102 protein-coding genes and 3 tRNA genes (2 of these 105 running past the window's edge) are annotated in these 113,066 nt (G+C 70.0%); 56 read left to right on the top strand and 49 right to left on the bottom strand.

Going from position 1 to position 113,066, the window contains the following annotated elements:
- The 7 genes from ACFWCK_RS15135 to rpmH all read right to left on the bottom strand — a co-directional run.
- Positions 1-435, bottom strand: the beginning of a protein-coding gene (locus ACFWCK_RS15135; protein ID WP_378806653.1) for a ParA family protein. It extends 492 nt beyond the left edge of the window; only the first 435 of its 927 coding nucleotides appear in the window; its start codon is at positions 433-435; its stop codon lies beyond the left edge, outside the window.
- 1,105 nt (positions 436-1,540) lie between these two features.
- The gene (gene rsmG, locus ACFWCK_RS15140) at positions 1,541-2,182 is read right to left on the bottom strand and encodes a 16S rRNA (guanine(527)-N(7))-methyltransferase RsmG (RefSeq protein WP_378806655.1); all 642 of its coding nucleotides are present in this window, start codon (positions 2,180-2,182) and stop codon (positions 1,541-1,543) included.
- Positions 2,183-2,197: 15 nt separating this feature from the next.
- On the bottom strand, positions 2,198-2,683 hold the full coding sequence (locus ACFWCK_RS15145) for a R3H domain-containing nucleic acid-binding protein (RefSeq protein WP_233310832.1): 486 nt from the start codon (positions 2,681-2,683) through the stop codon (positions 2,198-2,200).
- Positions 2,680-3,795 (bottom strand): membrane protein insertase YidC, encoded by a 1,116-nt coding sequence (gene yidC, locus ACFWCK_RS15150; RefSeq protein WP_378806656.1) that lies wholly within the window; start codon positions 3,793-3,795, stop codon positions 2,680-2,682. Before yidC ends, ACFWCK_RS15145 begins: the two co-directional genes overlap by 4 nt.
- Before the next feature lie 3 nt (positions 3,796-3,798).
- Positions 3,799-4,149 carry a membrane protein insertion efficiency factor YidD gene (gene yidD, locus ACFWCK_RS15155; RefSeq protein ID WP_233310830.1) on the bottom strand — a complete coding sequence of 117 codons (351 nt, stop codon included), beginning with the start codon at positions 4,147-4,149 and terminating at the stop codon, positions 3,799-3,801.
- Positions 4,146-4,478, bottom strand: a complete 333-nt coding sequence (gene rnpA, locus ACFWCK_RS15160; RefSeq protein WP_378806658.1) for a ribonuclease P protein component — start codon at positions 4,476-4,478, stop codon at positions 4,146-4,148. Before rnpA ends, yidD begins: the two co-directional genes overlap by 4 nt.
- Positions 4,479-4,481: 3 nt before the next feature.
- Positions 4,482-4,619: a 50S ribosomal protein L34 gene (gene rpmH / locus ACFWCK_RS15165; RefSeq protein WP_105689046.1), complete on the bottom strand. Its 138-nt coding sequence runs from the start codon at positions 4,617-4,619 to the stop codon at positions 4,482-4,484.
- A gap of 301 nt (positions 4,620-4,920) precedes the next feature.
- On the opposite strand from rpmH, the gene dnaA reads away from it, so the two are divergent.
- The 8 genes from dnaA (at position 4,921) to ACFWCK_RS15205 (ending at position 15,490) form a co-directional block, all read left to right on the top strand.
- The gene (gene dnaA, locus ACFWCK_RS15170) at positions 4,921-6,321 is read left to right on the top strand and encodes a chromosomal replication initiator protein DnaA (protein WP_233310828.1); all 1,401 of its coding nucleotides are present in this window, start codon (positions 4,921-4,923) and stop codon (positions 6,319-6,321) included.
- Positions 6,322-6,833: 512 nt separating this feature from the next.
- Positions 6,834-7,973, top strand: a complete 1,140-nt coding sequence (dnaN, locus tag ACFWCK_RS15175) for a DNA polymerase III subunit beta (protein WP_233310827.1) — start codon at positions 6,834-6,836, stop codon at positions 7,971-7,973.
- A 4-nt stretch (positions 7,974-7,977) separates the two neighbouring features.
- Complete coding sequence (locus tag ACFWCK_RS15180) at positions 7,978-8,430, top strand: GNAT family N-acetyltransferase (RefSeq protein WP_378806659.1); 453 nt, start codon at positions 7,978-7,980, stop codon at positions 8,428-8,430.
- A 53-nt stretch (positions 8,431-8,483) separates the two neighbouring features.
- Positions 8,484-9,653, top strand: coding sequence for a DNA replication/repair protein RecF (gene recF, locus ACFWCK_RS15185; RefSeq protein ID WP_378806660.1), 1,170 nt, complete (start codon positions 8,484-8,486; stop codon positions 9,651-9,653).
- On the top strand, positions 9,640-10,131 hold the full coding sequence (locus ACFWCK_RS15190) for a DUF721 domain-containing protein (RefSeq protein WP_378806661.1): 492 nt from the start codon (positions 9,640-9,642) through the stop codon (positions 10,129-10,131). Before recF ends, ACFWCK_RS15190 begins: the two co-directional genes overlap by 14 nt.
- A gap of 157 nt (positions 10,132-10,288) precedes the next feature.
- The gene (gyrB, locus tag ACFWCK_RS15195) at positions 10,289-12,355 is read left to right on the top strand and encodes a DNA topoisomerase (ATP-hydrolyzing) subunit B (protein ID WP_378806662.1); all 2,067 of its coding nucleotides are present in this window, start codon (positions 10,289-10,291) and stop codon (positions 12,353-12,355) included.
- A 184-nt stretch (positions 12,356-12,539) separates the two neighbouring features.
- Positions 12,540-15,092 carry a DNA gyrase subunit A gene (gyrA, locus tag ACFWCK_RS15200; RefSeq protein WP_378806663.1) on the top strand — a complete coding sequence of 851 codons (2,553 nt, stop codon included), beginning with the start codon at positions 12,540-12,542 and terminating at the stop codon, positions 15,090-15,092.
- On the top strand, positions 15,089-15,490 hold the full coding sequence (locus tag ACFWCK_RS15205; RefSeq protein WP_233310821.1) for a DUF3566 domain-containing protein: 402 nt from the start codon (positions 15,089-15,091) through the stop codon (positions 15,488-15,490). Before gyrA ends, ACFWCK_RS15205 begins: the two co-directional genes overlap by 4 nt.
- Before the next feature lie 151 nt (positions 15,491-15,641).
- On the opposite strand, the gene ACFWCK_RS15210 is transcribed toward ACFWCK_RS15205, so the two are convergent.
- The gene (locus tag ACFWCK_RS15210; protein WP_233310820.1) at positions 15,642-16,355 is read right to left on the bottom strand and encodes a VIT family protein; all 714 of its coding nucleotides are present in this window, start codon (positions 16,353-16,355) and stop codon (positions 15,642-15,644) included.
- A gap of 170 nt (positions 16,356-16,525) precedes the next feature.
- On the opposite strand from ACFWCK_RS15210, the gene ACFWCK_RS15215 reads away from it, so the two are divergent.
- The 5 genes from ACFWCK_RS15215 to ACFWCK_RS15235 all read left to right on the top strand — a co-directional run bounded on the left by ACFWCK_RS15215 (position 16,526) and on the right by ACFWCK_RS15235 (position 19,766).
- Positions 16,526-17,809, top strand: coding sequence for a histidine kinase (locus ACFWCK_RS15215; protein ID WP_378806664.1), 1,284 nt, complete (start codon positions 16,526-16,528; stop codon positions 17,807-17,809).
- Positions 17,810-17,861: 52 nt separating this feature from the next.
- Positions 17,862-18,578, top strand: a complete 717-nt coding sequence (locus ACFWCK_RS15220) for a LuxR C-terminal-related transcriptional regulator (RefSeq protein ID WP_378806665.1) — start codon at positions 17,862-17,864, stop codon at positions 18,576-18,578.
- Positions 18,575-19,486, top strand: coding sequence for a DUF4097 family beta strand repeat-containing protein (locus tag ACFWCK_RS15225; protein ID WP_378806666.1), 912 nt, complete (start codon positions 18,575-18,577; stop codon positions 19,484-19,486). The genes ACFWCK_RS15220 and ACFWCK_RS15225 overlap by 4 nt, the downstream gene beginning before the upstream one ends.
- Positions 19,487-19,552: 66 nt before the next feature.
- Positions 19,553-19,626: transfer RNA gene (locus ACFWCK_RS15230), tRNA-Ile, on the top strand.
- Between the two features lie 67 nt (positions 19,627-19,693).
- A tRNA-Ala gene (locus tag ACFWCK_RS15235) sits at positions 19,694-19,766 on the top strand.
- A 114-nt stretch (positions 19,767-19,880) separates the two neighbouring features.
- On the opposite strand, the gene ACFWCK_RS15240 is transcribed toward ACFWCK_RS15235, so the two are convergent.
- Positions 19,881-21,305 (bottom strand): PLP-dependent aminotransferase family protein, encoded by a 1,425-nt coding sequence (locus ACFWCK_RS15240; protein WP_378806667.1) that lies wholly within the window; start codon positions 21,303-21,305, stop codon positions 19,881-19,883.
- A gap of 61 nt (positions 21,306-21,366) precedes the next feature.
- Here ACFWCK_RS15240 and ACFWCK_RS15245 point away from each other — a divergent pair, with 61 nt between their 5' ends.
- From ACFWCK_RS15245 to ACFWCK_RS15255, 3 genes are all read left to right on the top strand, one after another.
- Positions 21,367-22,098, top strand: a complete 732-nt coding sequence (locus ACFWCK_RS15245) for a YitT family protein (RefSeq protein WP_378806668.1) — start codon at positions 21,367-21,369, stop codon at positions 22,096-22,098.
- A 34-nt stretch (positions 22,099-22,132) separates the two neighbouring features.
- Positions 22,133-22,954, top strand: coding sequence for a phosphatase PAP2 family protein (locus ACFWCK_RS15250; RefSeq protein WP_378806669.1), 822 nt, complete (start codon positions 22,133-22,135; stop codon positions 22,952-22,954).
- A gap of 357 nt (positions 22,955-23,311) precedes the next feature.
- Positions 23,312-23,653 carry a hypothetical protein gene (locus ACFWCK_RS15255; RefSeq protein WP_233310814.1) on the top strand — a complete coding sequence of 114 codons (342 nt, stop codon included), beginning with the start codon at positions 23,312-23,314 and terminating at the stop codon, positions 23,651-23,653.
- A gap of 81 nt (positions 23,654-23,734) precedes the next feature.
- Here the strand turns inward: ACFWCK_RS15255 and ACFWCK_RS15260 are convergent, their stop codons facing one another.
- Positions 23,735-24,268, bottom strand: a complete 534-nt coding sequence (locus tag ACFWCK_RS15260; protein WP_233310813.1) for an Lrp/AsnC family transcriptional regulator — start codon at positions 24,266-24,268, stop codon at positions 23,735-23,737.
- 169 nt (positions 24,269-24,437) lie between these two features.
- Here ACFWCK_RS15260 and ACFWCK_RS15265 point away from each other — a divergent pair, with 169 nt between their 5' ends.
- The 5 genes from ACFWCK_RS15265 (at position 24,438) to ACFWCK_RS15285 (ending at position 29,806) form a co-directional block, all read left to right on the top strand.
- Positions 24,438-26,027 (top strand): ABC transporter substrate-binding protein, encoded by a 1,590-nt coding sequence (locus ACFWCK_RS15265; protein ID WP_233310812.1) that lies wholly within the window; start codon positions 24,438-24,440, stop codon positions 26,025-26,027.
- A gap of 80 nt (positions 26,028-26,107) precedes the next feature.
- Complete coding sequence (locus ACFWCK_RS15270) at positions 26,108-27,175, top strand: ABC transporter permease (protein WP_233310811.1); 1,068 nt, start codon at positions 26,108-26,110, stop codon at positions 27,173-27,175.
- Positions 27,172-28,092, top strand: a complete 921-nt coding sequence (locus tag ACFWCK_RS15275) for an ABC transporter permease (protein ID WP_233310810.1) — start codon at positions 27,172-27,174, stop codon at positions 28,090-28,092. Before ACFWCK_RS15270 ends, ACFWCK_RS15275 begins: the two co-directional genes overlap by 4 nt.
- Positions 28,089-28,955: an ABC transporter ATP-binding protein gene (locus tag ACFWCK_RS15280; RefSeq protein ID WP_378806670.1), complete on the top strand. Its 867-nt coding sequence runs from the start codon at positions 28,089-28,091 to the stop codon at positions 28,953-28,955. The genes ACFWCK_RS15275 and ACFWCK_RS15280 overlap by 4 nt, the downstream gene beginning before the upstream one ends.
- Positions 28,952-29,806, top strand: coding sequence for an ABC transporter ATP-binding protein (locus tag ACFWCK_RS15285; protein ID WP_378806671.1), 855 nt, complete (start codon positions 28,952-28,954; stop codon positions 29,804-29,806). Before ACFWCK_RS15280 ends, ACFWCK_RS15285 begins: the two co-directional genes overlap by 4 nt.
- Positions 29,807-30,028: 222 nt before the next feature.
- On the opposite strand, the gene ACFWCK_RS15290 is transcribed toward ACFWCK_RS15285, so the two are convergent.
- From ACFWCK_RS15290 to ACFWCK_RS15305, 4 genes are all read right to left on the bottom strand, one after another.
- Entirely contained in the window at positions 30,029-31,150 is a 1,122-nt protein-coding gene (locus ACFWCK_RS15290; RefSeq protein WP_378806672.1) for a M24 family metallopeptidase, read from the bottom strand.
- Positions 31,151-31,300: 150 nt separating this feature from the next.
- A complete protein-coding gene (locus ACFWCK_RS15295; protein ID WP_233310806.1) occupies positions 31,301-31,978 on the bottom strand; it encodes a DUF3349 domain-containing protein in 678 nt (225 codons plus the stop codon).
- A complete protein-coding gene (locus ACFWCK_RS15300; protein WP_233310805.1) occupies positions 31,975-32,265 on the bottom strand; it encodes a hypothetical protein in 291 nt (96 codons plus the stop codon). The genes ACFWCK_RS15295 and ACFWCK_RS15300 overlap by 4 nt, the downstream gene beginning before the upstream one ends.
- 17 nt (positions 32,266-32,282) lie before the next feature.
- The gene (locus ACFWCK_RS15305; protein ID WP_378806673.1) at positions 32,283-33,479 is read right to left on the bottom strand and encodes an anion permease; all 1,197 of its coding nucleotides are present in this window, start codon (positions 33,477-33,479) and stop codon (positions 32,283-32,285) included.
- Positions 33,480-33,760: 281 nt separating this feature from the next.
- Here ACFWCK_RS15305 and ACFWCK_RS15310 point away from each other — a divergent pair, with 281 nt between their 5' ends.
- On the top strand, positions 33,761-34,582 hold the full coding sequence (locus tag ACFWCK_RS15310) for a cytochrome c oxidase assembly protein (protein ID WP_233310803.1): 822 nt from the start codon (positions 33,761-33,763) through the stop codon (positions 34,580-34,582).
- Positions 34,583-34,596: 14 nt separating this feature from the next.
- On the opposite strand, the gene ACFWCK_RS15315 is transcribed toward ACFWCK_RS15310, so the two are convergent.
- A complete protein-coding gene (locus ACFWCK_RS15315) occupies positions 34,597-35,055 on the bottom strand; it encodes a hypothetical protein (protein WP_378806674.1) in 459 nt (152 codons plus the stop codon).
- A 150-nt stretch (positions 35,056-35,205) separates the two neighbouring features.
- Between ACFWCK_RS15315 and ACFWCK_RS15320 the strand changes: the two genes are divergently transcribed.
- Positions 35,206-36,819: an amidohydrolase gene (locus ACFWCK_RS15320; RefSeq protein WP_378806675.1), complete on the top strand. Its 1,614-nt coding sequence runs from the start codon at positions 35,206-35,208 to the stop codon at positions 36,817-36,819.
- Between the two features lie 38 nt (positions 36,820-36,857).
- Positions 36,858-37,286 (top strand): NUDIX hydrolase, encoded by a 429-nt coding sequence (locus tag ACFWCK_RS15325; RefSeq protein ID WP_378806676.1) that lies wholly within the window; start codon positions 36,858-36,860, stop codon positions 37,284-37,286.
- 3 nt (positions 37,287-37,289) lie between these two features.
- Here ACFWCK_RS15325 and ACFWCK_RS15330 read toward each other — a convergent pair whose 3' ends face one another.
- The 3 genes from ACFWCK_RS15330 to ACFWCK_RS15340 all read right to left on the bottom strand — a co-directional run bounded on the left by ACFWCK_RS15330 (position 37,290) and on the right by ACFWCK_RS15340 (position 38,911).
- Positions 37,290-37,775, bottom strand: a complete 486-nt coding sequence (locus ACFWCK_RS15330; RefSeq protein ID WP_378806677.1) for a hypothetical protein — start codon at positions 37,773-37,775, stop codon at positions 37,290-37,292.
- 48 nt (positions 37,776-37,823) lie between these two features.
- Positions 37,824-38,273 carry an aminoacyl-tRNA deacylase gene (locus ACFWCK_RS15335; protein WP_378806763.1) on the bottom strand — a complete coding sequence of 150 codons (450 nt, stop codon included), beginning with the start codon at positions 38,271-38,273 and terminating at the stop codon, positions 37,824-37,826.
- A 128-nt stretch (positions 38,274-38,401) separates the two neighbouring features.
- Positions 38,402-38,911, bottom strand: coding sequence for a DNA helicase (locus tag ACFWCK_RS15340; RefSeq protein ID WP_233310798.1), 510 nt, complete (start codon positions 38,909-38,911; stop codon positions 38,402-38,404).
- A gap of 130 nt (positions 38,912-39,041) precedes the next feature.
- Between ACFWCK_RS15340 and ACFWCK_RS15345 the strand changes: the two genes are divergently transcribed.
- Together ACFWCK_RS15345 and ACFWCK_RS15350 are read left to right on the top strand one after the other, a co-directional pair.
- Positions 39,042-39,599, top strand: coding sequence for a peptidylprolyl isomerase (locus ACFWCK_RS15345; protein ID WP_233310797.1), 558 nt, complete (start codon positions 39,042-39,044; stop codon positions 39,597-39,599).
- Between the two features lie 31 nt (positions 39,600-39,630).
- On the top strand, positions 39,631-40,518 hold the full coding sequence (locus ACFWCK_RS15350; protein WP_378806678.1) for a rhomboid family intramembrane serine protease: 888 nt from the start codon (positions 39,631-39,633) through the stop codon (positions 40,516-40,518).
- 252 nt (positions 40,519-40,770) lie between these two features.
- Here the strand turns inward: ACFWCK_RS15350 and ACFWCK_RS15355 are convergent, their stop codons facing one another.
- Positions 40,771-41,010 carry a cell division protein CrgA gene (locus ACFWCK_RS15355; protein ID WP_233310795.1) on the bottom strand — a complete coding sequence of 80 codons (240 nt, stop codon included), beginning with the start codon at positions 41,008-41,010 and terminating at the stop codon, positions 40,771-40,773.
- Positions 41,011-41,088: 78 nt separating this feature from the next.
- Here ACFWCK_RS15355 and ACFWCK_RS15360 point away from each other — a divergent pair, with 78 nt between their 5' ends.
- The gene (locus ACFWCK_RS15360; RefSeq protein WP_378806679.1) at positions 41,089-41,889 is read left to right on the top strand and encodes a class E sortase; all 801 of its coding nucleotides are present in this window, start codon (positions 41,089-41,091) and stop codon (positions 41,887-41,889) included.
- Positions 41,889-42,062, top strand: a complete 174-nt coding sequence (locus ACFWCK_RS15365; protein WP_233310793.1) for a hypothetical protein — start codon at positions 41,889-41,891, stop codon at positions 42,060-42,062. The genes ACFWCK_RS15360 and ACFWCK_RS15365 overlap by 1 nt, the downstream gene beginning before the upstream one ends.
- Before the next feature lie 71 nt (positions 42,063-42,133).
- Here ACFWCK_RS15365 and pknB read toward each other — a convergent pair whose 3' ends face one another.
- The 7 genes from pknB to ACFWCK_RS15400 form a co-directional block, all read right to left on the bottom strand.
- Positions 42,134-43,834: a Stk1 family PASTA domain-containing Ser/Thr kinase gene (gene pknB / locus ACFWCK_RS15370; RefSeq protein ID WP_378806764.1), complete on the bottom strand. Its 1,701-nt coding sequence runs from the start codon at positions 43,832-43,834 to the stop codon at positions 42,134-42,136.
- A gap of 64 nt (positions 43,835-43,898) precedes the next feature.
- Positions 43,899-45,635, bottom strand: coding sequence for a protein kinase (locus ACFWCK_RS15375; protein WP_233310792.1), 1,737 nt, complete (start codon positions 45,633-45,635; stop codon positions 43,899-43,901).
- Positions 45,632-47,095, bottom strand: a complete 1,464-nt coding sequence (locus ACFWCK_RS15380) for a penicillin-binding protein 2 (RefSeq protein ID WP_233310791.1) — start codon at positions 47,093-47,095, stop codon at positions 45,632-45,634. The genes ACFWCK_RS15375 and ACFWCK_RS15380 overlap by 4 nt, the downstream gene beginning before the upstream one ends.
- Positions 47,092-48,480 carry an FtsW/RodA/SpoVE family cell cycle protein gene (locus ACFWCK_RS15385; RefSeq protein WP_233310790.1) on the bottom strand — a complete coding sequence of 463 codons (1,389 nt, stop codon included), beginning with the start codon at positions 48,478-48,480 and terminating at the stop codon, positions 47,092-47,094. Before ACFWCK_RS15385 ends, ACFWCK_RS15380 begins: the two co-directional genes overlap by 4 nt.
- Positions 48,477-49,727 (bottom strand): PP2C family protein-serine/threonine phosphatase, encoded by a 1,251-nt coding sequence (locus ACFWCK_RS15390; RefSeq protein ID WP_378806680.1) that lies wholly within the window; start codon positions 49,725-49,727, stop codon positions 48,477-48,479. The genes ACFWCK_RS15385 and ACFWCK_RS15390 overlap by 4 nt, the downstream gene beginning before the upstream one ends.
- 9 nt (positions 49,728-49,736) lie before the next feature.
- On the bottom strand, positions 49,737-50,252 hold the full coding sequence (locus ACFWCK_RS15395) for an FHA domain-containing protein (RefSeq protein ID WP_233310788.1): 516 nt from the start codon (positions 50,250-50,252) through the stop codon (positions 49,737-49,739).
- A 43-nt stretch (positions 50,253-50,295) separates the two neighbouring features.
- Positions 50,296-51,024: a DUF3662 and FHA domain-containing protein gene (locus ACFWCK_RS15400; protein WP_233311043.1), complete on the bottom strand. Its 729-nt coding sequence runs from the start codon at positions 51,022-51,024 to the stop codon at positions 50,296-50,298.
- Between the two features lie 306 nt (positions 51,025-51,330).
- On the opposite strand from ACFWCK_RS15400, the gene ACFWCK_RS15405 reads away from it, so the two are divergent.
- Both ACFWCK_RS15405 and ACFWCK_RS15410 read left to right on the top strand, forming a co-directional pair.
- Positions 51,331-51,414 (top strand) — tRNA-Leu (locus ACFWCK_RS15405).
- A 155-nt stretch (positions 51,415-51,569) separates the two neighbouring features.
- Positions 51,570-53,432: a lipase family protein gene (locus ACFWCK_RS15410; protein ID WP_378806681.1), complete on the top strand. Its 1,863-nt coding sequence runs from the start codon at positions 51,570-51,572 to the stop codon at positions 53,430-53,432.
- A 33-nt stretch (positions 53,433-53,465) separates the two neighbouring features.
- Here ACFWCK_RS15410 and ACFWCK_RS15415 read toward each other — a convergent pair whose 3' ends face one another.
- The gene (locus ACFWCK_RS15415; RefSeq protein ID WP_378806682.1) at positions 53,466-54,251 is read right to left on the bottom strand and encodes a DNA/RNA non-specific endonuclease; all 786 of its coding nucleotides are present in this window, start codon (positions 54,249-54,251) and stop codon (positions 53,466-53,468) included.
- A gap of 199 nt (positions 54,252-54,450) precedes the next feature.
- On the opposite strand from ACFWCK_RS15415, the gene ACFWCK_RS15420 reads away from it, so the two are divergent.
- The 6 genes from ACFWCK_RS15420 (at position 54,451) to ACFWCK_RS15445 (ending at position 61,500) form a co-directional block, all read left to right on the top strand.
- Complete coding sequence (locus ACFWCK_RS15420; RefSeq protein ID WP_378806683.1) at positions 54,451-56,556, top strand: MDR family MFS transporter; 2,106 nt, start codon at positions 54,451-54,453, stop codon at positions 56,554-56,556.
- A 54-nt stretch (positions 56,557-56,610) separates the two neighbouring features.
- Positions 56,611-57,228: a TetR/AcrR family transcriptional regulator gene (locus ACFWCK_RS15425; RefSeq protein WP_378806684.1), complete on the top strand. Its 618-nt coding sequence runs from the start codon at positions 56,611-56,613 to the stop codon at positions 57,226-57,228.
- 167 nt (positions 57,229-57,395) lie between these two features.
- Positions 57,396-59,471 carry an MDR family MFS transporter gene (locus ACFWCK_RS15430; RefSeq protein ID WP_233310783.1) on the top strand — a complete coding sequence of 692 codons (2,076 nt, stop codon included), beginning with the start codon at positions 57,396-57,398 and terminating at the stop codon, positions 59,469-59,471.
- A gap of 61 nt (positions 59,472-59,532) precedes the next feature.
- Positions 59,533-60,165, top strand: coding sequence for a TetR/AcrR family transcriptional regulator (locus ACFWCK_RS15435; protein WP_233310782.1), 633 nt, complete (start codon positions 59,533-59,535; stop codon positions 60,163-60,165).
- On the top strand, positions 60,162-60,746 hold the full coding sequence (locus ACFWCK_RS15440; RefSeq protein WP_233310781.1) for a GNAT family N-acetyltransferase: 585 nt from the start codon (positions 60,162-60,164) through the stop codon (positions 60,744-60,746). Before ACFWCK_RS15435 ends, ACFWCK_RS15440 begins: the two co-directional genes overlap by 4 nt.
- A gap of 550 nt (positions 60,747-61,296) precedes the next feature.
- Positions 61,297-61,500, top strand: coding sequence for a cold-shock protein (locus ACFWCK_RS15445; RefSeq protein ID WP_045250254.1), 204 nt, complete (start codon positions 61,297-61,299; stop codon positions 61,498-61,500).
- A 207-nt stretch (positions 61,501-61,707) separates the two neighbouring features.
- Here the strand turns inward: ACFWCK_RS15445 and ACFWCK_RS15450 are convergent, their stop codons facing one another.
- The 3 genes from ACFWCK_RS15450 to ACFWCK_RS15460 form a co-directional block, all read right to left on the bottom strand.
- Positions 61,708-62,382, bottom strand: a complete 675-nt coding sequence (locus ACFWCK_RS15450) for an HAD hydrolase-like protein (RefSeq protein ID WP_378806685.1) — start codon at positions 62,380-62,382, stop codon at positions 61,708-61,710.
- 26 nt (positions 62,383-62,408) lie between these two features.
- On the bottom strand, positions 62,409-63,104 hold the full coding sequence (gene nucS, locus ACFWCK_RS15455) for an endonuclease NucS (RefSeq protein ID WP_378806686.1): 696 nt from the start codon (positions 63,102-63,104) through the stop codon (positions 62,409-62,411).
- Between the two features lie 248 nt (positions 63,105-63,352).
- The gene (locus tag ACFWCK_RS15460) at positions 63,353-64,576 is read right to left on the bottom strand and encodes an MFS transporter (RefSeq protein ID WP_378806687.1); all 1,224 of its coding nucleotides are present in this window, start codon (positions 64,574-64,576) and stop codon (positions 63,353-63,355) included.
- Between the two features lie 59 nt (positions 64,577-64,635).
- On the opposite strand from ACFWCK_RS15460, the gene ACFWCK_RS15465 reads away from it, so the two are divergent.
- The 9 genes from ACFWCK_RS15465 to ACFWCK_RS15505 all read left to right on the top strand — a co-directional run bounded on the left by ACFWCK_RS15465 (position 64,636) and on the right by ACFWCK_RS15505 (position 78,034).
- Positions 64,636-65,730, top strand: a complete 1,095-nt coding sequence (locus ACFWCK_RS15465) for a LacI family DNA-binding transcriptional regulator (RefSeq protein WP_233310777.1) — start codon at positions 64,636-64,638, stop codon at positions 65,728-65,730.
- Between the two features lie 119 nt (positions 65,731-65,849).
- Positions 65,850-68,795 (top strand): Na+/H+ antiporter subunit A, encoded by a 2,946-nt coding sequence (locus ACFWCK_RS15470; protein ID WP_378806688.1) that lies wholly within the window; start codon positions 65,850-65,852, stop codon positions 68,793-68,795.
- Positions 68,795-69,448 (top strand): Na(+)/H(+) antiporter subunit C, encoded by a 654-nt coding sequence (locus ACFWCK_RS15475; protein WP_233310775.1) that lies wholly within the window; start codon positions 68,795-68,797, stop codon positions 69,446-69,448. Before ACFWCK_RS15470 ends, ACFWCK_RS15475 begins: the two co-directional genes overlap by 1 nt.
- Positions 69,445-71,007 carry a Na+/H+ antiporter subunit D gene (locus ACFWCK_RS15480; RefSeq protein ID WP_233310774.1) on the top strand — a complete coding sequence of 521 codons (1,563 nt, stop codon included), beginning with the start codon at positions 69,445-69,447 and terminating at the stop codon, positions 71,005-71,007. The genes ACFWCK_RS15475 and ACFWCK_RS15480 overlap by 4 nt, the downstream gene beginning before the upstream one ends.
- The gene (locus tag ACFWCK_RS15485; RefSeq protein WP_378806689.1) at positions 71,004-71,681 is read left to right on the top strand and encodes a Na+/H+ antiporter subunit E; all 678 of its coding nucleotides are present in this window, start codon (positions 71,004-71,006) and stop codon (positions 71,679-71,681) included. Before ACFWCK_RS15480 ends, ACFWCK_RS15485 begins: the two co-directional genes overlap by 4 nt.
- A complete protein-coding gene (locus ACFWCK_RS15490) occupies positions 71,678-71,947 on the top strand; it encodes a monovalent cation/H+ antiporter complex subunit F (RefSeq protein WP_045271280.1) in 270 nt (89 codons plus the stop codon). The genes ACFWCK_RS15485 and ACFWCK_RS15490 overlap by 4 nt, the downstream gene beginning before the upstream one ends.
- Positions 71,948-72,005: 58 nt before the next feature.
- A complete protein-coding gene (gene mnhG / locus ACFWCK_RS15495; protein ID WP_233310772.1) occupies positions 72,006-72,395 on the top strand; it encodes a monovalent cation/H(+) antiporter subunit G in 390 nt (129 codons plus the stop codon).
- Positions 72,396-72,510: 115 nt separating this feature from the next.
- A complete protein-coding gene (locus ACFWCK_RS15500; protein ID WP_378806690.1) occupies positions 72,511-76,596 on the top strand; it encodes a Pls/PosA family non-ribosomal peptide synthetase in 4,086 nt (1,361 codons plus the stop codon).
- A gap of 64 nt (positions 76,597-76,660) precedes the next feature.
- Positions 76,661-78,034, top strand: a complete 1,374-nt coding sequence (locus ACFWCK_RS15505; protein ID WP_233310770.1) for a M1 family metallopeptidase — start codon at positions 76,661-76,663, stop codon at positions 78,032-78,034.
- Between the two features lie 22 nt (positions 78,035-78,056).
- Here the strand turns inward: ACFWCK_RS15505 and ACFWCK_RS15510 are convergent, their stop codons facing one another.
- Positions 78,057-79,478, bottom strand: coding sequence for an MFS transporter (locus tag ACFWCK_RS15510; protein WP_378806691.1), 1,422 nt, complete (start codon positions 79,476-79,478; stop codon positions 78,057-78,059).
- A complete protein-coding gene (locus tag ACFWCK_RS15515; RefSeq protein ID WP_233310768.1) occupies positions 79,478-79,930 on the bottom strand; it encodes a MarR family winged helix-turn-helix transcriptional regulator in 453 nt (150 codons plus the stop codon). Before ACFWCK_RS15515 ends, ACFWCK_RS15510 begins: the two co-directional genes overlap by 1 nt.
- Positions 79,931-79,986: 56 nt before the next feature.
- On the opposite strand from ACFWCK_RS15515, the gene ACFWCK_RS15520 reads away from it, so the two are divergent.
- A complete protein-coding gene (locus tag ACFWCK_RS15520) occupies positions 79,987-80,571 on the top strand; it encodes a cysteine hydrolase family protein (protein WP_378806692.1) in 585 nt (194 codons plus the stop codon).
- On the opposite strand, the gene ACFWCK_RS15525 is transcribed toward ACFWCK_RS15520, so the two are convergent.
- Positions 80,516-81,070: a 4'-phosphopantetheinyl transferase family protein gene (locus ACFWCK_RS15525; RefSeq protein ID WP_378806693.1), complete on the bottom strand. Its 555-nt coding sequence runs from the start codon at positions 81,068-81,070 to the stop codon at positions 80,516-80,518. The two genes, ACFWCK_RS15520 and ACFWCK_RS15525, sit on opposite strands and share 56 nt — an antisense overlap.
- A 156-nt stretch (positions 81,071-81,226) precedes the next feature.
- Between ACFWCK_RS15525 and ACFWCK_RS15530 the strand changes: the two genes are divergently transcribed.
- Both ACFWCK_RS15530 and ACFWCK_RS15535 read left to right on the top strand, forming a co-directional pair.
- The gene (locus ACFWCK_RS15530) at positions 81,227-82,561 is read left to right on the top strand and encodes an MFS transporter (RefSeq protein WP_378806694.1); all 1,335 of its coding nucleotides are present in this window, start codon (positions 81,227-81,229) and stop codon (positions 82,559-82,561) included.
- A 60-nt stretch (positions 82,562-82,621) separates the two neighbouring features.
- Positions 82,622-84,118 (top strand): glutamate-cysteine ligase family protein, encoded by a 1,497-nt coding sequence (locus ACFWCK_RS15535; protein ID WP_378806695.1) that lies wholly within the window; start codon positions 82,622-82,624, stop codon positions 84,116-84,118.
- Positions 84,119-84,332: 214 nt separating this feature from the next.
- Here ACFWCK_RS15535 and ACFWCK_RS15540 read toward each other — a convergent pair whose 3' ends face one another.
- The 13 genes from ACFWCK_RS15540 to ACFWCK_RS15600 form a co-directional block, all read right to left on the bottom strand.
- Positions 84,333-87,047, bottom strand: coding sequence for a penicillin acylase family protein (locus ACFWCK_RS15540; RefSeq protein ID WP_378806696.1), 2,715 nt, complete (start codon positions 87,045-87,047; stop codon positions 84,333-84,335).
- 287 nt (positions 87,048-87,334) lie between these two features.
- Positions 87,335-89,230, bottom strand: a complete 1,896-nt coding sequence (locus ACFWCK_RS15545; protein ID WP_378806697.1) for a YhgE/Pip family protein — start codon at positions 89,228-89,230, stop codon at positions 87,335-87,337.
- Complete coding sequence (locus ACFWCK_RS15550; protein WP_378806698.1) at positions 89,227-90,189, bottom strand: hypothetical protein; 963 nt, start codon at positions 90,187-90,189, stop codon at positions 89,227-89,229. The genes ACFWCK_RS15545 and ACFWCK_RS15550 overlap by 4 nt, the downstream gene beginning before the upstream one ends.
- Positions 90,186-90,854, bottom strand: a complete 669-nt coding sequence (locus tag ACFWCK_RS15555; protein ID WP_378806699.1) for a TetR/AcrR family transcriptional regulator — start codon at positions 90,852-90,854, stop codon at positions 90,186-90,188. Before ACFWCK_RS15555 ends, ACFWCK_RS15550 begins: the two co-directional genes overlap by 4 nt.
- A 269-nt stretch (positions 90,855-91,123) precedes the next feature.
- Positions 91,124-92,572, bottom strand: coding sequence for an argininosuccinate synthase (gene argG, locus ACFWCK_RS15560; RefSeq protein WP_233310759.1), 1,449 nt, complete (start codon positions 92,570-92,572; stop codon positions 91,124-91,126).
- A gap of 121 nt (positions 92,573-92,693) precedes the next feature.
- On the bottom strand, positions 92,694-93,488 hold the full coding sequence (locus ACFWCK_RS15565; RefSeq protein ID WP_378806700.1) for a Pr6Pr family membrane protein: 795 nt from the start codon (positions 93,486-93,488) through the stop codon (positions 92,694-92,696).
- A gap of 67 nt (positions 93,489-93,555) precedes the next feature.
- Positions 93,556-94,764: a hypothetical protein gene (locus ACFWCK_RS15570; protein ID WP_378806701.1), complete on the bottom strand. Its 1,209-nt coding sequence runs from the start codon at positions 94,762-94,764 to the stop codon at positions 93,556-93,558.
- A complete protein-coding gene (locus tag ACFWCK_RS15575; protein WP_378806702.1) occupies positions 94,758-95,585 on the bottom strand; it encodes a hypothetical protein in 828 nt (275 codons plus the stop codon). The genes ACFWCK_RS15570 and ACFWCK_RS15575 overlap by 7 nt, the downstream gene beginning before the upstream one ends.
- Positions 95,582-96,655 (bottom strand): VWA domain-containing protein, encoded by a 1,074-nt coding sequence (locus ACFWCK_RS15580; RefSeq protein ID WP_378806703.1) that lies wholly within the window; start codon positions 96,653-96,655, stop codon positions 95,582-95,584. Before ACFWCK_RS15580 ends, ACFWCK_RS15575 begins: the two co-directional genes overlap by 4 nt.
- Positions 96,652-97,638 (bottom strand): VWA domain-containing protein, encoded by a 987-nt coding sequence (locus tag ACFWCK_RS15585; protein ID WP_378806704.1) that lies wholly within the window; start codon positions 97,636-97,638, stop codon positions 96,652-96,654. Before ACFWCK_RS15585 ends, ACFWCK_RS15580 begins: the two co-directional genes overlap by 4 nt.
- Complete coding sequence (locus ACFWCK_RS15590; RefSeq protein ID WP_378806705.1) at positions 97,629-98,120, bottom strand: hypothetical protein; 492 nt, start codon at positions 98,118-98,120, stop codon at positions 97,629-97,631. The genes ACFWCK_RS15585 and ACFWCK_RS15590 overlap by 10 nt, the downstream gene beginning before the upstream one ends.
- Entirely contained in the window at positions 98,104-99,039 is a 936-nt protein-coding gene (locus tag ACFWCK_RS15595; RefSeq protein WP_378806706.1) for a DUF58 domain-containing protein, read from the bottom strand. Before ACFWCK_RS15595 ends, ACFWCK_RS15590 begins: the two co-directional genes overlap by 17 nt.
- 31 nt (positions 99,040-99,070) lie before the next feature.
- The gene (locus ACFWCK_RS15600; RefSeq protein ID WP_378806765.1) at positions 99,071-100,036 is read right to left on the bottom strand and encodes an AAA family ATPase; all 966 of its coding nucleotides are present in this window, start codon (positions 100,034-100,036) and stop codon (positions 99,071-99,073) included.
- Between the two features lie 497 nt (positions 100,037-100,533).
- On the opposite strand from ACFWCK_RS15600, the gene ACFWCK_RS15605 reads away from it, so the two are divergent.
- Entirely contained in the window at positions 100,534-101,784 is a 1,251-nt protein-coding gene (locus ACFWCK_RS15605; protein WP_378806707.1) for a sensor histidine kinase, read from the top strand.
- Positions 101,781-102,452, top strand: coding sequence for a response regulator transcription factor (locus ACFWCK_RS15610; protein WP_233311742.1), 672 nt, complete (start codon positions 101,781-101,783; stop codon positions 102,450-102,452). The genes ACFWCK_RS15605 and ACFWCK_RS15610 overlap by 4 nt, the downstream gene beginning before the upstream one ends.
- A gap of 30 nt (positions 102,453-102,482) precedes the next feature.
- Here ACFWCK_RS15610 and ACFWCK_RS15615 read toward each other — a convergent pair whose 3' ends face one another.
- Complete coding sequence (locus ACFWCK_RS15615) at positions 102,483-102,857, bottom strand: DUF4190 domain-containing protein (RefSeq protein WP_378806708.1); 375 nt, start codon at positions 102,855-102,857, stop codon at positions 102,483-102,485.
- Positions 102,858-103,038: 181 nt separating this feature from the next.
- On the opposite strand from ACFWCK_RS15615, the gene ACFWCK_RS15620 reads away from it, so the two are divergent.
- The 4 genes from ACFWCK_RS15620 to ACFWCK_RS15635 all read left to right on the top strand — a co-directional run bounded on the left by ACFWCK_RS15620 (position 103,039) and on the right by ACFWCK_RS15635 (position 109,094).
- Entirely contained in the window at positions 103,039-104,328 is a 1,290-nt protein-coding gene (locus ACFWCK_RS15620; protein WP_378806709.1) for an acyltransferase, read from the top strand.
- 92 nt (positions 104,329-104,420) lie between these two features.
- Positions 104,421-105,383 (top strand): helix-turn-helix domain-containing protein, encoded by a 963-nt coding sequence (locus ACFWCK_RS15625; RefSeq protein ID WP_378806710.1) that lies wholly within the window; start codon positions 104,421-104,423, stop codon positions 105,381-105,383.
- 131 nt (positions 105,384-105,514) lie between these two features.
- Positions 105,515-107,668 carry an adenylate/guanylate cyclase domain-containing protein gene (locus ACFWCK_RS15630; protein ID WP_378806711.1) on the top strand — a complete coding sequence of 718 codons (2,154 nt, stop codon included), beginning with the start codon at positions 105,515-105,517 and terminating at the stop codon, positions 107,666-107,668.
- 1 nt (position 107,669) lies between these two features.
- Positions 107,670-109,094, top strand: a complete 1,425-nt coding sequence (locus tag ACFWCK_RS15635; protein ID WP_233311734.1) for a mechanosensitive ion channel domain-containing protein — start codon at positions 107,670-107,672, stop codon at positions 109,092-109,094.
- Between the two features lie 57 nt (positions 109,095-109,151).
- Here the strand turns inward: ACFWCK_RS15635 and ACFWCK_RS15640 are convergent, their stop codons facing one another.
- A complete protein-coding gene (locus tag ACFWCK_RS15640) occupies positions 109,152-110,141 on the bottom strand; it encodes a DMT family transporter (RefSeq protein ID WP_378806712.1) in 990 nt (329 codons plus the stop codon).
- A gap of 128 nt (positions 110,142-110,269) precedes the next feature.
- Entirely contained in the window at positions 110,270-111,196 is a 927-nt protein-coding gene (locus tag ACFWCK_RS15645; RefSeq protein WP_378806713.1) for a hypothetical protein, read from the bottom strand.
- A gap of 261 nt (positions 111,197-111,457) precedes the next feature.
- Between ACFWCK_RS15645 and ACFWCK_RS15650 the strand changes: the two genes are divergently transcribed.
- Positions 111,458-112,744: an adenylosuccinate synthase gene (locus tag ACFWCK_RS15650; RefSeq protein ID WP_378806714.1), complete on the top strand. Its 1,287-nt coding sequence runs from the start codon at positions 111,458-111,460 to the stop codon at positions 112,742-112,744.
- A 120-nt stretch (positions 112,745-112,864) separates the two neighbouring features.
- Positions 112,865-113,066: the 5' end (the start) of a lactonase family protein gene (locus ACFWCK_RS15655; protein WP_378806715.1), read on the top strand. It continues 1,019 nt past the right edge of the window; 202 of the gene's 1,221 nt are visible here — the first part of the coding sequence; the start codon lies at positions 112,865-112,867; its stop codon lies off the right edge, out of view.

Below are 113,066 nucleotides of genomic sequence, written 5' to 3' on the forward strand. Positions count from 1 at the left end.
CGAGACGAGCTCGATCTCAGCGCCGGCGAGATGGATCGTGCTCGGAGCACAGAGAAGATCCGGGGATTCGGGGCTGACCCGCACGACATCGGCGAGCGGAACGTCACTGATCAGCACGTCATAGATGCTCTGCAGGTCCGCCGTGTGCGGGACACCCAGCGCCGTGGACGCGTTCCCCTGCGGATCCAGGTCGATCACGAGCACTTTGGCTCCGAGATCAGCCATGGCCGCGGCGATGTTGACGGCGGTCGTGGTCTTGCCGACCCCGCCCTTCTGGTTCGAGATCGTGAAGACACGGGTCGGCCCGTCGAAACGGACGGAGACGTCTTCCAGCGCCTTGCGGCGAGCGGTCAGATCCGCGAGTTCCCGGGCCAGGGGGGTGTCCACGCCGTATCCAGCAGTCGAGGTGCTTGAGGACTGTTTCACGTGAAACATCCACTCCTTTCGACGATCTCCGACGGGGAAGCGACGGAATCTCCACTCTAACTTGCGTGACCGACAATCCCCGCTCCCATCGGTGAATCCGAGCGATGTTTCACGTGAAACATCGGCTCCCGGGTCTGCTGGCAACGGTTCATTCGTTGCACACTCGGGATCCGTCGTCCGTCAACGTTGGCCTGGCCGCGCGCTTACTGCGCGGGGCGCACTCGGGCTACGGGATGTGCGGATGACGAATCGGTGGGTTCCTTCCCGCTTCGCGGGACCCTCCCAAGATTCTTCATCCGCACAAGCCTGCGCCCTGCCCTGCGAGGGAACATCACCCGGGCTGCGCACTCATCATGCGTCGCACGCACCGGCTTCGGAGTGCGCCAGTCACGAATCGATAGGTTGCTTCCGGCTGCGCGGGTCCGTCCCCCAATTGGTGACTCCCGCACTCCTGCGCACTCCTCATTGAGGGCTGCTACTGGGCGGGGAAACCGAAACGCGGTGTTTCACGTGAAACGGCGCGACACAAGCCCGAAGTCCTGCGCGGGCATGAAGATCCTGGCGTGGGCCGGAGATCCGGCGCGAGGTGTGGACTGCGTCTGCTGTGCGGCGCCTTGCATGCGCATCGGGGGAATCCCGCCCAGCGCACCCTCCCCATCACCGCACCGCGCAGTCCGCCACGATGCCGATCCCCTGTTGCTCGGAAGGCCACGGAGTGCGACCCTCTGGGTGCATCCCTGGACCTGATCGATTGCAGCACCCACTGGTGGCCCGATCCGCACTCTGACCATGGGATCATGCTCCGCCGCGCGAGTGCAACCTGGACCCGTCTCTCCCAGACCAAACCCGGGCGCCTCGCATTCATTCCGTCCGGCCAGCGACGTTTCACGTGAAACGTATCCACGGCCTTTCACGGATCACTCCGTCATTCACGCGCAACTGAAGTGGATCTGACGCGGAGGGGAGGCCGGAGGGAGGTGGGTCCACGAATATCGGGCGGGCCCGCGAAGCGGGAAGGAACCCGCCGATTCGTGGACCTCACCTCCCGCAGCCCGGGCTCCGGATGCAGAGCCGCGTTTCACAAGAAGGCCGCGAGGAACGGCCTGAGCGAGGGTCAGCCGCGAACGGTCGCGCGCAGCACGCGCGTCGTCTCGGCCAGGACGCCCTCACCAAGGATCTCCACGCGCACGTCGCTGAGCAGGAACTTCCGGATCTGCTTCTGCGCCGCGGTGATCTCGTTCTCGGCGTTGACGCCCTTGAGCAGCGCGAGCTCTCCCTCGCTGCGCGCGAGGGGCGCGGTCCATGGAAGCAGCGTCCGCAGAGCGCTCACAGCGCGCGCGGTCACCATGTCGAAGGTCCCACTGAGCCCGACTTCTTCCGCCCGGCCGCGCACGATGGTCGCATTCGACAGCCCCAGCGATGAGACCTGCTCATCGAGCCACGCGACGCGGCGCTCCATCGGTTCGATGAGTGTGAACTGCACGTCCGGGCGCGCGATCGCGAGCACGATGCCGGGCAAGCCCGCGCCGGATCCGACATCAGCGACGCGGCCATGGAACAGTGGCGCGGCGATCGCGCTGTTGAGGATGTGCCGGGTCCACAGCCGCGGCACCTCGAGCGGGCCGATCAGGCCACGCTCCTCCCCCTGCTCGGCGAGCGCCGCAGTGAAGGCGCGAGCCAGCTCGATCCGGCCGCCGAAGAGAGCCTCTGCAGCCGCGGGTTCGGTCTCGAGCTCGGTCGACACGGGTTCAGACATGTTTCACGTGAAACGTCAGTGCCGGCGGATCACGGTGTGGCGGGTCGGACCGTCGCCGTAGGACTCCGAGATCAGGCCTCGCTCCGCCACGATGTCGTGCACCAGCTTGCGCTCGTAGCTGGACATCGAGGGCAGCGACGCCTGGGAGGCTCCCTCATCGAGCTTCGCCACAGCCGAATCGACCAGGCGCTCGAGCTGCGTGCGACGTGCATCGCGGGAACCGGCGACGTCGAGGATCACGCGCGAGAAGGACCCGGTGCTGCTCTGCACCGCGAGCCTGGTGAGCTCCTGCAGCGCCTGCACGGTGTCGGGCGCCGACAGCAGACGCAGACCGTCGCCCTCCGCCTCGACCGAGACGTACGCCCGCCCCTGCTTCACGTCCAGAGTCAGGTCGCCGTCGATGTCGGCGATGTCGAGAAGACCCTCGATGAAGTCCGCCGCGACGTCGCCCTCGTGCTCGAGATCGGAGACGGTCGGCTCGGCGACGTCGTGCTCGGTCATGCCTTTTCTCCGTTCACGTTCTTCTCAGAGTCCTTCTTGGCGCTGTCCTGATCCTTCTTGGCACGCTTGGCGCTCTTGGGCTGCTGCCGCTTGGGCTGCTGCGCACGAAGGCGCTCCGCATCCTCCAGCATCTTCTGCTGCTCCGCGTCGTAGGCGGCCTTCGGCACGACCTTGCCCTCGGAGTTGATCGCCTTCCCCTTGCGGGCGAGACGCTCCTCCCGAGCCTTGGCGGCATCGGATCCGGGAGTCGGCATCTCGCGGAGCACGAGGAACTGCTGGCCCATCGTCCACAGGTTGCTGATGAACCAGTAGATGACGACGCCGAGCGGGAAGAACAGACCCGAGAAGATGAAGCCCAGGGGCAGGATGTACAGCATGATCTTCTGCATCTGGTACGCCTGGCCGGTCTTGGCCTCGGGCGACAGGTTCTTGGAGATGATCTGCAGCTGCGTGAAGAACTGGGATCCGATCATGAGGATCACCAGGACGACGAGGATCGCGACCGTGGTCTCCCAGCCGGCCGGCTTCTGCTGAACCGCGTCGGTGAGGCTGGTGTGCAGCGGAGCGACCCCGAACAGCGTCGCATCGTAGAACTGCTTAGTCAGCTGCTTCGTCAGCAGCCATACGCCGCCCTCGCCCGCGATGGCGTGCTTCTTCACATCGCTGAGCGTGTAGAACATGCCGAGCAGGAAGGGCATCTGCACCAGGAGCGGAAGACAGCTCGACATCGGCGTCGTGCCGTGCTTCTTGTACAGCGCCATGGTCTCGCGACTCATCGCCTCGCGACTCAGCTGGTCGCGCTTGCCCTTGTACTTCTCCTGAACTTTCTTCAGTTCAGGAGCGATTTCCATCATCTTGCGCTGGCTCTTGATCTGGCGCACGAAGAGCGGGAACACCGCGGCGCGGATGACCAGCACAAGCCCGACGATCGACAGGACCCAAGTGAGGCCGGCAGCGCCCGGGAGACCGATCGCGGTGAACAGCCAATGCCAGGCGACGAGGATCGCCTCGACCAGCGCCTTGAACGGCCACATGACGATGCCGAGCAGATCGAAGCCTCCGCTCGAGGCAGCGGGCGTCGTAGACGCGGCAAACAGGAGGTCGGAACCCACTGATCAGTCCTTTCGGGAGGGTACGACGAATCCTCGAGGCGTGAGGGCGTGTCGGAAGTTCTTGTGCGGCGGCACGTCGTCCACACCGCCGTGGCTCCAGGGATTGCAGCGCAGGATCCGCCACGCCGAGAGGCCTGCGCCCTTCACCGCGCCGTGCTGCTGCACCGCTCCTACAGCGTAGGCGGAACAGCTGGGATAGTACGCACAGACATCGCCGTACAGCGGCGAGACCAGAGCGCGGTAGGCGGTGAGGAATCCCAGCGCCAGATTCCGCGGCACCAGCGGCACAGCTCGGAGCACATCCGCAGCGTGCAGGTGGGCGGTCCCCCGCGAGTACGCCGGCAGGGCGCTCATCGCACGCCCCTGTCGACTGCCCGGTCCAGGTCCGACAGCAGTTCGACGAAAGGCGCCTCCGCCGCGGAGGGCAAGGCGCGGATGACGATGTCGACGCCGTCCCGCAGCGGGAGCTGACGGGCGCATGCGTCCTTCAACCGTCGTCGGACGGTGTTCCGGATCACGGCGTTCCCCACCTGCTTGCTCACGATGAAGCCGAAGCGCACGGGTCGCTGCTCACCGGTGTCGAGCACCGAGACGACCAGTCGCGGCCCGCCGTATCGTCGCCCGCGCCGAACCACCGTGCGGTAGTCGGACCCGCGGACGAGGCGATGCGGGCGGGCGAGCACGGATTACGCCGAGAGCTCGACACGGCCCTTCGTGCGGCGTGCCGAAAGGATGGCGCGGCCGGCGCGGGTGCGCATGCGGGCACGGAAGCCGTGCTTCTTGGCGCGACGACGGTTGTTGGGCTGGAAAGTGCGCTTGCTCATGATTTCTCCGGGGAAGGGAAGCTGTCACCGGGATCGATGCGGCCGGAGACGGTGGACAAAGACTGCCGAAATGGCATAAGTCAACCGATTAAGGCTACGACGTCGACCCCGACATCGCAAACCGAGCAGGCGAAAGGACCATTATCCACATCTGTGGAGGGATCCTTCAACAGGGACACGCCGTCGCCCGTTCCCAGTCGCAGGTTGCCCTCGCGGCCCAGGCTGACTACCGTGGCACGAGCAGTTATCCACAGGCAGCGTGTCCATGTTCGCCCGCTGTGCCGAGTCGCCCGGGGGAACCATGTCCGCAGCCGCAGAGTCCGAAGTCCCCATCTGGGACGAACTTCTCGCGGAACTGGCCCGAGACGAGCGCGTCTCCGCTCCTCTGCAGGGCTTCCTCAACCTCGCCGTCCCGGCGGGTGTCATGACAGCGACTCTCTACCTGGAGGTCCCGAACGACCTCACCGCGGGGCAGATCAACAAGCGCCTCCGGCTGCCGATCATGGAAGCGCTCGCCCGCATCGGCGACGAGGTCACGTCTTTCCGTGTCACGGTCAACCACGACATGGTGGAGCAGCAGACCGTCCCGATCCCGGTCTCCGACTTCGCACCGGGTCGGCAGGAGAACGCCCGGATCGAATCCCCCATCGAGCAGCAGCCGACCCCGATCCGGCATGAGTCGCGGCTGAATCCCAAGTACGTCTTCGACAACTTCGTCATCGGCCAGTCCAACCGCTTCGCGCACGCCGCCGCCGTGGCCGTGGCCGAGGCGCCGGCCAAGGCCTACAACCCGCTGTTCATCTACGGCGGACCGGGCCTGGGCAAGACGCACCTGCTGCACGCGATCGGCGACTACGCCCAGTCGCTGTACGCCGGGGTCAAGGTGCGTTACGTGTCGAGCGAGGAGTTCACGAACGACTTCATCAACTCGATCGCGAACAACCGCGGATCCGCCTTCCAGGCGCGCTATCGCGAAGTCGACATCCTGATGATCGACGACATCCAGTTCCTGCAGGGCCGGGCGGAGACGCAGGAGGCGTTCTTCCACACCTTCAACCAGCTGCACGATCACAACAAGCAGGTCGTGATCACCAGCGATCTGCCGCCGAAGCACCTCACCGGCTTCGAGGAGCGCATGCGCAGCCGGTTCGAGTGGGGCCTCATCACCGATGTGCAGGCGCCCGACCTCGAGACGCGCATCGCGATCCTGCGCAAGAAGGCGCAGAGCGAGCAGCTGCACGTGCCGGACGACGTGCTCGAGTACATCGCCACGAAGGTGTCGTCCAACATCCGCGAACTCGAGGGCGCGCTCATCCGCGCCACCGCGTTCGCCAACCTGAACCGCTCCGCGCTCGACATCGCCACCGCGCAGACCGCGCTGCGCGACATCGTCGATCAGGACGAGGACAGCATCATCTCGCCGACCGACATCATCACCACGACGGCGAACTACTTCAAGCTCAGCGAAGACGACCTCTACGGATCCAGCCGGTCGCAGCAGATCGCGACCGCACGGCAGATCGCGATGTACCTGTGCCGGGAGCGCACCAACCTCTCCCTCCCGAAGATCGGCCAGCTCTTCGGCAACCGCGACCACACCACCGTGATGTACGCGTACAAGAAGATCAGCGAGCTCATGAAGGAGCGCCGCGCCATCTTCAACCAGGTCACCGAGATCACCGCCCAGCTCAGCCGGCGCTGACCCTCCGCACGGATCCCTCCCCGCACGGGACCCCCTCTCCGCGATCGCAGGAGCGCCGTCAGCGACCCTTCCGCGTCAGCGGCGCGAATTCTGGCATCCGCCCCGCCCGGAAGTCCACATGTGGATAACTTGGGGATATCTCGGGATCGCGACGGCGTGGAATCCCCATCAGGACCCCGATCTGTGGATAACTCGGTGAACCGGATCGGCAGAGGACAGCCCGAGACCCCACTGTTTCCGCAGGGTCTCCACAACTCACACGTCTGTAGTTCCCTAGAGCCGCAAAGCATCCCCAGACTTATCCACAGTATCCACAGGCGTTAACACCGTTAAGAACTCCTTTCGAATCTCGGTCCATCGATCACCACCCACTGCTCGGCTGGGGATGGATCCCAATCCGGAGCACTTCGACCTGGACCTGACACCGCGTGGCATTAGCATGGGATCCCCTGGTGTGTGCCAAGGGGCGGAGAAGCATGTCATTCTCCGCATCGAGTCGACGGAGGAGCGCCGTGAGGTTCCAGGTCAATCGCGATGTCTTCAGCGAAGCTGTGTCCTTCGTCGTCAAGCTGCTGCCGCAGCGCAACCCGCAGCCGATCCTGGCCGGTGTGCTGATCGAGGCCGGTGACGAAGGGCTCACGCTCTCGGCGTTCGACTACGAGGCGTCCGCCCGCACGACCATCGAGGCCACGGTGGACGAGCCCGGCACGATTCTCGTGCACGGTCGTCTGCTGTCCGACATCGCCAGCCGCCTGCCCAATGCGCCGATCGAGATCTCGGTCGAGGAGGACGGCGGCATCGCCGTGCGCTGCGGATCCGCCCGCTTCACCCTCGCCGCCATGCCCGTCGAGGAGTATCCCTCGATCCCGGAGGTGTCCGGCACCAGCGGCGTCGTGCCCGCCGAGGACTTCGGCACCGCGATCGCCCAGGTCGCCTTCGCCGCATCCCGCGACGACGTCACGCCCGTGCTCACCGGCGTGCAGCTCGAGGTCGGCGAGAACACGCTGAGCCTCGTCGCCACGGACCGTTACCGGGTGTCGCTGCGCGACGTGCCGTGGGACGGAGAGGCCGTGGAGCAGACGGCGCTCGTGCCTGCCCGCACGCTGCAGGAGGTCGGCAAGACCTTCGGTCACGCCGGCACCATCCAGATCTCGTTCTCGGGCGCCGGTGACCGCGAGATCATCGCGTTCACGGCGGGCAACAAGACCGTCACGTCGCTGCTCATCAAGGGCAACTTCCCCCCGGTCCGCCGTCTTTTCCCGGAGCAGACCGACCACCACGCCGTGGTGAACACCGCCGACCTCACCGAGGCCGTGCGCCGTGTCGCGCTCGTGCTGGACCGCTCCGCACCGCTGCGCTTCACGTTCGACACGTCGGATGTGACCATGGACGCCTCCGGCGGCGAGCAGGCCCGTGCGTCCGAATCCGTCGACGCGCACCTCAACGGCGAAGAGGTGACGCTGGGCTTGAACCCGCAGTACCTGCTCGAGGCGCTCGGCGCGCTCAAGAGCGAGTTCGTGCGCGTCACGTTCACGTCCTCGGACAATGCGAACAAGCTCAGCCCGGTGCTGATCACGAGCCAGACCTCGGTCGACGCGGCCGGCCTCGACTCGTTCAAGTACCTGCTGCAGCCGAACCTCCTGCTGCGCTAGCGGGATGAGACTGGATCCGATCGATCCCGCGCTCGCGGCGCGGATCGTCGCCCGCGAGGAGCGGTCGGGCGACGACTGGCACCCCGAGTACCCGTTCGAGGACGAGCTGGTGCCGTTGCGGTCGCTCGCCGCTCGCGAGGAGGCTGATGCGGTCTTCACGCTCTACGCCATCCGTGATGACGAGGGCATGGCAGTCGGCGGATTCGGCTTCTTCGGTCCGCCGGACGAGTCCGGAACGGTGGAGTTCGGGTACGGGTTGATCCCCGCCGCCCGCGGACGCGGCCTCGCGACGGCTGCTGTCACGGAGGGCCTGCGCATCGCGGCCGATCACGGGGCGGTACGCGCGATCGCCGATACCGAGGAGACGAATCTCGACTCTCTCGCGGTGCTGGCGCGGTCGGGCATGAGCGAGATCCGCCGCGAGGGCGGAATGGTCTACGTCGCCCGGGCGCTCTGAACCGGAGCCTCACGCCGAGCCGGGTGTCGGGGCCCGCGGGTAAGGTTGCTCGGGTGATTGTGGAGCATCTCAGCCTCGTGGATTTCCGCAATTACGCGACCGCCGAACTCGCGCTGCACCGCGGCCCGAACGTCCTCGTCGGCCGCAACGGACAGGGCAAGACGAACCTCGCCGAAGCGATCGTGTTCCTCGCCACCCTCGGCTCGCACCGGGTGTCCTCCGATGCCCCGATGGTGCGCGACGGCCAAGATGCGGGCATCGTCCGCGCACGACTCGCGCACGGCCAGAGGAAAGTCCTGATCGAGGTGCAGATCAACCGGCAGGGTTCGAACAAGGCGCGGATCAACGGGGCTCCGGGACGCACCGCGGATCTGCCCCGGTACGCCCATGTCGTGCTGTTCGCTCCGGAGGATCTGCAGATCGTGCGCGGGGATCCGTCCTCCCGGCGCCGTTTCGCCGACCAGCTGCTGATCCAGCGCACTCCGCGCATGACCGCGGTGCTCGGCGACTACGACCGGGTGCTGCGCCAGCGCACGGCGCTGCTGAAGTCCGCCCGCGCCCGCGGTATGAAGGCCGAGTCCCTGACGACGCTGGACGTCTGGGACGACAAGCTCGTCGGGCTCGGATCAGAGATCATCGATGCACGCTCCCGCCTCGCCGCGGATCTGCAGCCGGGGCTCGCCGACGCCTACTCCGCGATCGCAGGCGAGGACCACGACCCGCGCCTGCACTGGGCTCAGTCGATCCGCGGCGGCGACCCCGAAGAGGGGGACGACGCCGAGGAGGCATCCGCGCCGGGATCCACGGCCGACCTGTTCCGCACCGCGCTCGCGGCCAAGCGCTCCGCCGAGCTCGAGCGCGGGCTCACCCTGGTCGGACCTCACCGCGACGATCTCGTGCTGCGGGTGCGCGACCTGCCCGTGAAGGGCTATGCCTCCCACGGGGAGTCGTGGTCGATCGCGCTCGCGCTGCGCCTCGCTTCAGCGGAGCTGCTCCGGGCCGAATCCCCGGCCGGGGATCCGGTGCTCATCCTCGACGACGTGTTCGCCGAGCTCGATGCGGAGCGGCGCCGGCGTCTCGCCGGCATCACCGCCGGCTACGAGCAGGTGCTGGTGACCGCGGCCGTGGAGGAGGACATCCCCGAGGTGCTGCATCGCCACGTGGTGCGGATCTCGGCGGGCACCATCACCGATGAGCGCGAGGTCGACGATGACCGGGCCTGACGAGCAGGATGTCCCCGAGACGATCTCGACCTACCTGCGCCTCCGCGGGCTGAAGCCGAGCTCCAAGAACTGGAAACGCAAGAAGCGCCTCGTCGATGACGAGAACGCGCCGTTCACCGCGGGACGTGACCCTGGCTCGCTCGGCGACGTGCTCGCCAAGCTCACCAAGGATGCGGGCTGGGAGGCGGCACTCAGCCGCGAGGATCTCGTGCTGCAGTGGGCGGAGCTCGCCGGTCCAGACACCGCGAAGCACTCCGAGCCGGTGTCGCTGGAGGGCGGCATGCTCACCGTGAAGTGCGACTCCACGGCGTGGGCGAAGAACCTGCAGTACATGCGCGCGGTGATCATCACGGAGATCGGACGGCGGTACCCGGAGGCCGGCGTGGAGAACATCCGCTTCGTCGGGCCGGACGTTCCTTCATGGAAATGGGGCCCCAGAGTCGCTCCAGGGCGCGGTCCGCGCGATACCTACGGTTAGGACAAGATCCATCCCGTCCCAGGGGACTTCAGGCGCGCAGAAGCGCGTACAACGAGACAGGAAGGGGTCTTTCCGATAGACTGAGCGTCTAGATCTTCGATGTGGAGCCTCCCCTCAGATGACGCCTGAAACCCCCTCTGACGCGCACGAATCGACCATGAACGACTCGACCCAGACGGGGGCAGAAGCACCCGGATCCGCGACGAAGCCGACCGTGCCCGCCGAGGCGGCGAAGCCTGCCCCAGAAGTGGAGTACGGGGCCGACTCGATCCAGATCCTCGAGGGCCTCGAGGCGGTACGCAAGCGCCCCGGCATGTACATCGGCTCGACCGGACCGCGTGGTCTGCACCACCTGGTGTACGAGATCGTGGACAACTCCGTCGACGAGGCGCTGGCCGGCTACGCCGACAAGATCCTCGTCACGCTCCTCGCCGACGGCGGCGTCCGCGTCATCGACAACGGCCGTGGGATCCCGGTCGACCCGCACTCCTCCGACCCGACCAAGTCGACGGTCGAGGTCGTGCTCACGATCCTGCACGCCGGCGGCAAGTTCGGCGGGGGCGCGTACGCGGTCTCCGGCGGTCTGCACGGCGTCGGATCCTCGGTCGTCAACGCGCTGTCGACCCGGTTCGACGTCGAGGTCAAGCAGAAGGGCTTCGTCTGGAGGCACCGTTTCGCCGACGGCGGCGCCCCGCAGCAGCAGCTTGAGAAAGGCGAGCCCACGACCGAGACCGGAACGGCGATCACGTTCTGGCCGGACGCGGAGATCTTCACCGAGACCATCGAGTTCGAGTACGACACCCTGCGCACCCGCTTCCAACAGATGGCGTTCCTGAACAAGGGGCTGCGCATCGAGCTGCTCGACGAGCGCGAGGGCGCGACGGTCGACGAGGAGGTCGACGGCACCGTCGTCACCCACCAGCGCGCGGACGTGTTCTTCTACGAGCGCGGTCTCGTCGACTATGTTGAGTACCTCAACCACGTGCGCAAGGCCGAGGTCGTCAACGACGAGATCATCGCCTTCGAGTCGGAGGACACCGCGCGCAAGATCTCGCTCGAGGTCGCGATGCAGTGGACCACGGGCTACACCGAGAACGTGTTCACCTATGCGAACACCATCAACACGCACGAGGGCGGCACCCATGAGGAGGGCTTCCGCGCGGCGCTGACGACACTCGTCAACCGCTATGCGCGTGCCAACAACATCCTCAAGGAGAAGGACGACAACCTCACCGGCGACGACGTGCGCGAGGGTCTGACCGCCGTGATCTCGATCAAGCTCGGCGAACCGCAGTTCGAGGGCCAGACCAAGACCAAGCTCGGCAACACGGAGGCGAAGGCCTTCACGCAGAAGGTGGTCGGCGACCAGCTCGGCGACTGGTTCGACCGCAACCCGAAGCAGGCCAAGAACGTCGTGACGAAGGCCGTCGAAGCCGCGACCGCCCGCATGGCGGCGCGCAAGGCGCGTGAGACCGCGCGCCGCAAGAGCGTCTTCGAGTCGGCCGCGATGCCCGACAAGCTCAAGGACTGCACGAGTAAGGATCCGTCGATCTCGGAGATCTTCCTCGTGGAGGGCGACTCGGCCGGCGGCTCCGCCGTGCAGGGGCGCGACCCGCACACGCAGGCGATCCTGGCGCTGCGCGGCAAGATCCTCAACGTCGAGCGCGCGCGTCTCGACAAGGCCCTGGCCAACAAAGAGGTCCAGGCGATGATCCAGGCGTTCGGCACCGGCATCGGCGAGGACTTCGATCTCGGCAAGGCGCGCTATCACAAGATCGTGCTCATGGCGGATGCCGACGTCGACGGCCAGCACATCACGACGCTGCTGCTGACGCTGCTTTTCCGCTACATGCGCGGGCTCATCGAGGCCGGCTTCGTGTTCCTCGCGATGCCGCCGCTGTACCGCCTGAAGTGGACGAACTCGCCGCACGAGTACGTGTACTCCGACGCGGAGCGCGACGCGCTGCTCGAGCACGGCCTCGCGAACGGCAAGCGGATCCCGAAGGAAGCCGGCATCCAGCGCTACAAGGGTCTGGGCGAGATGAACGCCAAGGAGCTGTGGGAGACCACGATGGATCACACCACGCGCACGCTCCGCCAGATCACGATCGACGACGCCGCCGCCGCGGACGAGATCTTCAGCGTGCTGATGGGCGAGGACGTCGAGTCCCGCCGCAGCTTCATCCAGCGCAACGCCAAGGACGTCCGCTTCCTGGACATCTGACCCCCAACCAAAAAGCGAAAACTCGGGACTGCGCCGCCACTTGCGGAGGAGGGCGCAGAGGATGTGATTCTGCGGAATATCGGGAGGGGCCCGCGAAGCGGGAAGGAACCCGCCGATTCCGCAGAATCACATCCCCGGAGCCCGGCCCCAAGACAACACCGACTGGCTGAGACGAAGAGAAGACATGACTGACGAAAGCCGTCCCGACGCCGAGCACAACCACGGCAAGATCGACCAGGTCGATCTGCAGTCGGAGATGCAGCGGTCCTACCTCGACTACGCGATGGCCGTCATCGTGGGCCGCGCGCTGCCCGACGTGCGCGACGGGCTCAAGCCCGTGCACCGCCGCGTGATCTACGGCATGTACGACGGCGGATTCCGCCCCGACAAGTCGTTCTCCAAGTGCGCCCGCGTGGTCGGCGAGGTCATGGGCCAGTACCACCCGCACGGCGACTCGGCGATCTACGACACCCTCGTGCGTCTCGTGCAGCCGTGGTCGCTGCGCTACCCGCTCGCACTCGGCCAGGGCAACTTCGGCTCCCCCGGCAACATGGGCGCGGCCGCTCCGCGATACACCGAGACCAAGATGGCCCCGCTCGCACTCGAGATGGTGCGCGACATCGAAGAGAACACGGTCGACTTCTCGCCGAACTACGACGGCCAGACCGAGGAGCCCGACGTCCTGCCGGCGCGGTTCCCGAACCTGCTCGTGAACGGCTCGATCGGCATCGCGGTCGGCATGGCCACGAACATCCCGCCGCACAACCTGCGCGAGGTCTCGGACGCCGCGCTCTGGGCCTTGCAGAACCCCGGCCTTCCCCGGGAGGAGCTGCTCGACGGCTTGATCCAGCGGATCCCGGGACCCGACTTCCCGACCGGTGCACAGATCCTCGGCACGAAGGGGATCCAGGAGGCGTACCGCACCGGCCGCGGCTCCATCACGATGCGCGCGGTCGTCGGCGTCGAGGAGATCCAGGGCCGCACCTGCCTCGTGATCACCGAGCTGCCGTACCAGGTGAACCCCGACAACCTCGCGGTGAAGATCGGCGACCTGGCCCGCGATGGCAAGATCACGGGCATCGCCGACATCCGTGACGAGTCGAGCGACCGCACGGGCCAGCGCCTCGTGATCGTGCTCAAGCGCGACGCGGTCGCGAAGGTCGTGCTGAACAACCTGTACAAGCACACGCAGCTGCAGGACAACTTCGGTGCCAACATGCTCGCGATCGTGGACGGCGTGCCGCGCACGCTCGCGCTCGACGGCTTCATCACGCACTGGCTCGACCACCAGATCGACGTCATCGTGCGGCGCACCACCTTCCGCCTCGCCAAGGCCGAGGCGCGCATGCACATCCTGCAGGGCTACCTCAAGGCGCTTGATGCACTGGACGAGGTCATCGCGCTGATCCGCCGCTCGCCCTCGGCCCAGGAGGCCAACGAGGGTCTGCAGAAGCTCCTCGACATCGACGAGGAGCAAGCCCAGGCGATCCTCGACATGCAGCTGCGTCGCCTCGCGGCGATGGAGCGCCAGCGGATCATCGACGAGGCCGCCGAGCTCGAGGTGCGGATCGCCGATTACAAGGAGATCATCGCGGACGAGGGCCGCCAGCGCGAGATCATCCGCGAGGAGCTCACCGCGATCGTGGAGCGCTTCGGAGACGAGCGCCGCACCCACATCCTGCACGGATTCGACGGCGACGTCTCGATGGAAGACCTCATCGCCGAGGAGGAGATGGTCATCACGGTCACCCGTGAGGGCTACATCAAGCGCACCCGCAGCGACAACTATCGTTCGCAGCATCGCGGCGGCAAGGGCGTCAAGGGCGCGCAGCTGCGTGCCGACGACCTCGTCGAGCACTTCTTCGTGACGACCACGCATCACTGGCTGCTGTTCTTCACCGACAAGGGCCGGGTCTACCGCACCAAGGCCTACGAGATCCCCGAGGCCGGCCGCGATGCGAAGGGTCAGCACGTCGCCAACCTGCTCGCGCTGCAGCCGGACGAGAAGATCGCGCAGATCCTCGACCTGCGCGACTACGAGGCGGCGCAGTACCTGGTGCTGGCGACCCGGGGCGGTCTGGTGAAGAAGAGCCGGCTCGGCGACTACGACACCAACCGTCAGGGCGGTGTCATCGCGATCCGTCTCCGCGAGGACGACGAGCTCGTCAGTGCCTTCCTCGCCGACGCCACCGACGACGTCCTGCTGATCAGCCGGCACGGCATGTCGGTGCGCTTCCAAGCCACCGATGAGGCGCTGCGGCCGATGGGACGTGCGACCGAGGGTGTCAAGGGCATGCGGTTCAACGGGGAGGACAGCCTGCTGTCCGCCTCGCTCGTCACGGGCGACGGATTCGTCTTCGTGGTCACGGACGGCGGCTACGCGAAGCGCACCTCGGTGGACGAGTACCGCGTGCAGGGACGTGGCGGTCAGGGCATCAAGGTCGCCAAACTGAACGACGACCGGGGCATTCTGGCGGGGGGTCTGATCGTCCAGGAGGACGACGAGGTCCTTGTGGTTCTTGCCAGTGGCAAGGTGGTACGCTCTGCCGTGGCCGAGGTGCCGGCGAAGGGTCGCAACACCATGGGCGTGGTTTTCGCCCGGACCGATGAGGACGATCGGATCCTTGCGATCGCCCGGAACACCGAGCGCGGCCTGGCCGACAGCGAGGAGTCCGAGGACTCCGGTGCGGCCCCCGAGACAGAAGCCCCCGAAGCCCCCGAAGGAACTGACGCATGAGCACGGTAGCCGACAAGCTCGCGAAGAAGTCTTCCCGCAAGACCTCCAGCAAGCAGGTGCGCCTGCGCCTGGTCTACATCGACTTCTGGTCGGCAGTGAAGCTGTCCTTCCTCGGTGCGATCGCCATCGCGATCGTCACCCTGGTCTCGTTCCTGCTCATCTACCTGGTGATCGATGCCACGGGACTGATGACCAAGGCCGACGAGTTCGTCTCCGGCATCGCCGACGGCGCGAAGCTGAGCGCGGTCGTCGGGCTGCCGCAGGTGCTCGCCTTCGGCTCCGTCGTCGCGATCCTCAACCTCATCGTCTTCACGGTGCTCGGAGCGATCGTCGCCGGCATCTACAACCTCGCGGTCAAGGTCACCGGCGGACTGCTGGTCGGCTTCACCTCGAACTGACGCCCGTACACGCGGAAGGCCCGGATCCTCGGATCCGGGCCTTCCGCGTTCTCTGACCGCGAGACTGCAACTCTGCCGCGAGACGGCACGACTCTGCTGCCGTTTCGCGACGGGGATGCAGTCTCGCGGTCGATGGGTCCGGGATCGATCCTCAGACCACGCCCGCGGAGCCGAGCAGCGTGCCGATGAGCCAGGTGGCGGCGAGGGCGAGCGCCCCGCCGATGACGAGGCGGATCGAGGCGCGCATCGGGTTCGATCCGCCGATCCGCGCCGAGAGGAAGCCCGTCGCGGCGAGGGCGATCAGCACCGCGAGGAACGTGACCGGCACCCGCCACGCGGGCGGCGGAAGCAGGATGGCGAGCAGCGGGAGGATGGCGCCGACCGTGAACGCGACCGCTGAGGAGAGCGCGGCATGCCACGGGTTCACCAGATCGTCCTGGTCGATGCCGAGCTCCACCTCGAGATGCGCGGACAGCGCATCGTGCGCGGTGAGCTCGACGGCGACCCGATGTGCGGTGTCGTCGCTGAGGCCGCGCTGACGGTAAAGCTCGGTGAGCTCGGCGAGCTCCGCGTCCGGCATCGTGCGCAGCTCCTCGCGCTCCTTCGCGATGAGGGCGTGCTCGCTGTCGCGCTGGCTGCTCACCGAGACGTACTCGCCGAGCGCCATCGAGATGGCGCCGCCGATGAGGCCCGCGAGGCCCGCGACCAGCAGCGCGGAGTTGTCGGTCGTCGCCCCGGCCACGCCCACCACCAGGGAGGCGACCGAGACGATGCCGTCGTTCGCCCCGAGCACCCCGGCGCGCAGCCAGTTCAGGCGCTGCCCGAGACCGGTGCCGTGCGGTTCGTGCGGATGTGCTGCAGTCACTTGATACCCCTCCGTTCGCGCGGTTCGCGCATGGGTCAACGTAAGCACCTGCACGCGCCCGCCGTCCATCCAGGCAAGGCATGCATAACCGCGAGTCTTACGGAAACCCCGAACCGGATCCCCGGGGTTCCTCCGTTCCGCGCTCACGGGTGCGCCCGTAGCGTGGAGCCATGACCACAGCAGCGTCCTCCTCCCCGCCTCCCGTGACGGATCCTGTCGCGCGAGCGGCGCGCACTCCGGTGCGCCTGTTCCTCACCATCCTCGAACTCGCCGCGCTGGGCGTGATCGGATCCGCCGTGGTCGGCATTCTCGGCGGTGCGCTGGGGATCGGCTTCGGCCTCAGCTTCATCGGCATCGGGATCCTCGTGCTGGTGGGCCTGGTCTACGCCTTGTTCGGACTGGCCTGGTTCGAGATCGCCCGGCTGAACGGCTTGTACGGCTTCGGCCTCCCGGCCCTGCGCTGGCGTGCGACCGACCGCCCGGGTTTCGGCGGCTGGCTGCTCTCGCTCTGGCGGCAGGCGTACAACGGGCGGATGTGGCGCGCGCTGGCGAACTTCGCCATCGCGTGCGCGCTCGGATCCCTCGTGCTGCGGCTCATGGCGTGGTTCGGGTGGTCGGCCGTCACGGCTTTCGCGCCGTTGTTCACGACCGGCGAGGTCGACACGGGCTGGGGCACGAGGTATCCGAGCGCCTGGGCGCCGCTCATCGGCGGCGCGGGCGCGGCAGCCGGCGTCGTCGGCATCATCAGCGTGGCCCTGCTGCACCGGGTGATCTCGCGCGGCATCGTCGCCACCCCCGACCGGAATCTCGACCTCAGCGAGCAGGTGCGCACCACCACGGCGCAGCGCGCCGGCGCCGTGCGCGCCGCAGACGTGGAGCGCACCCGCATCGAGCGGGACCTGCACGACGGCGTGCAGCCGCGCCTCGTCTCCGTCGGCATGACCCTCGGCATGGCGCAGCAGAAGATCGACTCGGATCCGGAGGCCGCGAAGGCGCTCATCGCCGAGGCGCACACCTCGACGAAGGCGGCGATCACCGAGCTGCGCCAGCTCGCCCGTGGAATCCACGCGTCGGTGCTCGACGACCGCGGGCTCGACGCGGCGCTCTCGGCCCTCGCCGGACGCTCCCCCGTGCCTGTGGTGCTCGACGTGCGGCTCAACGGGCGGTGCTCGCGCGACGCCGAGGCCGCCGTGTACTTCACCATCGCGGAGTCGCTCACCAACGCGGCCAAGCACTCCCGCGCCAGCGAGTGCCGGGTCGTGGTGCGGGTGCGCGACGGCGGCACGCTCTGGGCCCGGGTCGAGGACAACGGCATCGGGGGCGCGACCGTGCTCCCGGGCGGAGGCCTCGACGGGATCGGCAACCGCGTGCTCGCGGCCGGCGGCACGTTCCGTCTGGACAGCCCCGTGGGCGGTCCGACCAGCCTGGAGGTGAGCGTCCCGTGCGCATCCTGATCTGCTCGCGTCTCGACCAGCACCGCGATCTCGCCCCGAAGGAGTGCATCTCATGAGGATCCTGATCTGCGAGGACTCCGTCCTGCTCCGTGAGGGCCTCGTGCGGCTCCTCGAGGACGCCGGCCACGACGTGGTCGCCGCACTCCCCGATGCGGACTCCCTCGACGAGACCGTGGAGGCGACGTCTCCGGAGCTCTGCATCCTCGACGTCCGGCTCCCGCCGACGTTCGTGGATGAGGGGATCCGCGCGGCGCTGTCGCTGCGCAAGCGCCTTCCGCAGCTCCCGCTGCTCGTGCTCTCCCAGTACGTCGAGGAACGCTATGCGAGCGACCTGATCATCGCACAGGGCGGATCGGCGCAGGGATCCGCGGGTCCGCTCGGCTATCTCCTGAAGGACCGGGTGGCGGACGTCTCCGAGTTCATCGAGTCGGTCGAGCGCATCGCATCCGGATCCACGGTGCTGGATCCCGAGGTCGTGGCGCAGCTGCTCACCCGCCGGGGGCAGGACGACCGCATGCGAAGCCTCACCGAGCGCGAGCGCACGGTGCTCGCGCTGATCGCGGAGGGCAAGTCGAATCAGGCCATAGCGGCCACGCTGTTCCTGTCCGAGGCCAGCGTGGAGAAGCACATCACCGCCATCTTCCAGAAACTCGGGCTGGAACCCGACGAGTCCGGCAACCGCCGCGTCCTCGCCGCGATCGCCCACATCTCCAGCGCCGGCTTGAACGGCGCTGGAGCCGGACCCGCACAGACAGGAACGAACCGATGACGAACCTCACCCCTCCGAGCGCCCCCGAGCACGACCCGGTCGGCGGACGAACGCCGCACACCGCGGATCCCCTCGCCTCCTCCCCCGCGCCCCCGTCATCCCCGAGCCGAGGGACGCTCGCCGCCATCACGATCGCCGCAGCGATCATCGGCGGTGGGGCGCTGGTCACGGTCGGCGGCGGCTCGGCTCTCGCGGCCGTCGCCCAGGTCGCCTCGAGCGACGGATCGGCCGCACGCAGCACCAGCGTCGACACGACAGGCATCACCGGTCTCAAGGTCGAAGTCGGGCGAGGATCCGCCACGATCCGCTTCGACGACGTGAGTGAGGCGACCATGCGCGTCAGCGGCACGGGGAGCAGCGACTGGACCATTCGGCGCGACGGCGACGTCCTGCGGGTCGACCGTCCCAACGGGCCGTTCGGCTGGTGGGTCGGCGGCTGGTTCGGGATCGACCCGCAGATGACGCTCACGCTCCCCCGTGCGTTGGAGGGCGAGCTGACGGCCGATCTGCAGCTGGATGCCGGTGCTCTCACGACCGAGGGTCGATTCGACACGCTGACCACGAAGGTGAACGCCGGGTCGCTGTCGCTCGATGGGGGCGCGAGGACCGTGACCACCACGGTGAACGCGGGATCCGCGACGCTCCGTCTGGACGACGTGACCACCGCGGATCTGTCGATGTCGGCGGGCGAGCTGAACGCGACGATCTCGGGCCGCCAGCCCGACGATGTGCGCCTGGATGTGAGCGCCGGATCCATGGACGTGACGGTGCCGGCAGGGCGCTATGCGCTCGAGAAGAACTCGTCGGCGGGCACCATCGATGCGCGCCTCCAGGAGGATTCGTCCTCGACCCACCGTATCGATGCGCGCCTGTCCGCGGGCAGCATCACCCTGCGCGAAGGCAGCTGAACGCCGTCGAGCTCCGCTCGATTTCGCGATCGTGTCAACGTCCGGTAAAGTCTTGGAGGTTGATACGGGGCTATAGCTCAGGCGGTTAGAGCGCTTCACTGATAATGAAGAGGTCCCAGGTTCAAGTCCTGGTAGCCCCACCGACATGTGAGCGGATCCGAGAAATCGGATCCGCTCATTCGGTCGAAACCCGTCGAACATCGACACGGGGCCTTAGCTCAGTTGGTAGAGCGCCTGCTTTGCAAGCAGGATGTCAGGAGTTCGAATCTCCTAGGCTCCACAACACGAAACGGATCCGGTCCCACCGGATCCGTTTCTTCGTCTCCACCACGGACGGGGTCATCTCGTCGAGTGTCCTGGAATACGGGCAGGTGTCGGTGGGAGTGCCGGGCGGTTACACGACCGCCTCGGCGAGGGCCGCGACGGGCGAGAGACGGGGCGAGCCCGCCGTGACGCGTGCCCACGATGCGGCGAGGATGTCGACAGCCTGTTCGAGCTGGCGCGGTTCGGTCGTGAACGGGATCCGCAGGTGCCGCTCCTGGCCGCCCTCGACGGCGAACCTCGGGCCGGCGCTGAGATGCAGCCCGTGCGCGGCGGCGTCGATCACGAGCGCCGAGCTGAGCGGCGACCCCAGTCCGGCCCAGATCGCGACGCCGCCGTGGACCTGCGGTACGGACCAGTCCGGCAGTTCGCGTCGGAGTGCGGAGGTGAGGGCGTCCCGGCCGGCACCGAGCAGCGCTGCGCGCTGCGGGAGGATCTCGTCGAGCCGGTGCACGATGCGGGTCGCGACGGCCTGCTCCAGGTCGGGCGTGCCCAGGTCGTGCGTCGGCCGGGCGGCGCGCAGGCGCCGGATCACATCGTCGGCCGCGCGGATCCAGCCGATCCGCAGTCCGCCCCAGACCGACTTGCCCAGCGATCCGACCCGGATCGTCCCGGTGCCGGCCGTACCCAGCGGACGCGCGCGCGGAAGGCCGTCGATGTCGAGGTCGGCCGTGGTCTCATCGATGAGGAGGACGCATCCGGCATCATGTGCGGAGCGTTCGAACACGGCGCGCTCCTCGAGGCTCATCGAGCGCCCTGTGGGGTTCTGGAACTCGGGCATGAGGTACGCGAGGACGGGCCTGGTTCGTGCGAACGCCTGGGCGGCGCGGTCCAGATCCCAGCCGCTCCCGGAGTCGACGGGCACGCCGACCAGCCGCGCCCCCACCCGCCGGAACGTCTCCATCGCGTGGGGGTAGCTCGGGGTTTCGATCAGCACACGGTCCGCGCGGCGCAGCAGCGTCGACGCGATGAGGTTCAGGGCTTGCTGCGCGCCGGTGGTGACCATGATCTGCGAGGGCTGCGTCGGGATCCCCTGCCGGGCGTACCGGTTCGCGATCGCGGCGCGCAGCTCGGCGTGGCCGAGGATGTCGTAGCCCGCGCGCGAGACGAGAGCGGTGGCCGACGTCGCGGCCTCCGCGATCACCCCGGGAAGACCCGGCCAGGCGGGAGGACTCGCCTGCTGCAGGTCGATGCCCTCGCGGTCGAACCAGCGAGCGGCGTTGGTGCGCCCGAGCGGGCGGGTCACACTGCCGGATCCCTGCCGGCTGACGATGTGACCGGTGCTGCGCAGCGCGCGGTAAGCGGCGGCCACCGTCGTGCGGCTCACTCCGAGCGCCGCGGCGAGCTCGCGTTCGGCCGGAAGCGCCGTCTCGGGGGCGATCCTGTTGTCGAGGCACAGCAGGCGGATGGCGTCGGCGAGGGCGTCGAACGCGGGTTCGCTGGTGCGCCACAGGCCGAGCAGATCGACCAGCGCGCGCGCGGAGAGCCGGGAGTCCATGAGGCCAGCCTAGGGCGATTGGACTGATCTGAACAGTCCAGTTCTCCGGCATCATGGATCCATGACACGACGGGTGCTGCAGTTGGTGATCGGACTTGTGCTCTACGGCGTCGGAGACGGGCTCATGATCACCGCCGGTCTCGGCGTGGACCCCTGGACCGTGTTCGCCCAGGGCCTGGCTCAGCGCACCGGGATCGGCGTGGGCTGGATCACCAACATCGTCGGACTCCTCGTGCTGCTGCTGTGGATTCCGCTGCGACAGAAGCCGGGCATCGGCACGCTTCTCAACGTCCTTCTCGTGGGCACCGCGATCCAGGCCACGGTGACGGTCCTGCCGCCGGCGCACGGCCTGCTCATGCAGATCCTCCTGCTCATCGGCGGGGTGCTCGCGGTCGCCCTCGCGAGCGGGCTGTACATCGGTGCGCACTTCGGGCCCGGGCCGCGCGACGGTCTGATGACCGGGATGAACTCCCGCCTCGGCTGGCCGATCTGGGTCTCCCGTCTCACCGTGGAGCTCACGGTGCTCGCGGTCGGCTGGCTGCTCGGCGGAACCGTCGGCGTCGGCACGGTGGTCTTCGCCCTCGGAATCGGCCCGCTCGTGCACATCGCCATGCCGCTGCTCGACACGAGGCGCACGGGCCGCGGAGGTGGCGGGGCGCCGGAGGGGCGGACGCTGCCCCCCGAGGACGCGGGGCTCGTCCGACGACTCACGCGGCGCGACGGTGTCGTGAGCTACGACGACGAGCGCGCCCGCGGTGACCTGCGCGCGGCGCGCGACCGCAGCGACTGGTGAGCGACCGCACAGGTCGGGCCTGCATGATGGGAGCATGGCGACAAGACGGGGAGTGCGGTCGTTCGCGATCGCTGCGGTGACCCTGGCGGCCGCCTTCCTGGCGACGTACGTCTTCTTCGTGCGCACCTACATCGGGCAGATCGTCGACGAGCGGGCGTTCGTGGGGGCGTCCTCGCAGCATGACACCGTCTTCCGCCTGACGGGCATGGTGCTCGGGAACGTGCCGACCATCGCGATCGGCGGGGGGATCCTGCTGACGCTCGTCATCGGCCTCGTGACGCGACGCTTCCGGCATCTGGTGGTCGCCCTGGCCGTCGGCACGATCGCGGTGATCGCGGCCGAACTCGCCAAGCACGTGTTCCTGGTGCGCGCCGAGACCGGAGCCACCGACCTGCTGGACAACTCATTCCCATCTGGGCATGCGACCGTCGCGGCCGCCGCAGCGTTCGCCGTCTTCGTCGTGAGCCCGCCGCGCTGGCGCCCGCTCGCGGCCGTGCTGGGGGGAGCATTCGCTGTACTCACCGGCATTCTGCTCGTGATCCAGCAGTGGCATCGGCCGAGCGACGTGGTGGCGGCTTTCATGCTCGTTGCGGCATGCGGCTGCCTGGGTGGCATCACGCTGCTGCTCTGGCGCGTGCCGGAGGCCGTGCCGCCGGCGCGCACCCTGCCCGCGCTGTGGTGGATCGCGGGGGCGAGCGCCTTCGCCTCGGCCGTCGCCTTCGTCATCATCTTCATCACGGTGGAGAACCACGGCAGCCACCTGCAGATCGCCTACGCCGGTGGGGGCGCCGCGATCCTCGCCGTGGGGTGCGCATTCGCCGCAGCCGGGAATGCGCTCTTCCGACGGATTTCCTGAGGCGGATCCGCCATCCACGGAGGGTGATTCCCGGGTCCGTGAGCGAGCCTCCGGTATATCGGTGCGTGCATTCCCGCGGCCTCCGCGATCGGATCCGTGACGCCCGGGAAAACGACTGGTGAACAGCCGGTATCGCCGCTCGTGATCCGGTCGGGACGCGGTGCGCAGGACGATTTCCGCATTCGCCGAGTAATCCACATGTGGATGAACCTGTTAATAGATTTCGGCTCTGCGGGGATTGTCATTCCCGGTGGAGAGGATCGCCGCGGATACGGCATCCGGAGGCCGGTGTCGAGGCCCCGGCCGCGGGCCGACGGGATTGCGCCGAAGGCCGGTGTCGGGTCCATACTCGTCGTCATGCCTTCCACCCTCATCCTCGACGGACTGCGCTTCGCCATGGTGTCCTCGACCGCCAGCGAGGTCGATCCCGAGGCCCCGACGACCTTCGACTATCACCAGGACGGCCGGCTGATCTGGGGCGAGTACACCGGGGACACCGTCACCGAGGGGCGCTTCGTCGGCGAGATCGCGGGTGCCGAGGTGCGGGTCTCGTTCGCCCACGCGCTCGTGAGCGATGGCACGGTCGTGCGCGGGGACGCGGTCAGCCGCGCCGAGCAGGAGGACGACGGCCGGATCCGCCTCATCGAGGACTTCGCCGTGGACGGCGTCGACCACGTGAGCGTCTGCCTGCAGGTCTGAGCGCCACGGTCGCCGGTGAGGGCACCGCGTTTCGTCTCGGCCGGCTTCGCCGTCCTCGCTCAACGACCCCGGGGGTGACGGTCAGACGCGCGTCCCGCGGCTGCCATCGGTGCGGGTGAAACGCATCAGCCCGCTGTCGACGCCGATCGCCGCGCGCTCGGGGATCTCGTCCGGGAGCACGAACGGCCGGCGGAAGACCTCGCCCATGACGATCGCCGTCTCGACCTTGGTCACCTCGGGGCGGTCGGCGATCGTGCCGATCACGAGCGACTGCATCCGCTCCATGTCGATGCTGCGGACGAGGAGCATCACATCGTGCTCGCCGGTCATCACCATCGCCGATTCCACGTCGGGCATCTCCCCGATCGCCTGCAGGAACGAGCTCCAGGACTGGGGCTGGATCGTGCAGAACACGAGCGCGCTCACCCCGAGGCCGAGTCGTGTCGTGTCGACCTCGGCGGTGTATCCCGTGATGATCCCGGCGCGGGTCAGCGACTCCACGCGGGAGTATGCGCTGGCCCGGGAGATCCCGACCTCCTGCGCGAGCGCGGCGATCGAGATCCGGCCGTTGCGACGCAGTGCCCGGAGGATGTCGTAGGCGATTTCGTCGATCACGGGCGCGGATCGTCCAGAGACAGAGGGCTGATCGTCACTCATGGTGGACATATTGCCGTAGTAACGCAAGCGTGACAATGGATTGCTCGAAATCAAGCCATTCGGTCGGATATAGTGCCGGGAAACCCGACCTGGTCATCTGACCTGTCCATCTTCAAGGAGGAAGCCCGTGGCCCGTTCCTATCGCCACGTCGCCGCAGCACTCATCGCTGCGGCCGCCATCGCGCTCGCCGGCTGCTCGGGAGGTAACTCCGCGAACAGCAGCTCCAGCGGTTCCTCCTCGGGCGGCACGCTCGTGGTCGACACCGCGTTCTCGCTCGAGACCGGTGACCCCGGCCGCAACTACGTGCCGACCGGCAACATGGTGCTGCACGCCGTGTACGACACGCTGCTGACGTTCCAGGGCGCCGATTCGACCACCCCGAAGCCGGATCTCGCGACCATGAAGCAGAACTCGGACGCCACCGAGTTCACCTTCACGATCCAGGACGGACGCACCTTCTCCGACGGCACCCCCGTCACCGCCGATGACGTCGTGTTCTCGCTCGACCGCGTCGCAGGGATCACCGACTCCAAGGCGAACTTCCTGATGACCGGGATCACCGTCGCCAAGGTCGACGACAAGACGGTCACGCTGTCCACGAAGACCCCGTCACTGCAGCTGCCCGCGATCGTCACCAACCCGTCGCTCGCGATCCTCAACTCGAAGCTCGTGAAGAAGAACGGCGGCACCACCGACGACAAGGACGCGGCGAAGACCTGGCTCGACGCCAACTCGGCCGGATCCGGCCCGTACAAGCTGCAGTCGCTCGACCTCACCTCGCAGGTCGTGCTCGTCAAGAACGACAAGTACGACGGCGAGGACAAGCCGGCCTACGACAAGATCGTCGTGCGCAACATCTCGCAGTCCTCCACGCAGCTGACCAACCTCAAGGGCGGCGACTCGAACGTGGCGGTCGACCTCTCCGGAGACCAGGTCAAGAACCTCGGCGACGGCTTCACGGTGAACTCGGCGCCCTCTGCCGAGACCCTGTTCCTCCTCATCAACCAGGACAAGAACGTGGGCGGCGTGACCGCGAACCCGAAGTTCGCCGAGGCCGTGCGTTACGCGCTCGACTACGACAAGCTGCTCGAGCTGGCCGGCGCCGGATCCGAGCAGGCCACCGGCGTCATCCCGCCGATGTTCCCCGGTGCCAACAAGACCGGCGTGAAGCAGGATCTCGACAAGGCCAAGGCCGCCCTCGCCGCCTCCGGCTACGCCGGCCAGGAGGTCAAGCTGCAGTTCCCGAACGACAACCCGGTCGGCGGCGTGGAGTTCACGCCGGTCGCCGAGCGCGTGCAGGAGCAGCTCAAGGCCGCCGGCATCAACGCGACCCTCGCCCCGGCGCCGTTCGCGACCGAGGTGCAGCCGTACGTCAAGGCGCAGGAGGCGTTCTCGCTCTGGTACTGGGGCCCCGACTACGCCGACACCTCGTCGTTCCTGCCGTTCGGACCGGGGCAGAAGGTCGGTCTGCGCGCCGGCTGGACCGCCGAGGCCGACACGTCGATCGCTGACCTGGTGACCAAGGCGCAGAACGCGACCAGCGTCGACGCGCGCAACACCGCGTTCAGCGACTACGCGAAGGCGATGCAGGAGTCCGGCCCGTTCGTGCCGCTGATCGTGCCCGGCATCAACCTCGCCAGCTCCACGAAGGTGGCCGGTCTCGAGTACAACGTGACCTGGACCCTCGACCTGCGGACGCTGCACCCCGCGAAGTGAGCCCTGCGGGGGCCGGAGCCAGAGGTTCCGGCCCCCGCAGCACCACGCCCTCTCCGCCACGTAGACCCGGAAGCGCCCCTGTGTCCGAGACCCAAGTCATCGCCACCCGCAAGACGAGGCAGGCCCAGCACACGCTGCTGCGGTTCCTCGCCCGCCGGGCCGTGACGAGCGTGATCCTGCTGTTCGGGATCGTGCTGGTCACCTTCTCCCTCACCGTGATCGTGCCCGGCGATCCGGTGCGCGCCGCTCTCGGCGAGGGGGCCGCGTCGAACCCCGCCACGGTCGAGGCCTTCCGGCAGAAGTACGGACTCGACCAGCCCGTCTGGATCCGGTTCTTCCTCTACGTCGGCAACCTGCTGCGCGGCGACCTCGGCACGTCGCTGAAGTCGGGGCAGCCGGTCTCGGCCGACCTCGCCAAGGCGGTCCCGGCCACGGCGGAGATCGCCTTCTACGCGATCATCATCAGCCTCGCCGTCGCGATCGTGCTGGGTACGCTCGCCGCCTACCGGCGTGGCAAGGTCACCGATCAGGTCGTGCGCGTGGTCACTCTGATCGGGCTCAGCATCCCGACGTTCTGGATGGCGATCCTCACCTACCAGCTGTTCTTCATGCAGCTGCACTGGGTTTCGGGATCCGGGCGGATCTCCCCCACGATCACCCCGCCGCCGCGCATCACCGGCTTCTACACGATCGACTACCTGCTGAACGGCGACTCGGTCGGGTTCTTCGACGCGACCAGCCACCTGGCCCTGCCGGTGCTCGTGCTGAGCCTGTTCACGATCGCGACCCTCACCCGGTTCGTGCGCACCTCGGTGCTCGAGGTTCTCGACATGGACTACGCGCGTGCGGCGCGGGCGAAGGGGCTGCGCGGACGCCGGGTCGTCGTCGGCTACGTGCTGCGAGGAGCGGCGCTGCCGATTCTCACGCTCGTCGGCATCGCCTTCGGCAGCCTGCTCTCCGGCACCGTTCTCGTCGAGGCGGTGTTCGCCTGGCCGGGCCTGGGCACCTACGCCTACAACGCGTCGAAGAACCTGGACCTGCTCGCGGTGACCGGCGTCGGCCTCGTGGTCGGCGTCATCTACCTCGTCATCAACCTCGTCGTCGACGTGCTCTACGGCGTCCTGGATCCGCGAGTGAGGCTGTCATGAATCTCGTCATCCCCGAGAAGATCGCCCCGAAGCGCCGCCGCCCCTGGCTGCCGCGCGCCTGGCGCACGCCCCTGGCCGTGGTCGGCACCGTGATCGCGCTGATGTGGATCGTGATCGCGATCCTCGCCCCGTGGATCGCCCCGCACGACCCCCTCGCGCAGGACCTTCCCCGGCTCGCCGCCCCCAGCGGGGAGGCGATCATGGGCACCGACGTGAACGGCCGCGACGTGTTCTCGCGCCTGCTCCTGGGCGCTCAGGCGACGATCCCGCTCGCGCTCATGCTCGTCGTCTGCGCGATGATCGTCGGAACCACCGTCGGGGCGGTCGCGGGATACCTCGGCGGCTGGTTCGACGAGGTGCTCATGCGCATCACCGACATGGTGATGGCGTTCCCGACCGTGATCCTCGCGATGGTCATCGCCGCCTCCCTCGGCCCGTCCATCATGAACGCCGTGATCGCCGGCATCATCGTGGCCTGGCCGCCCTACGCCCGCATCACGCGGTCGCTCGTGCTCGGCCTGCGCACGCAGAACTACGTGATCGCCGGACGACTGCTCGGGTCCTCGCCGCTGCGCTCCCTCCTCCGGGACGTGCTGCCGAACATCGCCGGACCCGTGCTCGTGCTCGCCTCGCTCGACATCGGCACCGCGATCCTGCTGCTCTCGGGCCTGTCCTTCCTCGGTCTCGGCGCCCAGCCGCCGACGCCGGAATGGGGCACGATGATCGCCGCGGCCATGCAGAACACCTCGGCCTGGTGGCTCGGCCTGTTCCCGGGCCTCGCGATCCTCAGCATCGTGATGGCCTTCAACTTCATCGGCGACTCGCTGCGCGACGCCCTCGACCCGCTCGCCGCGCGCGAGCGCGAGGCGGAGTCGCCCACCGCGGTCTCCGCCGCCGCTGCGGAGGTGACCCCATGACCGCGCTCGCGATCCGCGACCTGCGCGTCGAACTCGGCCAGAGCAAGAAGCAGCGCACCGAGGTCGTCAAGGGCATCTCGCTCGACCTCGTGCCGGGACGCATCCAGGGCCTCGCCGGGGAATCCGGATCCGGCAAGAGCATGACGGCCATGGCGATCCTCGGTCTGCTGCCGGCCGGCGGCACCGCATCGGGATCCATCGTCCTCGGGGGCTCCGGCGGATCGGAGGTCGAGCTCGTCGGAATGAAGGGCAAGGCCTACCGGAGCGTGCGCGGCAAGCGCATCGGCATGGTGTTCCAGGATCCGTCCGCCAGCCTGCACCCGCAGATCACGGTCGGCTCCCAGCTCGCGGACGGGATCCGCACGCATCTCGGACTGTCGCGCGCCGAGGCCAGGAAGCGTGCATCGGAGCTGCTCGCGCTGGTGCGCGTGCCGAACCCGGAGGAGGCGCTGCAGAAGTACCCGCATCAGTTCTCCGGCGGGCAGCGGCAGCGCATCGCGATCGCGATCGCCCTGGCGTGCGAGCCCGAGGTGCTGCTCGCGGACGAGCCGACCACCGCGCTCGATGTGACGGTGCAGGCGGGGATCCTGCACCTGCTGCGCGACCTGGCGACCGAGCGCGACCTCGCCGTGCTGCTCGTCACCCACGACCTCGGCGTGATGAGCGCCATCGCCGACGAGGTCGCCGTGATGCGCGGCGGGCTGATCGTCGAGTCCGGCTCCCGGCAGCAGGTCTTCCAGGATCCGCAGCATCCGTACACGCGTGAGCTGCTCGAGGCGATGCCCGACGCGCAGGACTCCCTCGTCGATGGGCCGGCCGAGAACCCGACCAACGACGCCGACGCCACGGAGGAGAACCGATGACCGCTCAGAAGCCGGTCCTGCACGTCGACTCCCTGGTCGTCGAATACGGCGGTCGCGCCGCGTTCCGCGCGGTGGACGGCGTCTCCTTCGACATCGCGGCCGGCGAGGTGCTCGCGCTGGTCGGCGAGAGCGGCTGCGGCAAGTCGTCGACGGCGCGCGCCGTGATCGGCATGGAGAAGCCGCGTGCGGGCGAGGTGCTCTATCGCGACCGTCCCGTGCAGCCGCTCGGCATGCGCACGCGCCCGGCCGAGCTCACGGCGATCCAGATGGTCTTCCAGGATCCGAACTCCTCGCTGAACCCGCGCATCCGCGTGGCTCAGCAGATCGCGGAGGGATCCCGGGCGGCCCGCGCCCGCGGCGTCGACACCGAGGCGCCGTCGCACTGGCTGAAAGCGGTGGGCCTCTCTCCCGCTCTCGAGAACCGCTACCCGTATCAGCTCTCCGGCGGACAGCGGCAGCGCGTCGCGATCGCGCGTGCGCTCGCCGCGAAGCCCGACCTCATCGTCGCCGACGAGCCGATCTCCGCACTCGACGCCTCTGCCCAGGCCTCGGTCGCCGGCATGATGCGCGAGCTGTGCGTGGCCTCGGGCGCGGCGATGCTGTTCATCTCGCACGACCTCTCCGTGGTCCGGCTCATGGCCGACCGCGTCGCCGTCATGTACCGCGGCCGGATCGTCGAGTCGGGCGCGACGCCCGTGGTGTGGGCCAATCCGGTGCACCCCTACACCGAGGCGCTGCTCGACGCGATCCCGCACCCCGACGGCGAGGGCGTGCTGCCGGCGGCCCCGGCCTCGGAGGCCCCGTCGTCCTGGCGCATCGAGATCCCCGATGCGCTCGACCGCGTGCGCTGACCACGTTGCAGACTTCCCGGTGCGGGCCCGCCCCCCGCGCTCGCACCGGGAGACCCACGGGCGGACGGTCGTTGAGCCGGGGTTCCGCCCCCGGGGTCGTTGAGCGAGGACGCCGAAGGCGACCGAGACGAAACGCGGTGCTCTCGCGAGGTCACCGCGTTTCGTCTCGCTCCTCGCTGCGCTCGGGGCTCGCTCAACGACCCCGAAGGGGCGGGTGACGGGTCAGAGACCGGCGGGCGTCAGCTCGTGCGGGGTCGTGTTCAGGTTCACGCAGCCGTCGGCGGTGACGACGACGATGTCCTCGATGCGGGATCCCCAGGCGCCGGGGAAGTAGATGCCGGGCTCGATGCTGAAGGCCATGCCCTCCCGCAGCGGCAGCGAGTTGCCCGGCGCGATGTACGGTTCCTCATGCGTCGTGACGCCGATGCCGTGCCCGGTGCGGTGCAGGAACGCCTCGCCCAGACCTTCGGCGGCGAGCACGTCGCGGGCGGCGGCATCGACCTGCTCCGCGGTGACGCCGGGGCGCACCGCGTCGACGGCCGCCTGCTGGGCGCGCACCAGAACGGCGATCCGCCGGGCGACCTCCGGATCCGGTTCGCCGACCGCGTAGGTGCGCGTGCTGTCGGAGTTGTAGCCGGCCGGCACGGCGCCGCCGATGTCCACGACCACGACGTCGCCGTCCTGGATCACCCGGTCCGACACCTCGTGGTGCGGATCGGCGCCGTTGGGCCCGGATGCGACGATCACGAACTCGACCGTGCGGTGGCCCTCCTCCACGATCGCCGCGGCGATGTCGGCGCCGACCTCGCGCTCGGTACGGCCGGCGCGGAGCAGGGCCGGAACACGACGGTGCACCGCGTCGATCGCCTCTCCGGCGCGGCGCAGTTCGGCGATCTCGGCGGCGTCCTTGATCATGCGGCTCTCGCGGAGCACGGGCGTCGCGAGCTCGGGCCGCGCGTCCAGGCGCTCGGTCAGCGGGATCACATGCAGCGCCGGCAGGGCGTCCGCGACGCCGAAACGCGAGACCGCGCCGCTCATCGCAGCCGTCACCAGCGCGTAGGGATCCTCGCCGTCCACCCAGTCCGACACGGCGATCCCGAGCGCGCCGACGGCCGTGTCGCGCACCTTCGCGAGCTCCATCCGCGGGACGACGACCGTCGGATCCCCCACCGCCGGGATCACCAGAGCGGTCAGTCGTTCGATCGTGTCCCCCTCGACGCCCGCGAGATAGGTCAGGTCAGGACCGGCCCCGACGACGATCGCGTCGAGACCCGCCTCGGCGGTCAGGGCGCGGGCGCGGTCGAGGCGGGCGGCGTACACGGAGGCGGGGAAAGGGGTGCTCACCCCTCCACGCTACGTCCGCCCCGGCAGCCGCGCCAGCGGTGCGGGGAGACATATTCCGAGATCGAGATGAACCGTCGCGTCCTCCGCGAACAGCGCGGGATTCGTCTTCTCCGAGCGAGTCCTGCGCCGTGCGCGGTGGACGATTCGCGCTCAGCTCAGCGTGATGCCCGACTCCTCGAGGCGCGCACGCACGCGTTCCACGTCGTCGTCGCCGGGGAGCTCGCCGAGCACCTTCATCATGAGCACCTGCGCGTCGACGAGCGAGATCTCCGGATCCGCCCCGCTCTGCGCGGCGACCGCCTCGCACACCTCCTGCACCTCGTCGTCGGTGAGGCGCCGGCGCAGCAGCGCCAGGATCGGCACGCGGTCCTGGGCGGGGATGCCCTCGGGATAGCCCGCACCCAGCCACCGCAGGGCCTGTGCGATCGGGTTCTGCTCGTCGGACACGGGCCGGTCGGTCGCCGTGTCGGAGCCGGGGGATCCGTGCGCGCCGGCAGCGGCCTCCGCGAGGATCGTCCGATCGCCGACGATGCGCTGCGCCTTGGTGCTCAGCGGCACTCCGCGGTCGGCGAGCAGCATCGCGACGCGGCGCACCTCGTCGTCGCCGGGGGTCGCCGAGGTCACGCCGGCGATCGCGGTGCGGATCTGCGAGACCCGCACCGGGTCGGTCTCCTGCTGGGCGAGCGCGGTGACGACCGCCGTGAGCTCCTCCGCGGTGAGTGTGCGCCGGAGCAGCGCGAGCAGCGGCGTGTAGTCCTTGGGCGGCACGCCCTCCGGGTATCCCGCACGCAGCCAGTCGAGCACGCGGCTGAGGACGTTGCCGTTCACTTCCCGACTCCGAACAGCGAGATGCCGAAGTAGTGGTAGATGCTCAGCCGGGTGATGAAGAGGACTCCCGCGAGCACGACCGCGATCACGAGCGCGAACAGGATCCACCCCGCCGCGGTCAGCAGCGGCCGACGCGTGCCGGGTGCCTCGCCGTCCACCTCACCGGTTCCGGCGGACTGCAGGCGCATCCCGATCGCGAACAGGGCGGGCAGTCCCGCGCCGAACAGCAGGCCGACCAGCAGCACGCGGCCGGCCGAGAGCGCCATCTGCGCGATGTCGAAGTTCATCTCATCCGTCCTTCGGTTCAGGCCGTCGCGCCCTGCGCGGCGGAGTTCGGCGCGAGCGATCCGTCCCACTCGGCGTTGACATTGTGGTGGTCGACCTTCTGTCGGCGGCTGCGCAGGTACATCAGCGCGGCGGCCGCGAGCAGCAGCAGGAACACGGTGATCGCACCGGCGAGCCCGCCGATGCCGTGCGCGAGGAAGAAGCAGAGGGCGCCCACGACCCCGGCCGCGGGCATGGTGATCAACCACGCGGTGACCATGCGGCCGGCGATGCCCCAGCGCACCTGCGCGCCCGGGCGACCCACGCCGGATCCGAGGATCGAGCCCGTGGCCACGTGCGTGGTGGACAGCGCCATGCCCATCGAGCTCGAGGTGAGGATGATCGCGGCGGAGGAGGCCTCGGCGGCGAGACCCTGCGGCGACTCGATCTCGACGAGTCCCTTGCCGAGGGTGCGGATGATCCGCCAGCCGCCGAGGTATGTGCCGAGGGCGATGGCCGCACCGCACGTGACGATGATCCAGATCGGCAGGCCTTCGTTCAGGATCTGATCTCCGGTGAGCGTGCCGTGCGCGATGAGCGCGAGTGCGATCACGCCCATCGTCTTCTGCGCGTCGCCGGTGCCGTGCGCGAGGGAGACGAGCGACGCGGTGCCGATCTGACCCCAGCGGAACCCGGCCTCGCGATGCTTGGCGTGCACGGTGCGGGTGAGGCGATAGACGAGCCAGGTGCCGATGGCGGCGACGACGCCCGCGATCAGCGGGGAGAGCACGGCGGGGACGATGATCTTGCCGACGATGCCGGCCCAGTTGACGGTGGCGGCGCCCGCGATGCCTGCGCCGATGAGACCGCCGAAGAGGGCGTGCGACGAGCTCGAAGGCAGCCCCAGCAGCCAGGTGAGCAGGTTCCACAGGATGCCGCCCACGAGGCCCGCGAAGATGATGATCATCGCGGACTCGGGGTTCAGGCCGGGCACGAGGTCTCCGCTCGGACCCTGGATCGTGAGCACGTCCTTGGTGATGGTCGCGGCGACCTCGACCGACAGGAACGCGCCGACCAGGTTCAGAGTCGCCGACAGGGCCACGGCGACCTTGGGCTTCAGCGCCCCGGTGGCGATGGAGGTCGCCATCGCGTTGCCGGTGTCGTGGAATCCGTTGGTGAAGTCGAACCCGAGTGCGGTCACGACCACGAGGACGAGGATCATCACTTCGGCGCTCATGATCGTCAGCATTCCGGTCCCCGGAAGAGCGAACAGCCCCTTTCGCGCACTCGACCGCGAGAGTTCACCCGGCGTTAAGAGCGGCCCGGCGGCGGTCCATCACGCGAGGTCCTCATCCGCCGCATAGCCGCCGGGCGTAGCGTCGTCGCGGCCCATCGCCGCTGCATCGGCACCGCCCGCCGCGCGGTGCCGCCCCCGCCGCCCTCACGAGACACGGAGTCGCCACGCCGTCCATCCCCGTCTTCCTCAGCACCTGGAGCCTGGATCCCACTGCGCTCGCGGTGCTGATCGTCGCGGCCGGGCTCTACCTCGGCGGGGTCCTCGTCCTGCGCCGGCGCGGTCACCGGTGGCCGTTGCGGCTGACCCTCATGTACCTGGTGCTCGGGCTCGGCTCGTACGCCTGGGTGTCGTTCGGATTCCTCGGCACGTGGAGCACCGAGCTCCGCTGGGCGTTCACGACGCGGATCGCGCTGCTGCTGTTCGTCGTGCCGATGCTGGTGACGTTCGGCCGGCCGGTATCGCTGGCCCGGACGGTACTGTCCGCGCGGCCCCGCGCCCGTATGAACGGCTTCCTGAGGTCGTGGCTCGCGAAGTTCTTCGGCAACGCGATCATGGCCCCGGTGTTCACATGCCTGGTGTTCGCCGTGTTCTTCACGCCGCTGTCGGCGATGCTGCGGTTCTCCCCGGCGGCGGAGGGGGCGATCTCGGCGATCGTGCCGCTGCTGGGCCTGCTGATGGTGCTGCCGATGGCAGCGCACACCGTGGCGCGTACCAGCCTGTTCATCGTCGCCGAGTTCATGTTCGCGTTCGTGGAGCTGGTGCTCGACGCGATCCCGGGCGTGCTGCTGCGCCTGGGCACGGTCGTGTTCGATCACGCCGGGGGTTGGCCCGGGGCGCTGCCGCTGTGGTTCCCGAACCCGCTGCGCGATCAGCAGCTTTCGGGCGACCTCCTGTGGTTCATCGCCGAGATCGTCGACGTGCCGATCCTTGTGATCCTCATGATGCGCTGGATCCGGACGGACAAGCGCGAGTCGCGCACCATGGACGAGCTCAGCGACGAGGACATGGCCGAGCTCACCGCCGCGCACCTACGCGGCGAGTGACGGATCCGGATTCGTCACTCCGCGGGGGCTGCGGTGCGGACGCGCTCGCCGAGGAAGGCGAGGTCGGCGGGCGTGAGGGTGGTCACCGCGTAGGCGACGGGCCACACCGTGCCGTCGTCGAGCTGCGCCGGCCACTCGAACTCGAACGTGGCGTAGCGCACCTTGAACTTCGCCTTGGGCTTGAAGAAGCACACCGTCTTGCCGGCGGCGTTGGCCCACGCGGGCATCCCGTAGTACGTCTTCGGCACCAGGTGCGGCGCGTTCTCCGCGACGAGGCGGTGCAGGGCGGTGGCGAGCGATGCGTCCTCCTCGTCCATCTCCGCGATCTTGGCCAGCACGTCGGCCTCTCCGGCGGCCCGAAGCTCTTCGGGGCTCACCTTCTTGCGGGCGGCGCGCGTGCGGCTCTCCTTGGCGGCCTCCTTGACGGCGGCACGCTCGAAGTCGGTCAGCACGGGGGCGGTGTTGTCGGTCATGGCATCCTCCTGTCGACGCCCCGTGGATCCGGGGGACTTTCCTTCAGCGTACGAAGGCGTGCCGACCGGCGCTTCTTCAGAACTGATCGATCCGAGACGCGTGCGGGCACCCGGAGACCGCGGGCGCCGGGGACCTGCCACGATGGCGTCATGACGATGCTGTTCACGGGTCGGATCCGACCGCTCTCCCCCTCCGCCGACGATCTCGTCGAAGCGCTGCTCGTCGACGGCGACGGACGCATCGTCGCCGTCGGCGCGACGGACGACCTCCTCGCGCTGGATCCGTCGGCCGAGCGCGTGGCCCCGGACGGCTGGGTCATGCCGGGGCTCATCGAGCCGCACGGGCACCCCGGCACCGCCGCGGTGCTGCTCTCCGACCGCGTGCTGGATCTGCGGCCCGTGGTCGTGCCGGACGCGGAGGGCGTGATGTCCGCGCTGCGGACCGCCATCGCGGCCTCCGCGGGCGCGCCGGTCTACGCGAACGGGTGGGATGCTCTGCTGCAGCGCGGCCTGCCCGACCCCGACATGCGCCTCCTCGACGGGCTCGCCGGATCCACACCGCTCGTCATCGTGCACAATTCCGGGCACTCGGCGTACTTCAACGCCGCCGCGGCGGTCGCCGCGGGGCTGGATCGGTCCACGCCCGACCCGCCGGGCGCCTCGTTCGGGCGCACGGCGGACGGCGAGCTGAACGGCGTCGCGCTCGAGGCGGGGGCCGTGGAACGGGTGGCCGCGCCGCTGCTGCAGGCGGCGCAGGCCGACATCGTGGAGCTGCTCGGCGCGCACTTCGCCGACCTCTCCCGCCGTGGGATCACCACCGTCTCCGACCTCAGCTGGAACCCGGCGCTGAACCCGGCCGTCGATGCGCTCCGCGCGGCCGGGCGGATGCCGCTCCGACTGCGCTGGTACGAGATGTCCCGTCCGGGCGGGTCTCCGGCGGCGCATCCCGCGGGGGTGCCGGGCGCCGAGGACCACGTCATCCGCCAGGTCGGGGTGAAGACCTGGACCGACGGTTCCCCGTGGATCGGCAACATCGCCACGAGCTTCCCCTATCTCGACACGTCCGCGACCCGCGAGCTCGGTCTGGAACCGGGGCATCGCGGGGCCTCGAACTACAGCGCCGACGAGCTGCACGAGATCGCGCAGCCCTACGCCGCCGCGGGCTGGCAGCTCGCCTGCCACGCGCACGGGGACTTGGCGATCGACGAGACGCTCGACGTCTACGAGCGACTGATCGTGACGCACGGCCTGACCGATCACCGCTTCCGCTTGGAGCACGTGGGAGCGATGAGGCGCGATCAGTTCGAGCGCGCGTCATCGCTCGGCGTGACGGTGAGCCTGTTCGTGGATCACATCACCTACTGGGGCGAGGTGCTCGTCGACGACCTGTTCGGCCCGGAGCGCGGCGGGGCCTGGGCGGACGCGGGCGCGGCGTTCGCGGCCGGACACCGCGCGACGTTCCACAACGACGGATGGGTCACGCCCGCCGAGCCGCTGCGCAACATGGCGGTGGCGGAGACCCGGCGCACGCGCTCCGGTCGGGTCATGCCCGCGGGCTCCCCCGTGTCCCGGGCGCAGGCGCTCGCCGCGCACACGACCAACGCGGCGTGGCAGCTGTTCAGCGAGCACGAGATCGGATCCCTGACTCCCGGCCTGTTCGCCGACCTGATCGTGCTGGATCGGGATCCGCTGACCGTGCCGCCCGAGGATCTCGCCGAGGCCGTGGTCCGCGAGGTGCACCTCGGTGGTCGGCGTGTGAGCTGACCGCGCCATACCGGCCGGGACGTCCTAGGGTGTGAACCATGGACATGCGCGTCGCGGCATACGCCGTCATCCTCGACGAGGACCGGCGCGTGCTGCTGGCGCGCTGGACGGAGGGTCGCCGCGTGTCGTGGACGATGCCGGGCGGCGGGCTCGAGCCGGGTGAGGACCCCGAGGCCGCCGCACGCCGTGAGGTGCGCGAGGAGACCGGGTACAAGGTGGTCATCGAGGAACTGCTCGGCATCCACTCCCGGGTGATCCCGGCCCGCCGCCGGGTCACGCCCGGTGCGACGGATCCGCTGCACACCCTGCGCATCGTGTACCGCGCCAGGATCACCGGCGGGAGGCTCCGCTTCGAGAAGAGCGGATCCACCGACATGGCCGCGTGGTATTCGCTCGACGAGGTCGCCGGCCTGCAGCGCGTGCGGCTCGTCGACATCGCGCTCGGCATGGCGGGCGTGAGGGCCTGAAGGTCAGCGCAGCACCTCGACCAGGGCGATCCATGAGATGACGATCGCGACGACGAGGGCGAGCAGCGACCCCGCGGCGGCGAACATCAGCCCGACGGGAAGACCCGCCAGCAGGAGCACGCCCGCAGCGGTGTACGCGATCAGCGGCAGGAAGCCCAGAGCCGCGCGGGGCACCGTGCTGCCGAGCCCTGGGTCCTTCCGGAGGGCGAGCGCGGCGTGCACCTGGAAGCCTGCGGCGCCGGCCGTGGTCACCAGCACGAGCGCGCCGAACCAGAGCGGTTCGAGCGCGGGGATGAGGGCGATGCCCGAGGTGAGGATCGCGAGCACGAGGCCGGCGATGGCCGCGGCGAGTCGGGCGGTCAGCGCCTTGGCGAGGATGATCTTCTCGATGTTGACGCTCGCCGCGACGATGACCAGCCCTGCGAGGGCCGCGGTCGCGCCCAGCATCGCGACGTGGAACTCCGACCACACATCCAGCGCATCCGTCATGCCCCGGATGCTACCCCCCGGCTCGCGCCTTACGCAGGGGCGCCGTGATCACTCCGGTTCGGAGATGTCGGACACCGTCGCGTCATAGGCTGCGATGAGGTCGTCGGCATCCACGAACAGGCTGTAGCCGTGCGCACCCGCGCCCATCGCGATCCGTCGGCCGCGGATCGTCTCGTCGGCGAACACGGGCCACGCGGTGGTGCTGCCGATCGGGACGATCGTGCCCCGCTCGTAGCCGGTCGCGGCCAGGGCGACGGCCGGTTCGGGGAGCTTCAGCCGGTTCACTCCGACCAGGGCCCGCAGCTTCGGCCAGGAGATCTTGCGCCCGCCGGGGATCAGCGCGAACAGGAAGGTGTCGTCGGATCTCTTCACGACGAGCGTCTTCACGATGCCGGAGGGATCCAGTCCGAGCAGGGCGGCGGCCTCCTGCAGGCTGTTCGCCGCGGGGCGCTCGCGGATCTCGATCTCCAGGCCGCGTGACGCTGCGGCATCGCGCACGCGGGCGTGCGGATCCGTCGCGTCGGCGGATCCTTCGATCCCCACGCCTGGCTCCAGCCGGCGCTCCGCGCTGCCCGGAGCCTCCGAGGCGCGTGGGCCCGACTCGGGGCCCGGGCCGGCGGAGGTGCTCACGCCTCGGGGGCGTTCAGCGGGTCGTCCGCGACCCAGAGCTCGTCGTCGGCGCGCAGGGCCTGCCAGGCGGCGACGAGGACGCCCACCGCGGCGGCGGCACCGAGGATGATGGCGATCACGGAGCCGATGCCGAGGCCGCTCTTGCGCTCTGCGGGCGCCGCGACCAGGGCCCGCGGGGCGTGCGTGGTGCCGGTGCGCTTGGCGTTCGCGATGTCCCACGCGGTGAGCGCGGATCCGACCACGCCGCCGATCGCGGGGACGACCTTGTGGTCGACGACGTCGCGGGAGAAGCGCACGCCCTTGTCCACGGCGGGAACGACGCGGTGCTCGTACACGTCCTGCACGGTGGGGACGACCTGCTCGCGGCGGAAGTTGTCGAGCTGCCGGCCCGCCTCACGGGCCACGCCCGCGGCTTCGCCGACGATCACCTGCTGGGCGGCCCACAGCTTGGCGGCCTCGCTCTGCAGCTGGCGGAGTTCCTTCTGACGCTTGCGGCTCAGGCTCACGATGCCCTCCCAATCGAAACGGGGTTCGGACTCCCCATCTTGCCAGACAAGCCCCTGAGTGGCGGGTGTGCGCCCGAGAAGTTCCCGGCGGAATCAGAGACTGCCGGGGATCCGATGCGAGAATGGACCCATGCCTCACGCCACTCACGTCGCCACGCTGCACACCAACCACGGAGACATCGTCGTCAACCTCTACGGTGACCACGCTCCCCGCACGGTGAAGAACTTCGTCGAGCTCTCCGACGGCACCGGATCCTGGACGCACCCGGCCACCGGCAAGCCCGGCGAGGGCCCGCTGTACAAGGACGTCATCTTCCACCGCATCATCCCGAACTTCATGATCCAGGGCGGTGACCCGCTCGGGCAGGGCGTCGGCGGACCCGGCTACAACTTCAACGACGAGATCCACGGCGAGCTGAACTTCAACGAGCCCTACATCCTGGCCATGGCCAACGCCGGCCTGCGCCGCAACGCCATCACCGGCCAGGTCGAGGGCACCAACGGATCGCAGTTCTTCATCACGACCGACCCGACCCCGTGGCTGCAGGGCAAGCACACGATCTTCGGCGAGGTCGCCGACGACGCGTCCAAGGCCGTCGTGGACGAGATCGCCGCGGTGCGCACCGGTGCGGGCGACCGTCCGGTCGAGGACGTGGTGCTCCAGTCCGTCGACATCGTCGCGAACTGACCCCGCGAGCGGACTCCGGAGCGCACGGATGATGACTTCGGAGTTCCACGCGAATCCCGACAACTTCTGCTACCGGCATCCCGGACGGCAGAGCTTCGTGCTCTGCCAGCGGTGCATGCGGACGATCTGCCCCGAGTGCCAGACGCAGGCCCCCGTCGGCGTGATCTGCCCGGAGTGCATGCAGGAGCAGCGTCGCAGCCAGACCCCGGCCCAGCGCCGCGCCAACCGGCGCTGGGGCGCGCGGTCGATGACCGCCGTCGGCGGGCGTCCGATCGTCACGTACTGGATCCTCGCCATCACCTCGGCGGTGAGCCTGCTGCAGTTGCTTCCCGGCATCGGCGGACCGATCACCGGAGCGCTGCAGTTCGCGGGCGCCTACCTCTATCCATCGCTGTCGGGACTGCCGTTCGAGCCGTGGCGCATGCTGACCGCGCTGCTCGTGCACGGTGGCTTCATCCACCTCGGCCTGAACATGCTGGCGCTGTGGATGGTCGGGCAGCAGCTCGAACCGCTGCTGGGTCGTGCGAAGTTCCTCACGCTGTATCTTGTGAGCGGCCTCGGCGGATCCGTCGCCATGGCCCTGATCGCTCCGGCCCAGCCCACCGTCGGCGCGTCGGGAGCGATCTTCGGGCTGTTCGTCGCCCTGATCGTGATCGGCCGACACCTCGGCGGCAACATCATCGGCGCGCTGGTCGTGCTCGCGATCAACTTCGTGTACGGATTCATCGTGCCCGGGATCGCGTGGCAGGCGCATGTGGGCGGTGCCGTCGTCGGGGCGCTGGTGGCGCTCGTCTACGTCCGGGCGAGCGGGCGCCGCAACGCGAAGTTCTGGTGGATCGGTCTTGTCTCCGCGCTCGTCCTCGTGCTGCTCGCCGTGGTCGCCATCGTCCCTCCCCTGCTCATCACCGCCGGCCGCTGAGCGTCCGACGGGAACGGCCCTCGCCTTCGGGCGGGGGCCGTTCGTCGTCTTCCGACGGTGTGAATAACACGGGTGTAATTCTCCCCACATGGGGATAGATCTGTGGATAACTTCGGGGAAGGGGTGTGCATATCCATCCCCAGAATGTGGATAACCCGCCGGATCCGTGGACAACCCTGCGGGATTCCCGCTCCGGAATGCAGAAACGCCCCCGCGTGAGCGAGGGCGTCTCGAAGAATAGGGGCGTTGGTGTCAGCGCCAGCGCGTCGTCATCAGGAAGCCGATCAGGGCGATGCCGAGGCCGATCAGCAGGTTCCAGGACTGCAGGCCCGGGATCGGGTACTGCATCCCGGTGATGTAGAAGACCAGGATCCAGGCCAGGCCCAGCAGCATGAAGCCGACCATGACCGGCTTGAACCACACGGCGTTGGGTGCGGCTTCGCCGTCGACCTTCGGGGTGGCGGCTTCTTCGGGCTTGCGGGATCGTGCCATGGCCACAGTCTACCCAACGTGCCGCGTCGCACATCAGGGCGTGGGCTCGAGGAAAGCTCACCTCGGTAGGATCGCGGGATGACCGACGCTTCGCGAGCCGCCGCACGTCGTGCCGGCCGGAGCGGACGGCCCCGCCGCCGCGCCACGGTGACGAGCGTGCTCGGCGAACTGCTGCTCACCGCCGGTGTCGTGGTGCTGCTGTACGTGGCGTGGCAGATGTGGATCGGCGACGTCATCATGAGCGCCGCCGCGAACGACAAGGGGCAGTCGATCAGTGCGCAGTGGGCGAAGGACCCGGCCCCGGCCCTGCCGCCCGTGATCGACGACGGGAGCGGTGTCGGCGATGCGACCCCTCGGTATGAGCCGCCCGTGATGACCGCGCCGAAGGACGGGGTGCCCTGGGGTGCCCTGATGCGCGTGCCGCGCTGGGGTGCTGACTACGCCGTCACGATCGCCGGCGGAGTGACCCGGCCCGACACCCTCGACCACGGCTGGATCGGGGTCTACCCGGGGTCGGGTATGCCGGGACAGGTCGGCAACTTCTCGATGGCGGCGCATCGCACCACCTGGGGCAAGCCCTTCAACCAGCTCGACCGGCTGCGCCTGAACGACGCCATCGTGATCGAGACGGAGCAGGGCTGGTACACGTATCGGTTCCGCACGCTCGAGTACGTGACGCCGGACAGTGTCGACGTGCTGAATCCCGTTCCCCAGGAGCCGGATCCGGCCGCGGCGGGAGCCGTCGGCGGCCGGTACATCACGCTCACGGCGTGCTCGCCGCTGTACTCGCTCGCCGAGCGGATCGTCGCGTACGGGGTGTTCGAGAGCTTCCAGCCGCGGGCCCTGGGCGCCCCGGCCTCGTTGAAGGCGGTGAGCTGATGTACGGCGCTCTGTGGCGCATACTCCCTGGCGCGTGGTGGGTGCGGCTGATCATCGTGCTGGCGCTGCTGGCCGCGGTGCTGTACGCCCTGATGTTCTGGGTCTTCCCCTGGGTGAGCCCGCTGATCTCGCCTGGAGACGTCAGTATCGAGCCCGCGCCGACGCCGACCTGAGCGGATCCGGGAGGGCGCCGCGTTTCGTCTCGCTCGGCCTCCGGCCGTGCTCGCTCAACGTCCCCGGCGGGTCACTTGCCGGTGCAGTAGCTCAGGTCGATCGTCGACAGCACGGGCACGTCTCCGGGGGGCGCCGACATCGAGGCGACCGTCTTGGGATCCGTGGCCTTGCAGTTCGGGTTCGCCACCGGGTTCGCCGTCAGCCCCTCCTCCTGCAGCGTCTGCGTCGCCGAGTCCAGCGTCCAGCCCGTGAGGTTGTTCAACGTCACCACGCCGCTCGCCACGACGAGGTCGATGACGGTGCCGGGAGCCACCTTGGTGTCGGTCTGCACGCTCGACGACAGGACGATGTCGTGCTGGGTGCGAGGGTCGTTCTCCTGCCTGATGGAGCCGAGCTGCAGTCCCGCCTTGGTGAGAGCGTCCTTGGCCGCGGTGGCGCTGAGGCCCACCAGCTGCGGGACGGCGACGTCGGCCGCCCCGCTGGAGACGTACACGGTGACGGACTGGCCCTTGTCCATGTGGGCGCCCGCCTGGGGCTCGGTGCTGACGACCTTGCCCTTCTCGACGGTCGCATCCGACTGGTCGATGCGGATCGCGCGCAGGTCGTTCTTCGACAGCAGCGCCACGGCCGACTCGTAGGTCTGCCCCGTGACGCTGGGCACCGTGCGGGTGGCGCTCGGCACGTCGGCGGTGGGCTTGATCGCGAGCACCCAGATCAGCACCGAGGCCAGCAGCACGACCAGCAGCGCGACACCGGCCCAGATCCATGCCACCGGAGGACCCGATTGCGTGCGCGTCATGGTCGTGTCGGTGGAGAGCTGCCGGAGCGTGCGCGCGGTCTCCTGCGCGTGCCGCGGGCTCGGACCGTACAGCTCGCTGGTGAGCGAGGTCAGCTGCTTCTTCGTGGGCACCGTGCCGGTCACGGCATCGTCCAGCGCGGTGCGGAACGAGACCGCGTCGGGGAAGCGCTGGAAGGGATCCTTCGCCATCGCGCGCAGCACGACCGGATCCAGGGCGCGGATGCGCTCGAGCTCGGCGGCGGAGTGCTCCTCGTCGTGCACCTCGCTCGGCGGCAGCGGCGTCTCGCTGACGTGCTGGTAGGCGACGGCCACCGGGGAGTCGCCGCGGAACGGCTGCCGCCCCGTGAGCATCTCGTACAGCACGATGCCGGCGGAGTACAGGTCCGTGCGGGCGTCGACCTGCTCGCCCTTGGCCTGCTCCGGCGAGAAGTACGCGGCGGTGCCGATGATCTGCGTGGTCTCGGCGACGGTGGATGACGAGTCCGACACGGCGCGGGCGATGCCGAAGTCCATCACCTTGACTGTGCCGTCGGGGGTGACCTTCACGTTGCCCGGCTTGATGTCGCGGTGCACGACGCCGGCGCGGTGGGAGTACTCCAGGGCCTCGAGGATCCCGTCGGCGTAGCGCACGGCGTCGGCGGTCGACACCGGTCCGCGCGCGATGATGTCCTTCAGCAGGTCGCCCGGCACGAGCTCCATCACGATGAACGGCACCGGCTCGGCGGGCGTGCCGCCGGCTTCGGGCGTGGCGTCCTCACCGGCGTCGAACACGCGCACGATCGACGGGTGCGACATGCGCGATGCGGCCTGAGCCTCCATCCGGAAGCGCGTGCGGAACGCCGCGTCACGAGCGAGATCGCGGTCGAGGATCTTGATCGCGACCTCGCGACCCAGGGTCAGGTCGTAACCCCGGTGCACATGGGCCATGCCACCACGGCCGATGAGGTCATCGACGCGGTACCGACCCGCCATCACACGCGTGATCGTCGCCACAGAGGACCCCCCTCGTTCTCTCGTTCGTACTGCTCGGCCGGCGTCAGGGCGTCGGTGCCGGAGTGACCGGGCCGGTGCCCGGCAGGATCGGATCCGCCATCTGCGGCGACGGACCGCTCTCGCGCTTGCTGTCCCCGCACAGCGCGATGTACGTGGCGGTGACCTGAGCCCCGGGCTGGTTCGCGATCGAGACCTCCGCGTTCAGCGTGCCGGCGTCGAACGTCTTCTGGGATCCGTCGCCGACGAAGGTCGCGTTGGTGAGGGTCACCACGTAGCCCGACACGTTGCCCGTACCGCTCGGGCACACGAAGCCGGCCCAGCTCAGCTGCACGGTCTGACCCGCGATCGCCGGGCCGCCGAGCTTCGGAGCGGAGTCGGGAGCGCCGATCGGAGCGAGGTCGCCGTACACGGTGAGCTTGACCGAGGTGCCCTTCTTGACGTTGCCGCCGCTGGGGTCGGTGCTGTAGACCGTGCCGACCTTGTCCTGCGCGGGGGCGCTGTCACCCGTCGAGTAGGACCCGTCGAGGCCGGCGTTCTTGAGGATCTGCACGGCCTCGTCGCCGGTCTTGCCGATGAGTCCGAGCGTGCTGAGCGCGACGGTGTCGGACGTCGGCGTCGGCGCGGGCGTCGTCTTCGTGGGTGTGACGACCGGCGCCGACGACGACGTCGACGGGCCGGGCACGGGGGCCTTCTGGTTCGACAGCAACGCCCAGACGGTGCCGCCGAGCACGATGATCAGCAGCGCGATGAGGGCGATCAGCGGCCAGGTCCACGGGCTGCGCTTCTTCTTCTCCGGTGCCTCATCGGCCTCGGTCGGGATCTGCGCCGTGGTCGGCATAATCGTGGTCGCGCCCTGCGTCGCACCCATGAGCTGCGTCATGGCGTCGTCGGAGCTCGCGACCGCCCCGGCGCCCACGACGCCGGCGATGACGGCGGGTACCGCGATGGCCGCGGAGTTCAGGTCGCCGCGGCGCAGCGCCTGCGCGGCGCGCGCGACGGTGGCGGCGGAGCTCGGCCGGTCGGCCGGCTTCTTCGCGATCATCGCCATGACCAGGTTCTGCACCGGCTGCGGCACCGTGGCGGGCAGCGGCGGCGGGGCGTCGTTGATCTGCGCCATCGCGATCGCGACCTGCGACTCGCCCGTGAACGGGCGCTTCCCGGCCAGGCATTCGTACGCGACGATGCCGAGCGAGTAGATGTCGGTGGCCGGTGACGCGGCGTGCCCGGACGCCTGCTCGGGCGAGAGGTACTGCACGGTGCCCATGACCTGACCGGTGGCCGTGAGCGGCACCTGGTCGGCGATGCGGGCGATGCCGAAGTCGGTGATCTTGACCCGGCCGTCCGGCGTGATCAGCAGGTTGCCGGGCTTGATGTCGCGGTGCACGAGACCCGCGGCGTGCGCGGCCTGCAGGGCGGAGGCGGTCTGCGCGACGATGTCGAGGGTCTTGTCGGCGCTGAGGGTGCCTTCGCGCTCGATGATGGTCGAGAGGGCCTCGCCGGGAACGAGCTCCATGACGAGGTACGCGGAGCCGTTCTCCTCGCCGTAGTCGAAGACGCTCGCGATGCCCTCGTGGTTCACCAGGGCCGCGTGGCGGGCCTCGGCGCGGAAGCGCTCGAGGAAGCCAGGATCCCCCATGTACTCGTCCTTGAGGATCTTGATCGCGACGGTCCGGCCGATGACGTGGTCGGTCGCCTCCCACACCTCGCCCATGCCGCCGATGGCGATCCGAGACTGCAGCTCGTAGCGACCGCCGAAATGCACACCCTGCGTCGGCCTCATTTCTTCAGCACCGCCTCCATGACCTTCTTGGCAATCGGTGATGCGATTGCATCACCGGATCCGGATTGTCCCTGCCCACCGCCGTCTTCGACGACGACCGCAACGGCGATCTCCGGGTTCGAAGCGGGCGCGAAGCCGGTGAACCACAGCGTGTAGGGGTCCGTGTCACCGTTCTCCGCTGTGCCCGTCTTACCGGCCACGTCGACTCCGTCTATTCTTGCACCCTGCGCCGCGCCGCTTGAGACCGACGCCTGCATGGCCGCCGTGATCGCCGCGGCCTGCTCGCGGGTCATCGCCTGCTGGAACTGCGTGTTCTCGTACTGCTTCTGCACCGACAGATCATCGCCGACGACCTGGTCGACCATGCGCGGGTTCATCACGACGCCGTCGTTCGCGATGCCGGCAGAGACCATGGCCATCTGCAGCGGCGTCGCGCGCACGTCGCCCTGCCCGAAGCCGGTCAGGCCCGTCTTGTCGGGCGAGAGGCTCTTCGGGTAGGTCGATGCGGTCGACTGCAGCGGCAGCGAGAACTGCTGGCCGAAGCCGAACTTCTCGGCGGAGGCGCGGATTGCCTTGTCGCCGAGCTGCACGGCCAGCTCCGCCATGGGGATGTTGCAGCTGTACTGGATCGCGTCGGCGAGGCTCACGGTCTGGCCGTCGCCGCCCGGGCACGTGCCGCCCCACGCGTTGTGCACCGCGGTGCTGGTGCCCGGCAGGGTGAAGGCGGCCGGGTTCGGGAACGTCGACTGCATCGTGTACTTGCCGGAGTCGAGCGCGGCGGCGGCGACGACGAGCTTGAACGTGGATCCGGGTGGGTTCATGTTCCCGCCGATGGCACGGTTGGACAGCGGCTTGTTGGGGTCGGCGACGAGGCCGTCATAGGTCGCGTTCGCGGCCTTCGAGTCGTGCACGGCGAGTCCGTTCGTGTCGAAACCCGGGGTGGACACCATGGCGAGGATCCGGCCCGTCTTCGGCTCGATCGCGACCACGGCACCCTGATACCCCTGCAGTGCGTCGTAGGCGGCTTTCTGCGCTGCGGGATCGAGCGAGAGCACCACGTTGGCGCCCTTCTGCGGCTGACCGGAGATGATGCGCTGAATAGAGGACAGGAACTGCGAGCCGCCCGTGCCGCTGAGCTCGCTGTTCATCGCCTTCTCGATGCCCGTCGCGCTGCCCAGGGCGGGGTTGTAGTAGCCGGTGACCGCGGACCACATCTGCGGATCGGTGTAGACGCGCTGGAACGAGTACATGTCGTTCGACGGCGTCGATGTGGCGATCGGGGCGCCCCCGGCGATGATCGACCCGCGCTGGATCTCGTAGCTGTCCAGCTTCGTGCGCCGGTTCGCGTCGTTCTGCGAGAGGGCGTCGGCCTGCACGACCTGGATCCAGCTCACGGAACCGAACAGGGCGAGGAACATGACCAGCACGAGGATGCTGATCCGACGGAGCTCCTTGGTCATCCGATCACTACCCTGGGCTGTCGGCGCACGCCGTCGGAGATCCGCAGCAGCAGGCCCACGATCAGCCAGTTGGCGATCAGGGAGGATCCGCCCGCGGCGAGGAACGGCGTGGTGAGGCCGGTGAGGGGGATCACGCGGGTGACGCCGCCGACCATGATGAACACCTGCAGTCCGATCGTGAACGAGACGCCGACGGCGAGGAGCTTGCCGAAGTCGTCCTGGCCGGCGACGCCGATGCGCAGTCCACGGCTGACGAACACCATGTACAGGCACAGCAGCGCGAACAGGCCGATGAGGCCGATCTCCTCGCCGAGGCTGGTGATGATGAAGTCGCTCTCCGCGACGGGGGTGATCTGAGGGCGTCCCTGGCCGAGTCCGGTGCCGAGCAATCCGCCGTGCGCGAGGCCGAAGATGCCCTGCGTCAGCTGGTAGCTCTGGTTCTCCATGAGGTCGGGGTCGAACGCGTTGATCCACGTGTTGAAGCGGTTCTGCACGTAGGTGAGGAACTGCGCGACGACGGCGACGCCGATCACGACGCCCACCACGCCGATGAGCACCCAGCTGGTCTTGCCCGTCGCGACGTAGAGCATCACGATGAACATGCCGAAGATGAGCACACCCGTGCCGAGGTCGTGCTGGGCGACGATGATGGCGAGCGAGATGAGCCACACGACGATCACCGGACCGAGTTCGCGCATGCGCGGCCAGGTGATGCCCGCGAACCGCTTGCCCACGGACGAGAGGCTCTCCCGGGTGCGCACGAGGTATCCGGCGAAGAAGATCGCGAGGAAGATCTTCGAGAGCTCGCCCGGCTGGAACCCGAGCCCGCCGATCGAGATCCACACGTCCGCGTTCGCCTCGGCCTTCAGGCCGGGGATGAAGGGCAGGACCAGCAGCACGATGCCGGTCAGGCCCGACAGGTACGTGTACTTGTACAGCACGCGGTAGTTGCGCAGCAGGCTCACCAGCAGGATCGCGCCGACCACCGAGATCGCCATCCACATGAGCTGCTTGTTCGAGGACGCGTTCCAGCCGGTGTCGTGGTTCGCGATGTCGATGCGGTAGATCTCGGCGATGCCGACACCGGTGAGCAGCGTCGCGATCGGGAGCACGAACGGATCCGCATCGCTCGCGACGAAGCGCAGCGTGATGTGCAGCGCGAACACGAGCACGGCGAGGCCTCCGCCGATCAGCAGGATCATCGGGTCGATGCGGCCGAGCGCGCCCAGCTGCACGAGCGTGAGCGCCGCGCCCGCGACGATCACGGCGAACAGCAGCAGCCAGAACTCGCGGTTGCGCTGCGTCTGCGGGCCGCGGATGCGGCGCAGGGCGCGGAGCACGGCCGTGTCGGCCGCGACGTCGTGGGCGGGCGCGGTGGCGGTCATGGCGTCTTCCCCGTCCCCGCGGCGGCACGGAGGCTGTCGACGGTCGTCTGCGCGGCGGCCAGGGTGCTGGCGCTGGTGGTCTCCTTGACGGCCGACTGATAGAACGCGGGCAGGTCGGAGACCTTGATCCCGGTGTCCTCGTAGATGTGCGAGAGCGAGATGGGCCCGAGATCCTGCTGGATGCCCTGGTAGATCACGACGGTGCCCGTATCGGCGCCGACGCCGACGAAGTAGCGCGTCTGGGTCCAGGCGTAGGCGCCGAACAGCGCGGCCGCCATGAGCGCGATCACGACGATGAGGCCGGTGATCCAGCCGATCCGCCGGCGCACCGCACGGCGGTGGTCCTCTTCGATGAGCTCCTCGAGGTAGTCGGCCGCGGGCTCGAAGTGCGTGGGCTCGTTCGCCGCCTGGCGCACCGGGTGCAGCCAGCTGGGGCGCGCGGGGCGGGCCGCGGGCACGACGATACCCTGCGGATTCGCCGCCGCGCCGACGACCGTGGCGGATCCGGAGAGCACAGGGTGCTGCCCGCCGACATCGACGATCACGATCGTGACGTTGTCGGGGGCGCCCCCGTCGAGGGCGTACCTCAGGAGGCCGTCCGCGGTGCGCCCCGGCGCCATGCCGAGCCGCAGCGCCTTCTGCATGTGCGCCTCGTCGACCACGCCGCTCAGGCCGTCGGAGCACAGCAGCCAGCGGTCGCCGGGCTGGGTCGGCATGACGAACATGTCGAGCTCGGGATCCGCGTCCATGTCGCTGAGCACGCGCATCAGCACCGAACGGCGCGGGTGGTACCGCGCCTCCTCCGGGGTGATGCGTCCGGAGTCGACCAGACGCTGCACGAACGTGTGGTCGGTGGTGATCTGGGTGAGCGTCTCGTCGCGGTAGAGGTAGATGCGCGAGTCGCCGATGTGGCCGATGACCGCGTAGTCGTCGACCATGATGATCGCATCGAGCGTGGTGCCGAGGCCGGCGAGCTCCGGACGGTCCTTGACGGCGCGGATCATGTCGCCCGCGGCCGTCGTCGCGGCCGCCTGCAGCGAGGCCTCCGCATCCATGGTCGAGGGGTACGCGTGATCGAGGTTCTGCAGCCGATGGATCGCGATGCTGCTCGCGACGTCGCCCCCCGCGTGGCCGCCCATGCCGTCGGCGACGACGAACAGGTTGGCCCCGGCGTACCCGGAGTCCTGGTTGTTGGAGCGGACCTTCCCGGTGTGGGAGATCGCGGCGCTCGAGCCCTCGAAGACCATGGTCGCCGGTTACGCCCGCAGCTCGAACGTGGTGGCGCCCACCTTGATGGGTGCGCCGATCGATACGGGCACCGGGGCGCCGACGCGCTCGCCGTTCAGGAAGGTGCCGTTGGTGGAATCGAGGTCCTGCAGCATCCACGCCTCGCCCCACAGCAGCAGACGCGCGTGGTGGCTGGACGTGTAGTCGTCGCGGATCACCAGACCGGACTCGCTGGAGCGGCCGATCGACATCGGCTCGGATCCGAGCGGCACCTCGAGGCCCGCCTTCGGGCCCGAGGTGATCACGAGCTTCGTGACGGTGGACGTGGTGGCGGGGCCGCCCGGCTTGCCCTTCGGCGCGGCCGCGGGCTTCGCGGGCGCAGGCTTCGCCGCGGGAGCGCTCGCCGCTGCGGCCTGAGCCTGCGGCAGCTTGCGCACGCGTACGCCGAAGAGATCCGCGCGCAGCGAATAGACGACCGCGAACACGAAGAACCACATCAGCACGAGGAAGCCGATGCGCAGCAGGAGGAGCGTCAGTTCACTCATGCCGAAAGCTCCTCACTGATCCCTGAGGTTTGTCGGAAGGCACTCACGGGGTGACCCCGAACGCGCGGGTCGTGTCGTCGCCGCGGCCGCCGCGGGCGGGAGCAGCGACGGGCACGACCTGGAACGTCAGGTCCGTGCGGCCGATCGTGATGACCATGCCGCTCTCGAGCTGCGCCTCGCGCACGCGCTGGCCGTTGAGCTTGGTGCCGTTGGTCGAGCCCAGATCGCGGAGCATGGCGTGGTCGCCGTCCCACAGGACCTCGGCGTGCTTGCGGCTGGAACCGGCGTCGGAGATGGTGATGTCGGCGTCGCTGCCGCGCCCGATGACGGTGCGGGCCTTCGTGAGCGGGTACCGGGATCCGCCGGTCGAGATCTCGGCCTGCCAGGTGACCCGTCCGCCGGTCGAGGTCGAGGCGGACTCCACGCGCACGGTGCCGGTGGCGAGCTTGTCGTCCGCCTCGAGCGCGATGTTCACGGGGCCGGAGAAGCTGTAGCCCTGCGAGCGGGCGTGCTCCTTGACCAGGACGTGCAGCTCGTCGGTGAGAGCGGATCCGAGGCCGTGCATGGCGGTCGCATCCTCGCCGCTCAGGTGCACGAGGAACGTGCTCGGCACGATGATGCGGTCGCGACTGACGACGGCGGCCTTCGTGTCCATCTCACGGCGCAGGGCCGAAGCGATCTCCACGGGCTGGATGCCGCTGCGGAAGGTCTTCGCGAACGCGCTGTTCACTGCGCGCTCGAGACCCTTCTCAAAGCTGTCTAGTAGTCCCACTGGGCTCCCATGGCTCACCGATCGGTACGGCCATCGTAGCCACACGGCCTGAATGAACCCCCGGACGGCGCGATACGCAGGAAACCCTGAAGTGGTCGGGGATGCGGCGGGCGGACGCAGCGGCTCGGATCCGCGGGGCTCGGATCCGCGAGACTGCAACTCCGTAACGAGACTGCAGGACTATCGCGCTGTCTCGCGACGCAGATGCAGTCTCGCGGATGGGGCGGCCTGCAGGTGCGGCGCCGTGGTTCGAACCGGGTCCCGGGGCGTGATATTCTCGGGAGGTTGGTTCGTGAGGACCGACATGCGCGAGTGGCGGAATAGGTAGACGCGCTGGCTTCAGGTGCCAGTGCCTGCAAGGGCGTGGGGGTTCAAGTCCCCCCTCGCGCACAGAAGGAAAGGTCCCGGATCCGAGAGGATCCGGGACCTTTCTCGTTGCTGCGGCCATGCGGCCGGCGGCACCGGTCACAGGAGCTTCACAGGCGACCCGTGCGCGGCTACCCTGGCGTCAGCCGCGGACCGCGGTGCGAGCCGAAGGAGACGCCGTGGTTCCGAGCGAGTCCGCAACTGCGCCCGAACCGCACGAGGGGCGCACGGGATCGTTCCGTCGCCTGTCCGTGATGATCGCGCGGCAGAGCACGCCCATCCGCATCGTGCTGGGTCTCGCGCTCGTCGCGGTCGGTGTCGTCTTCCTCCTCGTGTCGATGACGGTGCAGACGATCGCGTTGGTCACCGGGATCGGGATCGCGCTGGCGGGGTTCGCCGTGCTGCTCACGGCGGGCGACGCCGGCGAGCCCGGTGAGGGCGCTGGATCCGGGTCGCGTCCGGCGGCCGTGATCGTCTCGCGCGTGCTCGGCGTGCTGCTGGTGCTGCTCGGTCTGGGCATGGCGCTGTGGCCGGTCGCCGGTGCGCCGCTGCTGTCCACGCTGCTCACTGTCGCGCTGGTCGCCTTCGCCGTGGCGACCGCCGTGCGCGCCCTCCGACCCGGCGCGGATCAGCGCGTCACCGGGATCATCGCGGCCGTCGCGACGCTCGCGGTCGCGACGATCACCGTGTTCTGGCCCGTGCTGACGCTGGTCGTGTTCCGCCTCGGAGTGGGCGCGTGGTTCGTCTTCATCGGGCTGCAGCTTCTCGTGCGGGCGCTGTGGCGACGCTCCTCCGGGCACCGCGCCCCGGGCGGACGCCGCGGGGTGCGCTGGCTCCGCACGATCGGGGCGAGCGTCGCGCTCGTCCTGGCGGTCGCGCTCGCCGCGGGCAGCGGCGTGCTGCTCGGCGGCACTCCGCTGCCGGCGCCGGACGCCTTCTACACGCCGCCCGCCGATGTGCCGTCGAAGGCCGGCGCGCTGATCCGCTCCGAGCCGATGACCGTCGGAGTGCCCGCCGGGGCGAGGGCCTGGCGCATCCTCTACACGACCACGAATCCCGACGGATCCCCGGCGGTGAGCAGCGGCACGGTGCTCGCACCTGCGACCCCCGGGCCGGATCCGCTCCCGCTGCTCACCGTCTCGCACGGCACGGTCGGCGTGGTCCCCGGCTGTGCACCCTCGCTCAGCGCCGCGCCGTTCGCCGACGGTGCGGGCACGGCCATGGTCGACATGGTCGTGAAGCACGGCTGGGTCGCCGTGACGAGCGACTACATCGGCCTGGGCACCAAGGGTCCGCACCCCTACCTCGTGGGCGACGCGGAGGCGCGCAACGTGTGGGACGCCTCCAAGGCCGTGCTCGGTTTCAGCGAGCTCAAGGTCTCGACCGACACCGTGATCTGGGGCCACTCGCAGGGCGGCCAGGGGTCGCTGTGGACCGGCCAGATCGCCGGGTCGTACGCGCCGGAGCTCACGGTCAAGGGCGTCGCCGCGTTCGCACCGGCATCCAACCTGTACGCGCTCGCCGAGGCCATCAAGTCGGAGACAGCGGGCAAGACGGTGTCGGCGTACATCGCGGCGACCTGGGACAAGGTGTTCCCCGACCTCGACGTCGAGAAGAACCTCACCCCCGGATCCGCAGGTCCTGTGGAGCGCATCGGCGGGCTCTGCTTCAACGGCCGGGACGGGCTCGCGGCGATCCTGCGCGGCAGCCAGGTGCCGAACCAGATCTTCCCGAACGCTCTGCTCGACGGCCCGTTCGGGGACGAGCTCAAGAAGCAGGAGCCCACTGGGCCGTTCCCCGCCCCTCTGCTCGTCGCTCAGGGGCTCGCGGATCCGCTCGTCAAGCCGGCGATCCAGCATGAGTGGGTGCAGGCCCGCTGCGACGCGGGGATCCCGATCGACTACCGCACCTACCCGGGACTCGGGCACGTGGAGCTGGTCGGGCCAGACTCGCCCCTCACGCCGCAGCTCGAGCAGTGGACCCTGGACCGCTGGGACGGCAAGGCGCCGACCCCGGACTGCGCCGACTTGCCCGCGGGCTGAGCACGCTCCCCGATCCGTCGGCCGGTCACGGACTCAGAGCACGATGTCGTCGTCGCTCTGCAGTGGAATCCACTCCTCCGCCCGTACCGTGCGCGGGGGCAGCACATCGGCCGCGACGAGCGGCCCGACGTCGGCGCCGGCGAGGGCGGCGATGTCTGCGACGGGCACCTGGAAGGTGCGGAAGCCTCCGAGCGGTGCGACCGGGAGCAGCCCGTTGCCGGCGTCGACCAGTTCCGTCTGGTCGAGCACGAACCCTGCCGCCGCGAGCGAGCCGGACGAGACCCAGGCCGCGATCTTCCAGAACCGCAGCGGAATCAGGATGCCGCGGTACGGCGGGTCATCGTCGGCGAGCACGGGAGCGGTGAACACGGAGAGGCGCTGCTCGGTCGCCTCGGCGTAGGACATCACGTGGTCCTCGAGCCCGAGCCACAGTTCGGGACCTTGATTGAACCGGGCGGCCTGCGGCGCGGCGTTCGGGTAGACGAAGGTGGCCTCCATCGCCGTCCGCGCCTCGCCGGTCTCACCCCAGCCGGGATCGCGACGGCGCACCAGGTGGCCCCGATCGAGATCGTTGCGCGCGTAGACGGCCGGACCGGTCTGTTCGTCCTCGCCCACCCGAGGGTCGAGTCGCCACTCGCCCGTGCGCGGCAGATCGCGCATCGTGCGCCCGTCGATGTTCACCCCGGTGGCCGCGGCGAGCTTGCGGCCCGGATCCAGCAGCACCGTGAAGCGCGGATACGAGAGCTCGCGCACCTCCTGCGCAGGGCGCGGAAGGGGAACGGATGAAGAGAGGAACCCGGAGTCGTAGCCGTCGGCCATGCGTCCATCGTGACGGATGCCTCCGACAAGACGGACGGCCCGGCGGCCTGGATCCGAATCCGTGCGTGCAGGAAAGCTTGCAAGGGTGTAACATTGCAGGGTTGCAAGTTTTGCGCCGGCGTCGGCGCCCGCGTCGATCGACGAAGTCCGCGGGCAGGATCCGCACCGCTCCATCCCCCGTTCTCCTGGAAGGACCTCCATGGCAACCGCCACCGACACCGTCACAACGGTCGAGGCGCCCGCCCCGCTCGCCGCGAAGCCGATCATGACGCACAAGCAGATCATGCTCGTGATCTACGGCCTGATGAGCGGCATGTTCCTGTCGTCGCTCGCGCAGACCGTCTTCGGCACCGCGATCCGCACGATCGGTGACGACCTGCACGGCCTCGACCAGCAGGCCTGGGTCACCACGGCGTTCCTCATCACCTCGACCATCGCCGTGCCGATCTACGGCAAGCTCAGTGACATCTTCGGCCGCCGGCCTCTGTTCATCCTCGGCATCGTCATCTTCATCCTGGGATCCACGCTCTCCGCGTTCTCGACCTCGATGATGATGCTCGCCGCGTTCCGCGCGTTCCAGGGCATCGGCGCCGGTGCCCTCATGGCGCTCCCCCTCGCGATCATGGGAGACATCCTCGCCCCGCGTGAGCGTGCCAAGTACCAGGGCTACTTCTTCGCGGTCTTCGGCATCGCGACCGTGATCGGCCCGCTGGTCGGCGGTCTGTTCGCCGGCGCGAAGGAGATCCTCTGGATCGACGGCTGGCGCTGGACGTTCCTCATCAACATCCCGCTGGGCCTGTTCGCGCTGTTCATGGTGATCACGTTCCTGCACCTGCCGAAGGTGGGGAAGCGCCAGGGTCCGCGGATCGACTGGTGGGGTGCGACGGCCGTGATCGTGGCGCTCGTGCCGCTGCTCATCGTCGTCGAGCAGGGCCGCGCCTGGGGCTGGGACTCCGTCGCTTCCATCGCCTGCTACGTGATCGGCGGCATCGGGCTCGTCGCGTTCATCGTGATCGAGGCCCTCATGAAGGACGACGCGATCATCCCGCTGAAGCTGTTCCGCTCCGGCACCTTCTCGATGGCCACCGTACTGGGCTTCCTCGTCGGCTTCGCGATGTTCGGCGCGATGATGACCATCCCGCTGTACATGCAGATCGTCGTGGGGATGAACCCGACCGAGTCCGGCCTGTCGATGCTGCCGCTGATCGTCGGTCTCATGATCGCCTCACTCGCCTCGGGTCAGCTCACCGCGCGCACCGGCAAGTACCGCATCTTCCCGGTCCTCGGCACGCTGTTCACGGCGGTCGGCTTCTTCTCGCTCACGCTCATCCGGTACGAGACGCCGCTGTGGCAGATCTTCGTCGGCATGTTCGTGCTGGGTCTCGGGCTCGGCCAGCTCATGCAGCCGCTGACGCTCGCCAGCCAGAACTCGGTCGACCCGCACGAGATGGGCGTCGCCTCGAGCGCCGCCACCTTCTTCCGCCAGATCGGCGGAACCCTGGGTACGGCCGTCATGCTCTCCGTGCTGTTCTCGATGCTCCCGGCCAACATCCTGCACGCCACCGAGGACAAGGCGAACCTGAGTGCCGCGCTGGACGCGGCTCTGGATCCGGCGACGTCGTCCAAGGCCGAGAACGCCGCGATCATGAAGCAGCAGTGGAGCGCGATCGTCGGTCCGCTGACCGAGAACATCCAGGCGCAGCTCGACAAGGGCGTGGCCGAGGGCGACACGAAGGCGAAGGCCGCCGCGGGCGACGCCGTCACCAGCGCGGTGACCGCCGGCGTGAACCAGGCCGTCGCCGCGGGTCAGCTGCCCGCCGAGGCCGCGCCCGCCGTGATCGCGCAGAAGGTCGCCGAGGCGACCCCCGCCGCCGAGGCCGCCGCGCACCAGAAGGTGCTGACCGCGGTCGCCGAGAAGGCGCACGCCTCGGTGCAGGGCGACACGGTCGCGGTCGACTGGGCCGATCACGACCAGCGCACCTACTGGGTCGACCAGTTGGTGCCGACGCTGCAGGACGAGATCAAGAAGAAGGAGAACGACGCCTCCGGATCCGGTTCCGGCACCGCGGTGAACGACACCTCCTTCCTGACCGGTGCGGACGCGGCGCTCAGCAAGCCGTTCATGATCGGCTTCATCCAGGGTCTCGTGACGCTCTACTGGGTCGGGTTCGGCGTGATCCTGCTCGCGTTCGTGCTCACCTGGTTCTTCAAGGTGCCGCCGCTGCGCGCGCGTTCCGCCCTGCAGGAGCAAGCGGACAAGGCCGGCATGACCGAGACCGGGAGCATCAGGACCCACAAGGCCTGAGCAGAGCCTGACGAGCGCCGGGGCCCATCCGCCCCGGCGCTCGAGGAGAGCGAGATGACGAACTTCGATGAGATGACCGCGGCGGATCCGCACGCGGAGAACTGCGGGCGCCGTGAGCGCAAGAAGCAGCAGACGCGCCTGGCGCTGCACGAGGCCACGCTGCGGCTGGTGGATGAGAAGGGCCTCGACGGCACCACGGTCGAGCAGATCTGCGAGGCGGTCGACGTCTCGCCGCGCACCTTCTTCAACTACTTCCCTTCGAAGGCGGCCGCCGCCCTGGACCTGCCCGACTCCGGGATCTCCCCCGAGGGCGCCGATGCGTTCCGCGCGGCCGAGGGCGAGCTGGTGCCGGCGCTGTGCGAACTCATCGGCGCCTCGATGGACGACGCCCAGCAGCGCAAGCGCATGAAGGCCCTGGTGATGCGGCGCCCCGAGCTCATGCCGGCCTTCGCGCAGTGGATGGGCGGCGTGCGGGAGCAGTACTTCCACCTGGTCCGCGAGCGCGCGGATGACGCCGAGGCGATGGCCGCCGTCGCGCTCACCATGGCGGCGCTCAGCGTGATCGTGCACGACGGCACCGCCGGCGGCGAACGCCCCGGTGCCGCACGGCTGCTCGAGGCCGTGGAGCAGCTGGTGGCCGCCCGGGGCGCCCTGCTGCGCGACGCGGCCTGAGCCGGATCCCCGCAGATCCAGGAATCTCATAGCGAAACTGCGTTTGCGCAACCTTTCCCATCGTGTAATCTTGCAGGGCTGCAACATTCTTGCCGCCAACGTCGGCGCTCGAGGCGACGGGTGTCGACGACGAGCTCCGGCGTCCTCGATCCACCCGAAGGGACTCCATGTCCACCGCGACTGCAACCACAGGGGCGACGCGCACCGAGCGCAAGCACAACGCCCCGATCATGACGCACAGGCAGATCCTGCTCGTCATCTACGGCCTCATGGCCGGCATGTTCCTGTCGTCTCTCGACCAGACGATCGTCGGCACGGCGATCCGCACGATCGGCGACGACCTGCACGGCCTCGACCAGCAGGCCTGGGTCACCACGGCGTATCTGATCACGTCGACGATCTCGGTGCCGATCTACGGCAAGCTCAGCGACATCTTCGGCCGCCGGCCGCTGTTCATCTTCGGCATCTCGGTGTTCATCATCGGATCCGTGCTCTCGACGTTCTCGACGTCGATGCTGATGCTGGCCGGCTTCCGCGCCTTCCAGGGCATCGGCGCCGGTGCGCTGATGTCGCTGCCGCTCGCGATCATGGCCGACATCCTCGCCCCGCGTGAGCGTGCCAAGTACCAGGGCTACTTCTTCGCCGTGTTCGGCATCTCGTCGCTGATCGGCCCGCTCGTGGGCGGTCTGTTCGCCGGTGCGAACGAGATCCTCTGGATCTCCGGATGGCGCTGGGTGTTCCTCATCAACCTGCCGATCGGCCTCATCGCGCTCGCCATGGTGATCGCGTTCCTGCACCTCCCCAAGGTCGGGAAGCACACGAACCCGCGCATCGACTGGTGGGGTGCGACGGCCGTGATCGTGGCGCTGGTGCCGCTGCTGCTGGTGGCCGAGCAGGGCCGCGAGTGGGGCTGGTCGTCGTTCGCCGCGATCGCCTGCTACGTGATCGGCGGCCTCGGGGCGATCGCCTTCGTGCTGATCGAGATCGCGATGAAGGACGACGCGATCATCCCGATCCGGCTGTTCCACTCCAACACGTTCTCGATGGCGACCGTCATCGGCGTGCTCGTCGGCTTCGGCATGTTCGGCGCGATGATGACCATCCCGCTGTACATGCAGATCGTCGCCGGCCTGACGCCCACGGAGTCGGGCTTCGCCATGCTGCCGATGGTCGTGGGCCTCATGACGTCGTCGATGGCGGCCGGTCAGATCACGTCGCGCACCGGGAAGTACGGCATCTTCCCGCGCACGGGCACGCTGTGCACGGCGCTCGGCTTCCTGCTGCTCACGTTCGTCTCGTCCAGCACGCCGGTGTGGTTCATGATGATCGGTATGTTCGTGGTGGGCCTCGGTCTCGGCCAGCTCATGCAGTCGCTCACCATGGCGAGCCAGAACGCGGTCGCCGCCCCCGACATGGGCGTCGCCACGAGCGCCGCGACCTTCTTCCGCCAGATCGGCGGAACGCTGGGCACCGCGATCATGCTCTCGATCCTGTTCACGCTGCTGCCGCTGAACATCACGCACAGCATGGCGGACAAGCCGACGCTGACCGCCGCGCTGAACGCGGCCCTGGATCCTGCCGTGGCCGGCAAGGAGCAGAACAAGGCCGTGATGAAGCAGCTGTGGACGCCGATCACCGGTCCGCTCGAGCAGAACATCCAGGCGCAGCTCGACAAGGGCGCTGCCGCGGCGAAGACCGCGGCCGGCGAGGCCGTGACGCAGAAGGTCACCGACGGCGTGAACCAGGCCGTCGCCGCGGGTCAGCTCCCGGCGGCCGCGGCACAGACCGTGATCGACCAGAAGGTGGCGGAGGCGACACCGGCGGCCGAGGCCGCGGCTCTGCAGGCGGTCGCCGACAAGGCGCACGCGACGGTGCAGGACGGCAAGGTGGTCGTGGACTGGTCGAACAAGGATCAGCGCTCCTACTGGGTCGATCAGCTCGTGCCGAACATCGTCAAGGAGATCGACAAGGGCACGTCGAAGGCGTCGAGCGGATCCAGCAGCTCGGTGAGTGACACGTCGTTCCTGAACGGCGCGGACCCCGTGCTCACCAAGCCGTTCATGGTCGGCTTCACGCAGGCCATCGACATCATCTACTGGGTCGGCTTCGGGGTGCTCATGCTCGCGTTCGTGCTGAGCTGGTTCTTCAAGGCTCCGCCGCTGCGCACCCGCTCGGCGCTGCAGGAGCAGGCCGACGAGGCCGGCGTCAGCGAGACCGGCACCATCAGGACCCAGCAGGCCTGAGCGGACGGGCCGGAACGGGCGGATTCCCGTTCCGGCCCTCCCGTCGGGAAGGATGATGACCATGATCGAGACCGCCGACGGCCGGGGCGCCGCGAGCGAGCGCGCCGGTGAGGGCCGACGTGAGCGCAAGAAGCAGCAGACCCGTCAGGCTCTGCACGAGGCGGCCCTGCGCCTCGTCGAGGAGCAGGGCCTCGACGGCACCACGATCGAGCAGATCTGCGAGGCCGTCGACGTCTCGCCGCGGACCTTCTTCAACTACTTCCCGTCGAAGGCGGCTGCGGCGCTGAAGCTGCCGGAGTCCGGGGCCGCCGCCGACGTGGTGACGCGCTTCCTGCATGCTCGCGGCGAGCTCGTACCGGCGCTGTGCGAGGTCGTCGGCTCGTCGATGGACGAGGGCATGGACCGGCAGCGCATCAAGCAGCTGCTCATCCGCCGGCCCGAGCTGCTGCCCGCGTTCTCGCAGTGGATGGGATCCGTGCGCGAGCAGCTCATCGACCTCGCCGAGCGCCGGGCGGCCGATCATGACGAGGCCGTGCGCGCGGTGTCGCTCGTGCTCGCCGCGATGAACGTGCTGGTGCACACCCGGGCGACCCCGGACCGGCCGGGTGCCGAGCGCCTGCTGCAGGCCCTGGACGGGCTCGTCGACGTGCGCGCCGCCCGGATGTCGGATCCGGACCGTAGCCTGGAGGCATGACCCCCTCCGCTCTGGAACGGATCGCCCTCCCGCTGCGCACCGAGCGGCTGATCGTGCGCGCGAGCACGCCGGCCGACTCCGACGCCGTGTGGCGCTACCGCCGTCTCGACGAGGTCTCCCGCTGGCTGACCACGGCGCCCGCCGATGCCGAGGAGTTCCGTGCGCATTTCACGGATCCGGACCGGCTCGCGATCACCCTGCTCGTGGAGCTGCCCGGCACCGGCGTGATCGGCGACATCATGGTGCGCGTCGAGGACGCCTGGTCTCAGGCCGAGGTGCGCGCGCAGGCCGCGGGTGTGCAGGCGGAGCTCGGCTGGGCCATGGATCCCGCGCAGCAGGGCCGGGGCTACGCGACCGAGGCGGTGCGCGCGGTGATGGCCGCGTGCTTCACCGCGCTCGGGCTGCGGCGGGTCAGCGCGGGCTGCTTCGCCGCGAACGAGGCCTCGTGGCGGATGATGGAGCGGCTCGGAATGCGGCGTGAGGAGCACAGCCGTGGCACGGCCCTGCACCGCAGCGGCGAGTGGATGGATGGCATGAACTACGGGATTCTCGCCGAAGAATGGCGCTCCCTGACCGATTGAGAGCGTTTTCCGATCGGCACGCCCGTGCCACCTGGACAGGGTGCGCGCCCTCGCCTAGTGTGGACCGCGCGCACGTGAAGACGGCCGCTCCCGCCTGACGTCCCCAGCGAAGGCGGAAGGTCTTCCCCAGAGACCGGCGGTCAGTGCGTGCAATGGCCCCCTCGGCGCATCCAGTCCCCAATGGATCCCCCGAGGGGGCCGCTTCGTCCCCAGTATTCCGATGTATTGCGATGATATCCCCGCGAAGAGATTTTGTCCCCCTTTTGGGGGACAAAATCTCCGAACATGGGTTATGCTGGTCTCAGACGCACCCTCCGGTCGTCCTGGGTCCCCATCGCTCCCCCCGCGGTGGGGACCCGCTCCATTTCGTCGGCATGCGTGCCGCTCCGCACGATGAGTGCGACCGGCGCCGATCGGATCCGGCGCTCACGCGGCCTTGCAACATTTTCGTCACCTTGTCATCCGGGGTGTTGCGATGCGGGTCGACTCGGATAGCGTTAGCATCGTCGACGCGTCTGCGCCGGCGTAAGCCCAAGCAAGAAGGCAGTACATGACTCAGGGCACGGTTAAGTGGTTCAACTCGGAGAAGGGCTTCGGCTTCATCTCCCCCGACGACGGTGGAGCTGACGTGTTCGCGCACTACTCCGCCATTGCATCCTCCGGCTACCGCTCGCTCGACGAGAACCAGCGCGTCGAGTTCGATGTGGCGCAGGGCCCCAAGGGCCTGCAGGCCGAGAACATCCGTCCGCTCTGAGCGACACGGACTTCTGACTCCCCCGGTGCTTCGGCACCGGGGGAGTTCTCTTTGTGCGCTCCTTGACCCACCCGCGGTGACCGTGAGAACCGCACCCCTGACCGCGAGACCGAACCTGTGTCTCGAGACCGACGATCGTATCGTCGGTCTCGAGATGGAAGTCGGGTCTCGCGGAAGGCCGGGGCGATCGGGCTCGGCCGGATCCGGTCAGGCCGCGGGCAGCAGGATCCGCAGCAGCTCGTCGGGGGTCGCGACCTCGGCGACGGCGCCGGCCGACTCCCCCGGCTCGCCGAAGCCCCAGGTGACGAAGATCACGGGAACGCCGAGCGGCGCTGCGCCCTCGATGTCGTGCAGGCGATCGCCGATCAGGACGGGGCTGCTGACGTCGACACCCGCGTCGGCCAGGCGGCTCAGTGCGCGGCGGAGGACCGCCTCCTTCCCGTCGTGCAGGCCTGCGGCATCGGGCAGGGCGCCGGCGACGACGACGAAGTCGTCGATGAGGCCATAGTGCTCCAGGATCGCCAGCACCTGGTTCTCCGGCTTCGAGCTCGCCGTGGCCTGCGGGATCCCCGCGGCCTTGACGGTCTGCAGTGCTTCGGCCACCCCCGGGTAGATCCGCACGCTCGCGGCATAGCCGTCGCGCATGGCCAGCTCGCGATACTTCCGCACCGCCAGATGCGCGTCCGCCTCGGACAGACCGGCCAGGTCGCGGAACGACTCGAACATCGGCGGACCGATCCAGCGGGACAGCTCGCTCTGCGCGGGCTCCGGGAGGCCGAACGCGGCGTACACCTCGACGAGACGAGGCAGGATCCCGGCGGAGGCGTCGGCGATCGTGCCGTCGACGTCCCAGAGGATGCAGGTGTAGGGGGATGCAGCCATGTTCATGCCTCTCGGGGAATACGGTCTCAGAACAGCCGCGGGATGCCGGATTCGATGCCCTTCATGTCCTCGTAGTCGAGCACGAGGCACCGGATACCCCGGTCCTCGGCCAGCACTCGGGCCTGGGGCTTGATCTCCTGCGCGGCGAACACGCCCTGCACGGGAGCGAGGTGCGGATCCCGGCCGAGCAGTTCGAGGTAGCGGGTGAGCTGCTCCACGCCGTCGATGTCGCCGCGGCGCTTGATCTCGACGGCGATCGCGGCGCCATCGGCGTCCCGCACCATGAGATCGACCGGGCCGATGGCGGTCGGGTACTCGCGGCGCACCAGAGTGGCGCCCTCGGAGATCCGGTCGACCTGCTCGGCCAGGAGGCGCTGCAGATCAGCCTCGACGCCGTCCTTCTGCAGGCCGGGGTCGATGCCCAGTTCGTGCGCCGAGTCGTGCAGGATCTCGTAGATCTGCACGCGCAGCGCGTCGCCGATCTTCTGGTGCGTGACCCGCCACACCTCGGTGACGCCGGCCGACGCCTCCTCCTCCCCCGGCTGCTCCGACTCGAGGCGGCACGGCGGGCTCATCCAGTTCAGCGGCTTGTAGCTGCCGCCGTCGGAGTGCACGAGCAGACTGCCGTCGCCCTTGTGCACGAGCAGACGCGTGGCGAGGGGCAGGTGGGCGTTGAGCCGGCCGGAGTAGTCCACGGCGCAGCGGGCGATGACGAGACGCACCCGAAGAGCCTAGCCCGCTGGGCAGCCGCGCCGGCGCGGTCGTCGGGCGGACACCCGATGGATCCGCGGATCCGTAGATCCGACATGCGGGCGTCACAGCATGACGTCGGATCCGGGCGGGGCGGCGTCCCGTTCGGCGGACACGGTCACGAACGGCTGAGGAATCCGGCGGATCCGTCAGCCATCCGTGACAACGTCAGCCACATGAACCATGCCGCATGGCCCGGGTGAGCGGTGGGCGATGACGCTCAGCCGGCGCTGACCTTCTCGTCGTCCCGCAGCGGGCGGGCCGCCCCGGAGAACAGGCCCGAGAGCGCGGCCAGCACGACCAGGATGTAGAGCGTGTTGAGCAGGCCGATGTGGTTGCTGATGAAGCCGAGCACGGGCGGCCCGCCGAGGAAGGCGATGTAGCCGATCGTCGCGGTTGCGCTCACCCGCGCGGCGGCCTTGACCGGGTCATCGGCGGCGGCCGACATGCCCAGCGGGAAGCCGAGCGAGGCCCCGATCCCCCAGAGCGCCGCACCCACGAACACCAGCGGGGTGCTCGGCGCCAGGATGAACAGCAGGATGCCGGCGGCCGCGGTGATCGCGAGAACCCGCAGCACCACGACGCGCCCGAAGCGGTCGACGAGCGGGCCGCCGAACAGGCGCACCACGGTCATCGCGACGGAGAACGTGGCCAGGGCCGCCGCGCCGAGTGCGGGGCCGGCGCCGTGGTCCTCGGACACCCCGAGCGCCAGCCAGTCGTTGGCGCCGCCCTCGGCGAACGACATGCCCAGCATCACGATGCCGAGGAAGTAGGTGCGGGGCTCGCGCCAGGCCTCGAGTGCGGTGTGCATCCGCTCGCGCCAATGCGGCTTCTCCTCGGGCTGCGGGTCGAGCGTCGCTTCGCGGTCGGGCACGTTCATCCAGCAGGCGACGGCGAGCACGGCGATGACCACGGCGATGAGCAGCGTGTGCGCCGCGACGTTCAGGCCGAGGTGCACCACGAGGGCGCCCACGCCCGCGCCGATCACCGTGCCGAAGCTGAAGAAGGCGTGGAACACCGGCAGGATCGTCCTGCCCATCTGCTGCTCGATCGCCGTCGCCTCGACGTTCATCATCACGTCCAGCGATCCGTTGCCGAGGCCGAACAGCACGAGCCCCGTCACCACGACCGGTACGGACCCGAGCACGTTGGTGCCCAGGCCGACGAGGCCGACGCCGACCGCGAAGCTCAGCATCGTGAGGAGCATGCCGAGGCGCGCCCCCGTGCGCGCCATGACCGCCGGACTCGTCGAGATGCCGATGATCGACGAGACGCCCATGCCCAGCAGCAGCAGGCCCATCTGGCCGTTGTCGATGTGCAGCGCCGCCTTGATGTCGGGCACGCGCGAGGCCCAGGTGGCGATGGACAGACCGCTGGCGAGGAAGATCGCGAAGATCGCGGTGCGCCAGCGCACGAACTGGGAGCGGGTGAGAGCGGTGTCCATGCGGTCAGTGTATCGAATCGATTCGATCTCTGTGTTCCCAACGATGTTATTGTCGAGGCATGAGCTCGGATCCGGATGCTGCGGCGGTGCGCCGCCGCGCCACGATCGCGGATGTGGCGCGTGCCGCGGGGGTGAGCCCATCCACCGCGTCGGTCGTGTTCAGCGGGAAGGCGCCCGTCGCCGATGCCACACGGCAGCGGGTGCTCGCGGTCGCGGCGGAGCTCGGCTACACGGGCCCGGACCCCCGCGCCGCCTCGCTGCGGCGGGGGCGCAGCGGCATCGTCGCGGTGGCGCTCGAGGAGCATCTGCGCACCGCGTTCCTGGATCCGATCAAGACCGCGACGATGGACGGGCTCACCGACGGCCTCGCCGAGCTCGGTGCCGGGGTGCTGCTGCTGCGGGACGACCCCGAGGCCGGGGCCGATGCGCCGACGCTGGCCACGGCGCCCATCGACGCCGCCGTGCTGATCGGCTGCAGCCCGCGCATGCGCGAGACCCTGCAGGCGGTGCGCAACCGCGGCCTGCCCGTGGTGGTGATCGAGGGCGATGCCGGCGACGACGTCCCCCGCATGGAGCTGGACAACGGCGAGGCGGCCGCGCAGATCGCGCACCACCTGCGTGCGCTCGGGCACCGGCGCATCGCCGTGGTGACGCTGCCGTTCGACGGGGGCAAGGTGCGCGGCGACGCGACGCCCGAGCGCATCGAGACGATCACGACGCCCGTGACGAAGGCGCGCCTGGACGCGACGCTCGAGGTGTTCCCGGCGGCCCGCGTGGTGTCCGCCGGAGGCAGCCTCATCGACGAGGGTCTCATCGCCGGGCGCACCCTGTTCGCGGATCCGCCGACCCGTCCGACAGCCGTCATCGCGCAGAGCGACCTCCTCGCCGCGGGCGTGATCCGCGCGGCGGAGGAGGCGGGCCTGCGCGTTCCCGAGGACGTCAGCGTGGCCGGGTTCGACGGCATCGCGGTGGACGGCCTCGGCGAGCACGTGCTCACCACCGCCGTGCAGCCCGCGGTGGAGAAGGGACGTGCCGCCGGAGACGCCGTCGCGCGGCTGCTGGCGGGGGAGCAGGCCGCGTCGATCCGCTTCACGTGCACGTTCCGCGAGGGCACCACGACCGGGCCTGTGCCCTCGCCGGAGCCGGCTTCGTGACGACGGCGGCGGTCGATTCCGGATCCGGCACGTAAACTGGACCCGAACCCGCCCGCCTGTGTCGACCTGCACGCTCACCCGCTGAGCCTGCAGAGACCGACGAGCCAGAGGAGACTGCCATGCTGACGCTCCTCGCCGTGTTCGCCGTCGCGTCCCTGCTGCTGCCGCTGCTGGTCTCCTGGATCGGCGCGCGCGCCTTCGCGGTCGCGGCGCTCGTGCCGGCCGCGGCGTTCGTGCATCTGATCGTGCTCACACCTCAGGTGCTCGCCGGATCCGATGACCCCGCGCTGGTGCCGCGGGAATCGATCGACTGGATCCCTCAGCTCGGGCTCTCGCTCTCGTTCCGGCTCGACGAACTGAGCTGGCTGCTGGCCCTGATCGTCACCGGTGTGGGCGCGCTCGTGCTGCTGTACTGCCGCTGGTACTTCCGCGGTTCGAAGGAGGGCATCGGCCAGTTCGCGGCGGTGCTGCTGGCGTTCGCCGGCGCGATGTACGGGCTGGTGACGACCGACGACCTGGTGCTGCTGGTCATGTTCTGGGAGCTGACCAGCATCCTCTCCTACCTGCTGATCGGGCACTACCACCGCCGCGGTGCGAGCCGCCGTGCTGCGCTGCAGGCCCTGCTGGTGACCACGCTCGGCGGGCTCGCGATGTTCATCGGGGTGGTGTTCCTGGCCGTCGAGGCCGGCACGTCGAGCATGTCGCGGATCCTCGAGATCGCGCCCACCGGCCCTGTCGTCGACGCCGCGATCGTGCTGCTGCTGGTGGGCGCCCTCAGCAAGTCCGCGATCTTCCCGTTCCACTTCTGGCTGCCGGGCGCCATGGCCGCCCCCACTCCGGTGAGCGCCTACCTGCACGCCGCGGCCATGGTGAAGGCCGGCATCTACCTCATCGCGCGGTTCGCGCCGATGTTCGCCCTGTCCGGTCCGTGGCGGCCGATCACGATCACGCTGGGTGTGTTCACGATGCTGCTCGGCGGCGTGCAGGCACTGCGCGAGACCGACCTCAAGCGCATCCTCGCGTTCGGCACCGTGAGCCAGCTCGGCTTCTTCACCGTCGTGCTCGGTTATGGAACGCCCGACGCGATGCTCGCGGGACTCGCGCTCGTGATCAGCCACGCCCTGTTCAAGTCGTCGCTCTTCCTGATCGTCGGCGTCATCGACCGCCAGCTCTCCACCCGTGACGTCACCGAGATCAGCGGCGTCGGGCGCCAGGCCCCGCTGCTCGCGATCTCGGGCTTCCTCGCGGTCGGATCCATGATGGGGATCCCCCCGACGATCGGATTCGCGGCGAAGGAGTCCACGCTCGCGGCCCTCTTCGACGAATCCCTGCGCGGATCCCCCTGGGGGATCGTCGCGCTCGTCGGCGTGATCCTGGGATCCATACTCACCGCGGCATACGGTGCGAGGTTCCTCTGGGGCGCGTTCTGGCGGAAGAAGGATGCGGTAGGCACCTACATGCCGGACACGGAATGGCCCTCGCCTCCGTTCGGGTTCCTGGTGTCGCCGGTGCTGCTCGCCCTGGGCACGCTCGTGCTGGGGCCGCTCGCTTCCGCGGTCACCGTGGTGCTGTACGGCTACGCGGACGACGCGAAGGCGCCCGGCTACGACGGCGTGGACCTGGATCCCGGGTACCTCGCCCTTTGGCACGGTCTGGCACCCGCGCTGTTCCTGTCGCTCGGGGCCGTGCTGCTCGGTCTCGCGTTGTTCCCGCTCACGCGTCGCCTGGGCTGGGACCGCCGCCCGCGCCTGCTGCGGTTCACCGCTCAGGACGCGTACTACCTCGTGATGCGCAGCGTCGATCGACTCTCCGTGGTCACCACCTCGCTCACGCAGCGCGGTTCGCTGCCGGTCTACGTCGGCACGATCTTCGTCGTCGTGATCGCGGGCGAGACGACGGCCCTCATCGCCGGCGGCCCGGCGAACGCGCAGCTGAGCGCCTGGCACACCCCCGTACAACTGGTGGTCGCGCCGATCATGATCTTCGCGGGCCTGCTCGCGATCCGGGCGCAGAAGCGCTACACCGGCGTCGTCCTGGTCTCCGTCACGGGCCTCGGCATGGTCGTGCTGTTCGGCACGAGCGGCGCCCCCGACCTCGCTCTCACGCAGATCCTCGTCGAGACCGTGACTCTGGTCACCTTCGCGCTCGTGCTGCGCCGGCTGCCTGCGCGGATGGGTGAGCACAATGCGTCGGTCGGAAGGGTGCCGCGCGCGATCCTCGGCATCGCGGCCGGCGTGATGATGGCGCTCGTGGCGATCGTCGCCACCGGATCCCGGGTCGCCGAACCCATCTCCGAGGCTTTCCCGAAGCTCGCGTACGACCTCGGGCACGGCAAGAACGTGGTGAACGTGGCCCTGGTCGACCTGCGCGGCTGGGACACGATGGGGGAGCTGTCGGTGCTCGTACTCGCGGCGACCGGCGTGGCCTCGCTCGTCTTCGTCACGCACCGCGCCGACCGGCTCTCGGCCACGAAAGCGCTCCCCGAGGGCCCGCGGCAGGCTCGCCGCCGGCCACTCGTCGAGACGACCGAAGGCGTGCGCGTGCAGACCGCCGGCGACACCGCCCCGCGCGCGTGGCTCGTCGGCGGCGGCAATGTGAAGCCGGAGAACCGCTCGATCCTGCTCGAGGTGATCGTGCGGATTCTGTTCCACACGATCATCGTGGTGTCGATCTACCTGCTCTTCGCGGGGCACAACGCCCCGGGCGGCGGTTTCGCGGGTGGCCTCGTCGCGGGCATGGCCCTGGTCATGCGCTACATCGCGGGCGGCCGCTGGGAGCTGGGCGCAGCGGCGCCCACCGACGCCGGTCGTCTGCTCGGTGCCGGGCTCATCCTCGCCGTGGGCGCGGCCGTGGTACCCCTGTTCTTCGGGATGGCTCCGCTGACCAGCACCGTGTGGGAGGCGGAGATCCCCGTCATCGGACACATCGAATTCGTCAGCTCCACGTTCTTCGACATCGGCGTCTACCTCGTCGTGATCGGGCTGGTGCTCGACGTGCTACGCAGCCTCGGCGCCGAGGTCGACCGGCAGACCCTCGAGATGCGCGCGCGGGGGGTGGACATCTGATGGACGTCTCCCTGGTGCTCATCATCGTGATGGCGGTGCTGTTCGGCTGCGGCGTGTACGCGATGCTCGAGCGCAGCCTGACCCGCGTGCTGATCGGGTTCCTGCTGCTCGGGAACGCCGTGAACCTGCTGCTGCTGATCGTGATGGGGCGCCCGGGGCGTGCGCCGTTCTACGGCATCGACGGCGACATGAGCGATCCGCTGCCGCAGGCGCTCACGCTCACGGCGATCGTGATCACCTTCGCCGTCTCCGCCTTCCTGCTCGCGCTCATCTACCGCTCCTGGCAGCTGGGCAAGGCCGACACGGTCGAAGACGACGAGGCCGACATCGCGCTGCGCGAGCGCACGGAGATCGAGGAAGACCTCATGGACGACGAGGTCGACCTCGAGGACGAGGACGCCACGACAGACTTCGTGGGCGTCGCGACCTCTCCGATCCGCGTGCTGCATGCCAAGGATCTGGACGGTCTCATCGATGACGCCCCGGTGGACCGGCCGGATCCGATAGACGACGTTTCGTCTCGCTCCGCCTCCGGCGGTGCTCGCTCAACGACCACAGCCGGACCGGGGTCGTTGAGCGAGGACGGCGAAGCCGACCGAGACGAAACGCGGCGCCCTGACGAACGACCCGAGCCGGGGGAGGAGCCGCGATGAACGCCCTCGTCCCGCTTCTCGTCGCCCTCCCGCTGCTGGGCGCCGCGATCACGCTCGTGTTCGGCCGCAACACGCGCGTGCAGGTCATCGTCACGGTCGCCACGCTCGCGGCGGTCTCGGTGATCGCAGCGACCCTGCTCGTCATCGTGGATCAGACCAAGCCGATCGCGGTGATGGTCGGCGGCTGGCCCGCCCCGTTCGGCATCGTGCTGTACGTCGACCGGCTCGCCGCCCTGCTCGTGCTCGTGTCGAGCATCGTGCTGGTCGCCGTGCTGCTCTTCTCGGTGGGCCAGGGGGCCGCGGACGGGGCCGAGGAGACCCCGATCTCGATCTTCAATCCGTCGTATCTGATCCTCGCCGCGGGCATCTTCAACGCCTTCATCGCGGGCGACCTGTTCAACCTCTACGTCGGCTTCGAGATCCTCCTGGTCGCCTCCTACGTGCTGATCACGCTGGGCAGCACCGAGTCCCGGATCCGCACCGGCGCGGTCTACATCGTGGTGTCGCTGGTCTCGTCGGTGCTTTTCCTCGTGGCGATCGCGCTCATCTACGCCGCGCTCGGCACCGTGAACATGGCACAGATCGCCGAGAGGATCGGGGAGATCCCGCCCAGCACCCAGCTCGTGCTGCACCTCATGCTCGTGGTCGCCTTCGGCATCAAGGCGGCCGTGTTCCCGATGTCGTTCTGGCTGCCCGACTCCTACCCGACCGCCCCGGCCCCGGTCACGGCGGTGTTCGCGGGCCTGCTCACCAAGGTCGGTGTCTACGCGCTGATCCGCACCGAGACCCAGCTGTTCAACGTGTCGAGCATCAACACGCTGCTCATGATCGTGGCGCTCGCGACGATGGTGATCGGAATACTCGGCGCCGTCGCGCAGGCAGAGCTGAAGAGGATCCTGTCGTTCACCCTGGTGAGCCACGTCGGCTACATGGTGTTCGGTCTGGCGATCGCGACACCTGCCGCGATCGGCGCGACGGTGTACTACATCGTGCACCACATCATCGTGCAGACCACCCTGTTCCTGGCGGTGGGGCTGGTCGAGCGCCGCGCGGGCAGCACCTCGATCCTCAAGGTGCGCGGCCTCATGAAGGCGGCGCCGCTCATCGCCGTGCTGTACTTCGTGCCGGCGATCAACCTCGGCGGTCTGCCGCCGTTCTCGGGATTCATCGGCAAGTTCGCGCTGTTCCAGGCGGCCGCGCAGGTCGCGACCCCGCTGATCTGGGTGCTCGTCGTCGGCGGCGTGCTCACCTCTCTGCTCACGCTGTACGCGCTCATGCGCGCGTGGAACCTCGCCTTCTGGCGGAGCAAGGACGAGACGCCGGAGGAGATGGAGAACGAGCGCATCGCCCATCTCGGCAGCGCACCGGCCGCCGACGAGCAGCAGGAGCGGCGCCGGATCCCGACGATCATGACCCTTGCCACGGGAGGCATGGTCGCCGTCACCCTCGCACTGACGGTCTTCGCGGGCCCGATCTACGGGCTCTGCGAGCGGATCGGCGCCAACCTGCTGCAGCCCGTGCACCTCGACATGCTCGACGGGGACGAGGCCTCCTCATGAGCCCTGGGACGAAGCGCGGACTCTGGCGCGAGATCGGCCTGCAGCTGCCGTTCCTGCTCTGGCTGGTCGTGCTGTGGATGCTGCTCTGGGGCCAGTTCACCGTGCTGGCGGCCGTGACGGGCATCGCCGTGGCGCTGTTCGTGACGCGCGTGTTCCGGCTGCCCACGATCGAGCTCTCCGGGCGGATCAACCTGTGGTGGGCGGCGCTGCTGGTGGTGCAGTTCCTGGCCGCCGTCGTGCACGGCTCGCTCAGCGTCGCGGTGCAGGTGCTGAACCCGCGGCGCGCGCCGGGGGCCGCGATCATCGCGGTGCCGCTGCGCTACGCCGACGACCTCGTCATGACCCACGTCGCGGTGACGTCGTCGCTCATCCCCGGATCCCTCGTGGTCGAGGCCGAGCGCGACACCCGCACCCTGTATCTGCACGTGATCGGCGTGCGCTCGCTCGAGGACGTGGAGCGACAGCGCGCGGGCGTGCTGCGCTGGGAGCGGCGCATCGTGCGGGCGCTGGGATCGCCGGCGCAGGCAGCCCGGCTGCGTGCGGACGAGCGCGCCGAGGCGGACCGTCTCGGGGGTACGGTGGCCGGGACCTCGCCGAAGCCGCACCGACCGCAGGGATCCGGTCCGTCGACCGGATCCGGCACGTCGCACGGATCCGAGGAGGGTCGCCGATGAATCCGCTGCTGCTCGTCATCATGATCGTGTTCGCGGTCGCCGCCGTGCTCGCGGTGATCCGCATCGTGATCGGACCGTCGATCCTCGACCGCGCGGTCGCCGCCGACGTGCTGCTCACGGAGGTGATGTGCGTGCTCGGCGCCGATATGGCGATCAACCACCACACGCGCACGCTGCCCGTGCTGATCGTCGTCGCCGCGGTGGGCGTGTTCGGGTCCATCTCAGTCGCGCGTTACGTCGCGCGGAGGGACAACACGCCGTCATGAACGGGGTCATCATGAACCAGACCTTCGCCCACCGCACCCGCCGGGACGGGGGAGAGCGATGAACGTCTTCGAGCTGCGGATCCCCGACGTCGTGGTGGACACCGCAGTCTGGGTGCTCGTGCTGATCGGCGCGCTGCTGTGCCTGATCGCCGGCATCGGCCTGCTCCGCCTGCGCGACGTACCGAACCGGCTGCATGCCGCCACGAAGCCGCAGGTGCTCGGTCTGCTCCTGATCTGCCTGGCGATCGCGCTCTCGCAGCGCTCCGTGATCGGAGTCGCGCTGGGGCTGCTGCTCGTGGCGCCCGTCGTGCTCATGCAGTTCGCGACCGCCCCGCTGTCGGCGCACATGGTCGGTCGCCAGGCCTACCGCAACGGCACGATCGACGAGCGCTCCCTCGTGGTCGACGAACTCGCCGACTCGAAGCGCACCCCACCGGGCGCCGGCTGACGCGGGGGCCGACGGCCGGATCGCGGGGCGGCGGGGGCGCTTCACCTGCTGTTTCCCCGCCCGCGGTACCCTGAGCGCGCACGCGCCCTGTGTGCAGCCGCTCGAACGGAACCCGATGCAAGACATCCTCGACCGCGCCGCGCTCGCGGCGCCGCCGCGCACGCTGATCGACATCCTGGTCGACACCGCGCGCCGATACCCGGACGCCTCTGCGATCGAGGACGCGGACGGTGCGCTCAGCTATGCCGAGCTGCTCGCCCAGGTCTGGCGGACGGCGGCCCGGTTGCGCGAGCACGGCGTCATGCGCGGCGACAGGGTCGGCATCAGGATGCCCTCCGGCGGGCGGGAGCTGTACCTCGCGATCCTCGGCACGCTCGCCGCGGGCGCGGCGTACGTGCCGGTCGACGCGGACGATCCGCAGGAGCGGGCCGACCTCGTGTTCGGCGAGGCCAAGGTGCGCGGCGTCATCGGCGCCGGCGGAGTGTTCCGGGGCGCAGATTCCCCGTTCGGGGCGCATCACGCCGCCGAACCCGGGCAAGGCGCGCCCCGAGACGAGCCGGCGCGCCCCGAAGCGGATCGGGGGGATGGCCCCACGGCCGAAACGGACGGACCAAGCCCCGTCACGGCCGAGCCGGCACGACCCGCCAACGCGGAGCGACCCGGATCCGGCCTGTTCGCCGGGGAGGATCCGCACCCGAACTCGGTCTCGATCACGACGGTGCCGCACCCGCTGCCCTTGGACGACGCCTGGATCATCTTCACCTCCGGCTCGACCGGCGTGCCCAAGGGCGTGGCCGTGACCCACCGCTCCGCCGCCGCGTTCGTCGACGCCGAGGCGAACCTGTTCCTGCAGGACGCGCCGCTCGGCCCCGGTGACCGCGTGCTCGCGGGCCTCTCCGTCGCGTTCGACGCCTCGTGCGAGGAGATGTGGCTGGCCTGGCGGTACGGCGCCTGCCTCGTGCCGGCGCCGCGCGCGCTGGTGCGCTCCGGTGAGGACCTCGGACCCTGGCTGCTCGGGCACGGCATCACCGCGGTGTCGACCGTGCCGACGCTCGCGGCGCTCTGGCCGCAGGACGCGATCGAGAACCTGCGCCTGCTGATCTTCGGCGGCGAGGCGCTGCCGCCCGAACTCGCCGCGCGGCTCGTGGGCGAGGACCGCGAGGTCTGGAACACCTACGGACCCACCGAGGCCACGGTCGTCGCGTGCGCGGCCGAGATGGACGGCGACGCGCTGCGCGCAGGGGAGCCGGTGCGGATCGGCCTGCCACTGGACGGCTGGGAACTCGCCGTCGTCGATGCCCAGGGCAACCGCGTCGCCGAGGGCGAGGTCGGCGAGCTCGTGATCGGCGGTGTCGGGCTCGCACGGTACCTGGATCCGGCCAAGGACGCGGAGAAGTACGCGCCGATGCCGTCCCTGGGCTGGGATCGCGCCTACCGCTCCGGGGATCTCGTGCGGTACGAGGAGGCGGGTCTGGTGTTCCAGGGTCGCGCCGACGACCAGGTGAAGATCGGCGGCCGGCGCATCGAGCTCGGCGAGGTCGAAGCCGCGCTGCAGAACCTCACCGCGGTCACGGCGGCGACCGTCGTCGTGCAGCGCAGCGAGGGCGGGATCCCCCTGCTCGTCGGGTACGTGGTGCCGACCGAGGGCTTCGACCGGCAGACCGCGCGCGCCGAGCTCGCCGAGACGCTCCCGGCGCCGCTCATCCCGCTGCTCGCGGTCATGGACGACCTGCCCGTGCGCACCTCGGGCAAGGTCGACAAGGCCGCCCTGCCGTGGCCGCTCACGGATCCGGACGCGGACGACTCCACGCTCACCGGCACCGCGGCCTGGCTGGCGGAGCAGTGGTTCGCCGTGCTCGGCACGCGGCCGCTCGACGAGGACGCCGACTTCTTCCAGCTCGGCGGCGGATCCCTCGCGGCCGCGCAGCTGGTGAGCCGGATCCGATCCCGCGCCCCCGAGTTCACGATGGCCGACGTCTACGACCTGCCGCGGCTGCGGCGCATGGCCGACGCCGTCGAGGCCGAGGCCGGCGATGAGGACGACGAGCCGGGCGAGTTCCACGAGTCCCGGCCCACACCGCGGCGCATGCAGTGGATCCAGTCGCTCCTGGGAGTGCCGCTGTTCGTCCTCGGCGGCATCAGGTGGGTGCTCTGGTTGCTCACCGGCAGCGCGATCCTGCACCTGGTGCCAGGGTTCGACTGGCTGCCGACGGCGCCGCTGTGGCTGCTGATCGTCGGCCTCGTGGTGTTCGCGACCCCGTTCGGACGCATGGCGATCGCCGCGATCGCCGCGAGGATCCTGCTGGCCGGCGTGCGGGCCGGGGATTACCCGCGCGGCGGCGGGGTGCACCTGCGGCTCTGGCTCGCGGAGCAGGTCAGCCACCAGATCGATCCCGTCGGTTTCGCGGGCGCTCCGTGGGTGAGCTACTACGCCCGGGCGCTCGGGGCGAAGATCGGCCCCGACGTCGACCTGCACACGCTGCCGCCCGTGACCGGCATGCTCGACATCGGTCGGGGTGCGGCGATCGAGCCCGAGGTCGACCTCTCCGGCTACTGGATCGACGGCGACACGGTGCGCATCGGCGGGATTCGCATCGGTGCGGGCGCGGTGGTGGGCGCTCGCAGCACCCTCGCCCCCGGCACCCGCATCGGTCGCGCGGCCGAGGTCGCCCCCGGATCCGCCGTCTTCGGCCGAGTGCGCGCCGGGCAGCGCTGGGCCGGCTCCCCCGCGGTGCGCGTCGGCGGGAAGTCCGCCCCGCTCGCGCCCGAGCGCCCGCCCGCGCCGAGGCGCTGGCTGTGGGCATATGCCGTATCGAGCATGGGCCTCGGGCTCCTGCCCGTGCTCGCCTTCGCCCTCGGCGCCCTCGTGCTCGTGCAGGGCGCGCGTGGTGCCGCCTCGCTCGGCGATGCGCTTCCGGGGCTGGCGATCTGGCTCGTCCCGTCGGTGCTCGTGACCGGACTCGTGTTCGCCGTGCTCGTCGTGGCGGCGACCCGGCTGCTCTCGATCGGGCTGCGCGAGGGGATCCACCCGGTCCGCGGTCGGGTCGCGTGGCAGGCGTGGACCACCGAGCGACTGCTCGACTCCGCCCGCACGCTGCTCTTCCCGCTGTACGCGAGCCTGTTCACCCCCGCCTGGCTGCGCCTGCTCGGGGCGAAAGTCGGCAAGGAGGTGGAGATCTCCACGGTGCTGCTGATCCCGTCGATGACCACGATCGACGACGGTGCGTTCCTCGCCGATGACACGATGGTCGCTTCCTACGAGCTCGGCGGCGGATGGATGCGCCTGGCCGCGGCGCGGATCGGCAAGCGCGCGTTCCTCGGCAACTCCGGCATGGCGGGCGCCGGGCACAAGGTGCCCAAGGACGGCCTCGTCGCGGTGCTCTCGGTGGCGCCGGACAAGGCGAAGGCGGGATCGTCGTGGCTCGGCTCCCCGCCGGTGCGCCTGCGCCGAGTGGTGAACGAGTCGGATCTGGAGCGCACCTACCGCCCTCGCACGGGACTGCGGGTCGCGCGTGGTCTGTGGGAGCTGTGCCGCATCGTGCCGGTCATCCTCACCTGCGCGCTCGGGCTGGCGGTGCTGCTCACGCTCGCCGCGCTGGCCGAGAGCCTCGGTCCGGTCTGGACCGTGGTGCTCTCCGGCCTCGTCCTGCTGGTCGCGGGCGCCGTCGCCGCGGGATTCGCGACCGCAGCGAAGTGGGCGTTCGTAGGGCCGATCCGCCCGGGGGAGCACCCGCTGTGGTCGAGCTTCGTCTGGCGCACCGAGGTCGCCGACACGTTCACCGAGATGATGGCCGCCCCGTGGTTCGCCAACGCCGCGGCGGGCACGCCCGCGCTCGCCGTGTGGCTGCGCTCGCTCGGCGCCACGATCGGGAAGGGCGTCTGGACGGACAGCTACTGGCTGCCGGAGCCGGATCTCGTGACGCTCGGCGACGGCGCCACGGTCAACCGCGGCTGCGTGGTGCAGACGCACCTCTTCCACGACCGCGTGATGAGCATCGACACGGTCACACTCGAGGCCGGTGCGACCCTCGGCCCGCACAGCGTGATCCTGCCGGCCGCGACCATCGGATCCGATGCCACGGTGGGACCGGCGTCCCTCGTGATGCGCGGGGAGAGCGTGCCAGTCGGGAGCCGATGGAGCGGCAACCCGATCGGCCCGTGGCGTGCGGTCAAGGTGCGAAGCTACCAGGCGGCCGAATGAGGGCGATCCGGCGGCGGCGCCGAACGGGCGCGCACCGGGCCGCGCGATCTGTGAGCATGGAACAGTGAGCCCCGACGACTACACCCCGCACTCCGGCGATCGCCGGTACCGCGTCGAGCACTACGACCTGAGCATCGACTACCGCCTCGGCACGAACCGGCTGGACGGCGTCGCGATCGTGCGCGGGCGCGCCGTCGAGGCGACCAAGGCGGTCTCCCTGGATCTTGCCGGGCTGCGCGCGACCAAGGTGCGCGGAGACGTCGGCGGGCGCATCGGCTTCACCCAGACCGACCGCAAGCTCAAGGTCGCCTTCGGCCGTGAGCTCGCGGCGGGGGATCCGTTCGAGCTCACGATCTCCTACGGGGGCGCCCCGCGCCCGCGGCGCACCCGCTGGGGCACGCTCGGATGGGAGGAGCTGGAGGACGGCGCCATCGTCGCCTCGCAGCCGATCGGCGCGCCGTCGTGGTTCCCCTGCAATGACCACCCCTCCGACAAGGCGACGTACCGGCTCTCGATCACGACCGACCCCGGGTACGCGGTCGCCGCGGCCGAGCCCGTCTCCTCGGCGACCAAGGGCGGGCGCACGACCTGGGTCTTCGAGCGCAGCACGCCGACTCCGAGCTATCTCGCGACGGTGCAGATCGGAAAATATGTCTCGCGCGGCATGGATCTCGCGGGCGTCGTGGGGCAGGTGCTGCACCCGGCCCCGCTGGCTGCTCGGGTGCAGGCCGACCTCGCGCCCCTGCCGCGCATGATGGCGGTGTTCACCGAGTCCTTCGGGCCGTACCCGCTGCCGTCCTATCGACTCGTGGTGACGGCTGATGACCTGGAGATCCCGCTCGAAGCGCAGGGCATGGGCGTGTTCGGCGCCAACCACATCGACGGGAAGGGCAGCCTCGAGCGTCTCATCGCGCACGAGCTCGCCCACCAGTGGTTCGGCAACAGCGTCGGGGTCGCCCGGTGGCGCGACATCTGGCTCAACGAGGGCTTCGCCTGCTACGCCGAGTGGATCTGGTCCGAGCGCAGCGGCGGGCACAGCGCTCACGCGAAGGCGCTCGGGCACTGGGCGGCGCTCGCCACCGAGCCGCAGGATCTCGTGCTCTCGGATCCCGGTCCGGAGCTCATGTTCGATGACCGCGTGTACAAGCGCGGCGCTCTCGCCCTGCACGCGCTGCGGCTGACGGTGGGCGACGACGCGTTCTTCCGGATCCTGCGCACCTGGACCGAGCGCTTCGCGGGCGCGACCGCCACGACGGAGGACTTCCGCACGCTCGCCGCGTCGATCGCGGGCCGTCGGCTCGAGGCGTTCTTCGACGCCTGGCTCGACCAGACCGCGCTTCCGGCATTGCCCGAGGCGGCCGGGGCTCTCGCGGCGGTCGAGCCGGCGCCGGTGACCGAGGCGCTGAGCGTGAATCCGCGCGCAGTGAGCGAGGCCTGATCGCTCCGCTCGGACGGCAAGATCAGGCCGCGTCGCCGCGGTCGGAGCGCCCGATCCGGGCGAGCGATCGGTCGAACACCGTGATGAGCAGGAACACCACCGCGATCCCGACCACGACCCAGCCCAGGACGTGCAGGCCGGGTGTCGTCGCCCGTGCGCCGTAGACGTTGCCGTAGATCACAGCGGACACGATCGCGCCGAGGTAGAAGAACGTGCGCAGCAGCCCCGCGGACGACGCGATCCGCTCGGGCTCGGCCTGGAAGTACAGCGCGTTCTGGATCGCGAGGTTGTTCAGCCCCTGCGGGATGCCGAGGATCAGCATCGCGAGCACGAGGAACCAGATAGGGGAGGTCCCGGTCATGAACAGCACCAGCACGCCGGCGACGAGCTGCGCGACGGATCCCAACAGCAGCTTCCAGACGACCTCGGGGCGCCGCCCGAACGCGAGCGCCACGGCGATGCCGGTTGCGAACACGGGCAGCAGGATCAGCCCCGCAACGGTCGGCGTGAGACCGCGCCCATCTTCGAGCCACTGCGTGAAGCCGTACACGAACGTGTAGGAGATGGTCGCGGTGAGCAGTGACCGGACATAGCTGAGCAGCAGGGGACCGTTGCCGGAGAGCACCCGCACGTCGATGAACGGATCCGAGATCCTGCGCTCCCACCAGACGAAGCCCGCGCCTGCGACGAGGGCGACGGCGAGCAGCCAGATCAACGCGGGCGCGATGTTCTGCAGGAAGACCAGCAGCGCGAGCATGGCCACGGCGAAGAGGACGATCCCGATCCCGTCGATCCGCGGGCGATCCTCGGGGGCGGGCTCCAGACCGGTCCGGCGCGGCAGGAACAGGGCGCCGAGGAGCAGCGTGGCGAGTCCCAGCGGCACGTTCACCGCGAAGGTGGCTCGCCAGCCCCAGGCGCCGATCAGCACGCCGCCGAGCGCGGGGGCGACGACGGCGATCGTCTGCGTCGTCACGGAGAGCAGGGTGAGGATCCCCGCGGGGGAGGCGATGCCGGTGCGCTCGCCCTCCGCGCGGATCATGTGCATGGCGGCGGGGTAGCCGGCGCACGTGCCGAGGCCGAGGATGACGCGCGCCGCGACGAGCCACCAGATGCTGTCGCGGCTCTCCGGGGCGAGCAGTCCGATCGCGCCGGCGGCCGTCACCAGCACCGCGCCGAGCAGGAACAGGGAGCGAACCCCGAAGATGTCGACGAGCCGGCCGACCAGGGGCTGACCGATCGCGGTGGCGAGGTAGAGGCTCGACACGAGCCACACCGTCTCGCGTGCGGGAGCGCCCAGGGCGAGGCCGATCGGGGTGAGCGCCACGGCGATGATGGCCGTGTTGATCGGGTTGAGGATCGCCCCCACCATCATCGGGGCGAGCAATCGCCGATCGAAGCGGCCTTCGGGCGCCGGCCCTCCCCGCAGGCCCCGGCGGGACGGCATCAGGGCAGCATCCGCTCGAGCACCGACATCGCGACCGAGACCGCGCGCAGATCTTCCGCGTCGAGCTCGGTGAGTGCGTGCTCGAGCCAGGCCGCGGCGGCGTCCCGTTGGCCCGCGATACGGGCCCAGCCGGCGTCCGTGAGGTCGATGATCTGGCGGCGTCCGTCGTTCGGATCCTGGCTGCGGGTGACGAAGCCGGCGCTCTCGAGGGCCTCGACCGTCGCCGCCATCGACTGCGGTCGCACGCGCTCGGCGGACGCGAGGGCGCTCACCGTCGAGACACCGCCCTTGCCCAGTCGGGCGAGGGCCGACGCCTGCGACGGCGTCAGCGCGTCGTCGGCTCCTGCCTCACGGAACCGACGGAGGAGGCGCGCGACGACGGTGCGCAGATCGAGCGCCGTCTGCGTGGGCGTCGGCGTGACCGTGGAGGTCTCGGACGGAGTCTCGGGCATATCGACAGCCTAAACTGCACAGGTAAAACTGTCTAATGTGTGCGAGGATGCCGCGCATGACCACTGCACTCCTGCTCATGGACTTCCAGAACGGCTTCGCGGCTCGCTATGCCGAGCTCGCACCCGGCGTGATCCCGGCGGCGCGGCGCGCCCTCGACGCGGCCCGCGCGGGCGCGATCCCCGTCGTCTTCGTGCGCGTCGGCTTCCGCGAGGGCTTCCCCGAGGCGTCCGCGCGGAACAAGGCCTTCGGCGCGATCAAGGACTCACCGCTCGGACCACTTCTCGTGGAGTCGGCCGAGGCGTCGCAGGTCGTCGCCGACCTCGCGCCGCGGCCGGGGGAGCCGATCGTCGTCAAGCGCCGCGTCGGCGCCTTCGCCTCCGACCTCGACGTGGTGCTCCGAGGGCTCGGTGCGACCGAACTCGTGCTCGCGGGCGTCGCCACGAGTGGCGTCGTGCTGAGCACCGTGCGCCAAGCGGCCGACCAGGACTTCGGGCTCACGGTCCTTGCGGACGCCTGTGCGGATCAGGATGCGGAGGTGCACCGGGTGCTGCTGGAGAAGGTGTTCCCGCGTCAGGCCGAGGTGGTCACCGTCGATGAGTGGGTCTCGGGCCTGAGTCCGGAAGCCGTCTCGCGAGGGTGACGATCAACTCCGGGTCGACATCGACCGGCAGGATCCGGAAGTCGCCGCCGCCAGGCACAGTCGCCAAGCCGTCGGGGGTGAATCGCACCTGATCCGGCGGCAGGGCGAGCCCCCGCCCGTCGGCCTTGAGCACCGCCTCGATGGCCGTCCACCCGCGCAGATCCGGCGGGTCGGCCGGGGCGAACAGCGCGCGGAGGGCAGGCATCGTCCCCGCGTGCTCGGCGTCGATCCCGATCGCGGCGGAGTCCTGCTCGTGGGTGGCGGCCACGACCACCCAGGGCTCCGCGTACGCGATGCTCGCGTGCAGCGGGGCGTCGGGCAGCAGCGGACGCCCATGCGGTCCACCGCACTGCACGCAACGCCGCACGATCCGCAGGTCGGAACCCGGGGCCAGCTCGGCGGCCAGAGCCCGGATCAGGGCGTGGGCGGTCTCCCGGCGGACGTCGGACGCCGAACGAGCCCAGGCGATCCGGACCCCTTCGATCGTCGTCCGCTGCACAGGACCAGCGTAGGCCGCCGCCCGAGTCGCAGATCGATGCCGGCGGCGTCGCGGGCCGGGGCGTCCACGGCCGCAGGGCAGCGGCCAGGGCGTAAGTGACAGTCGCGCCGGCGCCGACCGCGGCCTCCCGTCGCGTGCGGCATAGGATCGAACCCTATGAGTTCGGATCCGGCGGGCACGCAGACCCTGCGCCGCCCGGGTCCGATCGGCCGGATCATCGGATCCCTCGACGATCCGGTGCTGCGGGCGCTGGTCGCCGCCACCACGGTGGCGCGCATCGGCCGCGGCGTCTTCCTGTCGATCACCGTGCTCTACTTCATCCGGGTGGTCGGGCTCAGCGGCGGCGAGGCGGCGATCGTCCTCGCCGCGGCGAGCGGCAGCAGCATCCTCGCGTCGTTCCTCGGCGGATGGCTCGCCGACAGGTGGAGCGCGCGGCGGCTGTCGTTCGTGTTCGAGGTCGCGGCGGGACTCCTCCTCATCGCGTACGCCTTCGTCGGCACGTTCGCCACGGCGATCGCGCTGGCCGTCGCGAGCGGCTTCCTCGACGCGTTGGCGCAGTCGTCCCGCTCAGCGGTGATCGCCCGCGGCTTCACCGGGGACAACCGGGTGCACGCTCGCGCGGTGCTGCGCACCGTGACGAACCTCTCGATCGCGGCCGGATCCGGTATCGCCGCGATCGCACTCGCGATCGGAACCCCCGTCGCCTACCGAGCGGTCATCGTGATCGCCGGGGCGATCTGCGCGATCGGCGCGATCCCGCTGCTGCGACTCCCCGCGTCGGTCGATGCCGTGGCGCGGGTGGCCGAGAAGATCACGACCGAGACCGGATCCGTGAACACCGCCGCGACGGCGGCCGCAGAGCGCGAGCTCCGTCGAGACTGGCGGGCCCGCTCGCCCTGGCGCGATCCCCGCTACCTGCTCCTCACCCTGTTCTCCGCCGCGTTCGGCATGCAGTTCGGCGTCGCCGAGGTCGGCGTGCCGCTGTGGATCACTCATGCCACCACCGCTCCGGACGCGACCGTCTCGGTGCTCCTCATCTCGAACACCGTGCTGGTCGTGCTCTTCCAGGTGCGGCTGTCGCGGAACACGCACGACCTGCGCGTCGCGGGCAGGGTCTCGCTGATCGCCGGCGCGCTCATGGCGGGCGCCTGCCTCGTCTACGCCTCGGCCGCGGGACTCCCTGTCGTGGCGGCCGTCGCGGTGCTGCTCGTCGCACTCGTCGCGCACACCTTCGCCGAGATCCTGTCGCAGGCCGGCGGCTGGGGCCTGAGCTTCGAGCTCGCCGATCCGGTGCGCGCGGGCGCCTATCAGGGCGTGTTCGGCATGACGTTCTCGATCGGCTCCCTGGTCGCGCCGATCCTGGTGAACGCGACGGCCATCGCGCTCGGCTTCGCAGGCTGGGCGATCCTCGCGGTCGTGTTCCTCGGATCCGCTCTCGGCATCGCGGCGATCGCGTTCCGCGCCGCACGGGAGCAGGACGTCCGGGTGTGAGCCCCCGGGATCGTCGGATCCGACCTCGACGCGCCGACAACGGGCGAGTAGCTTCTGCTCATGGGAGACCGAGTCGACGACCGGGTGTTCACCCGGCAGGACCGCACGCGGTTCCGCGAGAAGACGGCGCGGTGCCTCGATGCCCTGGCCAGCATGCTCGCCGACGGCCAGTTCGAGGTGTCAGAGCCGCGGTTGGGTCTCGAGATCGAGCTGAACCTGGTCGACGACGCCTGCGACCCGGCCATGGCCAACGCACGGGCGCTCGAGGCGATCGCCGATCCCGCGTTCCAGACCGAGCTCGGTCAGTTCAACATCGAGATCAACGTCGAACCGCGCCCCCTCGCCGGCGGTAACGTGATCCGGCTGGAGGACTCGCTGCGCGAGGCGCTGAACGCCGCCGACGCGAAGGCGCGCAGCACGGGGTGCGGGCTCGCGATGATCGGGATGCTCCCGACGCTCGACGAGCACCACTTCACGAGCGAGTGGCTCTCCGAGGATCCGCGCTACGACCTGCTCAGCCAGCAGATCCTCGCGGCCCGAGGTGAGGACATCGAGCTGCGCCTCGACGGCTCCGCACTGGGCGGTGCGGGCGGCCGGGAGAGCCTCGACATCGTGTGCGACACGATCCTGCCCGAAGCCGCGTGCACCTCGGTGCAGCTGCACCTGCAGGTCGACCCCGCCGACTTCGCGGCCTACTGGAACTCGGCGCAGGCCATCGCCGGCGTGCAGGTGGCTCTGGCGGCGAACTCGCCGTTCTTCGCGGGGCGGGCCCTGTGGCACGAGACCCGGATCCCGCTGTTCGAGCAGGCGACCGACACCCGCTCGGTCGAGCTGAAGAACCAGCGGGTGCGCCCGCGCGTGTGGTTCGGCGAACGCTGGGTGACCTCGATCTTCGACCTCTTCGAGGAGAACTCCCGCTACTTCCCGGCTCTGCTGCCGGTGACGACCGATGAGGATCCGTTCGAGGTGCTCGCGCGCGGCGGCACTCCCGCGCTCGCCGAGCTGCGCATGCACAACGGCACTGTCTACCGCTGGAACCGGCCGATCTACGACGGGCACGGCGACCGCTACCACCTGCGTCTCGAGAACCGTGTGCTTCCCGCCGGGCCGTCGATCGTGGACGTGCTGGCCGATGCCGCCTTCTACTACGGCCTCGTGCGCAGTCTCGCCCTGGCCGACCGGCCGCTGTGGACGCAGATGACGTTCGACGCCGCCGAGGAGAACCTGCATTCCGCGGCGCGCGACGGCATCGAGTCGCGGCTGTACTGGCCCGAGGTGGGCTGGATCGGTCCGCGCGAGCTCGTGCTGCGCCGGCTGCTGCCACTCGCCGCCGAAGGGCTGGACGGCTTCGGGGTGGATCCGGTCGCGCGCGACCGCTACCTCGGCGTCATCGAGCAGCGCTGCCTGACGGGCCGCAACGGCGCGGTGTGGCAGCGGGAGGCCGTCGCCGCCCGCGAGGGCGCCGGCGCCACGCGGTCGGAGGCGCTGCACGGAATGCTCGCCGACTACCTCGAGCGCATGCACACCGGAGACCCCGTGCACACCTGGACGCTGTGAGCGTGGCTGGGGCATCGGACTGAGCTCTGCCCGCCTGGCGGAGGGATCCGGCGGGGATGGTCCAGCCATTCGAGACTTCTTCAGCCGGATGGACCGCCGGCCTCCAGTGGAACGGTCCCCAGAGGGTGGGGTCGGCTGGGCAAGAGCTCGATGCCGCGATTCAGCACTGTGGCCTCTACTCCATCACATGCGGCGGTGAGGACGCCGACCCCGCTCAGCCCGCGGGCTTCAGCACGAGGGTGTCGACGGTTGCGGCGTCCACCGCCTTCTTCGTGAACGCCCAGGGGGACTGCACGCCCTTCGACCAGTTCTCGGTCTGGTCGGTGTAGTGCGGGCTGAAGGCGTGGCCGCTCGCGCCGGTGAGGTGGTTCCACGTGGAGGCGTCGAAGTCGGAGAGGTCGACCACCATCCGCATCGACGGCACCGTGGTCGTCGCGTAGGAGCCGCCGAGCGTCCACCCGGTGGCGTCGACGAGGGAGGATCCGCCCCCGACCGGATACGGTCCGCGGTTGAACAGCCACTCGATCGGCGCGATGCCGCTCTTGCCGAGCGTCTGGTGCGTGAGCGTGATCGCGTGCAGATCGCCCCAGTTCCACCGAGCCGGATCCGGCCCCTGCGCCTTCGAGAGCTCGTCGTAGGCCTGCTTCGCCGACAGAGCCAGCATCTCGTCGCGCCCGGACACGCCGATCTTCGGGTTGGTCCAGAGCGGGTCATCCGGGTTCTCGAGCATCGGTCCGACCACGGTGAACAGCCGACCCTGCCCGTCCATCGGCAGCGGATGCTCGCGGTTGGCGAAGAGGTTGAGCGCCAGGTGCTGCCAGAGCACGTTCGCATAGGCCGCAGCGGGGGAGTCGGCGGTGGCCTGTGCATCCCAAGTCTTCAGCAGCGCCACGGCCCCGCGCACGCCGGCGTCCTTCGAGGCCGGGATCTCCTGCATCTCCGCCGCGAGCTGTTTGCCGATCCAGCTCTGCTGATCGAACTGGATGTCTCGCATGTCCTCCGCGGTGAGCGGATGCTGCTTCGCGGTGCGCTCGATGAGATCGGCGATCCGCGCAGCGCGATAGCCGTAGTCCCAGTCGCGCGACAGGAAGTACGGGTAGCTGTCCGGCACGATCGCGTTGTTCGCGGTGACGATGTAGCCCGCGTCGGGGTTGTAGGAGACGGGGAGCTTCTCGAAGGGGATGTAGCCGGTCCAGTCGGATGCGCTCGTCCACCCCGGCTGCGGGTAGTAGCCGTTGCCCGCACCGCGGATCGGCAGGCGGCCCGGCGTCTGGTATCCGATGTTCCCCTTCTGGTCGGCGTAGATGAGGTTCTGCGCTGGCACGTCGAACAGCGACGCCGCGTGCCGGAAGTCGGTGAAGTCCGCAGCGGTGTTCATGGCGAAGATGGCGGTCGACGTGGTGCCCGGATCCAGTGCGGTCCAGCGCAGGCTCACCGCGTACTGCCCGGGAAGCGCGTCGGTCGCGGCATCGGGGGCGACGCCCGTCTCGCCCCCCGGTGAGGTCGTGTCGGTGCGCCCCACGATGGGGGCCTTCGCGAGCGCGGTGAAGTCGTCGGTCAGCCCGGAGACGATCGGGCCGTGCGCGGTGGAGCGGACGGTGAGCGTGATGTCGGCGGAGCCCGCGACCTTGACGGTCTCGGTGCGCGTCTGCAGTGGAACGCGCACGCCGTCGCGCCAGTAGCTGTCACCGTCGATCTTCTCGATGTACAGGTCGGTCACGTCGGTGGTGAGGTTGGTGAAACCCCAGGCGATGTTCGCATTGTGCCCGATCACGATGCTCGGCAGGCCGGAGAACGAGAACCCGGCCACGTCGAACGGGCAGGCGGTGCTCACCGTGCGGCAGCGCAGCTGCATCTGGTACCAGACCGAAGGGAGCGCCGCGCCCAGGTGCGGGTCGTTCGCGAGCAGCGGCTTGCCGGTCGCCGTGAGGGATCCGGAGACCACCCAGGAGTTGGATCCGATGCCCTCACCGGGGTCTCCGAGCAGCGTCTGGACGGCCTCGAGGGTGTCGGCCGCGGTGGTCCAGCGGACCGTCGCCGACGCGCTCGCCGCGGCTCCGGCGGTGGGTGGGGTTGCGCCGGTGGGCGCCGCGGAGGGTGCCGTCCCCGCGGGAGCGGCGTTCGATCCCGTCCCGTCCGGTGAGGTCGCGGACGTGCTCGCGGCGGACGCCCCGCTCCCGCTCTGCTCCATCGGCGTGATGGTCGGAACGATGACGGGGTGCTCGTCGAACGGGTACGCGGGGTAGATCTCGTTCAGCGTGGTGGCATCGACGGTGGGAGCCAGCAGCGCACGGGTGGTCTCGTCCTCGACGTTGCCGCGCAGATCCCAGGCCATCGCCTTCAGCCAGGCGACCGAATCGGCGGGCGTCCAGGGCTCGATGCCGTAGTCGGGATTGGTCATGCCGACCACGGCATATTCGAAGGATGCCTCTGCCCCCTTGTGGTCTGCGAGGTAGGCGTTCACCCCGTCCGCGTAGGCCTGGTAGTAGCCGCGGGTGGTGGCGTCCATCGCCGCGACCTCCTTCTCAGCGATGCCGTGCCAGTCGAGAGTGCGCAGGAACTCGTCGGTGGCGACCTGCGAGGATCCGAACAGCTCGGCGACCCTGCCGCTCGTGACGTGCCGGCGGAAGTCCATCTCCCAGAAGCGGTCCTGCGCGTGCACGAACCCCTGTGCGTAGAACAGGTCGTGCGTGTTGTCGGCCGTGACCGTCGGGATCCCGCGATCGTCGCGCTGCACGGTCACCTGCGCCTGCAGCCCCTTGAGCGCGAGCTCTCCGGCGGTCTGCGGGAACGAGCGCTGCGCGGTCCACACCAGGAAAAGGGCGGCGGCGGTGGCGAGGATCACGATCCCCGCGAGCACCCCGAAGACGGTGCGCCCGACGATCCGGCCCGCGCGCCGGGGCTTCACCGTGGGATCGGCTGACGACATGAGCGCTCCTTCGCGTGACACGGAGTCTCACTGCCGGAAGGATCGGGTCGCAGCGCGCGAGACGTGTTGGCATCCTAGCGCGGGGCGATCGCCGTCCGGTCCTGGCCGACGCCCTTGCGCCACGATGACCGCGAGACCGAACCTGCGTCCCGAGACCCACGATAAGTTGCGCGGTCTCGGGACGAGAGTTCGGTTTCGCGGATCCCACCGCCGGGATCCGGGGCTCGGGATCCGAGCCCCGGATGGCGGCCTGTCGAGGGCGGGATCCGGGCGGCCCGGTCCGCCGCTCAGCCGATCAGGCTGGGCTGCAGGTCGCGCAGCGTGCGTTTGTGCGTCATCCGGGTCACACCGATCATGGCCAGCAGCAGGGATCCGACCAGCCAGATCCCCAGCACCGCCAGATCCGTCATCGCCCTCCCGACTTGCCCGCCGTACATCAACTGGCGCATCGCATCCACCACGTATCCCATCGGCAGCACATGGTGCAGCGCGGCGAGCGGCGCGGGCAGCGTCTGCCACGGGAACGTGCCGCCCGCGGTCACGAGCTGCAGCACCATGAGCACGAGGCCCACGAACTGCCCCACGGATCCCAGCCAGACGTTCAATGCGAGGATGATCGCCGCATAGGTGGCCGAGGCGAGCACCATGATCCCGAGCGCGCCCCACCCGTTCTGGAACGTGAACCCGAGCGCCCAGGCGAGCACGCCGAGCAGGCCCACCATCTGCACGGCGCCGAAGGCCGCGGGGGTGAGCCAGCCGGCGAGGGTGATCCGGATGGGCGAGTGCAGCGCCGTCACCGCGCGCCGCGAGATCGGCTTGATGATGAGGAACAGGGCGTAGATGCCGATCCAGCCAGCCAGCGCGGCGAAGAACGGCGCGAGACCCTGACCGTAGTCCTTCGCGGCGGCGACCTTGTCGCTGGACACGTCGACGGGGTTCGCGATGGTCTTCGCCTGCTGCTCGCGAAGGTCGGGCGTGGAGGCGGGGATCGCGTCGACGCCGGCCACGAGGCCGTCATGCAGCGTGCCGATGCCGGTGGCGAGGGTGCCGAGGCCGTCGTGCAGGGCCTTGGCGCCGTCGCGGGCGCTGGCCGCGCCCGTGCTTAGCGTCGCCGCGCCCGAGGCTGCGGTCTGGGCGCCGTTCGCGAGCTGCTGCGACTTGTCGGCGAGCGTGGCGCTGCCGGACGCGACCTGGGCGCTGCCGTCGGCGAGCTGGTCGATCTTGCCGACCGCGCCCTGCACCCTGTCATTGCCGTTGCGCAGATCGTCGCCGAGCGGATCCAGCTTCGCGAGCACCGCGTCGATCTCTGCCTGTGAGAGCCCGCGGTCCGCGAGAGCGCTGGCGATGTCGCTGCGCACCTGAGGCAGGGCGTCGGTCGCCTGCTGAACGAGCGATCCGGCCTCGTTCGCGTACTGTGCGATCTGCTGGTTCCCGTCGCTCACCTGCTGTGCGCCGTTCGCGAGGGTCGCCGCGCCGTCGGCCAGCTGCTGCGAGCCGTCCGCGATCTGCCGCGTGCCGCCGGCGAGCTGTGACGCACCGTCAGCGAGCTGCGCGGTGCCGTCGGCGAGCTGTCCGCTGCCGGAGAGCGCCGTGTTCGCACCGTCGTGCAGCTGCGAGGCGCCGTCGGCGGCTTCGCCGAGTTTGTCGCGCACGTCGCTGAGCCCCGTGAGCAGTTTGTCCGCGGCCTCCTGGCCGACCATCTCGGCCACCGACCGGCGGATCTTCTCGACCGCGCCGGATCCGATCGACGAGGCGAGGTAGTTGTTGGCGTCGTTGGTCTCGAGCTCGATCCGCGCCTGATGCGGACTCGTGCCGGACGCGGACAGCAGCGCCTCGGAGAACGTCTTCGGGATCGTCACCGTGAAGTCGACGTCGCCGTTCTTGAGCGCGGCGCGCGCGGCGGGGGCGCTCATGCGCTGCCAGTCGAAGGCCTTGCCCTCGACGAGGTTGTCGGCGACCTTCTCGCCGTAGTTCGTGGTGGTGCCGTTCGAGGTCGATCCGGCATCCTCGACGACGAGGCCGACAGGCACCTCGCTGAACTTGCCGTACGGATCCTGGTTGGCCCACAGGTACAGGCCGCCGTAGAGGATCGGCACGGCCATCAGGGCGATCAGGGCGATCACGGCCATCGGGCTCGCGGTCAGCCGGCGCAGTTCGGCGCCGATCATCGCGGGGATCTTCATCGCTCGGCTCCGTTCGCGGTGTCGGTGGGGTCGGTGTCAGTGGGGTTGGCGACCGGGGCGGGATCCGGCACGGGGGCCGTCTGGTCCTCCCCGGGGTCGGCTGCCTCCGGGGCGGCCGGATCGTCCACAACGGGGTCGTGGAGCGAGGACGGCGAAGCCGATCGAGACGAAACGGGGTCTCCCGCGGGCAGCGGCGTTTCGTCTCGCTCCGGCTGCGCCGGTGCTCGCTCGACGTCCCCAGGGGCGTCCGCGGGATCGTCCATTGGCGTGACCGGATCCGCGTCCCTCACGGTCGTGGATCCGGTCACGTCTGCGAGCGGCCGGACGGGGACCGTGGCGTTGGACGGATAGTCGGTCTCGAGCGCCTCGGGGAGGCGTTCGATGACGGCGGCCGCGGATCCGCCGACGATCACGAGCACGGCGAAGCCGCGCTCGGCGAACTCCGTGGCGATGCGCCACCAGCCCTCGGGCCGTCCGCCGTGACGGTCGGGGGAGACCAGGACGAACCCCTCCACGTCGTCGCGCAGCACGGCGAGCTCGGCCATGACGCGCACGCGCACAGAGGGCTTGATCGTGCCGATCGGCTGCGCGGCGAGCTCGGCGAAGCCGATCTGCTCGAGCCAGCGCCGGGCGTGCAGCGGGGTGGCGGGGAGTCCCGCGAACATGAGTTCTTCGCCCACGACCGCGGCGAGCGTCACCCCGGGGTGCGGGTCGCTGACCTCGGGGGCGTCGACGAGCGCCATGCGGCGGCGCAGGTCGCGGTCGTTCCGGGTGCCGTCGATGGTGACCTCGCCCGTGTCGGGACGCATCCGGCCGGTGGCGATGAGCCCCAGCACCGTGGGGCGCAGCTCGGTCTCGGCGAGCACGAACCGGGCGTGGCCCGTCTCGATCTCGAGCGAGGTGGTGGGCAGCGCATGGCCCTTCTTACCCTTGCTGACGTCATGCACGGCGATCCTCATGCGCGGCCCTCCTCGGCGGGAATCGTGGCAAGCGTATCCGGCGCACCGGTCCACGAGAGGTCGGGGTGCGCGATGAGCAGCGCGTCGATCTCGCGCCAGCCGAGGCCCGCGATGCTGAGCACGGCGCGCACCGCGATGTCTCCGGCGACGGGGGAGGAGGCGTCGGTGCGGGTGACGACGGTGCGGGCGCTCTCCTCGATGAGGCGCGCGAGCGTGGGGGCGGCCATGTCCTGGCGCAGCTCGCCGTCCTCCTGGCCGCGACGCACGAGCGCGGCGAGCACGCGCCTCAGGGGTGCGAGGGCGGCGGCGGTCTCCTCCACGTGCGCCTCGTTGAGCGCGATCGCCGCGGCCACCTGCACATGCGCGGCCTCGCGCCACAGGTCGGCGGTGAGGCGGGCCAGGGCGATCCGGCTGTCAGTGTCGTCGACCCGCTGTGCGACGGCGTTGAAGCGCGCTGCGCCCGCGGAGATCAGCGCGTGCACCAGCGCGGTGCGGTCGTCGAAGTGGCCGTACAGCGCGCGGCGGCTGAGGCCGGCGGCGCGGGCGATCTGGTCGACGGACGCGTGCGGATCCGCGGCGAGGGTCTGCGAGGCGGCGGCGAGGATGCCGGCCCGGTTCTCGGCGGCGTCCCTGCGCTGACGGCGGGGTGCGGTGGTGTCTGTCACCGGACCAGTGTACTACTAACCTGCACATCGATGTGCAAGTTAGCGATGAACGGTGGTGCACCGGCGCGACGTCTGCACGACGACGCGACGGATGCACGAGGGATCGGCGAATCCGGTCGTGCATCCGTCGCAGGATCGTGCGGGCGTCGCGCGGGGCGCAGCGAGGGCGCCGGCGCAGGGCGCGGCGAGGGCGCAGGCGCAGGGCGCCGGGGGCGAGTCCCGGAACGAGGGAGGATGCCGCAGCATCCGCCCCCCTCGAAGACCCGGGCTCAGTCCGTGCCTGCGTCGAACGCCGCGCCCTCGCTCGCCGCGTCCACCGCGTCGGCCAGGGCCTCCTCGGTGTCGGCGAGAGTCGTGCCCTCGACCGCGGCCGCGATCTCAGAGGCCTCGCCCGCCGTCACGCGGCCGACGAGCTCGCCCGTCGCTCCGCCCACGAGTCCGAGGCCCGCGTACTGCTCGAGGCGCGCACGCGAGTCGGCGATGTCGAGGTTTCGCATCGTGAGCTGGCCGATCCGGTCCACCGGACCGAACGCGGCGTCGCCGACGCGCTCCATGGACAGCTTCTCCGGACCGTAGGACAGGTTGGGGGAGACGGTGTCGAGGATCGTCCAGTCGTCGCCGCGGCGCAGGCGGATCGTCACGGTGCCCGAGATCGTGGATCCGACCCAGCGCTGGATCGACTCGCGCAGCATGAGCGACTGCGGCTCGAGCCAGCGGCCCTCGTACATGAGGCGGCCCAGGCGCCGGCCCTGCTCGTGGTAGGTCGCGAGGGTGTCCTCGTTGAGGATGCCGTTGACGAGGCGCTCGTATGCGATGAAGAGGAGCGCCATGCCCGGGGCCTCGTAGATGCCGCGCGACTTCGCCTCGATGATGCGGTTCTCGATCTGGTCGCTCATGCCCAGGCCGTGCCGGCCGCCGATGCGGTTGGCCTCGAACACGAGCTCCACCGGGTCGGCGAACTCGACGCCGTTGAGCGCGACCGGGCGGCCGCCGGCGAAGGTCACCGTGACGTCCTCGGTCTCGATCGCGACGGAGGGATCCCAGTACTTCACACCCATGATCGGGTCGACGGTCTCGAGGGACACGTCCAGGTGCTCGAGCGTCTTGGCCTCGTGCGTGGCGCCCCAGATGTTGGCGTCGGTCGAGTAGGCCTTCTCGGCGGAGTCGCGGTAGGGGAAGCCGTGTGCGACGAGCCACTCGCTCATCTCCTGGCGTCCGCCGAGCTCGGTGACGAAGTCGGCGTCGAGCCACGGCTTGTAGATGCGCAGCCGCGGGTTGGCCAGCAGGCCGTAGCGGTAGAACCGCTCGATGTCGTTGCCCTTGTAGGTGGAGCCGTCGCCCCAGATGTCGACGCCGTCCTCCTTCATGGCGCGCACGAGCAGCGTGCCCGTGACGGCGCGGCCGATCGGCGTCGTGTTGAAGTAGGTCTTGCCGCCGGAGCGGATGTGGAACGCTCCGCAGGCCAGGGCGACGAAGCCCTCCTCGACCAGCGCGGTCTTGCAGTCGATCAGGCGCGAGTCCTCGGCGCCGTACTCGAGCGCGCGGCCCGGGATCGACGCGATGTCGTCCTCGTCGGGCTGGCCCAGGTCACCGGTGTACGTGTACGGCACAGCACCCTTGTCGCGCATCCACGCGACGGCCACGGAGGTGTCGAGCCCTCCCGAGAAGGCGATGCCGACGCGCTCGCCGACGGGCAGGGACTGGAGGACCTTGGACATGGGATCCAGTCTATCGGCGGGTCTGCGCTCGATTCGGCGGCGTTTCGACGCCGCGGAGCGCGCTGTCCGGCGATCGGATCGGCCGGACGTCGACGCTCAGAGCGAGGCGATCGGATCCGGATCAGCTGCCGCGTTTGCGGGAGACCCAGATCACGCCGGCGCCCACGGCGAGGATCGCGACGGCGATGCCCACGATGTATCCGGCCACGCCGAGGTAGCCGCCGGGCACGAGCGCCGGGTTCAGGAACGGGTAGGGGTACCAGCTGTGCTCGCCGGTCGCGGGCGCGATGATGAGGTTCGCACGGATGAGCGTGTATCCGGCCCACACGATCGGGAAGGCCGCGATGATGCCCAGTGCGCCCCAGCCGAGGCAGCGCCGGCGCGGCGCGAGCAGCACATCGGCGAGCAGGATCAGAGGCCCCACGACGTGCATCATCTCGTTCGCCCAGACGACGGTGGTGCCCTGTGGCAGTTCGATGCCGCGCAGCAGGGTGTTGTAGACGATGCCGGTGACGATCATGTACGTCGAGGTGCAGGCGAGCAGGATCGCCAGCCAGCGCGGCTCGACCGCCGCACCGGTGTCGTTGAGCGAGGACGGCGAAGCCGACCGAGACGAAGCGCCCCTCGAGGAGGCGGCGACGCGCAGCCCCCAGATCGCGGCGAGGATGAGCGCCACGGCGGAGGACACGTTCGACTCGATCGTGAAGAAGCTGAGGAAGTTCGTCACCACGGTCGGCAGGTGCGAGCCCCAGGGCGTCGTCGACCCCAGCGCGTTCTGCATCGTGATGGTGAGCTGAGTGGCGACCGCGGTGAGGATCGCGAGTGCGCCGACGAGGCGAACCACAGACCAGGTCCTCATGTCGATCGTGAAGCGGGCCCGGCGGGTCGCGGAGCGCTCGGGCGCGGAGATCTGCATGCATCGAAGATAGCGCCAGGTCCTGCCGCCGACCGGGCGCGGTGCCGAAGATGCCGGATCCCGTCGGTCAGGGGTACTTCGTCAATGCCTTCTGGAAGTCGCCGGCCTTCTTCTCGCTCAGCATGTAGCGGCCCACGATCGCGAGCTGCAGCCCCTCGAGGGGCTCGCCGGTGCGCTGCGAGGTCTGCTCGCGGGACGCGCGGTACTCGCCCGTCGTGTCGTTCGCGAGATCGGTGATGTCGGCGTAGAACCAGCCCGGATCCGGTTCGTCGTCGCTGAACCACTCCCAGTTCACCTGGGTCTCGGGCGTGGCTCCGCCGTACATCTTCGAGATCATCGCCGGATCCACCCCGCTGCCCGGATCGTTGAACGCGACCATGCCGCGCCAGCCGTGCTGCGCGATCACCGACTCGATCGTCTGCATGACCTCGAGCTTGTGGGCGTAGCCGGTCACCGGGGTCGTCGTCGCCCAGGTGTCCGACGTGAAGCGCACCAGCATCGACTCGCCGCCGTAACCGTTGCGCTCAGGGCGCTCCTGGGCATCGGCCGACTTCACCCACTGCAGGCCGTAGTCGGCCGTCAGGCGGGCGCGCACGTCAGCCATGGTCTCGTCCGCCAGTGCCTGCAGCTTCTCGAGGGACTGCTGGTTCAGGAACGTGCTCGGGTCCTTGTCCTTGATGCCGGGATACGCCTCCCAGAGCTTCTGCTTGGCGGTCTTGTGCCCGTCATAGGATCCGGTCGCCGCGACGCGGACGGCGCTCAGGGCGCCCATCGTGCCGACGTTCAGGACCAGGGCGATCGTGAGCGCGGCAGCGCCCAGCACGCGACCCGCCTTCGTCGCCAGCGCGGCGATCGCGAGGCCCAGCACCACGAGCTGCAGCACGAGCATGGTCGCCCCGAAGAATGCGTCGGCGACGCCGATCGCGAGCAGGATCAGCATGATCACGGCGAAGCCGATCGCGGCGCACAGTGCGATCCATCCCAGCGCTTTCGAGGTCGTCGAGCGCGCACCGCCGGAGGCGGCGCGCGACGAAACGCTCCCTTCGAGAGGGCGCTGGGTCTCGTCTCGGGTGCGCTCCACGCGTCCGTGCTCAACGACCCCGGTCGCGGGAGCCGGAGCGGCCGGAGCGGCCGGAGCCGGCACGCCCGGCGTGGCCAGGGGCACCGCCGTGCCCAGCAGCGCGCGCCGCGCACCGCGGTAGCCGCCGGGCGGCGGCACGGGCGGGGCGCCGGCCGAATCGGACACGTACCGGGGCGGATCGCTGCGCTCTACCATGGCTTGTCCGTCCCGCTGCTGCCGCCGTCGTCGGTGCCGCCCTGCTGGTTCTGCTGGCGGTCCTGCTCGCCCTGCTGCAGTTTCTTCTGCAGTTCGTCGAGCTTGTTCGGGTCGGGTGTCTGCGGCTGCGGCGGCTGCTGCGGATCCTGCTTCGGATCCGGGGACTGCTGCTGCTTCTGCTGCTCGTCCTGCTGCTTCTGCTGCAGTCGGTCCTTCTGATCCTTGTTCGACTGGCTCAGGTCGCGCTGCGGATCCGGCGACTGCTCCTGCGCCTGCTTGCTGTCGCACTCCTTGGGTCGATCGGCGTTGACCTGCAGCGCCTGCGCGTAGAACTCGAGCGCCGTGGCGTGGTCCTGGGTGTCGGCGGCCGCGTCGCCCTCGCGCTCGAGCACGAGGGCGAGGTTGAACCGCACCGCGCACACCTCGAGGCCGTGCGCGAGCTTCAGCGATTCCTCGAACTTCTTCTGCCCGGCAGCGAGCTTTCCCGATTCGGCCAGGCCCACGCCCTGATCGAAGGGGGCCTTGTAAGGCTCGAACCAGTTCGCGGGGTTCAGACCCTCGGCGGCGCTCACGGACCCGGAGTAGTCGCCGGCGACGTAGGTGACGATCGACTGGTACGCGAACGTGTACAGACTCACGAGCTTGCCCACGAAGAGCGCGGCGACGAGCAGCAGCGGCAGCGAGCCCCAGGCGATCCAGCGGCGCGCAACGCGGCGACGCCGGTTCGCGGCGAGCAGGGCGTGCGCGTCCTTCGTCTCGTCTTCGGCGCGCTCAGGAACCGGTGGGACGCGCTCGGGAACCGGCGTCGCGGTCGCGGTCATGCGTTCTCACCTCCCGGCGTCGGCCGCGCCGAGAGGCCGCGCATGCGCACGATCAGCATGGTCGCGCGGGCGATCTCGGCGCACAGGAGTGCGGCGACCACCAGCGCCACGATCCAGCTCAGATCGGTGGGCTGCGTGAGCGGGTCGTCCTCGCGGTAGGCGGTGGTCGATTTCGGCGCGGGCGGGAGCACGGTCTTCGCGTCGGCCGTGCGGTGCTCGTAGCCCACGCCGAGCTCGGAGGCGATCCGCTGCAGGTTCTTCTCGTCGATGCGGCTGAGCGCATCGGATCCCTGGTACTGGATGTACGGCCCGACGCCGGAGCCCGACGCGGTGCCGCCGAACGCGCCGGTGGTCTCGCGCATCGGGCCACCCTGACTGGTGCCGTAGCCGAGCACCTCGCCCCCCGAGATCAGCTTCTTCGCGCTGTCGAACGGTTCGGGCTCGGTGGAGACCGTCTGCTCGCCGTCACCGAGGTAGAACACCATCCGCGCGCGGTCGGGCGATGCCTTCTGCGCGTTCTGCAGGGTCTGCGTGAGCAGCTGGTTCGCGATGCCGATCGAGCTGCCCTTCGACTGCCGCGTCACCTCCGGCTGCAGCACCTCGACGGCCGAGACGAGCGCGCCGGTGTCGGTGGTGAGCGGAAGGCGCAGCACCGCGTTCGCGTCGAAGGTGATGAGGGCGAATCGCGCCCCGGGGTATGCCTCGGCGATACGCTGCACGTCCTGGCGGACGCCGGCCATGCGGGTGCTGTCGGCGTTGCCTGCGGATCCGTTCTTCACGCCGTCCCAGTCCTCGGCGACCATGCTCGCGGTGGTGTCGATCGCGATCACCACGTCGGTCGCAGAGGCGAGGGTGCGCACGTGCCCGCCGGGCACGCCCGGCCGAAGCAGCAGCGCCCCGCACGCGAGCACGAGCACCACGCGCAGTGCCCAGATCACAGGACCGGCGCCGGTCGAGGCGCCACCGGGTGCACGGCGCAGCGCACGCACGAGCATCCACACGGTCGCGGCCAGCACGGGAAGCACGAGCAGGATCACCAGGAGCGGTGCCAGGACGGGCTGGAGGATCACAGGCGCACCCTCCAGAGCAGCACGACGAAGCCGAGCGCGATCACGATGAGCGCGGCGATCCACAGCTGCGGCACGTCGGTCCAGATCACGGTGGCCTGACCCTTGAGCTGGGTCGCCTCCTGCTTCTGCACCTGGCTGATGATGTCGCCGACCGTCGTGGTCTCCCGCAGCGCATAGGCCTTGCCGCCTGTCGTGGCTGCGGCGTCGGCCAGCGTCTTGCTGTCGGGCTGGTCGATGCCGTCGACCGGATTGATCGTGTAGATCCGGATCTTCTTCGAGGCCGCGTAGTCGGCGGCCTCCTGCAGGGTGACGATCGGGGATCCGTTCAGCTCGTTGTCGGTCGCGAGGATGATCGAGCGGGCGCGCTGCTCGTCGGCGTGGTCGAAGCGGAGAGCGCAGGAGGCCAGGCCGTCCCCGATGAGCGAGGCGCCGACGCCGTTCATCGTGCCGACCCACTGCTCGGGGACGTCCGTCGAGTAGTCGAGGCCCTTCATGAGGCTGCGCAGGTGCTCCTGGATGAACCGGTAGTCATCGGTGAGGGGGAAGACCTGCACGGCGGAGCTGTTGAAGATCGTGAGCCCGACGCGCTCGCCCTTGAAGCCGTCGGCGAGCTTGTCGAAGATCGACACGATCTCCTTGTCGACGTCGGTCATGGATCCGGACACGTCCAGGCACAGCATGATGTCGCGGTTCGTGGACACCGGCTGGATCGTCTTCTGGGCGATCGGGCGGGCGGCGACCACCCCGCCGAGCACGACGGCGAGTACGCCCAGCGCGACGATGCCCGCGAGCGCCGCCTGGCGTCGGCGCACCGCCCGCTGGAACGCCGGGAGGGAGCGGATCCGCTCAGCGCGCGCGATCGGGGCGCCGGGTGCTGCGGATCCGGTGCTGCGGCCGCGCAGCCCGAGGAGCACGCCGAGCGCGACGGCGACGAGCAGGGCGCCGATGACGGCGAGCAGGATCCAGACGTTGGCTAGTACCACGTGGTCACCACCGTCCGGGCGGCGTCCGCGCCGACGAGCGGGTCGATCGGGGCGGTGCGGCGGAAGATGCTGGGGTAGTAGTTGCGCCCGATCGCATCGATGAGCGCGGGGTGCACGCCCATCCGCACCAGGTCGTCGAGCGCCAGCACGGGCGCCTCGATCCCGCTGTACTCGTTCACGAAGCCGCGCACCACGCGGCTGAAATCGAGGTTGGCGCGGCGGGCGTCGGTGCGTCCTTCGCGGTAGTCGGCCTCGATCTGCGCGATCGCGCCGAGGTACTCCTGCCGCAGCACGGTGGCGACGTCGGCGGTGAAGGCCGGCACCGGGGTCGGCGCTGACGCGACGGCGAGCGCGCGGCGCGGTCGGGTCAGCACGACGACGAGCCAGGCGATCCCGGCGATCAGCACGAGGACGCCGATCGCGAGCAGGATCCAGCCCCAGCCGTACTGGGCCGGCGGGTACAGCTCATCCGTGCCGGACATGCGACCTCGCATCCAGCATCCGCAGCAGCGCGCCGACCGCCTCGTCCTGTTCGGCCAGAGGCACATGCGTGATCTCCAGCCGGCGCAGCAGGGCCTCGGTGCGCGCGGCCTCCGCGGCATCGGCGGCGTGCAGTTCGGCGGCGAGCTCGGCGTCGCCCTGGACGAACTCGGGGATCGCCCAGCGCGTCGCGACATCGCGGCGCGCACGCTGCGGGGCGGCTCCTGAGCCCGTCGAACGCGCTCCGGTCCCCGAGCCCGTCGAAGGGTCCAGCACCGGCTCCGCGTCGCGCAGCGTGATCCAAAGCACGTCGTGCTGCACCCGCAGCCGCCGCAGCAGCCGCTCGGTCTCGTCGGAGACCGGGGCGTCGTCCGTGACCACGACGACGATCATGCGTCGCGCGATCGTGCGCGCGATGTACGACAGCACCGCGTCGCGGTCGCTCGGCGCGGCGGCGGCGTCGACCGCGTGGTCGATCGTGCGCAGGGTGTGCTCCAGCGCGGCCTCGCTGCGGCCGATCTCGCGACGGCGGACGCCCGAGGAATCACCGCTGACCAGGCAGAAATCGTCGCCGTGCCGCAACGCGAGCAGTCCCAGCACGCCGACCGTCAGGATCGCCAGATCCTTCTTCGGCTTCTCGTCGTGGGCGAGCGCGGTCATCGCGAGGCCCGTGTCGACGGCGAAGAGGACGGTGTGCATGCGGGTCGCGAGCGATCGGCGCACTACGGGGGATCCGAGCCGCGCCGTGGCCTTCCAGTCGATGTCGCGGATCTGGTCGCCGTACTCGTAGGCGCGCAGGTCGTCGAAATCGAGGCTGTGCCCGCGCAACAACGACGCGTACGCGCCGTCGAGCGCGTGCGTCGACTTGCGCGTCGAATCGATGAAGAGCTTGCCCTTCACCGGCGTCAGCAGGCTGGCCATGGTGTCCTCTGTCCCTGATCCTCTCGGCGGATCAGGGGGTCGGCACGGCGCCGAACACGGCGTCGATGACGTCTTCGCTGCGCACGTTCTCGGCCTCCGCCTCGAACGTCAGCAGCACCCGGTGCCGGAGCACCAGGTGGCGCAGGTTCCGCACATCCTCGGGGATCACGTACGAGCGCCCGGCGAGCAGGGCGAGCGCGCGCGACGCCTGCAGGAAGGCGATGGATCCGCGCGGACTGGATCCGTACTTGATGTAGCCGCCGAGGGTCTCGCCGATGTACGGCACCGGATTGCGCGTGACGTAGACGAGCGACACGATGTAGTTGCGGATGGCCGGATCCACGTACACCCGCGACGAGATGTCCTGCAGCTGCTCGACGTCGGCGAGCGAGATCGTCGTGGTCGCGTGCCGGTCCGGATCCAGGGCGCCGGAGTCGATGCGGGCGAGCACCTCGAGCTCGTCGGCCGGGCTCGGATACTCGACGATCTCCTTGAGCAGGAACCGATCCATCTGCGCCTCGGGCAGCTCGTAGGTGCCCTCCTGCTCGATCGGGTTCTGCGTCGCGATCACGAGGAACGGACGCGGCACCCGGTGGATCTCCCCGCCGATCGTCGTCTGGCGCTCCTGCATCGCCTCGAGCATCGCCGACTGCGTCTTGGCGCTGGACCGGTTGATCTCGTCGAGCAGCACGAAGTTGGCGTGCACGGGGCCGAGCACGGTGCGGAAGGTGCCGCTCGCGGAGTCGTAGATCTGCGTGCCGGTGATGTCGCTCGGCAGCAGATCGGGGGTGCACTGGATGCGCTTGAAGTCGGCCTTGACCGTGTCGGCGAGGGTGCTCGCGGCGGTGGTCTTCGCGAGGCCGGGCACCGACTCGAGCAGGATGTGGCCGCCGGCCATGAGCGCGAGCAGCAGGCTCGTGCGCAGGCGCTCCTGCCCGACCATGCGGGCGGAGTACGCGTCCGACACGGTGTCGAGGATCTCGCGCGCGCGCGCCATCTCCGCCTCGGTCGGGGCGGGCTTCGCGTCTGCGGTCGTGGCACCCGGTGCGGGGGCGACGGCCGCGGGGGCCGGAGCCGCCGGCGGAGCCGCCGCAGCGGCAGCCGCGGGGGGCGTGGTCGTCGCGGGCTGCGGGGCGGGCGCGACAGGCTGTTCGCGCCGGATGCTCGGTGCGGGCGGCATGGGCGGGGCCGGCGGGATCGCGGGCGGGGGAGTGACGATGCCCGCTGGAAGCGGAGCGGATGCGCCCGCCGGCGGAGGCGGCGTCTGCGCGGCGAACGCGGCGGCGTCGTTGTTCTGGCTCACGAGCGGATCCCCCTGTGGTTCTGGCGCGCGCGATCCGATCGCACGCGGCCCTGCCAGCGTAACCGCCGAGTCTGACGATGCGACGCGGACCGGATGGGGAGGACTCCCCATCCGATACTGCGGGGTGACGCGAAGGGCCGCGGGAGGTCGTAGCGTGGATCGGACCGCACGCGACCGCGGAAGGGGGCGGCATGACTGTCGAGAGCCTGCAGGCTGCAGCGCATCCGTGGCGGCGTCGCCTGGGGATCCTGCCGCTGCGCGTCGCGCCGGGACGCGCGAACCTCGCGATCTGGGCCTTCGCGATCGTGTGCGCGCTGGCGCAGCTGGCGGTCTCCGCCTCGCTCGGCGTCACCCTCTACCGGATTCCGCTCGCGGCGGCGCTGATCCTGTCGCTCGTGCAGGCCGGAGCCATCGTGCTCGCGCTGTTCGCACCGGTCTGGGCGACGGTGTTCGCGCTGATCGCGGGCAATGCGCTCTCCGGCCTCGCCGTGCCGGGGCCGGATCGGCCGTGGCCGATCGCAGCGTCGACCATCGTCGCGTACACCCTGGTCTGGATCGGCGTCTCACTGCGGGCGCGCTGGTGGCTGCCGGTCGCCGGGTGGGCCTTCAGCGTGCTGTCCGCGGTCATGGTCGCCGTGGATGCACCCACCAGGCCTGACGACGGACTCGTGATCGCCGACCTCATCGTGTTCGCGGCGGTCACGCTCGGCGGCGTGCTCGTCGGAGTGGCGATCCGAAACTGGTCGCTCCTGCGCGCCCAGCTGCGGGCGGAACGTGCGGCCACCGCCGCGGAGCTCGCCCGTCGGGAGGCCGTGCAGGACAAGGCGCGCATCGCCCGCGAGCTGCACGACGTGGTGGCGCACGGCATGTCCGCGATCCAGGTGCGTGCAGCCAGTGCGCGGTACCGCATGCCGGATCTGCCGGACGAGGCGGCGGCGGAGTTCGACGAGGTCGCCGCCACCGCGCGATCTGCGATGAAGGAGATGCGCGTGATCCTCGGGCTGCTCCGCGACGAGGAGGGCGAGGTGGACCACGCGCCGCAGCCGGGGCTCGCCGACCTCCCGGTGCTCATCTCCCGGGCGAACGACCTCGCACCCGTCTCGGAGACCGGATCCTGGCAGCTCGCGCCGGCGGAGCAGAGCAACCCGCTGCTGGGGCTCACCGCCTACCGCGTGGTGCAGGAGGGGCTGAGCAACGTCGCCCGGCACGCCCCCGGCGCGGCGACGGAGATCGACTGGACCGAGACGCCGACGGAGCGCGGGATCAGGATCCGCAACGCGGCGCCGACACGAGCGGCCGCACCGCGTTCGGACGGCGGCGGGCATGGCCTGCGCGGAATGCGCGAGCGGGTCGAGGCGATGGGCGGCACCGTGGCGGCCGCCGCCACGGGCGACGGCGGATACGTGCTGCAGGTGCGTATTCCGCGGGAGGAGCAGGCATGACGACGGTGTTGATCGTGGATGACCAGGCGATGCTCCGGGCGGGTTTCGCCGCGATCCTGCAGGCGCAGGACGGGCTCGACGTCGTCGGGCAGGCCGCGGACGGGGCCGAGGGCGTCGACGAGGCGCGCCGGCTGCACCCCGACGTGGTGCTCATGGACGTGCGGATGCCGAACCTCGACGGCATCGAGGCGACCCGCAGGATCATCGCCGCCGCCGAGCGCGACCGCCGCACCCCGCCCGCCGTCCTGGTGCTCACCACCTTCGACGCCGACGAGTACGTGCACGACGCCCTGCACGCGGGGGCGAGCGGATTCCTGCTCAAGGACGCCCTGCCCGAGGAGCTCGTGCAGGCGGTGCGCGTGGTGGCGGCGGGCGACGCCCTGCTCGCGCCGCGCATCACCCGGCGGCTGCTCGAGAGGTTCGCCGAGAACCGTCCGCGTTCGAACACGGCCGAGCTGCGCCTGAAGGGGCTCACCGAGCGCGAGCACGAGATCCTCGTGCTTGTGGGGCGCGGGCTGTCGAACCGCGAGATCGCGGCCGACCTCTTCCTCGCCGAGCAGACGGTCAAGACGCATGTGAGCCGGATCTTCTCCAAGCTCGGGTTGCGCGACCGCGTGCAGGCCGTGATCCTCGCCTACGACGCCGGCCTGGTGGCGCCCTCCGGCTGAGACCGGCTCGGCCGGTCGACCGGGACCGGCTCAGCCCGCCGTCGAGACCGCGACCCCGAACACGGAGAGTCCGACGACGAGGAAGATGATCAGGATCAGCGCCCACACGAGCAGGATGAAGCTCGAGATGATCACTCCGGCCACGGCCATGCCGCGTCCCGCCGGCTCCTTGCGCAGGCCCGCGATACCCAGGATCAGCGCCGCGATCGGGACGAGGAACGTGAAGCCGAACACGATCGAGACGAGCGCGAGCACCATGGACGCGATGCTCATCCCCTTGGGCTCCGGCGCCACGAGGTAGGCGGGCATCGGGTAGTACGGCTGGCCGCCGGCCGGATGCTGCACCATCGGATACGGCGGCGCGGGCTGATGCGGCCCGGGCTGCGGGTCCTGCGGATAGGTCATGAGCTTCCCCCTGGTCCGGTGACGCGACGCGCCCCCACTCCTTCCTAGCGCAGTCGTGCCGAGCTCGCGCCCGTCGTCGCGAACCTGCGACACCGATCGCCGTGAGTGATACCGCAGTAGGGGGTGGATCCGGCTCCGCAGCGGGACGCGGAGGGCGTGACCTGGGCCCGACGGTAGGGGAATGGCACTCCTCACTCCCGTCCTCGCCCCGGCACTCGCCGGCCCGGCACCCACCGTCGTCCCCGGTTCGAAGGCCGCGCGCGACACTGCCGTGGACGGGGTGAGGGCGATCCTGCTGGGCGTCGTGGTGCTGCTGCACTCGCTCATGGTCGGGGTGAGCGTCGCGTCCGACGGATCCCCGATCCTGCGCAACGCGATGGAGGGCTGGGACGGGTTCGCACCTCTCACCTGGATCCTGCAGATCATGCCGCTGTTCTTCGTGCTGGGCGGCTTCGCGTCCTACACGCAGTGGACGCGGCAGCGGGCGAAGGGCGCGACCGCCGGCGACTACGTGGCGGGGCGCATGCGCCGGCTGCTGCTCCCCGCATCCGGCGCGATCCTCGCCACCGCGGTGGTGCTGGCCGGTCTGGTGGTCGCCGGGGTGCCGGCGGACATCGTCGCCACGGCCGGATTCCGGATCAGTCAGCCGCTGTGGTTCCTGGGCGTCTACCTCGGCTGCTCCGCGCTCGTGCCGGTCATGGTGCGACTCCACGAGCGGCACCGGATCCTCACGGTGGCCGCGCTCGCCGCCGGCGTCGTCGCGGTCGACATCGTGCGCGGCGCGACCGGCGTCACCGCGATCGGACTCCTGAACATGGTCTTCGTCTGGCTGCTGCTGCAGCAGCTCGGCTTCGCGGTCGCGGACGGATCCTTTGACCGGATCCGCCGGGCGCCGCTGTCGGCCATCGCCGCCTCGGCCGTCATCGTGGCGGGCGTCCTGATCCTCACCGGCGCCGCTCCGGCCGACCTCATCACGGCGCTCAACCCGCCGATGGCGATCCTCGTCCTGGTCGGCGTCGCGCAGACCGCTCTGTTCCTCGCCCTGCGTCCGCGGCTTCGCGCCTGGGCCGCGGGCCCGCGCGCGGCGGCCGCGGTGGGGTGGATCAACGCCCGGGCGATGACGATCTACTCCTGGCACATGCTGGTCGTGGTCGCGCTCGCCGGAGCGCTGCTGCTCTCGCCGCTCACCCTGCCCGTGCCGCTCAGCGCCGGGTGGTGGGCGAGCCGGCCGTTGTGGTTCGCGGCGGTGCTGGTCGCCGTCGCCCTCGTCGTCGCGCGCGCGGGCCGCCGCGAGGCCGCCCGCGAGACCCCGACGATCCCGGTCGGCACCGGGCGTGCGACGACCTCCGCGCTGCTGGGCACGGCCGGTGTCGTCACGATCCTCGTGGCCGGATCCTCGCCGTCGGGATGGGTCCTGGGTGCGGTGCTGGTGACCGTCGCCCTGCGGCTCGCGCGCGCCGTACGCCGCTGAGGGCGGCACGCGCTCGCACGTGCACGAAATGTCGGATCCGGCTGACGCTACGCTTCCGGCAGGGGCGGGCGACGACGGAGGGCGGTGCGGCGATGGTGGACCACGCGATGCGGGAGCGGCGCGGCCCCTTCGAGGGCGGCGCGCTGTTCTCCGGGCCGGAGGGGCTCGCGAGGCTCTCGGTCTCCTCGCGCATGTCGAGCCCGAGTCCGCACCGCCATCGCACGCTCGTCGCGACGACGACTTTCGGCGAGATGTTCGCGACGCGGATCCGCTCCCGCCACCTTCACGCCGAGCGCACCCCCGAGGGCCTCGATGATCCGTACTCGGGGTACGCGCAGATCGGCTTCGTGCTGTCCGGCCGCATGCGCATCGAACAGTCCGGCCGGCAGAGCGCGATCGGACCAGGCGCGGTCAGCCTGCTCGTGGGAAGCATTCCGTTCCGGACCAGGATCGACGACGAGGCGGAGTCCGTCCAGCTGTATCTGCCGCTGCGCCTGATGCTCGCCCACGGCTACGCGCCGGAGGCCTGGGCGGGCCTGACCTGGGAGAGCACGCCGTCGGCGATGGCGCTGCACCAGGTCCTGCGCGCGGTGACCAACGGTGCGAACCCGGTGCCGGCCTCCTCGGCCACGCATGTGGGCCACGCGCTGCGTGAGTTCGCTCTTGCAGCGCTGCATGAGGCCGCCGATCGCGTGCCGGCGGGGTACGACGCGAAGGCCATGTACCGGGAGCGGGCGAAGGCGGTGATCGCCGACCGATTCGCGGATCCCTCCTTCGATGTCGCTGCGCTCGCCGAAGACCTGCGGGTGAGTCCGCGATACCTGCACGCGCTCTTCCACGGCGAGGATCTGAGTGCGGGGGCGCTGCTGCGCGAGACCCGGATCCGTCTTGCCGGGACCCTGCTCGCCGGGTCCCGCACCCGGAACCTGACCATCGCGGCGATCGCACGGCTGAGCGGTTTCGGCGGCGATGATCAGTTCTCGCGGGCCTTCCGCCGCGCACACGGCGTGACGCCCTCCGAGTACCGGGCGCAGCACCGCGGATCCGCGGTCTGAGCGATCCGACGTTTCACGCAGGAGCCGTGAGGGGCCCCTTCCCGGGCAGACCGTTATATCGGTACGGTTCGAGTGCCACAGCGTGGCCACCGGAGTCCTGGTCGAGGGATTCGTGCTCAAGAGGGGGACGGATGGACAACGAAGGATCACGCGCGGAGCGCGCACCGAGGAGTCGGCGCCCCAGGCCCGGCCTCAGCATCCAGTCGAAGCTGCTGATCATGCTGCTCGGAGTGAGCCTGGTGTCCGCCCTCATCATCGGGGCCGTCGGCTTCCTCAACGGGCGCAGTTCGCTGCATGCGAGCTCGATCGATCAGCTCACCACCATCCGCGAGATGCGCACGCATGAGATGCAGGTCGCGCTCGACGACGTCAAGCGCACCGCCTCGCTGAACTCGCGCAACCTCAGCGCGCAGAACATGTCGAAGGCGCTCAACGACGGCTTCGAGCAGCTGCGGGGCAGCGTGCTGGACGACGCTCAGTCGGCGACGCTGAGCAGCTACTACGCCGACACCTTCGTGCCGCTGCTGGAGAAGCGCACCGGCGACGCCTACGGGGCGCGCGCGTTCATCCCCGATTCCGCACCCGGGCAATGGCTGCAGGCGCACTACACGGCCCGCAACACGACGCTCGACGATGCCGGATACGAGGCGAATCTGATGAACGACGACGCGGGAGACGGATCCGCGTATTCGGCGGCCGCGGGGCGTTACGGGGACTACTTCTCGCGCCTCATCAACCAGGCGCACTACGAGGATGCGCTGCTGCTCAACCTCTCGGGCGATGTCGTCTACACGGCGTACAAGGGGCCCGAGCTCGGCACGAACCTCGAGACCGGTCCGTTCCGCGACTCGAAGCTGGCGGACGCCTACCGCGAGGCCGTCGCGACGAACTCGGTCGACGCCGTGGTGCTGACCGACTTCGAGCGATGGACGCCGTCACTGGGCACCCCGTCGATGTGGATCGTCTCGCCGATCGGCAACGACACCGCGATCACCGGTGTGCTCGCGCTGCAGCTGCCGCTGAGCTTCGTGAACGACGTCATGACCGGGCAGAACGGCTGGAAGGGCCAGGGTCTGGGCAGCACCGGCGAGGTGTACCTGGTGGGCCGTGACGGCCTGATGCGCAGCACGTCGCGCGAGGTGGTCGAGCATCCGAAGCAGTACGCGCAGCGCGTGATCGACCACGGCACGTCGCCGTCCGTCGCGAAGCGGGCGACCGAGGTGAAGGGCACGGTGCTCATCCAGCCCATCACCGGCGATGCGCTCACGCGGGCGCAGAGCGGCAAGAGCGGCACGCTGGAGGGATCCGACTACATCAGCGGGTCGAGCGTCGTCAGCTACGGTCCGCTCAAGGTCGACGACCTGGACTGGAGCGTCATCGCACGCATCGACTCCTCCGAGGCGTTCGCGCCGGTGGACGACTTCACCCGGATCGTGCTCATCTCCTTGCTCGGGATCATGCTGGCCGTCGCGCTGCTCTCCCTGCTGCTGGCCCAGGTGTTCACGCGCCCCATCAATCGGCTGGTCGGAGCCGTGCACCGGGTCGCGGAGGGCGATCTGGATGTGCAGGTGCCGACCGGGTCTCGTGACGAGTTCGGCGACCTCGGCAGCGCGTTCAACGACATGGCTTCGAGCCTGCGCATCAAGCAGGAGCTCATCGACGATCAGCGCACCGAGAACGAGAAGCTCCTGCACACGCTCATGCCGCAGAGCGTCGCCGAGCGCTACAAGCAGGGCGACGAGGCGATCACCGAGGCGCACGACGACGTCTCCGTGGTGTTCGCCGAGCTCATCGGCTTCGACGAGTACGGCCGCGGAATCGCCGCCGAGGACGAGATCGCGCAGCTCAACGCGCTCATGCGGGGGTTCGACGAGGCCGCGGAGAAGGCCGGCGTCGAGAAGGTGCGCACGCTGCACGGCGGCTACCTCGCCTCGTCGGGACTGATCGTGCCGCGCGTGGACAACGTGCGTCGCGCGGTCGAGTTCGCGACCAGTCTGCGGGACGTGCTCGACCGCTTCAACGCGCAGTACGGCACCTCGATCGGGCTGCGCGCGGGCGTCGACACCGGGTCGGTGACGAGCGGTCTGGTCGCGCGCACCTCGCTCGCCTACGACCTGTGGGGTGACGCGGTGAATCTCGCCTACCGCGTCCGCTCGGTCTCCGGCGACCCCGGGATCTATGTCAGTCAGCGCGTGCACGAGCGCACCTCCGAGATGATCGACTACACCGAGGCCGGCACGGTCGAGGTGCGGGGCAAGGCCGAGACCGTGTGGAAGGTCGCCTGACATGGGCGTCTTCCAGCAGGGATGGACCTGGGGGCTGATCGCGCTCGCGGTCGGGGTGCCGGTGGTGCTGGTCGGGCTCACCGAGCTGCTCGGCGCCCTGCGCCGACGCGGCAACCCGCTGGCCAAGCCGGTCGCGCTGCTGCGGAACGCGGTCATCCCGGCAGGCGCCCTGTTCGCGTTGCTCGCGTTCGCGGTCGGGCAGAAGGACGACGGCTACGTCTGGGTGCGCGTGGTCGCCACGCTCTTCGGATTCCTGCTGATCCTGCTCGTGCTCTCCGCGTTCAACGTGGTGCTGTTCTCCAACGCGGAGGAGGGGTCGTGGCGGCGCCGCGTGCCGTCGATCTTCGTCGAGATCGCGCGGCTCGTGCTCGTGGTCGTGGGCCTCGCGATGCTGTTCTCCTGGGTGTGGGACGCCGACGTCGGGGGGTTGTTCACCGCCCTCGGCGTCACCTCGATCGTCATCGGGCTGGCGCTGCAGAACGCGGCGGGCGGCGTGGTCTCGGGACTGCTGCTCCTCTTCGAGCAGCCGTTCAAGATCGGCGACTGGCTCGACACCGGCGGCGTGAAGGGACGTGTCGTCGAGGTCAACTGGCGCGCCGTGCACATCGACACCGGATCCGGGATCCAGATCGTGCCGAACTCGACGCTCTCCGGCGCCTCGTTCACGAACATGAGCGAGCCCACGGGGCCCTACTACGCGACGGCGTCCTTGAAGTTCAGCACCGACGATCCGCCGCAGGAGGTGCTGGCCCTCCTCGTCCAGCTCGCCGACGGCCTGCCGATGAGGTGGCGCGACGAGCGGGCCACGGCGGAGTACACGGGTGCCGCCGGCTACGCCGTGTCGATCCCGATCAACGCCCCCGGCGAGGCCTCGGGCGCCCTCTCGCTCTACTTGTCGTGGCTCTGGTACGCCGCGCGCCGCCGCGGCTTCGCCCTCGATGGGGATGCGTCGGATCCGATCGCCGAGCCCGCGATGCTCGACGCCGCGATCGAGGAGGCGGCGCCGATCCTGCGTCTGGACGAGGCCGGCAAGGAGATCCTGCGCGCCGGGGCGCGGCTGCAGCGCTACGGTGTCGGCGAGACCGTGCTGCGCGCGGGCATCGTGCCGAACGAGGTGCACCTGGTCATGACAGGCGGCGTCGCGATGCTGCATGAGGCGGACGGGGCGCGCATCACCGTCGCCGAGAGCGGCCCGCGCGAGCTCATCGGACAGACCGCGCTCACCCGGGAGCGCACGACCGTGACGATCGTCGCGACCGAGGTGCTCACCGCGATGAGGATCCCCCTCGCGGTGATCGACGAGCTCATCCGCGCACATCCTCGGCTCGCGGCCGAGATCGGACAGTCGCTCGACCTCAAGCGGGCGGCTGCGGCCGAGGTGCTGGCCGCAGCGGGCTTGGCCCGGGGCGAGATCCGTCCGCGCTGAAGCCGATCCTCGCGAGGGCGGCTCCGTGCTGCCGCGCTGTCCGCGGGGCGGCCGTCGTCATCCCCGTGCGGTCGGCGCGGGCGTCGGCGGATCCGGTGGTGCGGCAGGGCGCCGGCGCAGTCGCGTCACCAGCACGCCCAGCAGGCAGAGCGCGCCGCCCAGGAACATGAGCGGCGTCGGCACCTCGCCGAGGATCAGCCAGGACAGCAGGATCGCGATCGCCGGCACCACGTAAGTGGTCGCGGACGTCTGCCCCGCCGTGCTGCGCTGCAGGACGTAGGCCCAGGTGGTGAAGGCGATCGCGGTCGGGAAGATCCCGAGATAGACCACCCACAGGGTCGCGTCGAGCGGTGCGGACTGCAGCGCGCCGACGAGGCTGCCCGTCCACGGCAGCAGCGTGATGGTGCCGGCCGCCGCGCCCAGCCAGGTGAGCGTGGTGGCGTCGGCGCCGGCGCTCAGCAGGTGCTTCTGCAGCAGCGTGCACCCCGCGTACATGACCGCGGCGAGCAGCGCGAGCAGAAGGCCGGCGATGTCGATGGCCCCGCTCTTGGTCGAGGAGTTCAGGCCGATGAGGACCACGCCGCCGAAGGCGATCGGGGCTCCGATCAGCAGCGGCTTCGGGAAGCCCTCGCGCAGGAACAGCCCGCTGAAGACGACCACCATGAGCGGCGCCAGGTTGACCACCATCGCGGCGGTGCCGGCGTCGAGGGTGTGCTCCGCGGCGTTGAGCGCGAGGTTGTAGACGCAGAACCAGCCCACGCCCCACACGGCGACGAGCAGCCAGTGCCGTCGTGACGGCAGGCGGATCCCGCGTCTCAGCGCGATGACGGTGAGGGCCACGGTGCCTACCGCCATGCGCAGCAGGGCGAGGGCGCCAGGGTCGAAGTGCGGACCCGCGCCGCGGATGCCGATGAAGGCCGAGGCCCACAGCACCACCGTGACCACGGCCGCCGTCAGGACGAGGGCTCCGTTGCGCCGTGGAGCGGGCGTGCTCGTGCCGTCGCCCTGTGCGGGGCCACGCATCCGTTCCGGGGTGGTCTCGGTCATCCTTCGATCGTCGCAGGGACCTCCGACATCGGTCGAGCACGGCGGCCGCCATCGGTCGCCGAGATCCCGCCAGGCGCTCGGGCGGAGGATCACACGCGGTCGTGGCGCGGCGCGGCGCCCGCACCCCGTCAGATCGAGTTGCGGTGCGCCTGGATGGGCTCGCCGGCGGTGCCGTCCGCATATGCGGCGGTGATCATCGGATTCCCGATACCCAGATCGAGCGCGCCCGCGCCGACCGTGATCGATGCGCGGCCGGATCCGTCGAAGGTCACGGATCCGGCCGATGCGCCGCCGTACGTCACGGACGCGGTCGAGCGGGGCTGCCCGGACAGGCTCAGCGTGTAGCTGCTCAGGATCCGGATCCCGAGCAGGCCGACGGTCTGATTCGGGGTGATCCCCGTGAAGGCGAGGGGCGCGGGCGCAGCCGGGACCTGCGGCGGCGCGGGTGCCGGCGCCGGTGCGGGCGCCGGGGTGCCGGGCGCGTCGGGAGCGGGGGTGCTCTGCGGCGGGAGCGACCCGGGGTCACCGTCCGGGGCGGGCGCGTCGGGTGCGGGCGCGACGACGGTCTCGACGGGAGGCGGGGTCGTCGAGGGAGGCGCCGCGGGGGACGTCGGTCCGGCGGACGTCGGGGATCCGCCGCCCTCGAAACCGCCTTGAGTGCGCGGATCCGGATCCCCGGGTGCGGAGATGTCCTGGCCACCGGCCGCGGCATCGCCCGGCGTGCGCGGGAGCCAGAGGCCGGCCGCACCGAGGCCGAGGCACAGCACCACGGCGGCGCCGGACACCCACAGTGCGACCCGGCGCCGCGGCGCGGCGTTCCCGGGCGCGGCCTTCCCTGGCGCGGCCGGTTCGATCGGCGCGGCGACGGGCAGAGCCAGGGTGTCGGCGAGCGTCGCCCCGGCAGGCGCGAGAGGCGCGGCGAGAGGCGCGGCGAGCTGAGGTCCGCGCAGCGACGCCGCCTCCTGCGACTCGCGGAGCAGGCGCGCCTCACGACGCGTGGCTGCCGCGGGTGACGCGTGCGGGCCCGCGGAGGGCTGGTCCGTCGGCTCTGTCATCGTGGTGGTCTCCGTCGGGGCACTGCGCCGGCCCCGCGCCCTTCACGTTACCGGCAGCCGCAGGGTTTCTCCTCGGCCCGTCGTCGTGCAGGCGCCTCTCCGAGCGGTGCCGGTCGTCGCAGGATCCGGCCGCGCGCCACCGCCCCGCGGCCGGTCGGCGCCCTCCGATAGACTGGCCCCGCCCGATCGGGCCAGCTCATCAGCCGGTGCAAACCCGGCGAAAAGCACGGCGGTCACTGCGGCCGCAAAGGGGGTTCACCCATGCCAGGAATCGTGATCGTCGGCGTCCAGTGGGGCGACGAGGGCAAGGGCAAGGCCACGGACCTGCTCGGCGAGCGCACGGACTGGGTCGTCAAGTTCAACGGCGGCAACAACGCAGGGCACACGGTCGTCGTCGGCGACGAGAAGTACGCCCTGCACCTGCTGCCCTCCGGCATCCTCTCGCCCGGCGTGACCCCCGTGATCGGCAACGGCGTCGTGATCGACCTGGAGGTGCTGTTCCACGAGCTCGAGGCCCTCGGATCCCGCGGCATCGACACGTCGCGCCTGAAGGTGAGCGCCAACGCGCACATCATCACCCAGTACCACCGCACGCTCGACAAGGTCACTGAGCGCTTCCTCGGCAAGCGCATGATCGGCACCACGGGCCGCGGCATCGGCCCGGCCTACGCCGACAAGATCAACCGCGTGGGCATCCGCGTGCAGGACCTCTTCGACGAGAACATCCTGCGCCAGAAGGTCGAGGGCGCCCTCGACCAGAAGAACCACCTGCTGGTGAAGGTCTTCAACCGCCGCGCCATCACCTGCGACGAGATCGTCGAGGACCTGCTCTCCTACGCCGAGCGGCTGCGCCCGATGGTCGCCGACACGAGCCACCTGCTCGACGACGCACTGCAGCGCGGCGAGGTCGTCGTGTTCGAGGGTGGCCAGGCCACGATGCTCGACGTCGACCACGGCACTTACCCGTTCGTGACGTCCTCCTCGGCGACCGCGGGAGGAGCGGCGACCGGATCCGGTGTCGGGCCCCGCCGCCTCGACCGCATCGTCGGCATCGTGAAGGCCTACACGACCCGCGTCGGATCCGGCCCGTTCCCCACCGAGCTCTTCGACGAGCAGGGCGACTGGCTGCGCGCGCGCGGCTTCGAGTTCGGCACCACCACCGGGCGTCCGCGCCGGGTCGGCTGGTACGACGCGCCCATCACGCGATACGCGACCCGCGTCAACGGCATCACCGACCTCGTGCTCACCAAACTCGACATCCTCGACGGGCTCGACCAGATCCCCGTGTGCGTCGCCTACGACGTCGACGGCGTGCGCTTCGACGACGTGCCGGTGAACCAGAGCGACTTCCACCACGCGAAGCCGATCCTGGAGTACTTCCCGGGCTGGCAGGAGGACATCTCCTCGGCGCGCACGTTCGAGGAGCTGCCGAAGAACGCCCAGGATTACGTGCTGGCGCTGGAGAAGATGAGCGGCACCCGCATCTCGGTGATCGGCGTCGGCCCGGAGCGCGACCAGGTCGTCGTCCGGCACGACCTCGTCGACTGACGCCTGCGGGGCAGCACCCGCGCCGAGCGCACGGGATGCTGCCGAATACACGGGCTATCGGCGCGAACGACTTGTGCACTCGGCAACAGGGCGTGCACTCGGCGAGAGAGTGAGGATGCGATGACGCGATTCTGGATCGGCGGCTACGGCGTCGACATGGAGGGGCCGGCCGACGGGATCGGCCTGCTCGCCGTCGACGAGGGACACGGCCCGACCACGCTCGCCTACCGCGGTGCGGTGGCGCCCGCCCCGTCACCGTCGTGGCTCGCACAGCACCCGAACCTCGATGTGGTCTACGCGGCGCTCGAGGGATCCGGCGAGG

Source organism: Microbacterium sp. NPDC060117, assembly GCF_042729315.1.
GTDB lineage: Bacteria > Actinomycetota > Actinomycetes > Actinomycetales > Microbacteriaceae > Microbacterium.

What these genes read in the sequence shown, in the direction of transcription:
- rsmG (WP_378806655.1), bottom strand. Translation starts at nt 2,182, where the DNA reads ATGTCTGAACCCGTGTCGACCGAGCTCGAGACCGAACCCGCGGCTGCA.
- ACFWCK_RS15145 (WP_233310832.1), bottom strand. Translation starts at nt 2,683, where the DNA reads ATGACCGAGCACGACGTCGCCGAGCCGACCGTCTCCGATCTCGAGCAC.
- yidD (WP_233310830.1), bottom strand. Translation starts at nt 4,149, where the DNA reads ATGAGCGCCCTGCCGGCGTACTCGCGGGGGACCGCCCACCTGCACGCT.
- rpmH (WP_105689046.1), bottom strand. Translation starts at nt 4,619, where the DNA reads ATGAGCAAGCGCACTTTCCAGCCCAACAACCGTCGTCGCGCCAAGAAG.
- dnaA (WP_233310828.1), top strand. Translation starts at nt 4,921, where the DNA reads ATGTCCGCAGCCGCAGAGTCCGAAGTCCCCATCTGGGACGAACTTCTC.
- ACFWCK_RS15180 (WP_378806659.1), top strand. Translation starts at nt 7,978, where the DNA reads ATGAGACTGGATCCGATCGATCCCGCGCTCGCGGCGCGGATCGTCGCC.
- ACFWCK_RS15190 (WP_378806661.1), top strand. Translation starts at nt 9,640, where the DNA reads ATGACCGGGCCTGACGAGCAGGATGTCCCCGAGACGATCTCGACCTAC.
- gyrB (WP_378806662.1), top strand. Translation starts at nt 10,289, where the DNA reads ATGAACGACTCGACCCAGACGGGGGCAGAAGCACCCGGATCCGCGACG.
- gyrA (WP_378806663.1), top strand. Translation starts at nt 12,540, where the DNA reads ATGACTGACGAAAGCCGTCCCGACGCCGAGCACAACCACGGCAAGATC.
- ACFWCK_RS15205 (WP_233310821.1), top strand. Translation starts at nt 15,089, where the DNA reads ATGAGCACGGTAGCCGACAAGCTCGCGAAGAAGTCTTCCCGCAAGACC.
- ACFWCK_RS15215 (WP_378806664.1), top strand. Translation starts at nt 16,526, where the DNA reads ATGACCACAGCAGCGTCCTCCTCCCCGCCTCCCGTGACGGATCCTGTC.
- ACFWCK_RS15220 (WP_378806665.1), top strand. Translation starts at nt 17,862, where the DNA reads ATGAGGATCCTGATCTGCGAGGACTCCGTCCTGCTCCGTGAGGGCCTC.
- ACFWCK_RS15225 (WP_378806666.1), top strand. Translation starts at nt 18,575, where the DNA reads ATGACGAACCTCACCCCTCCGAGCGCCCCCGAGCACGACCCGGTCGGC.
- ACFWCK_RS15240 (WP_378806667.1), bottom strand. Translation starts at nt 21,305, where the DNA reads ATGGACTCCCGGCTCTCCGCGCGCGCGCTGGTCGATCTGCTCGGCCTG.
- ACFWCK_RS15245 (WP_378806668.1), top strand. Translation starts at nt 21,367, where the DNA reads ATGACACGACGGGTGCTGCAGTTGGTGATCGGACTTGTGCTCTACGGC.
- ACFWCK_RS15250 (WP_378806669.1), top strand. Translation starts at nt 22,133, where the DNA reads ATGGCGACAAGACGGGGAGTGCGGTCGTTCGCGATCGCTGCGGTGACC.
- ACFWCK_RS15255 (WP_233310814.1), top strand. Translation starts at nt 23,312, where the DNA reads ATGCCTTCCACCCTCATCCTCGACGGACTGCGCTTCGCCATGGTGTCC.
- ACFWCK_RS15275 (WP_233310810.1), top strand. Translation starts at nt 27,172, where the DNA reads ATGAATCTCGTCATCCCCGAGAAGATCGCCCCGAAGCGCCGCCGCCCC.
- ACFWCK_RS15280 (WP_378806670.1), top strand. Translation starts at nt 28,089, where the DNA reads ATGACCGCGCTCGCGATCCGCGACCTGCGCGTCGAACTCGGCCAGAGC.
- ACFWCK_RS15285 (WP_378806671.1), top strand. Translation starts at nt 28,952, where the DNA reads ATGACCGCTCAGAAGCCGGTCCTGCACGTCGACTCCCTGGTCGTCGAA.
- ACFWCK_RS15300 (WP_233310805.1), bottom strand. Translation starts at nt 32,265, where the DNA reads ATGAACTTCGACATCGCGCAGATGGCGCTCTCGGCCGGCCGCGTGCTG.
- ACFWCK_RS15305 (WP_378806673.1), bottom strand. Translation starts at nt 33,479, where the DNA reads ATGAGCGCCGAAGTGATGATCCTCGTCCTCGTGGTCGTGACCGCACTC.
- ACFWCK_RS15315 (WP_378806674.1), bottom strand. Translation starts at nt 35,055, where the DNA reads ATGACCGACAACACCGCCCCCGTGCTGACCGACTTCGAGCGTGCCGCC.
- ACFWCK_RS15320 (WP_378806675.1), top strand. Translation starts at nt 35,206, where the DNA reads ATGACGATGCTGTTCACGGGTCGGATCCGACCGCTCTCCCCCTCCGCC.
- ACFWCK_RS15325 (WP_378806676.1), top strand. Translation starts at nt 36,858, where the DNA reads ATGGACATGCGCGTCGCGGCATACGCCGTCATCCTCGACGAGGACCGG.
- ACFWCK_RS15330 (WP_378806677.1), bottom strand. Translation starts at nt 37,775, where the DNA reads ATGACGGATGCGCTGGATGTGTGGTCGGAGTTCCACGTCGCGATGCTG.
- ACFWCK_RS15345 (WP_233310797.1), top strand. Translation starts at nt 39,042, where the DNA reads ATGCCTCACGCCACTCACGTCGCCACGCTGCACACCAACCACGGAGAC.
- ACFWCK_RS15350 (WP_378806678.1), top strand. Translation starts at nt 39,631, where the DNA reads ATGACTTCGGAGTTCCACGCGAATCCCGACAACTTCTGCTACCGGCAT.
- ACFWCK_RS15355 (WP_233310795.1), bottom strand. Translation starts at nt 41,010, where the DNA reads ATGGCACGATCCCGCAAGCCCGAAGAAGCCGCCACCCCGAAGGTCGAC.
- ACFWCK_RS15360 (WP_378806679.1), top strand. Translation starts at nt 41,089, where the DNA reads ATGACCGACGCTTCGCGAGCCGCCGCACGTCGTGCCGGCCGGAGCGGA.
- ACFWCK_RS15365 (WP_233310793.1), top strand. Translation starts at nt 41,889, where the DNA reads ATGTACGGCGCTCTGTGGCGCATACTCCCTGGCGCGTGGTGGGTGCGG.
- pknB (WP_378806764.1), bottom strand. Translation starts at nt 43,834, where the DNA reads ATGGCGGGTCGGTACCGCGTCGATGACCTCATCGGCCGTGGTGGCATG.
- ACFWCK_RS15375 (WP_233310792.1), bottom strand. Translation starts at nt 45,635, where the DNA reads ATGAGGCCGACGCAGGGTGTGCATTTCGGCGGTCGCTACGAGCTGCAG.
- ACFWCK_RS15380 (WP_233310791.1), bottom strand. Translation starts at nt 47,095, where the DNA reads ATGACCAAGGAGCTCCGTCGGATCAGCATCCTCGTGCTGGTCATGTTC.
- ACFWCK_RS15385 (WP_233310790.1), bottom strand. Translation starts at nt 48,480, where the DNA reads ATGACCGCCACCGCGCCCGCCCACGACGTCGCGGCCGACACGGCCGTG.
- ACFWCK_RS15390 (WP_378806680.1), bottom strand. Translation starts at nt 49,727, where the DNA reads ATGGTCTTCGAGGGCTCGAGCGCCGCGATCTCCCACACCGGGAAGGTC.
- ACFWCK_RS15395 (WP_233310788.1), bottom strand. Translation starts at nt 50,252, where the DNA reads ATGAGTGAACTGACGCTCCTCCTGCTGCGCATCGGCTTCCTCGTGCTG.
- ACFWCK_RS15415 (WP_378806682.1), bottom strand. Translation starts at nt 54,251, where the DNA reads ATGGCCGACGGCTACGACTCCGGGTTCCTCTCTTCATCCGTTCCCCTT.
- ACFWCK_RS15420 (WP_378806683.1), top strand. Translation starts at nt 54,451, where the DNA reads ATGGCAACCGCCACCGACACCGTCACAACGGTCGAGGCGCCCGCCCCG.
- ACFWCK_RS15425 (WP_378806684.1), top strand. Translation starts at nt 56,611, where the DNA reads ATGACGAACTTCGATGAGATGACCGCGGCGGATCCGCACGCGGAGAAC.
- ACFWCK_RS15430 (WP_233310783.1), top strand. Translation starts at nt 57,396, where the DNA reads ATGTCCACCGCGACTGCAACCACAGGGGCGACGCGCACCGAGCGCAAG.
- ACFWCK_RS15435 (WP_233310782.1), top strand. Translation starts at nt 59,533, where the DNA reads ATGATCGAGACCGCCGACGGCCGGGGCGCCGCGAGCGAGCGCGCCGGT.
- ACFWCK_RS15440 (WP_233310781.1), top strand. Translation starts at nt 60,162, where the DNA reads ATGACCCCCTCCGCTCTGGAACGGATCGCCCTCCCGCTGCGCACCGAG.
- ACFWCK_RS15445 (WP_045250254.1), top strand. Translation starts at nt 61,297, where the DNA reads ATGACTCAGGGCACGGTTAAGTGGTTCAACTCGGAGAAGGGCTTCGGC.
- ACFWCK_RS15450 (WP_378806685.1), bottom strand. Translation starts at nt 62,382, where the DNA reads ATGGCTGCATCCCCCTACACCTGCATCCTCTGGGACGTCGACGGCACG.
- ACFWCK_RS15460 (WP_378806687.1), bottom strand. Translation starts at nt 64,576, where the DNA reads ATGGACACCGCTCTCACCCGCTCCCAGTTCGTGCGCTGGCGCACCGCG.
- ACFWCK_RS15465 (WP_233310777.1), top strand. Translation starts at nt 64,636, where the DNA reads ATGAGCTCGGATCCGGATGCTGCGGCGGTGCGCCGCCGCGCCACGATC.
- ACFWCK_RS15470 (WP_378806688.1), top strand. Translation starts at nt 65,850, where the DNA reads ATGCTGACGCTCCTCGCCGTGTTCGCCGTCGCGTCCCTGCTGCTGCCG.
- ACFWCK_RS15475 (WP_233310775.1), top strand. Translation starts at nt 68,795, where the DNA reads ATGGACGTCTCCCTGGTGCTCATCATCGTGATGGCGGTGCTGTTCGGC.
- ACFWCK_RS15480 (WP_233310774.1), top strand. Translation starts at nt 69,445, where the DNA reads ATGAACGCCCTCGTCCCGCTTCTCGTCGCCCTCCCGCTGCTGGGCGCC.
- ACFWCK_RS15485 (WP_378806689.1), top strand. Translation starts at nt 71,004, where the DNA reads ATGAGCCCTGGGACGAAGCGCGGACTCTGGCGCGAGATCGGCCTGCAG.
- ACFWCK_RS15490 (WP_045271280.1), top strand. Translation starts at nt 71,678, where the DNA reads ATGAATCCGCTGCTGCTCGTCATCATGATCGTGTTCGCGGTCGCCGCC.
- mnhG (WP_233310772.1), top strand. Translation starts at nt 72,006, where the DNA reads ATGAACGTCTTCGAGCTGCGGATCCCCGACGTCGTGGTGGACACCGCA.
- ACFWCK_RS15500 (WP_378806690.1), top strand. Translation starts at nt 72,511, where the DNA reads ATGCAAGACATCCTCGACCGCGCCGCGCTCGCGGCGCCGCCGCGCACG.
- ACFWCK_RS15510 (WP_378806691.1), bottom strand. Translation starts at nt 79,478, where the DNA reads ATGCCGTCCCGCCGGGGCCTGCGGGGAGGGCCGGCGCCCGAAGGCCGC.
- ACFWCK_RS15515 (WP_233310768.1), bottom strand. Translation starts at nt 79,930, where the DNA reads ATGCCCGAGACTCCGTCCGAGACCTCCACGGTCACGCCGACGCCCACG.
- ACFWCK_RS15520 (WP_378806692.1), top strand. Translation starts at nt 79,987, where the DNA reads ATGACCACTGCACTCCTGCTCATGGACTTCCAGAACGGCTTCGCGGCT.
- ACFWCK_RS15530 (WP_378806694.1), top strand. Translation starts at nt 81,227, where the DNA reads ATGAGTTCGGATCCGGCGGGCACGCAGACCCTGCGCCGCCCGGGTCCG.
- ACFWCK_RS15535 (WP_378806695.1), top strand. Translation starts at nt 82,622, where the DNA reads ATGGGAGACCGAGTCGACGACCGGGTGTTCACCCGGCAGGACCGCACG.
- ACFWCK_RS15540 (WP_378806696.1), bottom strand. Translation starts at nt 87,047, where the DNA reads ATGTCGTCAGCCGATCCCACGGTGAAGCCCCGGCGCGCGGGCCGGATC.
- ACFWCK_RS15545 (WP_378806697.1), bottom strand. Translation starts at nt 89,230, where the DNA reads ATGAAGATCCCCGCGATGATCGGCGCCGAACTGCGCCGGCTGACCGCG.
- ACFWCK_RS15550 (WP_378806698.1), bottom strand. Translation starts at nt 90,189, where the DNA reads ATGAGGATCGCCGTGCATGACGTCAGCAAGGGTAAGAAGGGCCATGCG.
- argG (WP_233310759.1), bottom strand. Translation starts at nt 92,572, where the DNA reads ATGTCCAAGGTCCTCCAGTCCCTGCCCGTCGGCGAGCGCGTCGGCATC.
- ACFWCK_RS15565 (WP_378806700.1), bottom strand. Translation starts at nt 93,488, where the DNA reads ATGCAGATCTCCGCGCCCGAGCGCTCCGCGACCCGCCGGGCCCGCTTC.
- ACFWCK_RS15570 (WP_378806701.1), bottom strand. Translation starts at nt 94,764, where the DNA reads ATGGTAGAGCGCAGCGATCCGCCCCGGTACGTGTCCGATTCGGCCGGC.
- ACFWCK_RS15575 (WP_378806702.1), bottom strand. Translation starts at nt 95,585, where the DNA reads ATGACCGCGACCGCGACGCCGGTTCCCGAGCGCGTCCCACCGGTTCCT.
- ACFWCK_RS15590 (WP_378806705.1), bottom strand. Translation starts at nt 98,120, where the DNA reads ATGTCCGGCACGGATGAGCTGTACCCGCCGGCCCAGTACGGCTGGGGC.
- ACFWCK_RS15595 (WP_378806706.1), bottom strand. Translation starts at nt 99,039, where the DNA reads ATGGCCAGCCTGCTGACGCCGGTGAAGGGCAAGCTCTTCATCGATTCG.
- ACFWCK_RS15600 (WP_378806765.1), bottom strand. Translation starts at nt 100,036, where the DNA reads ATGGCGCGCGCGCGCGAGATCCTCGACACCGTGTCGGACGCGTACTCC.
- ACFWCK_RS15605 (WP_378806707.1), top strand. Translation starts at nt 100,534, where the DNA reads ATGACTGTCGAGAGCCTGCAGGCTGCAGCGCATCCGTGGCGGCGTCGC.
- ACFWCK_RS15610 (WP_233311742.1), top strand. Translation starts at nt 101,781, where the DNA reads ATGACGACGGTGTTGATCGTGGATGACCAGGCGATGCTCCGGGCGGGT.
- ACFWCK_RS15615 (WP_378806708.1), bottom strand. Translation starts at nt 102,857, where the DNA reads ATGACCTATCCGCAGGACCCGCAGCCCGGGCCGCATCAGCCCGCGCCG.
- ACFWCK_RS15620 (WP_378806709.1), top strand. Translation starts at nt 103,039, where the DNA reads ATGGCACTCCTCACTCCCGTCCTCGCCCCGGCACTCGCCGGCCCGGCA.
- ACFWCK_RS15625 (WP_378806710.1), top strand. Translation starts at nt 104,421, where the DNA reads ATGGTGGACCACGCGATGCGGGAGCGGCGCGGCCCCTTCGAGGGCGGC.
- ACFWCK_RS15630 (WP_378806711.1), top strand. Translation starts at nt 105,515, where the DNA reads ATGGACAACGAAGGATCACGCGCGGAGCGCGCACCGAGGAGTCGGCGC.
- ACFWCK_RS15635 (WP_233311734.1), top strand. Translation starts at nt 107,670, where the DNA reads ATGGGCGTCTTCCAGCAGGGATGGACCTGGGGGCTGATCGCGCTCGCG.
- ACFWCK_RS15640 (WP_378806712.1), bottom strand. Translation starts at nt 110,141, where the DNA reads ATGACCGAGACCACCCCGGAACGGATGCGTGGCCCCGCACAGGGCGAC.
- ACFWCK_RS15645 (WP_378806713.1), bottom strand. Translation starts at nt 111,196, where the DNA reads ATGACAGAGCCGACGGACCAGCCCTCCGCGGGCCCGCACGCGTCACCC.
- ACFWCK_RS15650 (WP_378806714.1), top strand. Translation starts at nt 111,458, where the DNA reads ATGCCAGGAATCGTGATCGTCGGCGTCCAGTGGGGCGACGAGGGCAAG.